87 protein-coding genes and 1 riboswitch are annotated in these 95,809 nt (G+C 71.0%); of the genes, 48 read left to right on the forward strand and 39 right to left on the reverse strand.

Features of this window, described 5'->3' with window-relative positions; all coding sequences use genetic code 11:
* Positions 1-371: 371 nt before the first annotated feature.
* The 5 genes from HHX41_RS22695 to HHX41_RS22715 all read left to right on the forward strand — a co-directional run bounded on the left by HHX41_RS22695 (position 372) and on the right by HHX41_RS22715 (position 9,085).
* On the forward strand, positions 372-1,064 hold the full coding sequence (locus HHX41_RS22695) for a phosphoribosylanthranilate isomerase (protein ID WP_182907631.1): 693 nt from the start codon (positions 372-374) through the stop codon (positions 1,062-1,064).
* Positions 1,061-1,744, forward strand: a complete 684-nt coding sequence (gene upp / locus HHX41_RS22700; protein WP_182907632.1) for a uracil phosphoribosyltransferase — start codon at positions 1,061-1,063, stop codon at positions 1,742-1,744. The genes HHX41_RS22695 and upp overlap by 4 nt, the downstream gene beginning before the upstream one ends.
* 144 nt (positions 1,745-1,888) lie before the next feature.
* Positions 1,889-5,977, forward strand: coding sequence for an amino acid adenylation domain-containing protein (locus tag HHX41_RS22705; RefSeq protein WP_182907633.1), 4,089 nt, complete (start codon positions 1,889-1,891; stop codon positions 5,975-5,977).
* Positions 5,978-5,987: 10 nt separating this feature from the next.
* Positions 5,988-6,929, forward strand: coding sequence for a pseudouridine-5'-phosphate glycosidase (locus HHX41_RS22710; protein WP_182907634.1), 942 nt, complete (start codon positions 5,988-5,990; stop codon positions 6,927-6,929).
* Between the two features lie 209 nt (positions 6,930-7,138).
* Entirely contained in the window at positions 7,139-9,085 is a 1,947-nt protein-coding gene (locus HHX41_RS22715; RefSeq protein ID WP_259401214.1) for an adenylyl cyclase, read from the forward strand.
* 42 nt (positions 9,086-9,127) lie between these two features.
* On the opposite strand, the gene HHX41_RS22720 is transcribed toward HHX41_RS22715, so the two are convergent.
* A complete protein-coding gene (locus tag HHX41_RS22720; RefSeq protein ID WP_182907635.1) occupies positions 9,128-9,556 on the reverse strand; it encodes an SRPBCC family protein in 429 nt (142 codons plus the stop codon).
* A gap of 271 nt (positions 9,557-9,827) precedes the next feature.
* Here HHX41_RS22720 and HHX41_RS22725 point away from each other — a divergent pair, with 271 nt between their 5' ends.
* The 4 genes from HHX41_RS22725 (at position 9,828) to HHX41_RS22740 (ending at position 13,173) form a co-directional block, all read left to right on the forward strand.
* The gene (locus HHX41_RS22725) at positions 9,828-10,064 is read left to right on the forward strand and encodes a hypothetical protein (protein ID WP_182907636.1); all 237 of its coding nucleotides are present in this window, start codon (positions 9,828-9,830) and stop codon (positions 10,062-10,064) included.
* 112 nt (positions 10,065-10,176) lie between these two features.
* Positions 10,177-10,707: a MauE/DoxX family redox-associated membrane protein gene (locus HHX41_RS22730; protein ID WP_182907637.1), complete on the forward strand. Its 531-nt coding sequence runs from the start codon at positions 10,177-10,179 to the stop codon at positions 10,705-10,707.
* A gap of 52 nt (positions 10,708-10,759) precedes the next feature.
* Entirely contained in the window at positions 10,760-11,335 is a 576-nt protein-coding gene (locus HHX41_RS22735; protein WP_182907638.1) for a hypothetical protein, read from the forward strand.
* 2 nt (positions 11,336-11,337) lie between these two features.
* Complete coding sequence (locus HHX41_RS22740) at positions 11,338-13,173, forward strand: ABC transporter ATP-binding protein (protein WP_182907639.1); 1,836 nt, start codon at positions 11,338-11,340, stop codon at positions 13,171-13,173.
* Positions 13,174-13,221: 48 nt separating this feature from the next.
* Here the strand turns inward: HHX41_RS22740 and HHX41_RS22745 are convergent, their stop codons facing one another.
* Positions 13,222-13,899, reverse strand: a complete 678-nt coding sequence (locus HHX41_RS22745; RefSeq protein ID WP_169981782.1) for a class F sortase — start codon at positions 13,897-13,899, stop codon at positions 13,222-13,224.
* Positions 13,900-14,063: 164 nt separating this feature from the next.
* Here HHX41_RS22745 and HHX41_RS22750 point away from each other — a divergent pair, with 164 nt between their 5' ends.
* On the forward strand, positions 14,064-15,272 hold the full coding sequence (locus HHX41_RS22750; protein ID WP_182907640.1) for a glycosyltransferase family 2 protein: 1,209 nt from the start codon (positions 14,064-14,066) through the stop codon (positions 15,270-15,272).
* A 2-nt stretch (positions 15,273-15,274) separates the two neighbouring features.
* Positions 15,275-15,439: a hypothetical protein gene (locus tag HHX41_RS22755; protein WP_169981784.1), complete on the forward strand. Its 165-nt coding sequence runs from the start codon at positions 15,275-15,277 to the stop codon at positions 15,437-15,439.
* Between the two features lie 45 nt (positions 15,440-15,484).
* Here HHX41_RS22755 and HHX41_RS22760 read toward each other — a convergent pair whose 3' ends face one another.
* The 3 genes from HHX41_RS22760 to HHX41_RS22770 are packed head-to-tail and all read right to left on the reverse strand — an operon-like array spanning position 15,485 to position 17,763.
* Complete coding sequence (locus HHX41_RS22760; protein WP_182907641.1) at positions 15,485-16,144, reverse strand: response regulator transcription factor; 660 nt, start codon at positions 16,142-16,144, stop codon at positions 15,485-15,487.
* 1 nt (position 16,145) lies between these two features.
* Complete coding sequence (locus tag HHX41_RS22765; RefSeq protein ID WP_182907642.1) at positions 16,146-16,904, reverse strand: histidine kinase; 759 nt, start codon at positions 16,902-16,904, stop codon at positions 16,146-16,148.
* Positions 16,879-17,763, reverse strand: coding sequence for a hypothetical protein (locus tag HHX41_RS22770; protein WP_182907643.1), 885 nt, complete (start codon positions 17,761-17,763; stop codon positions 16,879-16,881). The genes HHX41_RS22765 and HHX41_RS22770 overlap by 26 nt, the downstream gene beginning before the upstream one ends.
* Positions 17,764-17,915: 152 nt before the next feature.
* Here HHX41_RS22770 and HHX41_RS22775 point away from each other — a divergent pair, with 152 nt between their 5' ends.
* The gene (locus tag HHX41_RS22775) at positions 17,916-18,605 is read left to right on the forward strand and encodes a hypothetical protein (RefSeq protein WP_182907644.1); all 690 of its coding nucleotides are present in this window, start codon (positions 17,916-17,918) and stop codon (positions 18,603-18,605) included.
* A 60-nt stretch (positions 18,606-18,665) separates the two neighbouring features.
* Here HHX41_RS22775 and HHX41_RS22780 read toward each other — a convergent pair whose 3' ends face one another.
* Complete coding sequence (locus HHX41_RS22780; RefSeq protein WP_182907645.1) at positions 18,666-20,054, reverse strand: hypothetical protein; 1,389 nt, start codon at positions 20,052-20,054, stop codon at positions 18,666-18,668.
* 281 nt (positions 20,055-20,335) lie between these two features.
* Positions 20,336-21,655 carry an MFS transporter gene (locus tag HHX41_RS22785; protein WP_220504338.1) on the reverse strand — a complete coding sequence of 440 codons (1,320 nt, stop codon included), beginning with the start codon at positions 21,653-21,655 and terminating at the stop codon, positions 20,336-20,338.
* Between the two features lie 210 nt (positions 21,656-21,865).
* On the opposite strand from HHX41_RS22785, the gene HHX41_RS22790 reads away from it, so the two are divergent.
* Both HHX41_RS22790 and HHX41_RS22795 read left to right on the forward strand, forming a co-directional pair.
* Positions 21,866-25,465: a hydantoinase B/oxoprolinase family protein gene (locus tag HHX41_RS22790; protein ID WP_182907646.1), complete on the forward strand. Its 3,600-nt coding sequence runs from the start codon at positions 21,866-21,868 to the stop codon at positions 25,463-25,465.
* 345 nt (positions 25,466-25,810) lie between these two features.
* Positions 25,811-26,587: a class I SAM-dependent methyltransferase gene (locus HHX41_RS22795; RefSeq protein WP_169981790.1), complete on the forward strand. Its 777-nt coding sequence runs from the start codon at positions 25,811-25,813 to the stop codon at positions 26,585-26,587.
* Between the two features lie 9 nt (positions 26,588-26,596).
* Here HHX41_RS22795 and HHX41_RS22800 read toward each other — a convergent pair whose 3' ends face one another.
* Positions 26,597-28,657, reverse strand: coding sequence for a cellulose binding domain-containing protein (locus tag HHX41_RS22800; protein ID WP_182907647.1), 2,061 nt, complete (start codon positions 28,655-28,657; stop codon positions 26,597-26,599).
* A 115-nt stretch (positions 28,658-28,772) separates the two neighbouring features.
* Complete coding sequence (locus tag HHX41_RS22805; protein ID WP_182907648.1) at positions 28,773-29,252, reverse strand: hypothetical protein; 480 nt, start codon at positions 29,250-29,252, stop codon at positions 28,773-28,775.
* Between the two features lie 55 nt (positions 29,253-29,307).
* Here HHX41_RS22805 and HHX41_RS22810 point away from each other — a divergent pair, with 55 nt between their 5' ends.
* Positions 29,308-30,294: a YafY family protein gene (locus tag HHX41_RS22810; RefSeq protein WP_182907649.1), complete on the forward strand. Its 987-nt coding sequence runs from the start codon at positions 29,308-29,310 to the stop codon at positions 30,292-30,294.
* Between the two features lie 195 nt (positions 30,295-30,489).
* Positions 30,490-31,923: a hypothetical protein gene (locus tag HHX41_RS22815; RefSeq protein ID WP_182907650.1), complete on the forward strand. Its 1,434-nt coding sequence runs from the start codon at positions 30,490-30,492 to the stop codon at positions 31,921-31,923.
* Between the two features lie 890 nt (positions 31,924-32,813).
* On the opposite strand, the gene HHX41_RS22820 is transcribed toward HHX41_RS22815, so the two are convergent.
* From HHX41_RS22820 to lpdA, 3 genes are all read right to left on the reverse strand, one after another.
* On the reverse strand, positions 32,814-33,659 hold the full coding sequence (locus HHX41_RS22820; RefSeq protein WP_182907651.1) for an HD family hydrolase: 846 nt from the start codon (positions 33,657-33,659) through the stop codon (positions 32,814-32,816).
* Positions 33,660-33,817: 158 nt separating this feature from the next.
* A complete protein-coding gene (locus HHX41_RS22825; protein WP_182907652.1) occupies positions 33,818-34,999 on the reverse strand; it encodes an FAD-dependent monooxygenase in 1,182 nt (393 codons plus the stop codon).
* A 127-nt stretch (positions 35,000-35,126) separates the two neighbouring features.
* On the reverse strand, positions 35,127-36,527 hold the full coding sequence (lpdA, locus tag HHX41_RS22830; protein ID WP_182907653.1) for a dihydrolipoyl dehydrogenase: 1,401 nt from the start codon (positions 36,525-36,527) through the stop codon (positions 35,127-35,129).
* A gap of 125 nt (positions 36,528-36,652) precedes the next feature.
* On the opposite strand from lpdA, the gene HHX41_RS22835 reads away from it, so the two are divergent.
* Positions 36,653-37,051, forward strand: a complete 399-nt coding sequence (locus tag HHX41_RS22835; RefSeq protein WP_182907654.1) for an SRPBCC family protein — start codon at positions 36,653-36,655, stop codon at positions 37,049-37,051.
* Positions 37,052-37,099: 48 nt separating this feature from the next.
* Here the strand turns inward: HHX41_RS22835 and HHX41_RS22840 are convergent, their stop codons facing one another.
* Together HHX41_RS22840 and HHX41_RS22845 are read right to left on the reverse strand one after the other, a co-directional pair.
* Positions 37,100-37,369 (reverse strand): hypothetical protein, encoded by a 270-nt coding sequence (locus HHX41_RS22840; RefSeq protein ID WP_182907655.1) that lies wholly within the window; start codon positions 37,367-37,369, stop codon positions 37,100-37,102.
* 4 nt (positions 37,370-37,373) lie between these two features.
* Positions 37,374-38,297, reverse strand: coding sequence for a TIGR03620 family F420-dependent LLM class oxidoreductase (locus tag HHX41_RS22845; protein ID WP_182907656.1), 924 nt, complete (start codon positions 38,295-38,297; stop codon positions 37,374-37,376).
* Positions 38,298-38,687: 390 nt separating this feature from the next.
* On the opposite strand from HHX41_RS22845, the gene HHX41_RS22850 reads away from it, so the two are divergent.
* The 7 genes from HHX41_RS22850 to HHX41_RS22880 all read left to right on the forward strand — a co-directional run bounded on the left by HHX41_RS22850 (position 38,688) and on the right by HHX41_RS22880 (position 42,901).
* On the forward strand, positions 38,688-39,257 hold the full coding sequence (locus HHX41_RS22850) for a hypothetical protein (protein WP_169981800.1): 570 nt from the start codon (positions 38,688-38,690) through the stop codon (positions 39,255-39,257).
* Between the two features lie 253 nt (positions 39,258-39,510).
* Positions 39,511-39,984: a GAF domain-containing protein gene (locus HHX41_RS22855; protein ID WP_182907657.1), complete on the forward strand. Its 474-nt coding sequence runs from the start codon at positions 39,511-39,513 to the stop codon at positions 39,982-39,984.
* A 66-nt stretch (positions 39,985-40,050) separates the two neighbouring features.
* On the forward strand, positions 40,051-40,779 hold the full coding sequence (locus tag HHX41_RS22860; protein WP_169981802.1) for a GAF and ANTAR domain-containing protein: 729 nt from the start codon (positions 40,051-40,053) through the stop codon (positions 40,777-40,779).
* A gap of 19 nt (positions 40,780-40,798) precedes the next feature.
* Positions 40,799-41,116, forward strand: a complete 318-nt coding sequence (locus tag HHX41_RS22865; RefSeq protein ID WP_169981803.1) for an STAS domain-containing protein — start codon at positions 40,799-40,801, stop codon at positions 41,114-41,116.
* A gap of 68 nt (positions 41,117-41,184) precedes the next feature.
* Complete coding sequence (locus HHX41_RS22870; RefSeq protein WP_182907658.1) at positions 41,185-42,237, forward strand: quinone-dependent dihydroorotate dehydrogenase; 1,053 nt, start codon at positions 41,185-41,187, stop codon at positions 42,235-42,237.
* 29 nt (positions 42,238-42,266) lie between these two features.
* Entirely contained in the window at positions 42,267-42,464 is a 198-nt protein-coding gene (locus HHX41_RS22875; protein ID WP_169981805.1) for a heavy-metal-associated domain-containing protein, read from the forward strand.
* Positions 42,465-42,505: 41 nt separating this feature from the next.
* Positions 42,506-42,901 (forward strand): hypothetical protein, encoded by a 396-nt coding sequence (locus tag HHX41_RS22880; RefSeq protein WP_182907659.1) that lies wholly within the window; start codon positions 42,506-42,508, stop codon positions 42,899-42,901.
* Here HHX41_RS22880 and HHX41_RS22885 read toward each other — a convergent pair.
* Positions 42,867-43,721 (reverse strand): pentapeptide repeat-containing protein, encoded by an 855-nt coding sequence (locus tag HHX41_RS22885; RefSeq protein WP_182907660.1) that lies wholly within the window; start codon positions 43,719-43,721, stop codon positions 42,867-42,869. The genes HHX41_RS22880 and HHX41_RS22885 overlap by 35 nt on opposite strands.
* A gap of 130 nt (positions 43,722-43,851) precedes the next feature.
* Here HHX41_RS22885 and HHX41_RS22890 point away from each other — a divergent pair, with 130 nt between their 5' ends.
* Entirely contained in the window at positions 43,852-44,322 is a 471-nt protein-coding gene (locus HHX41_RS22890; RefSeq protein WP_182907661.1) for a hypothetical protein, read from the forward strand.
* A gap of 118 nt (positions 44,323-44,440) precedes the next feature.
* Entirely contained in the window at positions 44,441-45,529 is a 1,089-nt protein-coding gene (locus HHX41_RS22895) for a DUF4037 domain-containing protein (RefSeq protein ID WP_396795022.1), read from the forward strand.
* 47 nt (positions 45,530-45,576) lie between these two features.
* On the opposite strand, the gene HHX41_RS22900 is transcribed toward HHX41_RS22895, so the two are convergent.
* The 4 genes from HHX41_RS22900 to HHX41_RS22915 all read right to left on the reverse strand — a co-directional run bounded on the left by HHX41_RS22900 (position 45,577) and on the right by HHX41_RS22915 (position 49,793).
* Positions 45,577-47,265, reverse strand: a complete 1,689-nt coding sequence (locus HHX41_RS22900) for a beta-N-acetylhexosaminidase (RefSeq protein ID WP_310742126.1) — start codon at positions 47,263-47,265, stop codon at positions 45,577-45,579.
* Positions 47,266-47,305: 40 nt separating this feature from the next.
* On the reverse strand, positions 47,306-48,241 hold the full coding sequence (locus tag HHX41_RS22905) for an N-acetylmuramoyl-L-alanine amidase (protein ID WP_182907663.1): 936 nt from the start codon (positions 48,239-48,241) through the stop codon (positions 47,306-47,308).
* Between the two features lie 66 nt (positions 48,242-48,307).
* The gene (locus HHX41_RS22910; protein WP_182907664.1) at positions 48,308-48,574 is read right to left on the reverse strand and encodes a hypothetical protein; all 267 of its coding nucleotides are present in this window, start codon (positions 48,572-48,574) and stop codon (positions 48,308-48,310) included.
* Between the two features lie 115 nt (positions 48,575-48,689).
* On the reverse strand, positions 48,690-49,793 hold the full coding sequence (locus tag HHX41_RS22915) for a LacI family DNA-binding transcriptional regulator (protein ID WP_182907665.1): 1,104 nt from the start codon (positions 49,791-49,793) through the stop codon (positions 48,690-48,692).
* Between the two features lie 222 nt (positions 49,794-50,015).
* Here HHX41_RS22915 and HHX41_RS22920 point away from each other — a divergent pair, with 222 nt between their 5' ends.
* Complete coding sequence (locus HHX41_RS22920) at positions 50,016-50,696, forward strand: TetR/AcrR family transcriptional regulator (protein ID WP_310742127.1); 681 nt, start codon at positions 50,016-50,018, stop codon at positions 50,694-50,696.
* A gap of 403 nt (positions 50,697-51,099) precedes the next feature.
* Here HHX41_RS22920 and bldC read toward each other — a convergent pair whose 3' ends face one another.
* The gene (gene bldC, locus HHX41_RS22925) at positions 51,100-51,303 is read right to left on the reverse strand and encodes a developmental transcriptional regulator BldC (RefSeq protein WP_013133571.1); all 204 of its coding nucleotides are present in this window, start codon (positions 51,301-51,303) and stop codon (positions 51,100-51,102) included.
* Positions 51,304-51,786: 483 nt separating this feature from the next.
* Complete coding sequence (locus HHX41_RS22930) at positions 51,787-52,653, reverse strand: hypothetical protein (RefSeq protein ID WP_182907666.1); 867 nt, start codon at positions 52,651-52,653, stop codon at positions 51,787-51,789.
* Between the two features lie 134 nt (positions 52,654-52,787).
* Between HHX41_RS22930 and HHX41_RS22935 the strand changes: the two genes are divergently transcribed.
* Both HHX41_RS22935 and HHX41_RS22940 read left to right on the forward strand, forming a co-directional pair.
* Positions 52,788-53,906, forward strand: a complete 1,119-nt coding sequence (locus HHX41_RS22935) for a Glu/Leu/Phe/Val dehydrogenase (RefSeq protein WP_182907667.1) — start codon at positions 52,788-52,790, stop codon at positions 53,904-53,906.
* A gap of 151 nt (positions 53,907-54,057) precedes the next feature.
* Positions 54,058-54,288 (forward strand): DUF3073 domain-containing protein, encoded by a 231-nt coding sequence (locus tag HHX41_RS22940; protein ID WP_182907668.1) that lies wholly within the window; start codon positions 54,058-54,060, stop codon positions 54,286-54,288.
* A gap of 502 nt (positions 54,289-54,790) precedes the next feature.
* Here HHX41_RS22940 and purM read toward each other — a convergent pair.
* A complete protein-coding gene (gene purM / locus HHX41_RS22945) occupies positions 54,791-55,819 on the reverse strand; it encodes a phosphoribosylformylglycinamidine cyclo-ligase (protein ID WP_182907669.1) in 1,029 nt (342 codons plus the stop codon).
* Positions 55,816-57,252, reverse strand: coding sequence for an amidophosphoribosyltransferase (purF, locus tag HHX41_RS22950; protein WP_169981818.1), 1,437 nt, complete (start codon positions 57,250-57,252; stop codon positions 55,816-55,818). Before purF ends, purM begins: the two co-directional genes overlap by 4 nt.
* A gap of 499 nt (positions 57,253-57,751) precedes the next feature.
* On the opposite strand from purF, the gene HHX41_RS22955 reads away from it, so the two are divergent.
* The gene (locus HHX41_RS22955; RefSeq protein WP_182907670.1) at positions 57,752-58,045 is read left to right on the forward strand and encodes a DUF4190 domain-containing protein; all 294 of its coding nucleotides are present in this window, start codon (positions 57,752-57,754) and stop codon (positions 58,043-58,045) included.
* A 13-nt stretch (positions 58,046-58,058) separates the two neighbouring features.
* Here HHX41_RS22955 and HHX41_RS22960 read toward each other — a convergent pair whose 3' ends face one another.
* Both HHX41_RS22960 and HHX41_RS22965 read right to left on the reverse strand, forming a co-directional pair.
* Positions 58,059-58,499 carry a sterol carrier family protein gene (locus tag HHX41_RS22960; protein ID WP_182907671.1) on the reverse strand — a complete coding sequence of 147 codons (441 nt, stop codon included), beginning with the start codon at positions 58,497-58,499 and terminating at the stop codon, positions 58,059-58,061.
* A 92-nt stretch (positions 58,500-58,591) separates the two neighbouring features.
* Positions 58,592-60,016, reverse strand: a complete 1,425-nt coding sequence (locus tag HHX41_RS22965) for an MFS transporter (protein WP_182907672.1) — start codon at positions 60,014-60,016, stop codon at positions 58,592-58,594.
* Between the two features lie 109 nt (positions 60,017-60,125).
* Between HHX41_RS22965 and HHX41_RS22970 the strand changes: the two genes are divergently transcribed.
* Positions 60,126-60,821 (forward strand): TetR family transcriptional regulator, encoded by a 696-nt coding sequence (locus HHX41_RS22970; protein ID WP_169981821.1) that lies wholly within the window; start codon positions 60,126-60,128, stop codon positions 60,819-60,821.
* On the opposite strand, the gene HHX41_RS22975 is transcribed toward HHX41_RS22970, so the two are convergent.
* Entirely contained in the window at positions 60,728-62,179 is a 1,452-nt protein-coding gene (locus HHX41_RS22975; RefSeq protein WP_182907673.1) for an MFS transporter, read from the reverse strand. The genes HHX41_RS22970 and HHX41_RS22975 overlap by 94 nt on opposite strands.
* A gap of 238 nt (positions 62,180-62,417) precedes the next feature.
* On the opposite strand from HHX41_RS22975, the gene HHX41_RS41920 reads away from it, so the two are divergent.
* Positions 62,418-63,224, forward strand: coding sequence for a collagen-like protein (locus tag HHX41_RS41920; protein ID WP_220504340.1), 807 nt, complete (start codon positions 62,418-62,420; stop codon positions 63,222-63,224).
* Between the two features lie 201 nt (positions 63,225-63,425).
* Positions 63,426-64,340 carry a collagen-like protein gene (locus tag HHX41_RS22985; protein ID WP_220504341.1) on the forward strand — a complete coding sequence of 305 codons (915 nt, stop codon included), beginning with the start codon at positions 63,426-63,428 and terminating at the stop codon, positions 64,338-64,340.
* A gap of 253 nt (positions 64,341-64,593) precedes the next feature.
* Here the strand turns inward: HHX41_RS22985 and HHX41_RS22990 are convergent, their stop codons facing one another.
* From HHX41_RS22990 to HHX41_RS23000, 3 genes are read right to left on the reverse strand one after another with little or no spacing between them, the layout of a single operon-like run.
* Positions 64,594-64,926 carry a helix-turn-helix domain-containing protein gene (locus tag HHX41_RS22990; RefSeq protein WP_182907674.1) on the reverse strand — a complete coding sequence of 111 codons (333 nt, stop codon included), beginning with the start codon at positions 64,924-64,926 and terminating at the stop codon, positions 64,594-64,596.
* A complete protein-coding gene (locus HHX41_RS22995) occupies positions 64,923-65,297 on the reverse strand; it encodes a type II toxin-antitoxin system RelE/ParE family toxin (protein ID WP_182907675.1) in 375 nt (124 codons plus the stop codon). The genes HHX41_RS22990 and HHX41_RS22995 overlap by 4 nt, the downstream gene beginning before the upstream one ends.
* 25 nt (positions 65,298-65,322) lie before the next feature.
* On the reverse strand, positions 65,323-66,492 hold the full coding sequence (locus HHX41_RS23000) for a CdaR family transcriptional regulator (RefSeq protein ID WP_182907676.1): 1,170 nt from the start codon (positions 66,490-66,492) through the stop codon (positions 65,323-65,325).
* Positions 66,493-66,600: 108 nt separating this feature from the next.
* Here HHX41_RS23000 and HHX41_RS23005 point away from each other — a divergent pair, with 108 nt between their 5' ends.
* The gene (locus tag HHX41_RS23005) at positions 66,601-68,709 is read left to right on the forward strand and encodes a M6 family metalloprotease domain-containing protein (RefSeq protein WP_310742128.1); all 2,109 of its coding nucleotides are present in this window, start codon (positions 66,601-66,603) and stop codon (positions 68,707-68,709) included.
* Positions 68,710-68,777: 68 nt separating this feature from the next.
* Here the strand turns inward: HHX41_RS23005 and purL are convergent, their stop codons facing one another.
* From purL to purS, 4 genes are all read right to left on the reverse strand, one after another.
* Positions 68,778-71,036, reverse strand: a complete 2,259-nt coding sequence (gene purL, locus HHX41_RS23010) for a phosphoribosylformylglycinamidine synthase subunit PurL (RefSeq protein ID WP_169981827.1) — start codon at positions 71,034-71,036, stop codon at positions 68,778-68,780.
* Positions 71,033-71,716 (reverse strand): phosphoribosylformylglycinamidine synthase subunit PurQ, encoded by a 684-nt coding sequence (gene purQ, locus HHX41_RS23015; protein ID WP_169981828.1) that lies wholly within the window; start codon positions 71,714-71,716, stop codon positions 71,033-71,035. The genes purL and purQ overlap by 4 nt, the downstream gene beginning before the upstream one ends.
* 169 nt (positions 71,717-71,885) lie before the next feature.
* Positions 71,886-72,311, reverse strand: a complete 426-nt coding sequence (locus tag HHX41_RS23020; RefSeq protein ID WP_310742131.1) for an ATP-binding protein — start codon at positions 72,309-72,311, stop codon at positions 71,886-71,888.
* Between the two features lie 198 nt (positions 72,312-72,509).
* A complete protein-coding gene (purS, locus tag HHX41_RS23025) occupies positions 72,510-72,755 on the reverse strand; it encodes a phosphoribosylformylglycinamidine synthase subunit PurS (protein ID WP_169981830.1) in 246 nt (81 codons plus the stop codon).
* Between the two features lie 296 nt (positions 72,756-73,051).
* On the opposite strand from purS, the gene pdhA reads away from it, so the two are divergent.
* The 10 genes from pdhA (at position 73,052) to HHX41_RS23075 (ending at position 83,352) form a co-directional block, all read left to right on the forward strand.
* A complete protein-coding gene (gene pdhA, locus HHX41_RS23030; protein ID WP_310742129.1) occupies positions 73,052-74,143 on the forward strand; it encodes a pyruvate dehydrogenase (acetyl-transferring) E1 component subunit alpha in 1,092 nt (363 codons plus the stop codon).
* On the forward strand, positions 74,140-75,114 hold the full coding sequence (locus HHX41_RS23035; RefSeq protein WP_169981832.1) for an alpha-ketoacid dehydrogenase subunit beta: 975 nt from the start codon (positions 74,140-74,142) through the stop codon (positions 75,112-75,114). Before pdhA ends, HHX41_RS23035 begins: the two co-directional genes overlap by 4 nt.
* Positions 75,115-75,130: 16 nt before the next feature.
* Entirely contained in the window at positions 75,131-76,621 is a 1,491-nt protein-coding gene (locus tag HHX41_RS23040) for a dihydrolipoamide acetyltransferase family protein (RefSeq protein ID WP_182907677.1), read from the forward strand.
* A 227-nt stretch (positions 76,622-76,848) separates the two neighbouring features.
* Complete coding sequence (locus HHX41_RS23045; protein WP_169981834.1) at positions 76,849-76,986, forward strand: putative ATP-grasp target RiPP; 138 nt, start codon at positions 76,849-76,851, stop codon at positions 76,984-76,986.
* 101 nt (positions 76,987-77,087) lie between these two features.
* Complete coding sequence (locus HHX41_RS23050) at positions 77,088-78,071, forward strand: MvdC/MvdD family ATP grasp protein (RefSeq protein WP_182907678.1); 984 nt, start codon at positions 77,088-77,090, stop codon at positions 78,069-78,071.
* The gene (locus tag HHX41_RS23055) at positions 78,068-79,045 is read left to right on the forward strand and encodes a TIGR04500 family putative peptide maturation system protein (protein ID WP_182907679.1); all 978 of its coding nucleotides are present in this window, start codon (positions 78,068-78,070) and stop codon (positions 79,043-79,045) included. Before HHX41_RS23050 ends, HHX41_RS23055 begins: the two co-directional genes overlap by 4 nt.
* Before the next feature lie 178 nt (positions 79,046-79,223).
* Entirely contained in the window at positions 79,224-81,368 is a 2,145-nt protein-coding gene (locus HHX41_RS41925; protein ID WP_182907680.1) for a peptidase domain-containing ABC transporter, read from the forward strand.
* A 28-nt stretch (positions 81,369-81,396) separates the two neighbouring features.
* Positions 81,397-82,431: a hypothetical protein gene (locus HHX41_RS23065; protein ID WP_182907681.1), complete on the forward strand. Its 1,035-nt coding sequence runs from the start codon at positions 81,397-81,399 to the stop codon at positions 82,429-82,431.
* A 42-nt stretch (positions 82,432-82,473) separates the two neighbouring features.
* Positions 82,474-82,770, forward strand: a complete 297-nt coding sequence (locus HHX41_RS23070) for a Dabb family protein (protein ID WP_182907682.1) — start codon at positions 82,474-82,476, stop codon at positions 82,768-82,770.
* Between the two features lie 198 nt (positions 82,771-82,968).
* Positions 82,969-83,352, forward strand: a complete 384-nt coding sequence (locus HHX41_RS23075; protein ID WP_182907683.1) for a hypothetical protein — start codon at positions 82,969-82,971, stop codon at positions 83,350-83,352.
* 237 nt (positions 83,353-83,589) lie between these two features.
* On the opposite strand, the gene HHX41_RS23080 is transcribed toward HHX41_RS23075, so the two are convergent.
* Complete coding sequence (locus HHX41_RS23080) at positions 83,590-85,413, reverse strand: acyl-CoA dehydrogenase (protein WP_169981841.1); 1,824 nt, start codon at positions 85,411-85,413, stop codon at positions 83,590-83,592.
* A gap of 147 nt (positions 85,414-85,560) precedes the next feature.
* Positions 85,561-85,632: riboswitch (guanidine-III (ykkC-III) riboswitch) on the forward strand.
* Between the two features lie 5 nt (positions 85,633-85,637).
* Between HHX41_RS23080 and HHX41_RS23085 the strand changes: the two genes are divergently transcribed.
* Positions 85,638-85,883, forward strand: a complete 246-nt coding sequence (locus HHX41_RS23085; RefSeq protein WP_169981842.1) for a hypothetical protein — start codon at positions 85,638-85,640, stop codon at positions 85,881-85,883.
* A gap of 42 nt (positions 85,884-85,925) precedes the next feature.
* Positions 85,926-86,303, forward strand: a complete 378-nt coding sequence (locus tag HHX41_RS23090) for a VOC family protein (protein ID WP_169981843.1) — start codon at positions 85,926-85,928, stop codon at positions 86,301-86,303.
* 3 nt (positions 86,304-86,306) lie between these two features.
* Here HHX41_RS23090 and HHX41_RS23095 read toward each other — a convergent pair whose 3' ends face one another.
* Positions 86,307-86,756, reverse strand: coding sequence for a hypothetical protein (locus tag HHX41_RS23095; protein WP_182907684.1), 450 nt, complete (start codon positions 86,754-86,756; stop codon positions 86,307-86,309).
* Positions 86,757-86,841: 85 nt separating this feature from the next.
* Here HHX41_RS23095 and HHX41_RS23100 point away from each other — a divergent pair, with 85 nt between their 5' ends.
* A complete protein-coding gene (locus HHX41_RS23100) occupies positions 86,842-87,291 on the forward strand; it encodes a GNAT family N-acetyltransferase (protein WP_182907685.1) in 450 nt (149 codons plus the stop codon).
* Here the strand turns inward: HHX41_RS23100 and HHX41_RS23105 are convergent.
* A complete protein-coding gene (locus HHX41_RS23105; RefSeq protein WP_182907686.1) occupies positions 87,262-89,310 on the reverse strand; it encodes a molybdopterin-dependent oxidoreductase in 2,049 nt (682 codons plus the stop codon). The genes HHX41_RS23100 and HHX41_RS23105 overlap by 30 nt on opposite strands.
* A gap of 35 nt (positions 89,311-89,345) precedes the next feature.
* Positions 89,346-89,783, reverse strand: a complete 438-nt coding sequence (locus HHX41_RS23110; protein ID WP_169981847.1) for an RpiB/LacA/LacB family sugar-phosphate isomerase — start codon at positions 89,781-89,783, stop codon at positions 89,346-89,348.
* Between the two features lie 49 nt (positions 89,784-89,832).
* Between HHX41_RS23110 and HHX41_RS23115 the strand changes: the two genes are divergently transcribed.
* Positions 89,833-92,238, forward strand: coding sequence for a lysylphosphatidylglycerol synthase transmembrane domain-containing protein (locus HHX41_RS23115; RefSeq protein ID WP_310742130.1), 2,406 nt, complete (start codon positions 89,833-89,835; stop codon positions 92,236-92,238).
* A 124-nt stretch (positions 92,239-92,362) separates the two neighbouring features.
* On the opposite strand, the gene mgrA is transcribed toward HHX41_RS23115, so the two are convergent.
* Together mgrA and HHX41_RS23125 are read right to left on the reverse strand one after the other, a co-directional pair.
* Positions 92,363-93,388, reverse strand: a complete 1,026-nt coding sequence (mgrA, locus tag HHX41_RS23120; RefSeq protein ID WP_169981849.1) for an L-glyceraldehyde 3-phosphate reductase — start codon at positions 93,386-93,388, stop codon at positions 92,363-92,365.
* A complete protein-coding gene (locus HHX41_RS23125) occupies positions 93,385-95,430 on the reverse strand; it encodes a S9 family peptidase (RefSeq protein ID WP_182907703.1) in 2,046 nt (681 codons plus the stop codon). The genes mgrA and HHX41_RS23125 overlap by 4 nt, the downstream gene beginning before the upstream one ends.
* Positions 95,431-95,809 lie beyond the last annotated feature (379 nt).

Genomic DNA, 95,809 nt, shown 5'->3' on the forward strand with positions numbered 1-95,809 from the left:
CTCCGAAACGGAGGCTAGTTCGGCGTTTTCCGCCGGGTCAACGAGAGTCGTTCGCGATTCGGGGCGGGCCGTCCTCCGATAGGGGTCGAAAGGGGTTGCCCGCCGTATTTTTCTCGCCCGGCTCTGGGGCACCCGAAAAGTCCGCAGGTGTCCCGGATTGTCCTGACATGCTTATGGGGCTGCTAGGGGTTGTGGGAAAAGTGCGCCGCGGCCAATTCTGAATACGCCTCGCCAGGCCAGAGTATTCGCGCCGCTGCTAATTCCAGCGCGAAAGGCCGAACTGTCGCGGGCAGCTCAATGCCATCGTTCGTGGCCGATTGCAATTCGTTTCCGACCGAGGCCGCTAAGGCCGGTTCGAAAGGCGGGTCAACATGCAGGGACTTATTCAGGTGGCCGGTGTCATCGACCAGGCCGAGGCGGACCTGATCCGCGAGGAAGGCGCGGACTGGCTCGGCTTCGCCCTGCGGCTGCCGGCGAAGAACGAGGACCTGTCCGAAGCGGACGCCGCGGCGATCGTCAAGGAGATCCAGCCGGAGCACAGGGGTGTCGTGATCACCTACCTGACCGACGCCGAGGAGATCAAGACCTTCTGCGCGGAGCTCGGCGTCACCGCGATCCAGCTGCACGGCGACGTGACGGGCGAGGAACTGCGGAAGCTGCGGCGCATCGCCCCCGACCTGTACGTGCTCAAGAGCCTCGTGGTCAAGCAGGACAACCTCGACGAACTGGCCACGATCGTGGACGAGGCGGCCGAGTGGGTCGACATGTTCATCACCGACACCTTCAACCCGGCCACCGGTGCCAAGGGCGCCACCGGTCTGTTGCACGACTGGTCGATCAGCGCGGAACTGGTCCGGATCTCGCCCAAGCCGCTGATGCTCGCCGGTGGGCTGAACCCGGACAACGTCGCCGCCGCGATCGCCGAGGTCCGCCCGGCCGCCGTCGACGCGCACACCGGCCTGGAGGACCCGGTCACCCGCCGGAAGGACCGGCTGAAGGTGCGCAAGTTCGTCGACGAGGCCCGCAGGGCCTTCGCCGAGCTGCAGGCGGGTGAGAAGTCATGACGATCACGACAGCGACCACGACCGGGCCGGCGCTCGACACCGTGCACCTGCTGCCGCAGACCAGGCAGCTCCGGGCGCTGCACACGATCATCCGGGACCGGCACGCCGACCCGGAGCGCTTCGTCACCACGTCGGGCCGGATCATCCGTCAGCTCGTCGAGACGGCCCTGGACCTCCTGCCGTACGAGCCGTTCGACGTGCAGACCCCTGTGGGGCGCACCTACCACGGCCTGCGACCGGCCACGCGGATCTGCGGGGTGTCCGTCCTGCGCGCCGGGGAGAGCATGGAGCACGAGCTGCGGGCGATGTCGCCGGGAGTGCGGATCGGCAAGATCCTGATCCAGCGGGACAAGGTGACGAAGCTGCCGCGGCTGTACTACTCCGCGCTGCCCGCGGACATCGACCGGCGGAGCGTGCTGCTGCTGGACCCGATGCTGGCCACCGGCGGGACCGCGCTGGCCGCCATCGAGGTGCTGCTCGGCCACGGGGTCGCGGTGGACGACATCGTCTTCGTCACCCTGCTGTCGGCGCCGGAGGGCATCGACGCGGTCCACGCGCACCACCCGAACCTGCGGATCGTGACCTCGGCCATCGAGGAACGGCTGAACGAGAACGCCTACATGATCCCCGGCATCGGCGATTTCGGCGACCGGTACTTCGGCACGGACATCACACGATGAACGCCGGCGCCGCGTGATCGGCGCGGCCGGCGTCTCGCTGCCGGTCATCCGGCCCACGGCCGCGCCGGGCGCGGCCGTGGCCGCGACGGCGCCGAGGGCCGCGGCTTCCCACCAACTCTTGTCCGCTCATCGCAGGGGGAGGAAATGACCACCACTCCAGTCACTGAGGCGAGGCGGGAATCACCTGAGGACGTCTGTCTTCCCGATCTGCTCGACGCACAGGCCCGGACGCGCCCGGACGACACGGCGGTCGTCTGCGGAGACCTGCGGCTGACCTTCCGCGAGCTCGCGGAGGGCGGCGCGGCCCTCGGCGGGCACCTGCGGGAGCTCGGCGTGGACCTCGACGAATGTGTGGGGCTGTTCGTCGAGCCGTCGATCGACCTGATGGTCGGGGTGTGGGGCATCCTGCGGGCCGGCGGCGCCTACCTCCCGCTGTCCCCCGAATACCCGGAAGAGCGCCTCCGCTACATGATCGAGGACGCCGGCGTGCGGGTCGTCGTCACGCAGGACGAGCTCGCGGCCAGGCTGACCGAGCTGGCGCCCGCCGGGACGAGGATCGTCACCCTGAAGGACGCGGCGCGGTCCGCGGGCTCGCCCGAGGGCGACCGTCACCCGGGCCTGCGGCCGGGCAACCTCGCGTACGTCATCTACACCTCCGGCAGCACCGGCAAGCCGAAGGGGGTGATGATCGAGCACCGCAGCATCGTCAGCCAGATGCGGTGGCTGCGGGCCGGCTACGGGATCGGCCACGACAAGATCGTCCTGCAGAAGACGCCGATGAGCTTCGACGCGGCGCAGTGGGAGATCCTCGCGCCGGTCTGCGGCTCGGTGGTCGTCGTGGGCCCGCCGGGGGTCTACCGGGACGCCGAGCGGCTGATCGACGTCATCAGGACGCACGACGTCACCACGCTGCAGTGCGTCCCGACGCTGCTGACGGCGCTCGTGGACACCGAGGAGCTGCACGGCTGCACGTCGCTGACGCAGGTCTTCACCGGCGGCGAGGTCCTGTCCAAGACGCTGGCGACGAGCTTCTTCGACACCCTGCCGGGGTGCGAGCTGGTCAACCTGTACGGCCCCACCGAATGCACGATCAACTCCTCGGCGTACACCGTGGACCCGGCGGCCGTCGGCGAGGGCCCGCACGCGATCTCGATCGGCGCGCCGGTCGACCACACCGGCTACCACATCCTCGACCTCGGCGGATCGCCGGTGGCCGTCGGAGAGATCGGCGAGCTGTTCATCGGCGGCGTCCAGGTCGCCCGCGGCTACCTGCACCGGCCCGAGTTGACCGCGGAGCGGTTCGTGGACAACCCGTTCGGCGAGGGCCGGTTGTTCAGGACCGGCGACCTCGCGTACTGGAACGCCGACGGCACCGTCCAGTTCGTCGGCCGCGCGGACAACCAGATCAAGCTTCGGGGGTTCCGGGTCGAGCTGGACGAGATCAAGCTGGCGATCGAGACCCACGACTGGGTCAAGCACGCCGCGGTCATCGTCAAGGACGACCCGCGCACCGGATTCCAGAACCTGATCGCCTGCGTCGAGCTGAATCCCAAGGAAGCGGCGCTGATGGACCAGGGCAACCACGGCGCGCACCACCAGTCCAAGGCGAGCAGGCTCCAGGTCAGGGCGCAGCTGTCCAACCCCGGAGTCCGGGACGCCGCGGAGCTCGACGGCAGGCCGGTCGTCGACCTGCCGGGCAGGCAGGCGACCGCGCGGCAACGCGCGCTGGCGTTCGCCCGCAAGACCTACCGGTTCTACGAGGGCGGGGAGGTCGGCCGGGGCGACATCCTGAAACTGCTGGCCAGGCGGGCCGAGGACGCGGACTCCCGCGGCCTGGACACCCTCGGCCTGGCGGAGCTCGGCGAGATCCTGCGGCACTTCGGCCAGCACATCAGCGAGGAGCGCCTGCTGCCGAAGTACGCGTACGCCTCGCCCGGGGCGTTGTACGCGACCCAGATGTACCTCGAGATCACCGGGATGGACGGCCTCCGGCCGGGCTACTACTACCACCACCCGGTGCACCACCGGCTCGTGCTGATCGGGCCGGCCGCCGGGGGGCCGGAGCCTCGGGTGAAGGTGCACTTCATCGGTAAGAAGCGGGCGATAGAACCGGTCTACAAGAACAACATCCGCGAGGTCCTGGAGATCGAGACCGGCCACATGGTCGGCCTGTTCGAGGAGGTGCTGCCCGGGCACGGCCTGGACATCAGAGCCCTGGAGTACGCGCCGGCCACGAAGGACCACCTGGACTGCGCCGACGAGGACCACTACCTCGGCACGTTCGAGCTGGTCCCGTACGCGGGGCCGCGCCCGGACGAGGTCGACCTCTACGTCCAGGCGCATCCCGGCAGGGTCCCCGACCTGCGGGCGGGCCAGTACGCCTACGAGAACGGGCGGCTGCGCCTGATCTCGGACGAGCTCATCCTCAAGAAGCAGGTCATCGCGATCAACCAGCAGGTCTACGACCGGGCTTCCATCGGCGTCTCGGTGGTCAGCAGGAACGACGAGGACTGGCTGCGCTACATCGACCTGGGCCGCACGCTGCAGCACCTGTCGATGAACGACGTCAACATCGGGTTCATGTCGTCCGGATACAGCTCGAAGTCCGGCGACGCCCTGCCCTCGGCGCGCCGGATCGACGGCATCCTGCGCTCGCTCGGCCGGCCCACGGGCCCGTCCTACTTCTTCATCGGCGGGCGCGTGAGCGACGAACAGCGGTTGAGCGAGGGGATGAAGGAGGACCTGGTCCACATGAAGGGACCGGCGGAGATGATCAGGGACGACCTGATCAACTTCCTGCCGGACTACATGATCCCGAACAAGGTCGTCGTGCTGGACCGGCTCCCGTTCACGGCGAACGGGAAGATCGACGTCAAGGCGCTGGCCGCGTCTGGCGCGACGAACGTGGACAACGACGACCGGCCGTACGTCGCGCCGCGGACCGTCACCGAACGCCGGATCGCCGAACTGTGGAAGAAGGCGATGAAGCGGGAGACCGTCTCGGTGGAGGACGACTTCTTCGCCTCCGGCGGGAACTCGCTCATCGCCGTCGGGCTGATCAACAAGATCAACCGGGAGTTCTGCGGCTCGCTGCCCCTCCAGGTGCTGTTCGAGTGCCCCACGATCGAGAAGCTCGCCCGCCGGGTCGACGGACGCGACTCCGAGGCGTGCTCCCGGCTGGTGCCGCTGCAGCGGGAGGGCGCGGGCCGGCCGGTCTACTGCTGGCCCGGCCTCGGCGGATACACGATGAACCTGCGCACGCTGGCCGCCAGGATGGGCGCCGCCCGGCCCTTCTACGGCGTCCAGGCGTACGGGATCAACCCCGAGGAGGTCCCGTACGCGACCATCGGCGAGATGGCGGCCGAGGACGTCAAGGCGATCCGGCGGGTGCAGCCGTCCGGGCCGTACACGCTGTGGGGATACTCCTTCGGCGCGCGCGTCGCGTTCGAGGCCGCCTACCAGCTGGAGCAGGCCGGCGAGCGGGTGGAGCACCTGTTCCTGATCGCGCCGGGCTCGCCGAAGGTCCGCTCGGCGGCCACGCCCGGGCACGAGCGCGAGGCCGGCTTCGGCAACGAGGCGTACGTGACGATCCTGTTCTCGGTCTTCGCGGGCACGATCGCCGGGCCGCTGCTGGAGCGGTGCCTGGCCGAGGCCGTGGACGAGGAGAGCTTCGCGGCCTTCGTCCACCGCAACTTCCCCGACCTGGACATCGACCTGGTGCGCCGGATCATGCGGGTGGTGGGCGAGACCTTCGAGTTCAGTTACACCTTCCGGGAGCTGGCCCGCCGGCGGATCGACGCGCCGATCACCATCTTCAAGGCCAGGGGCGACGACTACTCGTTCCTGGAGAACAGCAGCGGCTATTCGGCGACGCCCCCGGTCGTCGTCGATCTGGAAGCCGATCACTACGGCCTGCTCAAGGAACCGGACATCGACGAGCTGGCCGGAGCCATCGGGGATCGTCTCGGGACCCACCGTAAGGAGATCATCATGCCGCACGTCAGCATCAAGCACTTCCCCGTCCCCCTCACCGAGCAGCAGCACTCCGACCTGGTCGCGGCCGTGACCAAGGCGATGACGAGCGCCTTCGGATGCGAGGAGGGCTCGGTGTCGATCATCCTGGAGCCGGTCGCGCAGGAGCTGTGGGACGAGAAGGTCTACATCCCGGAGATCCTCAACCAGAAGCACAAACTGAACAAGCTGCCGAACTACGGCCCCGCCGCGACGAACTGAGGGGCCGACGATGACTAGGGAGCACGGCCGCGTCCCGCTGGTCTACAGCGAGGAGGTCGCGGACGCCCTCGCCGAGGGCCGGCCGGTGGTGGCGCTGGAGTCGAACGTCATCACCCACGGCCTGCCCTATCCGGACAACGCCGCCACCGCGCGGAAGGTCGAGGACGCGGTCCGCGCCGGGGGCGCGGTCCCGGCCACGATCTGCGTCGAGGGCGGCCGGTTCAGGGTCGGCATGACGGACGAGGACGTCGAGCGGTTCGCCTCGACCCCCGGCATCCCCAAGGTCAGCAGCCGGGACCTGCCGGTGATCCTCGCCCAGGGCGGGCTCGGCGCGCTGACGGTGGCCAGCTCGGTGGTGGCGGCCGAACTGGCCGGCATCCCGTTCTTCTCGTCGGCCGGCATCGGCGGCGTGCACCGGGGCGCGGAGAAGACGATGGACGTCTCCTCCGACCTGATCCAGTTCACCCGGTCGAAGGTGGCGGTCGTCTGCGCGGGGGCCAAGAGCATCCTCGACCTGGGCCTGACCATGGAGTTTCTGGAGACCCACTGCGTGCCGGTGGTGTCGTACCGGTCGGACGACTTCCCCGCGTTCTACTGCGTGTCCAGCGGCATCCGCAGCCCGCAGCGGCTGGACGACGAGCGGGTGATCGCGCGGGCGGTGGAGAACCACTGGGCGCTGGGCAACCACAGCTCCTTCCTGATCACCACACCGGCGCGGGAGGAGGACGCGATCGACGCGTCCGAGGTGGACGCCGCCATCGCCGGCGCGATGGCCGCGGCCGAGCGGGACGGCGTCCGCGGCAACGCGATCACGAAGTACCTCATGCGCGCCGTGGACGCGGCCACCGAGGGCCGGTCGTCCAGGGCGAACATGTCCGTGCTCGTCAGCACGGCCGAGGTCGGCGGCCGGCTGGCCGCGGCCCACGCGCGGTATCTGCGGGAGGCCGCCTGATCCGCTGCGCACCGCCCCGGAGCCACGAAGGCCCCGGGGCGGTCCGCTGTGCCGGGCCGGGCGAACCGGAAATCAATGGCGCTCGGGGCATAGCGCCGGAGCCGGTTCGCGCGATAGAAACGTCCCACACATTTTTCAGGGCTTGATGTAAGTCGGGCCCGCGGAGAGAGCGCTCTCTCGCTGCGTACGCAGCGGAAAGGACGACCCGTATGACGACCCAGACTCCTGGAACCGGGAGTCCCACCAGGCGGCGCCCCGGCCGCCGGCTGATCGGCCGGGCGTTCACGGCCGGTCTCGTGCTGACGACCGCCGTCATGACGGCGGGAGCGACGGCCGCCACCGCCGCACCGGCCCATGGAGACCACGGCAACCACGGCGACCACGGAAACCCGGGAGCCGTCGACCTCGGCCCGAACGTCACCGTCTTCGACCCGAGCATGCCCGTCGACCAGATCCAGGCGACCCTGGACGCGGCGCACACCGCCCAGGTCGACAACGAGATGGGCACCGAGCGCCACGCCTACCTCTTCAAGCCCGGCACGTACGGCACCGCCGAGCGCCCGCTCCAGATCAAGGTCGGCTACTACACGGAGATCGCGGGTCTGGGCGCATCGCCCACCGACGTCGTCATCAACGGCAAGGTCGAGGTCTACAACCGCTGCCTGGAGAACAACGGCACCGGCAACTGCCTCGCGCTCGTCAACTTCTGGCGCACGCTGTCGAACCTTTCCATCAACGTCAACGCGGCGGGCCAGGACGGCTGCCGCCAGTCGGCGAACTTCTGGGCCGTCTCCCAGGCGGTCTCCATGCGCCGCCTCAACGTCACCGGCGGCACCCTGTCGCTGATGGACTACTGCACCGCCGGCCCGCAGTACGCCAGCGGCGGCTTCATCGCCGACTCCCGGCTGCCGTCCGTCACGAACGGCTCCCAGCAGCAGTGGCTGACCCGCAACACCGAGGTCGCCGGGTGGTCCAACGCCGTGTGGAACCAGGTCTTCTCGGGCGTCGTCGGCGCGCCGGACGAGTCCGGCTTCCCGGACCCGCCCTACACCACGATCGAGAACACCCCCGTCAGCCGGGAGAAGCCCTACCTGTTCACCGACGCGCAGGGCGGGTTCGGCGTCCGCGTGCCGGACGCCAGGAAGAACACGCGCGGCGTCTCGTGGGCCGGCGGCATGACGCCGGGCCGTACGGTGCCGTTGTCCGACTTCTTCGTCGCGAAGCCGTCCGACTCCGTGCAGGCCATCAACAGCCAGCTCGCGCGCGGCAAGAACCTGCTGCTCACGCCGGGCGTGTACGACATCGCGCGGAGCATCGAGGTCAAGCGGCCCGGCACGGTGGTCCTCGGCATCGGGCACGCCACGCTCACCGCCGTACGCGGTGCGGTCCCGATCGAGGTCGCCGACGTCCCCGGCGTGGTCGTGGCCGGGGTCACCGTCGACGCGGGCACGCAGAAGTCCCCGGTCCTGCTGCGGGTGGGCAAGGAGCACGGCGTGCGGCTTGGCAGCGAGCACGGCGGCCACCGGACGTCGGCGGACGACCCGACGACCCTGTCCGACGTGTACTTCCGGGTCGGCGGCCCGCACGTCGGCAAGACCGAGACCGCTCTCGAGGTCAACAGCGACGACGTGCTCATCGACCACACCTGGGTGTGGCGCGCCGACCACGGCGTCGAGGGCTTCACCGACACGCAGCGCTGGAACACCAACATCGGCCGGTACGGCGCCGTCATCAACGGCGACCGGGTGACGGCGACCGGCCTGTTCGTCGAGCACTTCCAGCGCTACAACACGGTCTGGAACGGCGAGGACGGCACGACGATCCTCTACCAGAACGAGCTGCCGTACGACCCGCCCACCCAGGCCGACTGGATGAACGGCAAGGTCGAGGGCTACGCCGGCTACAAGGTCGGCGACCGGGTGAAGAGGCACAGCCTCTACGGCGCGGGCGTCTACGTCTTCAACCAGAACAACCCGCAGATCCACACCGAGAACGGCTTCGAGGTCCCGCAGACCCCGGGCGTGAAGTTGCACCACATCATGACGGTCAACCTCAGCGCCGGGACGATCGACCACGTCGTCAACGGCGTCGGCGACGCGGCCGACACGACCAAGGTCGGGGTGCCGCAGTACATCGCGGACTACCCCGCCCGGTAGCCGGTGGGCCGGAGTCCCCGCGACTCCGGCCCATCCTCCCTTTCACCGGTCGTCGCCGGACTCGCAGCGCCGCTTGAGGCTCTCCGCCTCCGTGCGCACGTACCTGCGGGTGCGGCCGCCGACCAGCAGGCCGATCAGCGGCGCCAGCGGTCCGGACTGGGCGATCCCGAGCAGGACCGACACCCCGCCGTCCCGGGGCGTGAGCACGTGCGTCGCGAGAGTGGTCACGCCCCCGCCGGCCGCCTGCCAGGCGAAGGACCGGCCTTCGGCGAACTCCGTCACCTGCCAGACCATCGGGGGAAGCCCCGGCTGCTTGATCCGTACGCGGACGCCGAGGCCCAGCGGACCGTCCCCGAGGTGCTCCACCGTGGTCATGGTGGGCGTGAACTCGGGCCATCTGACGACGTCCGTCATGACCCGCCAGACCCGCTCCGCGGAGGCGTCGATGTCGACGCCCGTTTCGAACCGCATGTCAGCTGTACTCCTTCGCCCGCTGGGGATGAGTCCCGCCCGGCGCCGGGCCGAGCCATCGGTGGTGCGGGTCGTCGACGTGGGTGCCGCGGTTGATCGGCATGGCGATACGTAACCGCACATATGTCCGGCCCCGCAATCCGATCGAAGACCCCGCGCCAGGTGATGTCGCGGCCATGCCGTCTCCATGCGCGGCGTCCCTAGGTTTGGCCGTGTCGCACTCACGTGCTCCCCGCCGAGGGGAGCCGTCACGAGAAGGAAGGTCGAACCGTTGGCATGTACTGAGCGCTGGGAGCCGATCTACAACTGCCCCAGCTACCAGACGGGCAGGCAGCTCATCCGGGTCTGCGACGGCAAGGCGAGCGTGGTCCAGACCGAGCCCTGCCACTACCCGCAGCAGACGACCTGCAACTACAGCAATGGTCCCTACGGGCCGGGCACGTACGGCCCCCCCGGCTCGGGCCCCTGCCCGCCGCCCGTCTGCCCGCCCTTCCTGCCGAACTGCTAGGTCTCCGGGTGATCCGGGCCCGACCGGTCACCCGGACCTCCTGAAGGGGACGATCGGGGGTGCCGCGGCTGGCGTAGAGCCGCGGCACCCCCTCCCGAGAGTAGGGGTTGCCATGGAGTACGTCCTGGTCGGCTGCCGGTTTCTGATCGGCGTGGTCTTCCTGGTCTCGGCGGCGGGCAAGATACGCGGCCGGGACGCGTACGCCGCCTTCCGCCGGGCCGCCGGAGAGCTGGCGCCACGGGTGCCGCCGAGGCTGCGGTCCCTCGTGCCTTCCGCGGTCGTCGCCGGTGAACTGGCCGCGGTCGTGCTGCTCGCCGTTCCGGCCACGGTGGCGGCCGGGTTCGCGCTCGCCGTGGTCCTGCTGGCGGCGTTCACCGCCGCGATCGTCGCGGCCGTGCGCGCCCGCAGGCAGGTGGCCTGCAACTGCTTCGGCACCTCCTCCACGCCGGTGGGACCGGCCCAGATCATCAGGAACACGGCGCTGCTGACCGCCTCGCTGGCCGGGGTGGTGCTCGCCGCCGGTGGCACGCCCGCGGCGCTCGAACCGGCCGGTGTCGTGGCCGCGGTGGTCGCCGCTCTGACCGGGGCCGGCCTGGTTCTGCTCACCGACGACGTCGCCGAGCTGTTCCGGCCGCTCACCTGAACCGCCGCCGCGGGTGCCGGCGGCGCCGTCACCGTCGTAGTTAGGGGTTGTCGTGTCGAATATCGTGGTGGCGCTCGTCTGCGCCGCCGTCCTGGTGTGCCTGCTGAACCTCGTCTTCACCGTGGGGATGGCCCGGCGGCTGCGTGCCCTCGGCGCGCTGCTGTCCCAGCCTGGCCCCGCATCGGACGGACATTCGTCTCCGGGTGGGTTCGGTCCCGTCATGCGCGAGTCGGGAGAGCGGCTGGGTGCGTTCAGCACCACCACGGTGGACGGCAGGCCGGTCGGCGAGGACTTCTTCGCCGGCGGCCCGGCGCTGGTGGCCGCGTTCTCCGTGGGATGCGGGGCGTGTGAGGAGCGCCTGCCGGAGTTCGTCCGGTTCGCCGAGACCTTCCCGGGAGGCAGGGAGCGGGTGCTGGCTCTCGTGGTCGGCACCGACGGCGTCGCCGAGAAGCTCGCGCGGCTGGAGCCGGTGGCCACCGTCGTGGTGGAGGGCCTCCACGGCGGGCCGCTGTGCGCGTCGCTGGGGGTCAAGGGCTATCCCGCCGTAGGGATCGTCGAACCCGGCGGAGTGGTCCGGGCATCCGGCACGCTGATGCACAACGTGACGGCCGCGCTGGAGAAGGTCTGACGATGCGGAAGATCCTCATTGCGCTGCGGTTGAGCTGGGAGGCCAGCCCGCTGTTCACCGCGGTGTGCGTTACGCTCACGCTGCTGACCGCGCCGGCGCCGGTCGTGACGGCCTGGCTGACCAAGCTGGTGCTGGACGAGATCACCGCCGGGGCCGGGCCCGGCGCGGTGCTCGGGAAAGGCCTGGGACTCGCCGCCGCGGGCCTGGTGACCGGCCTGATTCCGCACGTCACCGCGTACGCCTCGCAGGAGACCGAGCGGCGCGTCGGGCTCCTGGCCCAGGAACGCCTGTTCGCCGCGACCGAGCGGTTCGTGGGCCTGGCCCGGTTCGAGGATCCCGCGTTCCTCAATCGCATGCGGATGGCCCTTCAGCACGGCGGCACCACTCCGGGTGTGGTCGTCTCCGCCGTGCTGTCGCTCGTCGGTTCCGTCGTCACCGGGCTGGGCTTCCTGGGATCACTGCTGGTGATCTCGCCCTGGATGCCGATGCTGATCCTGGCCTCGGTTCTGCCGGTGCTGTTCGTCGAGATGTGGCTCGCCCGCAGACGTGCCGCGCTGTCGTGGCGGCTGAGTCCCATCGAACGCCGGGAGATGTTCTTCCGCGATCTGCTGACCAGCACCCAGGCGGCCAAGGAGATCCGGCTGTTCGGCATCGGCGCGTACCTGCGCCGCCGCATGACCGAACAGCGGCGCCTGGCCAACGCGGAGAACCGCCGCATGGACCACCGGCAGGTCGGCGCTCAGGGCCTGATCGGCCTCGGCGGGACGATGGTGGCGAGCGGGACGCTGCTGTGGGCCGTGCTGGCCGCCGCCGGCGGCCGGATCGGCATCGGCGACATCTCCCTGCTGGTCGCCTCGGTGGCCGGCGTGCAGAGCGCGGGCGTGTCGCTGGTGCACATCATCGCCCAGTGTCACCGGCAGCTCCTGCTGTTCGACCACTATCTGCGGGTCGTCGCCGCCGGGCCGGACCTGCCCGTCGCCCGGCCGCCCCGGGCGATAGCACCCCTGGCGCGCGGGATCGTCTTCCGCGACGTGTGGTTCCGCTACTCGCCCGACCATCCATGGGTGTTGCGCGGCGTCGACCTGACCATCCCGTACGGGCACACGGTGGGCGTGGTCGGCCGCAACGGCGCGGGCAAGAGCACCCTGATCAAGCTGCTGTGCCGGATGTACGACCCGGAGCGCGGCGCGATCCTGTGGGACGGGGTGGACCTGCGCGACCTCGACCCCGCCGACCTGCGCGCCCGCATCGGCGCGGTCTTCCAGGACTACATGGAGTACGACCTGACAGCCGCCGAGAACATCGGCCTGGGCGACCTGGAGCACCTGCGCGACCGCGAGCGCGTCACCGCCGCGGCCGACGGCGCCGGAGCCCACGAGTTCGTCAGCCGTCTGCCCCGCTCCTACGACACGCTCCTGTCCAGGGTCTTCTTCCAGGAGGACGACACCCCCGGGGACACCGCCGGGGACACCGGTGGCGCCCTCGGCGTGACCCTGTCGGGGGGCCAGTGGCAACGACTCGCCCTGGCCCGTGCGCATCTGCGGGCGGGACGCGACCTGATGATCCTCGACGAGCCCAGCTCCGGCCTGGACGCCGAGGCCGAGTACGAGATCCATCGCAGGTTGCGGCGGCACCGGGCGGGCCGTACCAACGTCCTGATCTCGCATCGGCTCAACACCGTGCGCGAGGCCGACCTGCTGGTGGTGCTGGACGAAGGAGCCGTCGTCGAGCGGGGAACCCACGAGGAGCTCACGGCACGCGGCGGCATCTACGCCGACCTGTTCTCGATGCAGGCCGAAGGCTTCCTGGATTCCCTGCCCGAGAAGGTTCACGGGTGACCGGCACCGCTCGCTCCCGCCCTCGTGCCGCTCGTGGCCGGTGTCGCGTCATCCCCCCGCGGCCGACCGACGGGAGAGGGCGCCGTCCTTCGGGCGGTGCACGGCGACGAGATGGGCGTAGACGACGACGTTGTCGCGGTAGTGCCCACTGGCGGCGTCGAAGTCCCCGCCACACGTGATCAGGCGCAGGCCGGGGAACTTGACCATCCCGTAGACCTTGCGGGTGGGGAAGCGGTCCTTCGGCACCCGCTCCAGGGAGTCCACCTCGAAGACCGCCTGGGTGCGGTCTTTCCTGGAGATCCTCACCGTGTCGCCCGGACGCAGGTCGCCGAGGCGGAAGAAGACACCGGGCCCCTCTTTCGAGTCGACGTGGCCGGCGATGACCGCGGGACCGGGGGAGCCCGGCGACGGGCCGAGCCGGTACCAGCCGGCCTCGTCGACCCTGTCGAGGGGCGGGACCTCCAGTGTCCCGTCCGGGTTCTTGCCCAGCGTCATCAGCGTGGTCCGCACGCCGATCTTCGGGATCTCCAGCCTGACCGGCGGTGACGACGGCAGCGCGCGCGCCGTGGCCTTCGGCTGCGCCCGCGGGGTGGAGACGCTCACGGGCGGCGCGGGCGGCGCCGCCTGGCGGTCGCCGGAGGGCCCTGCTGCGACCGTGACGGCGACCGTGACGCCGACGGCGGCCGCGGCCAGGCCCAGAAGGACGGCGACAACGGCCCTGCCCATTTCATCACCGTTCCCACCCTGAAATCTCCGCGCACATCGTATGTCGCGTTGATGTAAACCAGTCACTTTCGTCACGCGTGTAACCTCTAGGAAGTAGTTACCACGATGCGGCGGTTTGCTGGGAGCTGGACGGGTTTCAAGTGGTTCTGTCAGAAACTCTGCCCATGCCGCCGGAGGCCGGGCGCGGCCACGCGCTTGACGCCGGACACCGCGGACATGCCTTCACGTCGGTCCATCCGGGCGACCTCGCGGAGGCCCGTACGGGCCGGCACCGGGCCGCGAAGGGCGCCGACGGCAAACGGGACCTCCCGGAGGTCGACCCCTCGCGCATGCACGTCACCGTGCTGGTCCCGGCGCACAACGAGGAAACCCAGATCGCCGAGACGATCACGTCGCTGCACGCACAGCGGCGCGGGCCCAACCGCGTCATCGTGATCGCGGACAACTGCACCGACAGGACCGAGGACATCGCCCGCGCGCACGGCGCCGAGGTGATCAGGACGGTCGGCAACCGCCACAAGAAGGCGGGCGCCCTCAACCAGGTGCTCGAAGTCCTGCTGCCGCAGCTGGGGTCCCGGCACGCCGTGCTGGTCATGGACGCGGACTCGGCGCTCGATCCCGGTTTCATCCACCATGCCGTCCTCCGGCTGGCCACCGGCGAACTGGCCGCGGTGGGAGGCACCTTCACCGGCAAGCCGGGCGGCGGGCTGGTGGGCATGTTCCAGCGCAACGAGTACGCGCGCTACGCCAGGGACGTGCGACGGCTGCGCGGAAAGGCGCTGGTGCTCACCGGGACGGCGACGCTGTTCCGCGCGCTCGCGCTCAAGGAGGTCGTCAGGGCGCGCCGCGGCGGCCGTCTCCCCGGCCGCGACCAGGTGTACGACGTACGTGTCCTGACCGAGGACAACGAGCTCACCCTGGCGCTGCTGCACCTACGGTTCCGCATCCTGTGTCCCGCGGAGTGCACGCTCACCACCGAGGTCATGGAGACCTGGAGGGACCTGTTCAAGCAGCGGCTGCGGTGGAAGCGGGGGGCGCTGGAGAACCTCACCGACTACGGCTGGACGCGGGTCACGTTGCCCTACTGGGGCCGCCAGCTCCTGTCGCTGGTCGGGATCATTGTGATCTTCGCGTACCTGGGCGCCACGGCCTGGTCGATCGCGGTCACGGGCACGCTCACCTTCCATCCGCTCTGGCTGGCGGTCACGGGCGTCTTCATGGTCGAGCGGATCGTGACCGTACGCAGCAGGGGTGGCAGGCAGATGGCCGTCGCCGCCCTGCTGTTCGTAGAAATGATCTTCGATGTCTTCCTGCAGTTAGCACAGGCGAAAGCCTTCTGGGACGCCGCATGGCGTCGGGAAAGGAAATGGTGAACATGTACAACAACCCACCCATCGGGGGTGTCGCGGCGGGCTTCGGCGGTGCGGCGCTGACCGCCCCGTTCATGGGCTGGAACGCGCTCTGGATCGCCCTGGGCCTGTTCACGCTGGTGTCGGCCGCCGTGGCGGTCAAGCGGATCATCCCGAAGCGCGGGGCCTGACCACCCCGCTCCCTCCGTGAAGCGCTGGGTCGGCCGAACGCCGGCTCAGCGCCCGCCGGGCAGGCCGGCGCCGAGCCCGGCGTCCCTGGCCCGGGCCACCGCGGCGGCCCGGTCGCCGACGCCGAGCTTGCCGTACACCGTGCTCACGTAGTTGCGGACCGTCTTGTCCGAGACATAGAGCCGGGAGGCGATCGCGGCGTTCGACAGCCCGCGCGCCATCAGGTCGAGGATCTCGACCTCGCGCTCGGTGAGCTCGGGCAGGACGGGGTTGGCGACGGGCCGTCGGGACTCGGCGCCGACGAGCCCGGCGAGCGCCCGGGCGGCGTTCCGGCCGAAGTAGGCGCCGCCGTCCCGGCACGCCTCGAGCGCCCGCAGGATCTCGGCCCGGCCCGCCCCCTTGAGCAGGTAGCCGCGCGCGCCCGCGCGTACGGCCGCCGCCAGCGACTCGTCGGACTCCAGCATCGTCAGCACCACGACGGCCACGTCCGGAAGCTCCGCCCGCAACCGCCCCGTGGCCTCCACGCCGTTCATGACCGGCATGTGAAGGTCCATCAGGACGACGTCGGGCGCCAGCCGGACCGCCAGTTCGACGGCGGCCGCGCCGTCACCCGCCTCGCCCACGACCGTCACGTCGGGACGGCCGGACAGCGCCGCGATCAGCCCCTCGCGGTACATGGGGTGGTCGTCCACGATCAGCACGCGCATCTCACACCTCGACTCTCGGCAGCCGCACGCTGATCTCGGTGCCGCCGCCCGCCGGGGCAAGGATCTCGCATCTCCCGTCAAGCTGGGCGGCGGCCTGGGTCATCGACTCCAGGCCGACTCCTGCGCGCCAGCCCGGGGCGGAGCCGGTCATGCCGACGCCGTCGTCCCTTACGGTGAAGTGCAGTGCGTCGGGAGCCAGCGCCACGTAGATGTCGCAGCGCCCGGCACGCGAGTGCCGGGCGGTGTTGGCAAGCGCCTCGCCCACGATGCGCAGAGCCGCCGCCTCGATGGCGGCCGGAAGCGGGGGCAGGCCCTGAGCGGGCAGGTTCAGCCGGACCGTGAGGCCGGGGCGGTCGAAGGCCGCCGCCTGTGCGCGGAGCGCCTCGGCCAGGCCGAGGTCGTCGAGGGCGGACGGGCCGAGGCCGTCCACGATCCTGCGGACGTCGCTCACGGCGCCGGCCAGCCACGCGGCGCACCGGTCGGCCAGCTCACCCGCACCGTCCGGGTCGTCGGCCGCCAGGTCGCGGATGGTCTCCAGCTGCAGCTGTACGGCCGACAGGCTCGGCCCGAGATGGTCGTGGAGGTCGCGGCGCAGCCGGCGGCGTTCCTCGGCGCGCGCGGCGACCAACGCCCGCCGCGACCGGTCCAGATCCGCGGCGAGCCGGGCGGCGTGCGCCGCCGCGCCCGCCTGCCGGGCCAGCACGTTCAGCAGCCGGGCCTCGGCGGGGCGGAACTCACCGGCGCGCGGCCGGGTCAGCACGAGCGGCGGGGGCCGCCGCCGTCTCCAGCGTCGCTCCCAGCCGCCCCAGCGCGTCGTACGGGTCGGCCGCGTCGCCGTACAGCAGCCGCCGTACGCCCCGCTGCAGCAGGCGGTGGACGGGAGCCACGCTGATGGCCACCACGGCCGCGGCGACGAGGGGAGCGCCGAGGCTACGGCCCAGCAGGTCCCCGAGCAACGCGACGACCACCGTGTAGCAGAGGGCGATCTCGGCCGACATGAGCGCCCAGACCAGGCCGCGGCGCAGCACGGTCTCCATGTCCCACAGCCGGTATCGCTGGATCGCCGCCACCACGGAGACCGGCAACGGCACGGCGGACGCCGCCAGCAGCACCCCCGAGCCGCGCGCCGGCACCGCCTGGGCGGCGGCCAGCAGGAGCAGCGTGCCGGCCACTCCCGCGAGGACCCAGGCCAGCCGGCCGCGCTCGTCGCCCTCGGCCCGGCGCAGGCGTACGCCCAGGGAGGCGAGCCCACCGAGTGACGCCACGGTGATCAGGGCCAGGCTGACCGGCAGCAGCGCCTCGGCGCCCGTGACTCCCAGAGGGTTGAGCAAACCGCTTTCGGCCAGCGCAGGGTCGTCGCCGTGCTCCCAGGGCAGCAGCGCCCAGGCGGCCGACCCCGTCGCCACGGCTGCGCAACCGGTGTACCTCAGGGGGCGGAACACCCGCGACGGCCGTTCCCCGGACGGCAGCCAGTAGGGGACGACGGCCGCCACGATCACATAGGCGGGCAGCCAGCTCCAGGCCGACAGCCACAGCACGGTCAGGTGGCCGGGCCAGTGCGGCAGGGCCGCGGCGGCTCCCGCGACCGAGTCCCCGATCAGCACCGTACGCGTATGCACGAGGTGAATTGTCCGTTATTTGATGTCCCGTCCGCATGGGACAAATCGTCCTTATCGCGGAAGGGGGCGGCGGGCTCAGGTGGCCCGGGACAGGGCCGCGTCAGTGTTTCGGCATGCGGCGGACGGGCCGCCACGCACGAAGGAACGCGATCATGAGAACGAACAAGCCCTACCTGCTCGCCGCGGCGGTCGTCGCCGGCCCGATCGCCGGAGTGGTCTGGCATCTGGTCGACACCGTCGGCCTGCCCCGCACCGAGGCGGCGGACTACCTCGCCCAGGTGGCCGCCGACCGGGATGGCTACGCCCTCGGCACCCTGCTTTACATGATCTTCGTCGGGTGTTCCATCCCCAGCGGCCTGGCGGTCGCGCGGGTGCTGCGCGACCGGGCGCCGCTGGCCGGGGCGATCTCCGGGCTGCTGCTCGCCCTGGCCGGGGTGCTCGGCCTGATCGTTTCCGGCATGCGGCCGGTGGTCCTGGGCCTGGCACCGGAGGGCGGCGTGGCCGCCGAGGCCGTCGCGGCGTACGGGAGATACCAGGGCTCGGCGTGGTTCGGCGGGATCATGCTGCCCATGCTGGCCTCGGCCGTGGCCGGGCTGGTCACGCAGGTCGCCGCGATCCTGCGCACCGGCGTGCTGCCGCGCTGGACGGCTCCGCTCCTGGTGGCGGGTTTCGTCCTGTCCAGCGGGGAGTTCTCCCTCGCCGTCACGGTGGTGGGCACGCTGGTCCAGCTCGCGGGCACCGTGCCGCTGGCCGTCAGGCTCCTCGCGGGCCCCGAGGCCGTGAGCGAGGCCGTGAGCGAGGCCGTGCGCGACGCCGAGCCGGCGCCGGCGGCCCTCGCCTGAGGCAGGGACGGCGGAAGGCCCCCCTCGTCGTGCGACGAGAGGGGCCTTCCCGCTTGGAGATCAGGGATGGACGCCGTACAGAAGACGCCTGCCCACTCCCGGGAACTCGGTGACGGACCAGAGCATCGGCGTGCTCGTGGCACGGTTCCAGTAGAGGTCCTGGACGCCCGTACCGGCGTAGTGACGAGTCACCGCCGTCGCGCCCGGCCGGGTCACGAAGCGTCCGGCGGCGCCTCCGTGACTCGTCGTGAACTGGTAGGTCCCCTTCCAGGACACGCCGCCCTGCGCGTACCGGACCGGCTGGGTGTACACCGAGGTCGGCCTCGCCGTGCCGCCGGAGGTCCGCAGGCAGCCCTTGGTGCAGGGGGTCTTGTCCGGCAACAGCGGGAAGCGCGCCACGCGCCCCTTGCCGCAGGCGGAGCTCGTGCACCACTCACCGGTGAGGAAGCTCGGCGGGGAGGTGCTCCTGTCGAGACCCGCGTACGTGTAGCACGGTGGGTAGTGGAGGTCACCCGCCCGGCACTTCTGCGGTGTGGTGAGGGGGCCGACCGACGGCCGCCATATGCCGCGCAGCGGCAGGATGAAGCGGTAACCCTTGGAATAGAACCGGCCCTTGTACAGGCCGTAGGGACGGGTGGCGGCCTGCGGCGACGTCAGATCGGCGCGCGGGCTGAGCGCCAGGTCGATCAAATTGTGCAGGTCGAAGACGAGTATCCCGTTGAACTCATGCCTCGGGCCGTCGTCCGCGACCAGAAGGTACTGGTGATACCAGACGAAGCCGCCCGCGTGGGTCGGCACCGAGGTGAAGGTGACCCCGTTCTTCCCGTATCGCGGCAGCGCCAGCAGCACATGCTGATAGCGGTGCGCGAAGGACCCCATCGGCGCCTGCTCGTCGAGGAACGTCACCCTGGAGGCGATGGGCGTCCTGTCGGTCGTGCTCGCCCGGCGGTACCAGCCGAAAGCGAAGGCACGCTCCCCGTCGACGACTCCGTTCGCGGTCGCGTCCCAGGTGCCGCTGACTCCCTGCGGATACCACCTGTTCGTAGTGGAATCCACGGGATTGAGGCAGATCCAGTAATCGCTGCGGACCGGGTACGCGCCGCCCAGCGCGCCGTGCGCACGCTTCGCCTCGGGACAGCCGACGGGACCGCTCGAGGCGATGTGGCCGGGCTGGCCCAGCAGTTGCGAAATGTTCGTGTACCGGTACGACTTCGGCAGGGCAAGAGCACCGCGCAACTGGGTGATGAGCTGCCGGTACGACCTCTTGTCGGGACCGATCTCATCCCAGCGCAGCGAGTAGAGAGTGTTGGTGTTCGCGCTGAGCTTCGCCATCGGCGTCGGTGTGTTCGCCGGATCATGGGCCTGCGGCACGCCGGCCGCCGCGCCCTGGCTCGCCACCAACGCCGCCGTGAGCACGGCGGCGACCGATACCGCCGTCAGTGCACGCAAGGGACGGAATCTCACATGTTCTCCTGACTGGCCCGGATGTTCTCGGGTGCGTTCGTTCGCACGAGCGTGCTGATGCAGGTGGAAATACACGCGACGAAAAGCAGATTTCCGCACACGTCCGGCCGCGCCGAATTTCCTGGCGACCATGTATCCGGAACATAGCAACGGCCCGCCGGAGCGCCCGCGCCAGTTGAAGTGCGCCTTCCTCAAGGAAAGTGCAAAAAAACGAGGGGCACGTGTTTGGCGCCGCTTGTTCGATGCGATCTGCCCGGACTTGTCGTTCAGCCGGAGCCGGAGCCGGAGCCGGAGCCGGTGTCGGCGTGGCCGCGCCCCACGGCCTGCTCCTGCCGTCCCTCGGACCCGTCCGCGGTCGCCCGGCCCCGGCGGAGGGTGGCCGCCGCCGCGACGGCGGGCACCAGGATGACCGCCGCCGCGACGTTGACCGCGCGGAAGCCGCCGGCGGCGAGGATCGGCCCGGCCAGCGCGGCCGCCGCGGCGCCCGCGTAGTTCATGCCGGCGTCGGTGGCCCCCTGCAACGGCACCCGTACGTGGTCCGGCGCGGCGCCGGTGAGCAGCGCCGACCCGGAGATCATCGACGCCGACCAGCCCATGCCGAGGACGGTCAGCGCGAGCGCGGTGAGCGCGCTGCCCTCGGAGGCGGACGCGGCCACGAAGCCGAGCGCGACGGCCGCCACGAGCATCAGCATTCCCGCGCACGCGGTCCGGACCGCGCCGAGCCGGTCGGCCAGCCATCCGAAGACCGGGCTGAAGGCGTACATGCCGAGCACGTGCAGGCTGATCACGACGCCGACCAGCCGCAGCGACATGCCGTGGTGCTGCATGTGGAGCGGTGTCATCACCATGACCATGACCATCGTTGCGTGCGCGACCGCGACGAGCACGACCGCGAACCGCGCCACGGGATGGGCCGCCGCCCACCGCAGCGCCGTCGACGCTCCCGCCGTGCGGGGGCCGTCGCCCGCTGCGCCGGCGACCGGCGCGGACGGCCGTACGGCGGGCCGGAGGAACAGCGCGATCACCGCGCCCGCCAGGGCGAAGGACACGACCGAGACCAGGTAGGGCCCGGCGAGGCCGGGCAGCCCGAGCCACCTGCCGAACCGGTCGGCCACCTCGCTGAGGTTGGGGCCGGCCACGGACCCGATCGTGGTGGCCCAGATGACGATCGACATCGTCCTGGCCCGGGCGGCGGGGGCCGCGCCGTCCGCGGCGGCGTACCGGGACTGCAGGTTCACCGCCTGGCCGACGCCGAACATGGCCAGCCCGGCCAGCAGCACGACGAGCTGGGAGACGACGGCGGCCGTGACGATCAGCGCGCCGCCGAGCACGGCGATCGCGTACCCCAGGGTGAGCGAGCGGCGCCGCCCGTGCCGGGCCGCGACGCCGGCCAGCGGCACCGCGGCGACCGCCGCGCCGAGCACGCCCGCGGCCTGGCCCAGCCCCGCGACGGACGTGCCGCCGAGCCGCTCCACGAGCAGCCCGCCGACCGCGAAGCCGGAGGCGACCGCGACCCCGCCGAGCAGGTTGCCGGTGACGAGGGCACCGATGCCGCCACTGCGCTCCACGCTCCGCACGGACACCACTGCCGGAACCACCTTTCCTTACGCCCGGTCCGGTGTGTCCCGGAAAGCGCCATCTGATGATAGGTCTGTCATCCGGTGTCGGTGTGGTGCGTGGGCTCAGCGGCGCCCCGACGAGCGACGCGGGGAACACGCCCCCGGGTCTCCCCCGCGGGAGCCGGGGCGCGCGGCCTTGATACAAGGGACGTACGGGCGCCTGCGCGAGGGGGTCCCATGCCCGAAGGCCGGTGGCAGTTCTGGGTGGACCGCGGCGGGACGTTCACCGACGTCGTCGCGCGGGGGCCGGACGGGCGGCTGGTGACGCGCAAGCTCCTGTCGGAGGATCCGGCGCGCTATCCCGACGCGGCGGTGGCGGGCATCCGCTCCCTGCTGGGCCTCGCCGCCGGGGAACCGATCCCGGTCGAGCGGATCGAGTCGGTGCGGATGGGCACCACGGTCGCCACCAACGCGCTGCTGGAACGCCGGGGCGAGCGCACGGCGCTGGTCATCACGAAGGGGTTCGGCGACGCGCTGCGCATCGGCTACCAGAACCGGCCGCGCATCTTCGACCGGCGGATCGTGCTGCCGGAGATGCTGTACGAGCAGGTGGTCGAGGTGGACGAGCGGATCACCGCCGACGGCACGGTGATCCGGCCGCCCGACCTCGTGGGGCTCGCACCCGCGCTGCGGCGGCTGCGCGCGGAGGGAGTCCGCGCGGTCGCGGTGGTCTGCCTGCACAGCCACCTGCACCCGGCGCACGAGCGGGTGGTCGGCGACCTGGCCCGCCGCACCGGCTTCCCCCAGGTCTCGTGCTCCAGCGAGGTCAGCCCGCTGATGAAGCTGGTGCCGCGCGGGGACACCGCCGTGGTCGACGCGTACCTCTCGCCCGTCCTGCGCGGGTACGTCGACGCGGTCGCGCGGCAACTGCCCGGTGTACGGCTGATGTTCATGCAGTCGAACGGCGGGCTGGCGGAGGCCGGGCACTTCCGCGGCAAGGACGCGATCCTGTCCGGTCCGGCCGGCGGCATCGTGGGCATGGCGCGCATGTCCCGGCTGGCCGGTCTCGACAAGGTGATCGGCTTCGACATGGGCGGCACGTCGACCGACGTGTCCCACTACGCGGGCGCGTACGAGCGGGTGTTCCAGACACAGGTGGCCGGCGTGCGGCTGTGCGCGCCGATGATCGCCATCAACACGGTGGCGGCGGGCGGCGGGTCGATCCTGCGCTTCGACGGCCGGCGCTACCGGGTCGGGCCGGACTCGGCGGGCGCCGACCCCGGCCCGGCCTGCTACCGCAACGGCGGGCCGCTGTGCGTCACCGACGCCAACGTCATGCTCGGGCGCATCCAGCCCGGCCACTTCCCGAAGGTGTTCGGCCCGGACGGCGACCTGCCGCTGGACGCCGAGGAGGTACGGCGCCGGTTCGCCGAGACGGCGGCCGACATCCGCGGGCGGACCGGCGACGAGCGCGGGCCCGAGCAGGTCGCCGAGGGCTACGTGCGGGTCGCGGTCGAGAACATCGCCAACGCGATCAAGCAGATCAGCGTGCGGAAGGGCCGTGACCTCGGCGAGTACGCCCTCACCACGTTCGGCGGCGCGGGAGGCCAGCACGCCTGCGCGGTCGCCGACGCGCTCGGCATCGGCACCGTGCTGGTGCCGCCGATGGCGGGCGTGCTGTCCGCCCTGGGCATCGGCCTGGCCGACACCACCGTCATGCGGGAGCAGTCGGTCGAGGCCCGCCTGGAGCCCGCCGCCATGCGCCGGCTGACCGGTGTCGCGGACGCCCTGGAGGCGGCGGCGCGACGGGAGCTCCTGGACGAGGAGGTCCCGGCCGGGCGGATCCGGGTGACGAGGAGGGTGCGGCTGCGGTACGAGGGCACCGATACGCCGCTGCAGGTCGACCTGGCCGGGCTGGACACGATGGTGTCGGCGTTCGAGGCCGCCCACCTGCGGACGTACTCCTTCCTCATGGACCGGCCGCTGGTCGCGGAGGCGGTCTCCGTCGAGGCCGTCGGACTGACCGAGCAGCCCGGCCTCGCGGACCTCGCTCCCGGATCCGGCGCCGCCGGCCCGCCGTCCGCGGACGCCGTGCGGTTGTACACGGGCGGCGCGTGGCGTGAGGTGCCGCTCTACCGGCGGGAACGGCTGCGTCCCGGGCACGCGCTCACCGGTCCGGCGATCGTGGCCGAGGCCGACGCGACCACCGTCGTCGACGACGGCTGGCGGGCCGGGGTCACGCCGTACGGGCACCTGCTGCTGGAGCGGGCGCGGCCGCGGCGGAAGGCCGCGGGCGTGACCACCGAGGCCGACCCGGTCATGCTGGAGATCTTCAACAACCTCTTCATGTCCGTTGCCGAGCAGATGGGCGCCAGGCTGGGAGCCACCGCGCAGTCGGTGAACATCCGGGAGCGGCTCGACTTCTCCTGCGCGTTGTTCGACCCCGGCGGCGGCCTGATCGCCAACGCGCCGCACATCCCGGTGCATCTCGGCTCGATGGGCGCCAGCGTGAAGGAGGTGGTCCGCCGCCGCGGCGACGGCATCCGGCCCGGCGACGTGTACGCGATCAACGATCCGTACCACGGGGGCACCCACCTTCCGGACGTCACCGTCGTCACCCCGGTCTTCGACGACGCGGGCCGGGAGATCCTGTTCTTCGTGGCGTCGCGCGGCCACCACGCGGAGATCGGCGGGCTCACGCCCGGCTCCATGCCCGCGGCCAGCAGGAGCGTGCACGAGGAGGGCGTGCTGTTCGACTGCCGGCTGCTGGCCGACCGCGGCGGCCTGCGCGAGAAGGAGACGTGGCGGCTGCTCACCGAGGCGCCGTACCCGTCCAGGGACCCGGCGACCAACCTGGCCGACCTGCGCGCGCAGATCGCCGCGAACGCCAGGGGGGTCGAGGAGGTCCGGGCGATGATTGGCCACTTCGGCCTGGACGTGGTGCGGGCCTACATGCGGCACGTGCAGGACAACGCCGAGAGCGCGGTGCGCGAGGTGATCGGCGCGCTCAGCGAGGGCGGGTACCGCTACGAGACGGACTGCGGTGCGGTCATCGCGGTGCGCGTCTCGGTGGACCGCGCCCGCCGTACGGCGACGATCGACTTCACCGGCACCTCGCCCCAGCTCGACTCCAACCTCAACGCGCCGTCGGCCGTGGTCACCGCGGCCGTGCTGTACGTCTTCCGCACCCTGGTGGCCGACGAGATCCCGCTCAACGACGGGTGCCTGCGGCCGCTGCGGATCGTCGTGCCGGAGGGGTCGATGCTGGCCCCGGCCTATCCCGCGGCCGTGGTCGCGGGCAACGTCGAGACCTCCCAGGCGATCACCGGGGCGATCTACGCCGCGCTGGGCGTCCAGGCCGAGGGCTCGGGCACGATGAACAACGTCAGCTTCGGCGACGAACGGCACCAGTACTACGAGACCGTCGCCTCGGGCTCCGGCGCCGGTGACGGCTTCGACGGGGCGTCGGCGGTGCAGACCCACATGACCAACTCCCGGCTGACCGACCCCGAGGTGCTGGAATGGCGGTTCCCCGTGCTGCTGGAGGAGTTCGCCGTCCGGCGTGGCAGCGGTGGGGCCGGACGATGGCGGGGCGGGGACGGGGTGGTGCGCCGCATCCGGTTCCGGGCGCCGATGACGGTCAGCGTGCTGTCCGGCCACCGCCGGGTGCCCCCCTACGGCATGGCCGGCGGCGCGCCGGGGGCGCTGGGCGTCAACCGGGTGCGACGCGCCGACGGGAGCGTGGTCCGTCTCGCGGGATGCGACTCGGTCCGGGTGGGGCCGGGCGACGTGCTGGAGGTGGAGACGCCGGGCGGCGGGGGATACGGCCGGCCCTGACGGCGGCGCCCGGATGGGGCACCCGGATGGCGGAACGCGGAACGGGCACCGCCCTCCTCGCCGTGAAGGACGAGGAGGGCGGGCTTCGAGCGGTTTTTCGCCGTAACCACACCGGGCGGCTTTTCTGGCGATGAGCCGCGGGGTTGCGCCTGACATGGCAGGCGCTTGCCACGAAGCCTTTCATGCCGAGATCAAACGCTCGATGCGGCCCTGTGCAACAAACCGCCCCGATCACGCAAAAGGCCGCAAGCGCCCCGCCGGACTCGAAATGCGTTTCGGCAAATTCTTCTTGAGGCTCCGCGTGAATGCGAATGACCTCGCGTACGCCGCCCTACGGTTGGGGCCATGCAGCGACAGCCCTACGTGAAACGGCGGCGGTCACGCCTCTCCTACCAGCTGGCCTACGCTCTGCGCCACCCCGGCAAGGTCTGGCCGCACCTGCGGCGGATGACCCGTGACGCGCGGCTGCGGGCGACGACCGCCGATCACGTGTCCTACTACCGTGAGGTCATGCGCGCCGACATCGCGGAGATGAGCGCCGACGGCGCGATCGGCAGCCACGGCAGGGAGAGCTGGCTGCGGATCGGCAGGATGCAGTTCGACTACCTGCGCGCACACGGCCTCACGCCGCGCGACCGCGTCCTCGACATCGGCTGCGGCAACCTGCGCCTCGGCTGGCGGCTGATCGAGTATCTGGAACCGGGCCACTACTACGGCGTCGACATCTCGCCCGAGATCCTGCTCGCCGCCGCGGACACGGTCGCCCGGCGCGGGCTGCAGTCACGGCTGCCGCACCTGACCGTGGTGGACGACCTCACCTTCGCCTTCCTCCCCGACGAGCACTTCACCGTGATCCACGCGCACAGCGTGTTCTCCCACAGCCCGATCGAGGTGATCGACGAGTGCCTCCGGCATGTCGGCCGCATCCTGCACCCGGACGGGTTCTTCGACTTCACCTTCGACCGTACGGAGAAGGCCGAGCACCATGTGCTGCGCGAGGACTTCTACTACCGGACGGAGACGCTCGTGAACCTCGCCGAGCGGTACGGCCTCACGGCGAGGTTCATGGACGACTGGGAGCGGACCCGGCACAAGCAGTCCAAACTACGCGTCACACGCTGAGACCGGCGACTACAGCGTCGAGCAGACCGTGCCGTTCAGGCGGAAGACCGTGGGGGAGGGGTAGGCCCCCTCGTTGGCGCCGACGAACCCGAGGGTGACGGATCCGCCCGCCGGGATCGTCCTGGTCTGCTCGTTGGGAACGACCCGCACGTCCTGTCCCTGCGATGTCCCCTCAGATGTCCACGTGCCGCCCTGCCCGCTGCCGACGCGTTCCCCGGCGACCGGGAAGCGGAACGCCAGCGACCAGTCGGACACGTCGTCCGCGCCGCGGTTGGTGACGGTGACCGTGGCGGTGAAGCCCCGCCCCCAGCCCTGCGTCACCCGGTAGCGGACCGCGCAGGCGCTGTCCTGCGGCGTGGGTGCGGTGAAGGTCACCGGCGCGGACGGCCGCGACAGCCGTCCGGCCCGGTCCCCGGCCAGCACGTTGACCGTGTAGGAGGCGCCGGGCTCCAGGCCGCGCAGTGTGAGCGAGGTGCCCCGGGTCGTGCCCAGCGGGACGGTGTCCGTGCCCGTCTGCCGGTACACCTCGTACCTGTCCGCGGTGGGACCGGCCGGAGGCCAGCTCACCGTGATGCCGCCGGGGACACCGCGCGCTGTCGGCGTGCCCGGGGCCGGTGCGGGCTTCGGGCCCTTCGCCGCCCGCACCGTCATCGTCGTGATCGAGTACGGCGGAAGCGTCCGGGTGTAAGCGTCGCCCTGCTCGGCCCGGACGATCGCGGTGGCCCCCGGGGTGAAGGTGTACGTCACCGGGCTCCGGCCGGAGGGGGTGAACCCGGTGTAGCGGAGCCGTACGGGATAGGCGGTGCCCGGATCCTTGTTGATCAGCACGACGGCCAGGTCGCCGTCGGCCTGCCGTACGGCGTGCACGGCCACCTTCGGCCGGCTGGAGCCGGCCCTGACCAGGCTGTCTCCCGGCCCGGCGGCCGTCTGGAGGATCTCGATGCCGTGGTAGGCGGGGAACGGCGTGTTGAGCGGCGGCTCGCAGACGCCGTCGGCGCACTGGCCGAGTGACAGGAAGCCGATGTCCTGGTAGTCGGTCTCGCCGTCGATCGTGCCGACCTTCTCCAGCGCGTTGTGGGTGTCGAACCAGTCCACGGTGAAGACGCCGTTCTCCAGCGCGGTCAGGTAGGCGTCGGCGGCGAACAGCCCGGCCGCGTGCGTGTTGCGCCCGATGTTGGAGGCGACCTCGGTCAGCGCGAGCGGAACGTCGCGCCCGCCCAGGGCGGCGACGTCGGCCCGCACCTGGGCCAGCATCTCGGCGAGCCCGGGAGGAGAGGCCAGCAGCCCGGCGACGTCGCCGCTGGTGTCCGGGATGCTCGTGCCCGGATACCAGTGGACGGTGAAGAAGTCGATCTCGGGTGCCACCGCCGGGATGACCGTGTGGTTCCAGTTCGCCGAGTCGCCGGCGGCGACCACGCCGTCCGGCCAGCTCCCGGGGATCGTGAGCACCGCCCCGATTTTGATCGTGGGATCGACGGCCTTCATCGCGCGGACGAACTCCAGGGTGTTGCGGGCGTACGCCGCGGGGCTCTTGTCCGCGTGGTCGTCGGTCTCCCAGGTGGCGCCGTAGTAGCCGTTGCCGTAGAGCTCGTTGCCGATCTCCCAGTACTTCACGCCGTACTTCTTGGTCACGTTGGCGTACCGGACCCATCCGGCCGCCTCCTCCGGGGTGCCGGTGCCGTAGTTGGCGACCACGACGGCCTGCGCGCCGGCGTTCCTGACCGTGCCCATGAACGCGTCGAACCCCGTGTCCGGCGCCACGGTCCCACCCGGCACCGTGTGGCTCTCCCAGTGGTAGAGGTCGCCGTACGACCCGCCGGGGTACCGCACCGCGGCGATGCGCGCCCGCTTGTACAGCCGCGCCACCTCCGGGTCGTTCATGTGGGAGTCCCAGACGGCGGCGTTGGCGCCGTACGCCGCCTCATGGACGGTGCCGAGCCCGGCGTGCGCGTTGACCGAGACCTCGACGACGTCTCCCGGCGAGGGCGGCGGACTCTGGGCGGGGTCCGCCGCCGCGAGCAGGGAGGCGGCCAGGACCGCGGCGAGCGGGACGGCCAGGGCTCTTCGCATCGATCACTCCGGGGTCGAAGGGGACCGGTTCGTGAGTCAGGCCCCGACGATCACCCGTGATGATCTCCCGGTCAAGTGCGCGGAACATCACCCCTGATCAGTGCGCGTGGGTCTTTCATCGGCGGTCTCCCGTCGTGCCCTCGGGCAGTGTGTCGGCGAGATAGGCGCCGAGGTCGGGACGGCCGGAGGCGAGCACGTGCCGCACCCACGCGTCGCGTTCGTGCAGGATCGGCGGCAGCTCCCAGACACAGCCGATGAGCGGGCGTTCCGGCCGGATGAAGTGGGTGGGATCCCGATCGGGGCAGCCGAGCGCGGGCTGACCGGCCACCGCGTTGCCGTAGTGCAGGGCGTTGTCCCACGCCCAGGTGTAGGCGTTGATGTAGGCCCCGTCGTCCCCACCCCTGTGGAGGACGACGAAGGCGGCCGGGGGCGTGCCGTCCGGTTCGGGCAGCAGCTCGGGCAGGACGGCGTACGCCGCCTTCTCGACCTCGGGGTCGATGCCGGCCGGGTCGGCGGTGACGTGGTAGCGCTTGACGTGGTAACCGCCCACCTCGATCGGGGGCGGCACGAACAGCAGTTTCTCCGCGAAAGTCATGACGGGACGGTAGGACCGCTTCACTGACACCCTCCGGCAGTGAAATCGTGGCGATGTGCGCGCGTCCCGGCTGCTGTCGATCCTCCTGTTGCTGCAGTCGCGCGGCCGGATGACGGCCCGGCAGCTCGCCGCCGAGCTGGAGGTCAGCGTTCGCACGATCTACCGGGACGTCGAGTCGCTGCACGCCGCCGGCGTCCCCCTGTACGGCGAGGCCGGGCACGAGGGCGGCTATCGCCTGATGGACGGCTTCCGCACCCGGCTCACCGGCCTGACCGAGCGGGAGGCGGGCGCGCTGTTCCTGGCCGGGCTTAGGGGGCCGGCCGCGGACCTCGGCCTCGGCGCTCTGCTGGCCGCGGCCGAGTTGAAGATCGAGGCCGCGCTCCCGGCCGGTCCGCGGGAGGAGGCGCGGCGCGTGCGGGAGCACTTCCATCTCGACGCGCCCGGCTGGTACTACGACGGCGACCGGTCGTCCCACCTGCCGGAGGTCGCCGAGGCCGTCTGGAACGCCCGGGTCGTCCGCGTCCGCTACCGCCGCTGGACGGAGCCCTGCGAGGTCGAGCGGAGGCTGGAGCCGTACGGGCTGGTCTTGAAGGCGGGGAAGTGGTATCTCGTGGCGCGGTGCGACGGCGCGTTGCGCACCTACCGCGTCGGCCAGATCCTCGCGCTCACGGTGACCGGCGAGACGTTCGAGCGCCAGGAGGGCTTCGACCTGGCGGGACACTGGCGCGAGCACCTGGCCGGCTTCCGGTCGCGGCTGTTTCGCGGGCACGCGGTGATCCGGCTGTCCGCGCGGGGCCGGGAGCGGCTCGGGGAGGTCATGAGCTCGGCCGTCGCCGGCGCCGTGGCCGAGACGGCGGGCCCGCCGGACGAGCGGGGCTGGATCACCGCCACCGTGCCCATCGAGTCGGTGACGCACGCGCGGACGGAGTTCCTCAAGCTCGGGGCCGAGGTGGAGGTCCTGGAACCGGCCGAGCTGCGGCACGAGATGGCGGCGACCGCGCACGCTCTCGCGGGCCTCTATCTGCCGCCTTCGCGGCTTTGATGATGAAAAGCGGCCTTAATTCGAGGTGGGCCCCGACAAAAGCTGATAGCAACTCGGCGAGCGCCCTGACAGGGGTGGGTTCGAGTTCTATCCTTGACGGCGTCACTGACAGACTTCTCGCGACTTGCGGGAGAAAAAGTGCCCAGAACCACGCGTACGCCGCGAAGGGAGAAAGCGCGAAGCGAGGGCGCGCGAGTGGACGGGCTTCGTGATCCGGATGTCGAGACCTTCGTCGGCGCGATGGGGACGCGTATCCGCGCGGACGCCGAGACGGTCGGAGTCGACCTCCGGACCCTGGAGATCCAGGTAAGACTGCACCTGCCCCGGTTGAGCAGACCGGCCATCGCCGGCTGGTCTCCGGACAAGGTGTACGAGGAGATACGGCTGCAGGCCGTCGTCCGGGCGGCCCAGGTGCGCCAGTCCGCGGAGGACGCGGCGTACCAGGCCCATGCCTCCGTCCTCCTCAACGTGAACAAGGCGCACCGGGACCTGAGCCTGTCGTTCACCGACGGCTACCGCACCTGCCTGCGCTTCGCCGAGGTCAGACCCAGCGTGGGCCATCTCGTGCAGTCGAGGCTGCACTACCTGCACAGCGAGAGGGCCGACACCGTCGCGCAGTTCGGGCTCTTCCTGCCGGGCGCGACGATGCCGCTCACGTACGCCGCCTTCTCGCGCTGCGACCGCCAGTACGTCCTGGACGCGCTCACCGGGCACGGACTGGACGTGAATCCGGACCGGATAACGGTGCTGACACGAATGCACGGGCTGGCGGGAATTCCGGCGAACCTCATGAGCCTGACGATCGCGCGCGCGGTCCGGGAGATCAGAGCGGAAAACGCCGGGGATTATGTCATCACCGCGTACAACCCCATGCTCGGATTCGACGGCACCGCGTTCCTCGCGTCGGGATTCACGCCGATCGCCCTGTCACCGGTGGCCTATCGCTACGACGACAAAGGCCTTTTCCAGACGCGCCGCATATCTGGTGATTCGGTGCCGCAACTCCTGGACACCCCGGACAACGTGCTCATGGTCCTCGGCATCACCGCGGCGGCGAAGCGGTGCGTCGCCGGGATCGGGGACCTGATCAGGGTGTCGCACCGGACCCACTCGGGCGGCGACCACGTGAGACCCGTCAAGGCGGACTTCACCGCGCCGGAGTGGACGGACCGCCTGCACGGATACCGCCGCATGCTGGAGCCCTGCTGGTCGGACCGCACGGCCCATCCGCGGTATCAGGAGCCGCCGGTCGCGGCGGGCGATCCCCGTGGGCAGTGCGGCGTCACCTCCGTCTGGCTCGCCCGCAGGCTCCGCGCCGACCTGCTGCTCGAACCCGTGTACTGCTACGGGCGCCTGCGGGTCGGCCGCGACGACGCCGAGGACGTGAGCCACCACTGCTGGGTCGAGATCGGGCCGTCCCACGACCCGCGGCGGTTCGTCATCGACCTCACCGGCGACCAGTCGGAGGGCGTACGCGAGCCGATCATCCTGGGCGAGCACCGGGCGCTCGCGGAGCGGGGGCTGCGGTACGAGACCGCGACGCGCCTGCGCCTCGACGAGCTGCCGAAGGACCGGGTGTGGCCGCGTTTCCTCGCGATGGAGGACCGCCTGCGGGAGGTGCCGCGATGAGGGCGCGGGTCGCGGAGAGGGCACCCGGCATGACCGGGGTCCGGCCCTCGGTGCTGCTGCTGTCGTCCGACAGCAGGAGGAGGTACGCGGAGGACGTCCTGACGGCGCTGGCCCTGCCCCGAGGGGCGATCATCCAGTTCCGGTACGAGACCGACTACGTGGCGGGCGTTCTGCAACAGGCGATCGCGGACGGCTCGGCCGTCGGGCGGCGCTGCCTCGTGGCCTTCCTGGCGGACCGGGAGTCGCCCGAGGCGGAGCCGTTCGTCGTGCCCGTGCGCTTCGCCACGGTCGTGACGACCGCCTGCGTCGCCGACATGGCCGTGTTCCGGCTCAGGGTGGACGACTACGCGAACCTGGAGGAGTTCCCGCTGGCCGAGGCGGAGATCAGGGCCAAGGGCGGCTGGTTCGTGGACAGGCTCGCGGAGGCCAACGGCGGGCGCTGGTATCCGGCCACCACCCGATTTCCCGACCTCCACCTGCACGAGCGGCCGGACGGCGACCCCGCCGCGTGGCTCGGGGTGGCCCGGCGGCTCGCGCGGCATCCCACCTTCCGCTCCTCCTGCTTCGTCCGTACGGAGGAACCGCTGCTGAGCGGGGACAGGACGGGCGCGCTCGACGCCGAGGGCCGGCTGCACCTCAGCGACGGCGACACGGTGAAGATGCGGGTCAGCTTCTACTCCGAGGGCTACACGCCGGCCGCGAAGCGGCTCGTCTGCGCGACCGACGGCACCTTCCTGAAGATCGCGTCCGACGACTCCTACGACGTGGCGTCGCGCTACGACACGGTGGAGTTCTGGCTGCGGCCCGAGATGCTGGGCTTCGACGCGCTCGCGCGGGTCGGGATCAGGCTGGCCGTCGACACCCGGGCGGGCCCGGCTCCGCCGGGCGACTCACTGACGACGAGCGCCGGGTTTCCCGTGGTCGTGCGCCGCTCGCGGTCGCGCCTCCTCACGCGGGTGTCGGCCAGCGCGGCCGGGGCCTTCCTCGTCGCCCTGCCCGCCATACTCGGGCCGGGCGCCGACCTGCCCTGGAGGGTGCTGTACGCCGTCTGCGGAGCGGCCCTGCTCGCCGTCGCGAACATCGTCATCTCCCACGGCAGGTGACACCCCACCGGAGAACAGGTGCGGGCGCCGCGCGAACTCCCGGCACAGCTCGTCGAACAACGGCAGCAGTGCCGGGCAGCTCATGCGTATCTTCCGCCTGGCCGTGATCTCGGTGCGCTTGTACGCGGCCCAGGTCGGGCGCAGCGGGTGATGGTCGGCCAGCAGCACGTTGACGTGGGGGAGCAGCTTGTCCAGCGCGTAGACGAACCTGCTCTCCGGGTCGCGCTGCGCCTTGTAGCCGTACAGGTCATCGACGAGCCAGGGAAACGTCCGGCCGAAGTCGCGGGTGATGATCTCCCGTGCCTCCTCCTCGCGTACGGCCTTCTTCTCCCGTTCCGCCGGGCCCGCGTAGACCGACACGTCTCCCGCGTGGACCTCCGGCAGGTCGTGGACCAGCGCGTACCTGGCGATCCGCCCCGGGTCCAGGGTCTCGTCGATCAGCGGGGCGAGGCAGACCGCGGCCAGGCCCAGGGCGAAGGAGTGCTCCGCGTCGTTCTCGCGCCGGGTGACGTCCTGCGGCACGACCGAGGAGCGTTCGATCACGCACGGCGGGAAGACCAGTTCGCGCATGAGAGCCATCAGCGTGCTCGCGCCGACCCGGGGGCCGGTGGTTTTCGCGTCGTCCCTCGCCATCGGGCCGCCTCGCATTGTTCGCCCGTACGCGGCCACGGCGTTTCGCCCACGGCCTTCTCGCCAGAGTAGCCGAGCATTCATCGACGCAGCGGGGAGTATTCCCTAGTGAATAGTCACGGAAAGCCGAATGCGTGTTCGGTAATCGGCATTTCCGCATTTCAGGCCGCATAATCCCGGAGCGTTATCGAGGTGGCCGCCTTGGTGCTCATCTTGTCGAGCACCCGCGCCAGCGGCCCGGCGGTGAGCATCCGGTAGGTCAGGTTGCGCCGCCGGATCGCGCCCCGTGTCGGCGGGGCGAGGAAGGGGCCCGCGTTGCCCGCGACCCGCTGGCACGCCTTGGCGAACCCTCTGATCAGTCGCTCGTACTCCGGGAACGCGGCGCGGTGGTCACCGCGGGCGGCGGCCAGCTCGCCCGCCAGCACGTACGCGGCCACGACGGCCATGCCCGCCCCCATGCCGCCGCAGGTGGCGCCGTAGCCGGCGTCGCCGAGCAGCGCGATCCGCCCGTGGGTGTAGTGGTCCATGTGGACGAGGCTGATCGAGTCGAAGTAGAAGTCGGCCGCGTCGGGCACGGCCTGGAGCAGGCGGTGGGTCTCCCAGCCCGCTCCCGCGAACGCGTCCAAGAGGATCTTCTTCTGCTGCGCCACGTCGTGGTGGCCGAACTTCAGCCCGTCGGCGCGGAAGACGCACATCACCCCGGCCGTGCCGGCGTCACGGGTGCTCCCGGCCGATATGCCCCGGCCGGGCTCGTTGTACAGCAGCGCCTCGCGGACGAGTCCGAGATGGTCCGGCGCGCTGAAGATCGCGACATGGTAGCCGGACGGCCGCACGAACCGGGACTCGGGGCCGAAGGCCAGCCGCCGCACGTTCGAGTGCAGGCCGTCCGCGCCGACCACGAGGTCGAACGTCCGGGGTGCCCCGCGCTCGAAGGTCACCTCCACCCCGTCCGGGGTCTCGGTCAGGGACGCGACGGAGTCGCCGAAGACGTACTCCACGTCGTCCCTGGTCCGGTCGTACAGCACGCGGGCGAGGTCGCCGCGCAGGATCTCCACCTCGCCGCCGGCGAACTCCGCCGGCAGCGCGACGATCTGGTCGCCGCGCCAGTCGACCACCCGCAGCGGGCCGGGGTCGGTGCGCAGGCGCCGGATCTCGTCCAGGACGCCCATCCGCCGCAGCACGTTCATGTGGACCGCCCCGCGGAAGTCGACCGCCTGGCCGCCCTCCCGCAGGGCCGGGGCCCGCTCGACGACGGTGGGGGAGAAGCCGTGCCGGCGCAGCCAGTAGGCGACGGCCGGCCCGGCGATGCTCGCGCCGGAGATCAGGACGGACGGGGTCTTCATGTGGGCTCCTCTGGATCGAGGGGCCGCGAGGTGTCGCGGCCCACGAGAGGAGCGTCGGCCCCGGCGCTGACCGATCGCCCACCGCCCGCCCACCGCCCGCCCACCGGGCGCTGACCGGCCGTCGCCGTCACATGTTGATCATGTGTCCGGCCAGGCCGTGGATCGCCTCCTTGACCGCCTCGCCCAGCGTCGGATGCGCGTGGACGTTGCGCGCCACCTCGTGCACCGTGAGGTCCCACTGCTGAGCCAGGGTCAGCTCGGGCAGCAGCTCGGTCACCTCGGGCCCGATGAGGTGGGCGCCGAGGATCTCGCCGTACTTCGCGTCGCTGAGGACCTTGACGAACCCGCCGGGGTCGCCCAGCCCGTGCGCCTTGCCGTTGGCCGTGAACGGGAACTTGACCACCTTCACGTCGAAGCCCTGCTCGCGCGCCTGGGCCTCGGTGTAGCCGAAGCTCGCGATCTGCGGCTGGCAGTAGGTCGCCCGGGGGATCATCACGTAGTCGAGCTCCATCGTCTCCGCGCCCGCGATCGTCTCGGCGGCGATGACGCCCATCGACTCGGCGGCGTGGGCCAGCATGAGCTTCGCGGTGACGTCCCCGATGGCGAAGATGTGCGGCACGTTGGTGCGGCAGCGGCCGTCCACGGCGATCGCGCCCCGCTCGGTCAGCCGTACGCCGGTGTTCTCCAGGCCGTATCCCTCGACGCGCGGCTGGAAGCCGATGGCCTGCAGCACCTTGTCGGCCTCCAGCACGGAGGTCTCGCCGTTCCTGGAGACCGTGACCCGCACCTTGTCGCCGCTGTCGTCGATCGACTCGACCCGGGTGGAGGTCAGCACCTCGATGCCGAGCCGCCGGTAGCGCCGCGCCAGTTCCGCCGACACCTCCTGGTCCTCCAGCGGGACCATCCGGTCGAGGAACTCGACGATCGTGACCTTCACGCCGTAGTTGTGCAGCACGTACGCGAACTCGACGCCGATGGCCCCGGCCCCCGCGATGATCACACTCTCCGGCAGGGTCTCGCTGAGGATCTGCTCCTCGTACGTCACCACGCGCTCGGACAGGGACGTGCCCGGCAGCAGGCGGGTCGTCGCCCCGGCCGCGATGATGCAGTGGTCGAACGTCACCGTGCGCACCGAGCCGTCCGCGCCGCGCACCTCCATGGTGTCCGGGCCGGTGAAGGCGCCGCGTCCGTCGTACTCGGTGATGCCGTTCTTCTTCATCAGGTAGTGGACGCCCTTGACCCGTCCGTCCGCGACCTGCCGGCTGCGGCGGAAGGCGGCGCCGTAGTCGAGGGTGATCGGGCCGTCCGCCCGGATGCCGAACGTCTTGGTCTCGTTCGTCAGGATGTGGGCGAGCTCGGCGTTGCGCAGCAACGCCTTCGAGGGGATGCAGCCCACGTTGAGGCAGACGCCGCCCCAGTAGCGCTCCTCGACGACCGCCGTGCTGAGCCCGAGCTGGGCCGAGCGGACCGCGGCGGTGTACCCGCCGGGCCCGGCGCCGAGGACCACGACATCGTAATGATCGGTCATGCACCGGACCCTACGCCGCCACGACGGCCCGGCCCGCGCGGGGTCCGTCCTCCCCGGCGCCGGATGGACCGGGCCGTCGCGGGTAGGGGCGTCGTACGTCGACCAGAGGGAGGGAGTGACGGACCATGAGTGAGTTCGAGCGTTCGCGCAGGATGCCCGCGCCGGCCGACCAGGTGTTCCGCCAGGCGTCCGATGTCGGCAAGCTCGATCTCTGGATGCCCCGCGACCTGCACGTACGCGCGGAGGAGCCGCCCGCGGTCACCGTCCACGAGGACGAGACGGGGCAGGACGAACGCGCGCTGCTGCGGGCCGAGCGGGAGCAGCTGCGGATGGAGTGGGGCACCCGTGACGTGGACCGGTACGCGGGATGGCTGCAGGTGGCCGGCATCGACGACGCCAGCAGCGACGTGACGGTCCACCTGTCCTTCTTCGACGAGGGGCACACACCCCCGGCCGAGGCGGTGGAGCACGCCCTGGACGAGAGCCTCGAACGGCTGGCCGAGCAGGTGAGGCAGGCGGCCTGACCGCCCGGGCGATCCACTCGCCCTGCACGGCGGCCTGACCGCCCGTCGCTACCGGGCCTGCCCGGCGGCGCCCGGGCCGTCGGGCTCCTCCTCGGGTCCCTGACCGGTGGCCGGGGCCGGGGCCGGGGCCGGGGCCGGGGCCGGGGGTGGGGCCGGGGGTGGGGCGAACGCCGAAGCCCGGGCGCCGGCCAGGCCGAGCACCTGGCGTATCCACGTCTCCAGGCCCGTCGGGTCCGGCGGCGCGAGAGGATCCGGCGGCGCGAGAGGGTCCTGCCGGCCGTGCTCCCCGTGCCCTCGTCCGGGATCCGCCGTGGTCACGTCGTCATCCCAGGAGGGCGGGGACCAGCAGCCGCAGATGCTCGACCTGGACGTCGACCGAGTCCGCGAGCGGCTGGACGCACACGTGGTCCGCCCCCGCGTCGTGGTGGGCGCGTACCCGCTCGGCGATCGCCTCCGGCTCGCCCCGGGCCACGATCGCGTCGACGAGCCGGTCGCTTCCCCCGTCCGCGAAGTCGTCGTCGGAGAAGCCAAGCTCACGGAGGTTGTTCACGTAGTTGGGCAGGGCCAGATAGCCGGCGGTGTACTCGCGGGCGATCTCCCGTGCCCGGCCGGCGTCGGTCTCCACCACCACCGCCTGCTCGGGCGCCAGCACCGGGGCGGGGCCCAGGATCTCGCGCGCCTTCGCGGTGTGCTCGGGCGGCACGAAGTAGGGGTGCGCGCCCTGCGCGCGCTCGGCCGCCAGTTCGAGCATCCCGCGCCGCAGCGCCGCCAGCAGCCGGGGCGGCGTCTCGGCGAGCGGCGCGCCGAAGGACGTCTGGTCCATCGCGTCGAGGTAGTCCCGCATGTACGAGAGCGGTGCGGAGTAGTCGTGCCCGCGACCGGTCACCAGGGGCTTGTGACTGACGCCCAGGCCGAGCACGAACCGCCGGTCCCACGCCTCCGCCAGGGTCGCGGCGCCGTTGGCGGCGGCGACGGCGTCGCGGCCGTAGATGTTGGCGATGCCCGTGGCGACCCGCAGCCGCCCGGTCGCCGACAGCAACAGCGCGGCGTGCGTGAACGCCTCCCGACCCGCGGGGGTCTCGCCGACCCACAGGGTCGGGTATCCGAGCTCCTCGATCTCCGCGGCGGCCTTCCTGACCCGGGCCGCCGGGGTCACCGCCAGAGAGGACAGCCACACTCCCGTACGGCCGAGGCGGCGCCTCAGCTCGGCCACGTCGACGATGGGCGGTTGGGTGCGCTCGGCCATCCGGACGGCTCCTTGTCTGTCGTGAAGTCGGGTTGTGGTGAGATCGGGCGGGGCGGTTCGCCGGGGACGTCCCCCACGGGCCGGACGGCTTCGCCGGCGGGCGTCGCAGCCTCAGCATCGCATCGCACGCGCCGGGGACCTCGGCACCTCCCTCGCGATCGGTTCACGTGTCGGCACGCGCCGCCGCAGCCGTGCGGCTTACTCCGATTTCCCCGAGTCCGGCGGTTCATCCGCATAGGTCACTCGTGTGTCCTGAGGGAGGGGCGAGGTCGTTGTGGCGGAACCCACGAAACGGCAAAGCCCTGTCCCGGATCTTCGCGTCCGGCGGCGGGGCCGGCGTCACCGCGTGTCTCCTGGGAGCCGCATTGCTCACTTCCCAGGAGGCCGAACATGAGGAAACTGCTGTATGCCGGCGCGGTCGCGATCAGCCTGCTGGCCGCCGGATGCGGCGGTGCCGGCGACGAGGGCGCCAGCCACGTCGCCAACGACCAGCTCAACGAGTCGCAGACGCCCGAGACCTCCGAGAGCCCCTCGGGGACGACGCCGTCCGCCGGCGTTCCGGCGTCGCCGACCTCCCCCGTCCAGGCGTCCCCCACGGGGCCCGCGCGCATCGACGCGGCGCCCACGTCGCTCGGCAGCGTGCTGGTCGGCGTGGACGGCCGCACGGTGTACCTGTTCACCAAGGACAAGGGCGGCGCCGCCACCTGCACCCAGGCCTGCGCCGCCGCGTGGCCGCCCGTGCTCACCGCGGGCGCGCCCCAGGCCGGCACGGGTGCCCGTGCCAACCTGCTCGGGACGATCCGGCGGGAGGACGGCAGCACCCAGGTGACCTACAACAAGCACCCGCTCTACTACTACGCCAAGGACCAGAAGGCCGGGGACGTGCTCGGCCAGGACCTGCACGACTTCGGCGGCGAGTGGTACGCCGTCACGCCCGAGGGCAAGAAGGCCAAGCGCTGACGCCTCGGGCGTCCCGGACCGCGGCCGTGCCGCGACCAGTACGAGGCCGGCGCCTTCCGGGGCGAATGACCTCACCACTACTTCCTCTCGAACCGATCCGCCCTCCCGTACGGCTCCCCGCCCGCCGTACTGGAGGGCGGATTCGTCTGCTCTTCAGATCGAGGAGCGCGTCAAAACCGCCCGGAGCCCACTAGGCTTAGCACCACTCCGCCCTGTGTCCGCGGCCGCTTCATCATTTGAAAGTGGGCTCGCGATGGCATCGGACGCGTCATCCGTTCTCGAGAACGTCCTCACCGGCATGGCCGGCCTGTTCGGGGTCGACGGCGCCGCGTTGATGCTGCTCGACGGTCAGGACCGCCTCCGCGCGGTCGGGGCGACCGACGACGACGGCGTACTGCTGGAGTCCGCCCAGGAGTCCGTGGGCGACGGCCCCGCCATCGAGAGCGCCGCCAGCGGCGGCCTCGTCGCGATCCACGATCTGCACGCCGCGAGCCCCATGGGGTTCCCGCACGTGGCCGTCCACGCCCCGCCGGTCCGGGCCGTCCTCTCCGTACCGCTCATCGAGGATCGCGAACTCATCGGCGTCCTGGACTTCTACGCCCGCGACGGGCGGGTCTGGGACCGCGCGGAGGCGCAGGCCGGTTCCCGTCTCGGCGAGCTGATGGTCATCGTTCTCCAGGTCCTGGCCGAGATCAGGACTGATCGAGCCCCATTCGGGCAGTTGTGATGGCCGAATCGGCACCTCTCCCACAGGCCACGGCGGTGCGAGGTGAGGTTCACGAGAGGATACGGAATGACCCATATCGATCCTGAGGCTCTAGTCGCCAGCCTGAGACGTCTGCAGAAGGACAGGGCGGCGACCGGGATCGTGCACCACCTTGAGCGCATCGTCCAAGTGGTCGACCGGCTTTTCGGATACTCCGGCGCCGGCCTGATGTTCGCCGAGGAGGACCGCACACTCCGCTACCTCTTCGCCACGGACGAACGCGGCCGCAGCCTCGAACGTGCTCAGGCGGTGACGAGCCAGGGCCCGTGTGTGGCTGCGTACGTGGGCGACACCGCGGTGACGACGTCCGACGTGCGTGCCGACCGGCGGTGGCCGGCCCTGCGTGAACTGCTGCACCCCGAGGTGCGCGGGGTGGCGGGAGTGCCGATCCGGCTCGGCGGCGTGCCCGTGGGCACCCTGAACGTCTACCAGGACGCGCCGCACGAGTGGCAGGAGAGCGACACCCAGGCCCTCCACGCGTACGCCCACGTGATCGAGCAGGTCCTCGTGGCGTCGATGGAGGCGGACGAGAAGGCGGTGCTCGCCGACCAGCTCCAGTACGCGCTGGACTACCGCGTCGTGATCGAGCGTGCCATCGGCTACCTCATGGGCAAGCACGATCTGACGGCGTCACAGGCGTTCACCGGGCTGCGCAAGCAGGCCAGGGACAGCAGACGGAAGGTATCCGAGCTCGCGGCGGAGCTGCTGGGCGAGCAGAACCCGAGGAATGTTGCGAATCCAGACCACGTCGTCTGAAACCGGCATCCACGTATCCGTGAGCGGCGACCTCGACATGTCGGGGGTGCCGGAGTTCCGTGCCTGCCTGCGGCAGACGCTGGGGACGTACCGGCCCGGGCACGTCGAGGTCGACCTCGCCGGGGTCGGCTTCCTCGACTGCGCGGGCGCGCGGAGCCTCCTGTGGGCCGACGCGTGCGTGCGGGAGTGGGGCGGCGGTGTGACCTTCGTCCGCCCCACCCGGCTCGTGCTGCGGCTGCTGCGGCTGCTGGGCTTCGACGCGACGCTGTCGATCCGTACGGCGTCACACGTGCCGCTGCCCCAGCCCACGGCCGAGGCCCGGCCCCGGCCCAACTGACCGGCCGTACGCCGCGTGACCGGCGTGCGGTCCCGGACGAGCCGTGACCGGGCGATAGTCTTGCCGTGATGTATCGACTCGTGTTCACGCAGGTCCTGAGCCGCCTCGACGCCGAGGCCGTCCACCACCTCACGATCAGGCTGCTCCGCCTGCTCGGGATGTTCCCGCCCCTCGTGCGGCTGCTGCACCGGCTGCTCGCGCCGAGGGCGGAGTCGCTGCGCGTGCAGGCGTTCGGCGTCCACTTCGCCTCGCCGTTCGGGCTCGCCGCCGGGTTCGACAAGGACGCCGGATGCGCCGAGCCGCTCTCGGCGCTCGGATTCGGGTACGTCGAGGTCGGTACGATCACCGCGCACGCCCAGCCCGGCAACCCGCGGCCGCGGCTGTTCCGGCTGCCGGAGAGCCGGGGGATCATCAACCGGATGGGCTTCAACAACGCCGGGGCGGCGGCCGCGGCCAAGCGGCTGCGCAGGGTGCGGCACATCCCGGCCGTGGTCGGCGTCAACATCGGCAAGACCAAGGTCGCGCCCGAGTCCGAGGCCGCGCGCGACTACGTGGACAGCGCCCGCAGGCTGGCGCCACTCGCCGACTACCTCGTGGTCAACGTGAGCTCGCCCAACACCCCCGGCCTGCGCGACCTGCAGGCCGTGGACCGCCTGCGGCCGCTGCTCGCGGCGGTCAAGGAGGCGGCCGGGCGCACCCCGCTGCTCGTGAAGATCGCGCCGGATCTGGCGGACGAGGACGTGGACGCCGTGGCCGAGCTCGCCACCGAGCTCGGGCTGGCGGGCGTCATCGCGACCAACACCACGATCAGCCGCGAGGGCGTCGCGAGCACCGAGGCGGGCGGCCTGTCCGGACGGCCGCTCAAGGTCCGCTCCCTGGAGGTGCTGCGCCGCCTGCGCCAGAAGGCCGGCGACCGGCTCACGCTGGTCTCCGTCGGCGGCGTGGAGGACGTCGACGACGTCTGGGAGCGGCTGCTGGCCGGCGCCACCCTCGTGCAGGGATACACCGGCCTGATCTACGAGGGCCCCCTGTGGCCGTCCCGGATCAACCGGCAGCTCGCCCGCAGGTTGCGGCGGCACGGTTACCGCTCGGTCCGCGAGATCGTCGGCCGCACCGCATGAGTTCCCTCACCCCGGATATGGAGATCGTCATGAGTGTGAAGACCTACACCGTGCAGGGCATGACCTGCGGCCACTGCGTGAGTTCGGTCAAGGAGGAGGTCGGTGAGATCGCCGGGGTCACCGGCGTCGAGGTCGACCTGGACAGCGGCCGCCTCGACGTCTCCGGCGACGTCGCCGACGACGCCGTGCGCAAGGCCGTCGAGGAGGCCGGCTACACCCTCGCCTGAGCCCCGGCCGCGCCCTTGTCGTGATCGATAAGGTGTCCGGCATGGGCGTCCTGGTCGACTACTTCACCGCTGATTCGGACCGGTCGGCCCGGCGTGCCCTGTCCGGTGGGCCGGGGGCGGCCGGCCTGCCGTACGTCGACTGCAAGGGATGGCTCGACGAGCTCGACACGCTGGTCGCCGAGCTCAGCGGACGCGACCTCAGCGAGTTCGGCGACACCGAGGCAGTCGTGGCGGACGACGAAGAAGGGCCGGCCTTGGACCGCATGGCGGCCGGCACCGTCGAGGCGCTCGCCGCCGTCGACGACGCCCGGCTGCGCGAGTACGCCGATGAGGAACTCCTCGTCGAGTTCGAGATCGAGCGCGTCACGGAGCTGCGGGACCTGGCCCGCACGGCCGTACGGCTCAACCAGGGCATGTATCGCTGGATGTGCCTCTGAGCGCCTCGAACAGCTCCTGGCGGAGGGCGGGCGGCAGTCTGCGGCCCATGTCCAGCGGGCTCACCACCGCGTGGTCGTCGTTGTGCTTCACGGCGCCGCCGGCGAGGAACTCCAGGCTGAGGCGGGCCTCCTCCCGGTGCTTCTCGTCCGGCCAGGTCTCCACGAGCGGCAGCACCGCCGTCACCCGCGCGCCGACGCGGTCGAGGAGCGCGTAGCCGGGCGGCCAGCGCTGCGCGTGCAGGTCGATGTGCTTGAAGGCGACGTAGTCCAGCTCGGCGGCGGTGAAGTCGTTGCCGGTGAACGCGTTGCGCTCCCTGCCCAGCGCGCTCTCGTGCCGGATGGGTCGGCCCCAGAAGTTGATGTCGTGGAGCCGCCCGGAGAACACGCAGCCGACGAACTCGGCCTCCATCGTGAACGTCTGCCGCCGCAGCCGGGAGCGGTCGAAGACACATCGTTCGAACCGGACGTTGCCGAAGGACGTGAGCGGCGCGAAGCGCGTACGCCGGAACACGCAGTCGCGGAAGACCGACTGCGGCCACCTTTCGCCCCTCCAGGTCCGCCGGAGGCCGATGCCCGTCGACAGGTCGTCGAAGGCGGTGCCGGAGAAGTCGCATCCTACGAATTCGCCGGCATGAGAGCTGAAGTCGGCGAACCGCGTCCCGGAGAAGTCGACGTTCACGAGCCGTGCCCGGTCGAAGGTCACGCTCGACACGCCGGGCGGCAATTCGAACCGCTGGTCGCGCAGCTCGCCGCGGGCGATCCAATCCCGCCGCCACTCTTCCGCGCTCGGCCGCAGGCTGAACCGCTCGGACATGCTCATGCCCGCCGCTCGCTACGGCCCGTGCCCGGAGGACACGCCGCGATCATGTCCTCCGAAAGTACGAGATCATGCATGGGCGGAGTATCACAGCCCGCCCCGACAAAACTGCCAAGCGAGCGGCCCCCCACGCATGAGCGCCATCTACGACCAGGCCGACGGCGAGCGGATCGCCGTGGCGGACAGCGGTGACTCGGTGAGCATCGTCAACCGCTCCGCGAGGATCGTCGTCGCCAAGAAGGACGCCCGCCGGCTCGCCGAGCGGATCCTCGCCGCGGCGGGCCGGATGGCCGTCGTCCTGTTCCCGCCCGCCCTGCGGAAGGACACCCTGTCGGTCTCCGGCACCTCCGGGCGGTGGAAGGTCCGCGTCTCGCCCAAGAACGGCGCACGCGTCCTCGTGGAGGCCGACCCCCAAGGTCTCGGCCCGGACGAGGCCTACGAGCTCGCGGCCGCCGTCGCGGTGGCCGCCCGCCACATCGGCGACGCCGCGCACGCCGACCAGCTCCTCACGACGAGGATTCGCGAGGTCATCGACGCCCACCAGGGCCTGGACGCGGAGAAGATCGCCGCCGCCGTCGTCGCCGAGGTCCTCGACGGAACGTGACACCCCGCCCCGCCGCATCCCGGTACACGGAGTGCGGCCCGCCCGCCGGTGCCGGGCGGGGGGCACACCGGGGAAAGCCGGTTGCGCCCCGGGAAGCGGCCTGCGGACGATGTCGGCTGTGGGAGACGGGCACGTACGCGGACTGGAGCTGTCACGGCGGTTCTACGGGGAGGCGGTGGCACCGCTGCTGGCGCGGCGTTTCGGCGGGCTCACGCACTCGGCGGCACTCGTCGGTCCGGGCTCGGAGGTGCTCGGGTACGACACCGAGCGGTCCACCGACCACGACTGGGGTCCGCGGCTGCAGCTGTTCCTGAGCCCTGCGGACGCCACCGCCCACGGCGAGGCCGTGGACGCCGCGCTCGCCGAGAGCCTGCCGCCGCGGTTCCTCGGCTATCCCACGAGCTTCGGCGCTCCCGGGGCCGACGGAACCCGGCGCCTGGAGGCGACGGACGGGCCGAGCCGGCACGGTGTGGTGGTGGCCGATCTGACCGCGTGGCTCACCGGGCACCTCGGGTTCGACCCGGCCGCGGGCGTCGGCCTCTCCGACTGGCTGGCGACGCCGACCCAGACGCTCGCGGAGATGACGTCGGGAGAGGTCTTCCACGACGGACTGGGCCTCCTCCTGCCCGTCCGGCGGCGCCTCGCCTGGTATCCCGGCGACGTCTGGCGCTACGTCCTGGCCTGCCAGTGGCGGCGGATCGCCCAGGAGGAGGCGTTCGTGGGCCGAGCCGGCGAGGCCGGCGACGAACTGGGCTCCGCCGTCACCTGCGCCCGTCTGGTGCGTGACCTCGTCCGCCTCGCCCTGCTCATGCACCGCCGCTATCCGCCGTACGGCAAGTGGCTGGGCAGCGCCTTCGCCGGCCTGCCGTGCGGCCCGGACCTGGCGCCGGTACTGAGGGCGGCCGTGTCGGCTTCCGGCTGGCGGGACCGCGAGCGCTACCTGGCCACCGCCTACGAAGCCCTCGCGGCCCTGCACAACGGTCTCGGCCTCACCGCGCCCGTCAACGCGTGCACCCGGCCCTACCACGATCGGCCGTACCGGGTGCTGCGCGCCGAGCGCTTCACCGAGGCGCTGCTGGAGACCATCGCCGATCCGGAGGTGCGGCGGTTGCCTCTCACCGGCGCGGTGGACCAGTACGTCGACAGCACCGACGTGCTGTGCGACCGGCCTCGTGTGCGGCGCGTCGCCGACGCGGCGCGGCGTTAGAGGTGGTGCGGCGTTGAAGGTGGTGCGGCGTTGAAGGCGGCGCGGCGTCACATGCTGGGCCGGGTGGAGTCGGCCGACAGGCTGAGCTCGTGCAGGTGGCGCATCACGTCGTGCACCGCGACGGCGCCCGGGCGGTGGCGGCGCCATCCGCTGCCGCCCCGCTGCCAGGGCCGGGGCCCGGAGAGCGGGCGGTATTCCACGCCGAACGCGTCAAGCCGCGCGAGGTGGGCGTCGAGGCGGCGGAAGAAGTCCTCGGTCCCGGCCGGGCCGCCGGTCCAGGCGATCTCGGCCGCCGCGCAGCCCCGGGGCCAGGCGCGGTAGTCGAGCGTCCGCCCGTCCGGGATGCGCTCGCTCCACAGCTGGAACTGGGCGCCGATCACCCGGGCCCGGTCCTCCTCCGGCCACTGCGACGGCGCGGGGGCGAAGGCCGCCACGTCCGCCACGGTGATCGCGTCGCCCAGCCCGGCCGGTTCCTCGGGCGAGGCGGCCTCGGCGTAGTCGAAGTACATCGGGAAGACCGGCGTCGCCACCACGTCGTGCCCCGCCGCCGCGGCCCGGCGGGCGACATGCTCGCCGCGCCACGGCATGACGATCGTGTCCGGCCGCAGCCTGCCGCTGACGAACGCCTCGTCCCACACCACCGTGCGGCTGCCGCGCTCGGCCAGCGCGTCGGCGAGCCGCCGCAGGAACCACGCGTGCAGGTCACCCGTGCTCTCCAGGCCGAGCGACGCCTGGTAGGCCGAGATCTCGGCCGACGCCGCCCAGTCGTCCAGCACGCACTCGTCGCCGCCGATGTGGAAGTACGGCACATCCCCCAGCGCGTCGGCGATCTCGGCGAACACGGTGGTCAGGAAGTCGACGGTCGCCGGGAGCGGGGACAGGATCGCCGACGAGATGCCCCACCGGTCCAGCACCTCGTAACGCTCCTGCGGCCGGGAGGCCAGCGCGGGGTAGGCGGCCAGCACGGCGGAGGCGTGCCCCGGCACGTCGATCTCCGGCACGACGGTGACGGCCCGCGCCCGGGCGTACGCCGCGATCTCCGCGAGGTCGGCCGGCGTGTAGTGGCCGCCGTGGGGGACGCCGTCGAAGGCGAGCTCCTCCCCCCGGTGGCTGGTGATCGTCCGCGAACGGTGCGAGCCCACCTCGTGCAGCAGCGGGAACGCCCTGCTTTCCACCCTCCAGCCCTGGTCGTCGGCCAGGTGGAGGTGCAGCCGGTTGAGCTTGTGCAGCGCCATCAGGTCGATCATGCGCAGCACCTCCCGCTTGGGCAGGAAGTTGCGCGCCACGTCGAGGTGGGCGCCGCGCCAGGAGAACCCCGGCGCGTCCTCCACCCGCCCGCGGGGGACCGTCCAGGACGTCCCGGGCACGAGGGCCGACCGGAACGCCTCGGCCGGCAGGAGCTGCCGCAGCGTCTGCCCGGCGTAGAAGGCCCCCGCGCGGTCCCCGGCCGTGATGTGCACGCCGTCGCCCGCGATCGTCAGCGCGTACGCCTCCGGCCCGAGCCGGGGGTCCTCCGCCACCCGTACGGCCGCCGTGGCGGCGTCGCCGGGCCTCAGGTCGAGCACGGGGAGCGCGAGCCGTACGGCGTCGGTGAGCTGAGCCGGGCCCGACACGGCGGAACCGGGCGCGATCTCGGCAGACCCGGAACCGGTCTCGGTCAGCCTCGGCCGGGGAAGCAGGTGGTCCATGCCGCCGATGATGCCAAACCTCACCGACAGCTTCGCCACCCCGTCCACAGCCCTCCTGGCGGGGGCGCCACCCCCGGCGAGGGTTCGGTCAGCGGGCGGAGGTGAGGTACTTCTCCAGGCCCTGCGCCAGTGCCTCGGCCATCCGCTGGCGGAACTCCCGGTCCTTGAACTTGGCGGCGTCGGCCGCGTTGCGCATGTTGCCGCACTCGATGAAGATCTTCGGCACCTTCGACAGGTTGAGCCCGCCGAGGTCGCTGCGGTAGTTCAGCGCATCCTTGCCGATGTAGTTCGAGTACGGCAGGCCGGTGCCCTTCCGGAAGGCGTTCCGCACGTCCTGCCCGAGCCGCGCCGAGTCATCCACGACCGCGTCGACCGGCCCGCCGATCTTCTTCGGCATGATGATGTGGAAGCCGTGAAGGTTCGCCGCCGCGCCGTCGCCGTGGATGGAGATCGCCGCGTCCGCGTCGTTCTCGTTCCCGATGGCGGCCCGCTTGTCGATGCAGGGACCCCAGTCGGTCTTGCTCGACCGGGTGAGCGTGACCGTGGCCCCCCGGGCCTTCAGGAGCTTCGCGAGCTTGTTGGACACGTCCCAGGTGAAGGCCGCCTCGGTGTAGCCGTCGTTGGTCGACGTGCCGGTGGTGTCGCAGGCCTTCTTCTGGTTGGAGATGTCGACGAGCTTGTTGATCTCCCGGGCGTGCCGGAAGTTCCCGCCGTTGTGACCCGGATCGATCACGACGCGCTTCCCGGCCAGCGGCTTGGCCGAGGTCTCGGAGGCGGTCTCGGAGGCGGCGGCCGTACGGGTGTCGGGGACGGTCGTGATGTCCGTCTCGGACCCGGCGGGCTCGGACGTCCCCTGCCCCGCAGTGTCGGCCGCCCGGTTCTGGGTCGCGGCCGGCTGCCCGACCTGGGGCGTGGCGGCGGTGGGGACGGAGGCCCCCGTGTCGGAGACCTCAGCGCCGCCGCAGGCGACGGCTCCGACCCCGCACAGGGCCAGGGCTGCGGCGGCGAGTGGTCGTCTGATCACGGTCGAAATCCCTTCCCGGAGGTGCAGTCTCCCCAACCTAACCGGAACGGAGTCGTGATCAGACCGTTATGCCGGAAACCTGCCCGCCCACGCCGGCTCGGGGACCTCCTGCCGGTGTAGGAGAGCGGCCAGCTCACGGGCGTCCTCGGCGTCGAGGCCCAGCACCACGCGGGGCCGTCCCCAGGGGTGGTCGATCGAGTGGGCGACGTAGCTCGCCACCGACTCGGCGACGTCCTCGCTGCCGAGCCCCCGGCTCTCCCTCCAGTACGCCCAGGCCCGCTCCAGCTCGCCGGCGGCCCGCTGCGCGCACGAGACCAACTCAGGATCACGCATGTATCCCCCCGATTCCCGGTCGCCGGCCCGCGGGCAGCCCTTCCGCGACCCGCCGGGGGGCCGGCGCCACGGCTGAAGTCAACACCCGCCGCGAGGGGACACGTCGGTGATTGACCTAGCTTTGGTCACCACTTGGAGCAGGCCCGGTGCTGCGCCGTACGACGAGCTGCGGGCTCACCTGCCGCAGCCGGGCGGTCTTGCCCGGCTCGGTGATGCGGTCGCTCAGCAACGCCGCCGCCGAGCGGCCCATGGCCCGCCGGGGCTGGTCCACGCTGGTCAGCGAGATGTGGGTGACGGACGCGAGGTGCGTGTTGTCGTACCCGACGACCGACAGGTCCTCGGGCACCCGCAGTCCCAGCTCGCTCGCCGCGGTCAGCACGCCCATGGCCACGATGTCGTTCGCCGCGAAGATCGCCGTCGGCCGGGGCTCGCGCTTCAGCAGCGCCAGCGCCGCGCGCCGGCCGCCCTCCTCGCTGAAGTCGCCGTGCTCCACCATGATGTACGGCGCCAGCGCGTGGCGGCGCATGGCCACCAGGTAGCCCTCGCACCGGCACCGGGCGGCCGACGACGGCGCGCCCTCGATGTGGGCGATGCGCCGGTGCCCCAGCTCCACCAGGTGGTCGACGGCGAAGCGGGCGCCGAGCTGGTCGTCGTCGACGACGATGTCCACGCCCTCGAGTTCGACGTCGCGCTCGCCCACCACGACGGTCGGCGTGTAGGCCGCGGCCTCGGCCAGCGTGTCGCTGGACGGCGCGACCCCGAGCATGACCAGTCCGTCCACCCGCAGCTCCAGGAAGGCCTCGACGGCCTCGTCCTCGAACGCCGGGTCCCAGCGGCCGCTGCCGATGAGCAGCCGCAGCCCGTCGCCGTGCAGGCTCTCCTGCAGGCCGTCGAGGAACTCCGCGTAGAAGGGGTTGTGCAGGTCGGCCACGAGCGCGCCCACCAGGTGGGTCCGCCCCTCGACCAGACTGCGGGCGACCGCGTTGGGGCGGTAGCCGAGCTCCCGGGCGGCCTGGAGGACGGCCTCCCTGCGATGCTCGCTCACGTGCGGGGAGCCCCGCAGCACGAGAGACACGAGCGACTTGGAGACTCCTGCCCGCTCGGCGACGTTGCGGATGGTTGGGCGGGGCCGTGGGCTGAACCCATCGGACAGTCCGCCGGCAGGGATATCGACCCCGACGTCTTTCCGGGCAGTGGTCTGCATGGACGGTCCTGACATGGTTCTCCCCACGATGCGTGGACGTGCACCTGACACACCAAACGATCGAGTTGCCCAGAGGGTACGGGTTGATCGCGGTAAGACAGGATCCTTCCTCTAATCGGGCGTTGGGAAGGTTAGCCGGACCATGGGTAGGGCGGCGGCGCCGGGAGGGGGTTCGCGGGGAAACCCTTGATCCGGCCGGTCCCCCTCATTGAGGGACGATTCGCTAGGGTGCGGAGTGTGGGTGCCACACGCCAAGCGGAAGACGGTGCACGGCCGGCGCGCCGCAGGCTCAGCGTCGATCGGCGGCGGGAAGAGCTCATCGCCGCCGCGCTCGAGCTGTTCAGCAGGCACGACGCAGAGGACGTCTCGATCGACGACGTGGCGGCTTCCGCGGGCGCGTCGCGGGCGCTCGTCTACCACTACTTCGGCGGCAAGCAGGAGCTCTACGTGGCGGCCCTGCGCAGCGCGGCGGCCGAACTGCGGGCACGGTTACAGCCGCAGGGCGAGGGCGGCCCGCTGGAGCAGCTCACCTCGGGGCTGACGCGGTACTTCGACTTCGTCGAGGAGCACGCGGCCGGCTTCGCCGCGTTGCTCAGGGGAGGACCGGCCAACCGTGCCGGGGAGATCGGCGAGATCGTCGACGGGGTGCGCCAGCGTATGCTGCGCATGATCGTTCATCAGATGGGGGTCGACGCGCCCGGTCCGGCGTTGCGCGTCACGCTGAGGTCGTGGGTCGCCTCGGTGGAGACGGCCGGCCTCGACTGGCTGGAGCACCGCGACATGGAGCGGGCCGAGCTGGAGCGCCTGCTGGTGGACCAGATGGTCGCGCTCCTGCGGACGGCGAGCGGGCACGATCCCGGGGTGCGGGTGCTGCTGGAGACCCTGCTGCCCGCCACGAACCGTGAGGCCGTTCCCTGATCCGTCGGGAAAGCCCCCGGGACGTCCGGAGAGCGCCCCAAGGTACGGCGGTCAGGACGACGTACGCATGGGGAGAGGGGAACCGCCGGGGAGGCGGAAGGACCGGGCGTTCACGCGGGGAGGCGCCGGGCGGGCGGCGCCGACCCCCAGATTCCTCCCATGACGGGGTAGCGGTCATGGGAGTGTGACATCTCCGTCCCAGATGAGGACGGCTTGTCGCCTCCGGCTGAGGCAGCCGGATGCGGGCGAGGACGACCGGGCCCTGACCGATGCCCCTGCGGGGCAGGTGCGGACAGTGCGTGCCGGTTGCGGCCGGCGGTCCCCTCGCTGTGTCCGATGACGGACGCGCTCACATCCCCGACGCGAGCGCGCCGTTGTTCCCCCCTGGCGTGACGGCCACGTCCTACTCGGACCGCTGCTGCGGAATGCCCGCGAGCAGCGCCCGGACCTCGGTCTCCCGGTAGCGCCGGTGACCGCCGAGGGTGCGGATGGACGTCAACTTGCCCGCCTTCGCCCACCGCGTCACGGTCTTGGGGTCGACGCGGAACATCGTGGCGACCTCCGCCGGGGTGAGCAGTGGCTCGGCCTCGGGTGTACGAGCTGACATTTGTGCGGCCTCTCCTCCGTGTGGACCGCCGGCAGCGATCCTGCGACTTGTCTGGCGCAAAGTGCCCCCAGCCGGCAATCTCTGCCCGTCGTGTCGCTCAGAGACGCGTCCGACGGCGGTGAGGACGGGCTCGTAGCTCTCCGCTACGGGCTCCTCCTCCGCCGCTGTGCGGGGCACCTCTCTGGACCGCTCCGATCGGGTAAATCTTGTCGGTCGTGGCACTGTCACGGATGTCCTTCAATGATCCAAAACGTGCGGTTTCTAGGATCATTTACGGCATCACCCGATGTGACCATACAGCCACGTAGCGCGATTGGCGAGCCCTTAGGGCACAACGTCTCGACCACGGGTTGATGTCACGCTGGGTGATTCTAGCGACACGTTTCGTGGTATCGCAGTGAAAACGGCAAACTACTCAGTTCGTAGATGTGAGATCGACTATGTCATGACCAGAATCGGCAGGTCGGGCCACCTTCATGACCGTCAGTTTGCCGACTCCAGGGCGCGGATCGACCTCCAGCGGAGAATCACCCGCTGATACATCGCGAAGGCAAGTTCTTCCTGACCGTTGTCCAAACCCGCGAGGGCCGTCGCCACCTCGGCCACGGACTGGTCGCCCTGCAGTGTCCTGTCGTCCATCAGGTGGACGAGGCCGCCGTAGTCGAGTTCCACCAGCGAGTGGGGGTGGAACTCCTCCAGCCAGCGGCCCACCTCCTCGACCTCGGTGAGGGCCGCCACCTGACCGACGTGCCTGCGGATCACCACCAGCGCCCGGGCCACCCGGCGGCGGGCCTGTGCCATCGAGGTGACGTACAGCATGTTCCTGGGCGGGGCGGCGGTGGTCTGCGCGCCCGGCTCGGCCGGCTGCTCCGAGCCCAGCACGAGCCACCGCTCGGCCGAGTCGAACGGCACGAACCACGAGATCGGCACGTGCCAGGCGCCCGTGCGGATGTGGGTCCGCAGCGACCGCTCTTCGCGCTTGAACCGGTCGAAGTCGTCGGCGGTCTGCTCCGCGATGGCCTGGGGGACGAACCGGGAGGACAGCTTCACCGGCACGCTTCCGCGGAACGACGCGAACGCCAGCCACGACCGCAGCCTGCTCTGCCACGGGCAGACGTACAGCGTCTCCTCCACCCGGCGCAGGTACGCGTTGGGGCTCTCCCGCTCGGGCGCCGGCAGCGGCGGGACGGACAGCAGGCGGCGGACCGCCTCGCCGTGTTCGACCTCGAGCGCCCCCGCCCGGCGCGGCCGGTCGCGTGATTCGCAGTACCGGGCCCACCGAGCTTGATCCTGAGGGGCGAAAGCGGTCAGCGGCTCGTACACACGGAGATAGGCGGCGTAGGGGAGCACACCAGAATCGTGCCACGCCGCCGGACGCATGTGCAGCACCACCCAGGGTTTTCATGATCGTTTCGCGGGTGTATCGGATAAGCTGAAGTCCGATCGCCGCAACGAGGCGGCGTACACGATCAGGAGTCACCACCGTGACCGACGTTTTCGGGCTGTCCCACAAGGACTCCGGCTCGGGCGACGACGCGAACCCCGTCCAGCCGGTGCGACACGAGCAGGTCGTCTTCTGCTCCGACGAGCGAAGCGGCCTCTACGCCATCATCGCGATCTACAGCACCGCCCTCGGACCGGGGCTCGGCGGCACCCGGTTCTATCCCTACGAGAGCGAGCAGGCCGCGCTCGCCGACGCGCTCAACCTCTCGCGGGCCATGGCCTACAAGAACGCGCTGGCCGGCCTCGACCACGGGGGCGCCAAGGCCGTCATCATCGGCGACCCCGCCACCGACAAGAGCGAGGCCCTGCTGCGGGCCTACGGCAGGTTCGTCCAGTCGCTGGGCGGCCGCTACTACACCGCCTGCGACGTGGGCACCTACAGCGAGGACATGGACGTGGTGGCGCGCGAGTGCTCCTACGTCACCGGCCGCACCCAGGCCCACGGCGGCGCCGGCGACTCCTCCATCCTCACCGCTTTCGGCGTGTTCCAGGGCATGCGGGCCGCCGCCGACCACGTGTACGGCGCCTCCTCCCTGCGCGGCAGGCGGGTCGGGGTCGAGGGGGTCGGCAAGGTCGGCCACCGCCTGGTCGACCACCTGATCGAGGACGGGGCCGAGGTCGTGATCTGCGACGTCGACGAGCAGGCCGTCGAACGGGTGCGCCGGCGCCACCCCGCCGTCGAGATCGTGGCCGACGCCGCCACGCTCGCGGCGTCCGACGTCGACGTGTACGCGCCCTGCGCCCTCGGCGGCGCGCTGGACGACGAGACCGTCCCCCGGCTCAAGGCGAGGATCGTCTGCGGCGGCGCCAACAACCAGCTCGCCCATCCCGGCGTCGAGAAGCAGCTCGCCGAGCGGGGCATCCTGTACGCGCCGGACTACGTCGTGAACTCGGGCGGGGTCATCCAGGTGGCCGACGAGATCGAGGGCTTCGACATGGACCGGGCCCGCGCGCGGGCCGCGAGGATCTTCGACACGACCTTGAAGATCTTCCGCTCCGCCGATGAGGAAGGCGTCCCTCCCGCGGTCGCAGCGGATAGGCTGGCAGAGCGGAGAATGTCAGAAATCGGTCGGCTAAGGGGTATTTGGCTCCGGCGCTGACCGCCGCCGCTCGTACGACGTACCGAGCGGCGCACAAACCAGGTACGGTAATAGGCGAACGAGAGACTGACGCCTGAAGTCAGGTGGCGTCGGTGCGCGGTGCGTTAGTGACGAGGGGTCGGGCACGACCCCGCATGAGGGGGTCGAGCCAATGGGGCGCGGCCGAGCCAAGGCCAAGCAGGTCAAGGTCGCCCGTCAGCTGAAGTACAACAGCGGCGGGACGGATCTTGAGCGCCTGCGCGCGGAGCTCGGAGTCGTGGACGCCGACGATTCCGGCCACAGTGACGAGCATGACCCTTACGAAGAGTTGGCTGATCGCTACGCCGATTACGGGGTCGTCGACGACGAAGACGGCGAGGACGATCGCCGTGGGCGGCGTTGACCCGGTTCTGATCGCCAGGTGAGTGACCCGGCGGGGACGTTCCCGCCGGGTTGCTTTCTCATATCGGCGACTCGTGCTCCCTCGAGCCTCACCGTTCGCGTGAGAGTTCTCGTACGGTGCCACGGTCGCCGTCGGCCATGCCCTGTGGCGATGGGGTCGCGGCAGTCGTGCCGTCGGCGTGTTTCCGCGTTCCCACGGGCGGCTGGTCCGTGCGCTCACGTCTCCACGGGCCCATGAACCGAGCGTGAGCCTCCGGCGAGTCCGGCGCGCCGGTCGGCTCGGCACAGCTCGGCTCCCGGGCGGGCTGCCACCGTCGGCGCCCGCTGCCGTCGTGCCCTGCCCTGTCACGGCCGTGCGACGTCCAGCCGGCGAAGGCACTGCCGACGTGGTTCCCAGTGGGCCGTTCTCCCGGTGATGACGTGGCTGAGCGGCCGCCGCTGCCTGGCGGCAGGCGACGGCCGTCACGCGCCGAGAGCCAAATGGGGCCGGGGAACCCGGGACCTCACCGGCGGAAACGGGCTTGCCCCTCCCCGGGGACGACCTCGCCCAGCACCCACGCGGGCAGGCCGCGTCCGGTCAGCAACGCGAGTGCCTTGTCGGCCTCCGCCGCCGGGACGATCGCGCACATGCCCACGCCGAGGTTGAACGTCTTGTCCATCTCCTCCTGGGGCACGCCGCCGCGCCCGGCCAGCACCTCGAAGATCGCGGGCGGCGTCCAGGAGTCACGGTCGAGCAGGGCGTCCACCGTGCCGGGCAGGGACCTGGCGAGGTTGGCCGCCAGCCCGCCGCCGGTGATGTGGGCCAGGGCGTGCACCTCGGTCTCGCGGATGAGCGCCAGGCAGTCGAGCGAGTAGATGCGGGTGGGCTCGAGCAGTTCCTCGCCGAGCGTACGGCCCAGCTCGGGCAGCTCCTGCTCCAGGCCCAGCCCGGCGGTCTTGATCACGTGCCTGACCAGCGAGTATCCGTTGGAGTGGACGCCGCTGGAGGCCAGTCCGAGCACCACGTCCCCCGGCGCGACCCGGTCGGGACCGAGCAGCTCGTCGGCCTCGACGACCCCGGTGCCCGCGCCCGCGAGGTCGTACTCGTCGGGGCCCATCGCCCCGGGGTGTTCGGCGGTCTCCCCGCCGACGAGCGCGCAGCCCGCGAGCCGGCAGCCCTCGGCCACGCCGCCCACGATGTCGGCGATCCGCTCGGGCACGACCTTGCCGCACGCGATGTAGTCGGTCATGAACAGCGGCTCGGCCCCGCAGACCACAAGGTCGTCGACGACCATGCCGACGAGGTCGATGCCGATCGTGTCGTGCTTGCCGAGCTGCTGGGCCAGCATGACCTTGGTGCCCACGCCGTCGGTGGACGTGGCCAGCAGCGGCCTGCGGTAGCGCAGGAACGCCGAGGCGTCGAAGAGACCGGCGAAGCCGCTGACGTCGTCCACGACCTCCGGGCGCCTGGACCGCGCCACGCGCGACTTCATCAGTTCGACGGCGCGGTCGCCCGCCTCGATGTCGACGCCGGCGTCGGCGTAGCTGGTCATCGCTGGGCCTCCAGCACGAACTTGCCCACTCTGTCGTCCTCGATGGGAATGGGGTACTCACCGGTGAAGCAGGCGCGGCAGAGCCGGTCGGCCGGCAGCGTCGTCGCCCGGGTGAGCCCGTCGAGGGAGATGTACCCCAGGGAGTCGGCGCCGAGCGAGGCGCGGATCTCCTCGACCGACAGCGACCCGGCGATCAGCTCCGCGCGGGTGGCGAAGTCGATGCCGTAGAAGCACGGCCAGGCGACCGGGGGCGAGGAGATCCGGACGTGGACCTCGGTCGCCCCGGCCTCGCGCAGCATCTTCACGATGGCCCGCTGGGTGTTGCCGCGGACGATCGAGTCGTCCACGACCACCAGGCGCTTGCCCTCGATGACCTCGCGCAGCGGGTTGAGCTTGAGGCGGATGCCGAGCTGCCGGATCGTCTGCGACGGCTGGATGAACGTGCGGCCGACGTAGGAGTTCTTCACCAGGCCCTGGCCGTACGGGATGCCGCTCTGCTCGGCGTAGCCGATGGCGGCGGGGGTGCCGGACTCGGGCGTGGGGATGACGAGGTCGGCTTCCACCGGGTGCTCGCGGGCCAGCACGCGGCCGACCTCGACCCGGGTGGACTGCACGCCGCGCCCGGCGATCGTGGTGTCGGGCCGGGCGAGGTAGACGTACTCGAACAGGCAGCCCTTGGGCTCGGCCGGTGCGAAGCGGCGCGAGCGGACGCCGCGCTCGTCGATGGTGAGCAGTTCGCCGGGCTCGATCTCGCGGATGAACGACGCGCCGACGATGTCGAGGGCCGCGGTCTCGGAGGCGACCACCCAGCCGCGCTCCAGCCGGCCCAGCACCAGCGGGCGGATGCCCTGCGGGTCGCGGGCGGCGAACAGCGTCGTCTCGTTCATCCAGACGAGCGAGTAGGCGCCCTTGATCTCGGGAAGCAGTTCGGCCGCCACGTCCTCGACCGGGCGCGAGGAGTCCTGCGCGAGCAGCGCGGTGAGCACCTCGGTGTCGGTCGTCGCGCGGGTGGAGCCCGGCGCGAGCCGTTCGGCCAGGTGGGCGGTATTGATCAGGTTGCCGTTGTGGGCGAGCGCGAGCCCGCCGCCGTCGGTCGAGCTCAGCGTGGGCTGCGCGTTCTCCCAGACACTCGATCCGGTCGTGGAGTAACGGCAGTGCCCGATGGACAGGTGCCCGCGCAGGGTGCCGAGGATCGACTCGTCGAAGACCTGGGCCACCAGGCCCATGTCCTTGTAGACGAGGATGCGGCTGCCCTCGCTGACCGCGATGCCCGCGGACTCCTGTCCACGGTGCTGCAACGCGTAGAGGCCGTAGTAGGTGAGTTTGGAGACGTCCTCCCCGGGCGCCCATACGCCGAAGACGCCACAGGCGTCCTTCGGAGCGCGGTCCTGGGGGTCGAGGTCATGGCCCAGCCGGCCGTCGCCCTTCAACACGTACTTGAGTCTATTTGGGCATTGGCGCTGCTCAAACCGGGGCATGCCTGTGAGGTGCCGGAAGCATCACCCGCTCTTTGCCGTGTCGTCCCTGCTCACACGCGGATTTCGGGGGAGCCTGAGCTTTCGGGCAGGCCCCAGAATCGGTACGGGAGGGATCATCGTGGCGACACCCCACGACCCCGGGCAGCCGCGGGAGCCGTACGGCCCGGAGGGGCGGGAGCCGTCGGCGGGGATGCCCGAAGGACCCGGCGAACCCCGGCGGCCCCATGAGCCTCCGGCCCCCGGGACGCCCGGCCAGGGCCCGTCCGGAGGGACGTGGAGCGGACCCGGAGGCCCGCCCTACGGACAGCCGCCGTATGGGGAGCCTCCCTCCGGACAACCGCCATATGGGCAGCCGCCGTACGGGGGGCCGCTGCCGCCGCCTCCGGCGCCGGGCGGACCTCCCGGTGGGCCCTGGGGGCCCCAGCCGGGCGGCGGGCTCGGGACCGCCGCGCTGGTGCTCGGGATCTGCTCGCTCGTCCTGCTGCTGGTCTGCGGCGTCGGCACGCTCGTGGCGGTCGTCGGACTCGTCCTCGGCATCGTGGCGATCGTGCGGAACTCCAACAGGCGCAGGGCGGTCGGCGGGCTGGTGCTGAGCGGGCTGACGCTGGTGCTCGCCCTGGTCATCGGGGTGATTTTCTACACCTGGTTCCAGACCAGGCATGTCGGCGAGTGCTTCGACCGCCGGCTCTATCCCACCCAGGAGGACGCGCAGCGCTGCGTGGAGGACCGGCTCGCCGGGCCGCGATAACCCGGGGCGGAGGTCACCAGAGAGGCAGCAGCGCGGACAGGTCGGCCCGGGAGCCGCTGGCCGAGATCTTCCCGGCGTCGGTGGCGCCGGTCCAGGACAACCGGCCCGTGGCCAGTTCGAGCCAGGTGCGGGGGTCGGTCTCGATGACGTTGGGCGGGGTGCCCCGGGTGTGCCGGGGCCCTTCCACGCACTGCACGGCGGCGTACGGCGGGATTCGCACCTCCACCGACCGGCCCGGCGCCCGCGCGGCCAGCTCGTCCAGCAGGTGCCGCACGGCGACTCGGGCGGCGGTCCTGACCGGCGTGAGCCCGGCCTCGTAGGCGTCGAGCACGGCCAGCACGCACGCGTTCCCCGCCGCGCTCCCGGGGCCGTCGAACGGCGGCCGTCCGAGATCGGCGAGCTGGGCGTCGAGCGCCTCTCTGATCTTCCCCGGGTCGAGTCTGCGTACCGGCACCGGCCCATTGTCCAGGATTCCGCCTCCGCTCGATTTCGCTGCGGCTCGGCCGTTCCCCGTACGGCTCCGCACGCGCGGAGCCGTACGGGGACTCAGGCGACGGGTTCGGGCACGGCGGGCTCCGCGGGCTCGGCGACGGCGGCGGCGGCCCGGGTGCGGCGCAGGGAGTAGAGGCTGACCGGGACGCCGACCAGCACGATCGCCGCCGCGATCAGCAGCGTGAACCGGTAGGCCTCCAGGAAGGCGTGCAGCGGGGCGCCGCCGACCGCGCTCTGCCTGGCGCTCAGGATCGCGCCCAGGATCGTGATGCCGAGCAGGCCGAAGACCTCGCGGGAGACGTTGAGCACGCCCGAGGCCACACCGGCCCTCGCGGGTGGCATCGCATTGAGCACCACGTTCGTCAGCGGGACGAGCAGGCCGGCGCCCGCGCCGTACAGCAGGAACCAGGGGAGCAGGTCGCCGTAGTGGGAGCCCTCGCCCGCGCTCGACAGCCCGCCGATGGCGACCGCCATCAGGCCGAGCCCGGCGGCGACCGTGCCCGCGCTGCCGAAGCGCTCGGCGATCCGCGGCGAGACGCTCGCGATCACCGCCATGAGCAGCGCCATAGGCACGAAGCCCGCGCCCGCCTCTGTCGGGGAGAACCCGAGCGCGCTCTGCAGATAGAGCGCGGTGAAGAAGTAGATGCCGAAGACGCCGAACGACCACAGGCCCATCGACAGCAGGCCGCCGCTGAAGACCCGCGCTCGGAACAGGCTGAGGTCGATCATCGGCTGCGCCGTACGGGACTCGACGACCAGGAACGCGACGGCGGCCACCGCGAAGGCCGCGAACGCCCCGAGGATCGGCGCCGAGGTCCACCCCCGCGACTCGCCCTCGATGAGCGCGTAGGTGAGGGCGAACAGCGCCACGGCGGAGGTGGCCAGGCCGGGCAGATCGAGGGACCCCCGCCCGGACGCGGTCCGCTCGACCCTGATCGCACGCAGGCCGATCGCGGCCGCGACCACGCCGATCGGCAGGTTGATCAGGAAGATCCAGCCCCAGTCGGCGTTCTCGCTGAGGAACCCGCCGGTGAGCGGGCCGATCGCGAGGGCCAGGGCGCCGACCGCGCTCCAGATGCCGACGGCCGTCGCCCGCTCGCGCGGATCGGGGAAGATCCGCGGCAGCAGGGCCAGCGTCGACGGCGTCACCAGCGCGGCGCCGAGCCCCTGCACCGCCCGCGCCGCGATCAGCGTCTCCTGGCTCCCGGCGAGACCCGCCGCGACCGACGCGAGCGTGAAGACCGTCAGGCCCGTGAAGAACGCGGTCCGGGGGCCGAAGACGTCCGCCAGGCGTCCGCCCGCGAGCAGCAGGCCCGCGAACACCAGGATGTACGCGCTCACGATCCACTCCAGCCCGGAGATCGTCAGCGCCAGGTCCCGCTGGATCGTCGGCAGGGCCACGTTGACCACGTTGTTGTCCAGGTAGGTCATGAAAGTCGCGAGCGAAACCGCGACCAGCGCCCACCACCGTCCGGACATGTGTCCTCCTCTTATACGAGGTACATGTACGACGTACATGTACGGTGCACAGGAGACCTTGTACGGCGTATAGTTGTCAAGTGCCGAGGAGGTAGGGAGGCTGCGGACCATGGCGAACGCGGAGCGGCTGAGCCGCCTGAGTCTGGTCGAGAAGGCCGTTGAGCTGGCCGACGCCGAGAGCCTGGAGTCGGTCACGGTGCGGCGGCTCGCCCAGGAGCTCGGGGTGACGCCGATGGCTCTCTACTGGCACGTCAAGAACAAGGACCAGTTGCTCGTCTGCGTCGCCGACCATCTGCTCGCCGAGGTCGCCGCCGAGTTCGACCCGGCCGCGCCGTGGAACGCGCGGCTGCGGGTGATGGTCGAGGCGCTGATCGGAGTGATGCGGCGGCACCGGTACATGCCGGGGCTGTTCGCGATGGTCGAGAAGCAGGATCTGCCGAGCTTCAGCCGCGCGACCGACACCGCGCTCGACCTGCTCTCCCAGGCCGGTTTCACGTTGAGCGAGGGCTACGCCGTCTCCACCTACCTGCTGCACGGGGCCATGGCCCTGGTGGACAACGAGCCCGGCTGCCCCGGCGCGTTCACGGCCGAGCAGGCGGCGGAGTTGCGCCGCCAGAAGCGGCTGGCCCTGGAACGGCTCCCGGCCGACGAGTTCCCCCGCATCGTCGAGTACGCCAGGACGATGGAGCAGGAGCCCGACCTCGACGCCTACTACGCGTTCGGCCTGGATCTCCTGATGTCCGGGGTCGAGGCCATGGCCGCGAAGAGGACGCCGAGCAGCGCGACGCAGAACAACACGAGGTAGGTGGTGTGGAACCCGGCCATGAGCTGTCGCAGCGCGTCGGGGGACACCCGTGACAGCGTCCCGGCGTAGACCTGGTCCCGCAGCGCCGGCGCGACCGAGGCGGTCAGCACGGTCAGCGTCGTCGCCACGCTGAGCACGACGCCGACGTTCATGACCATCAGCCGGAAGCCGTTCACCACTCCCCGGCTCTCCTCGGGCAGCGCGCCCATGACCTGCGTCGTGTTGCCGGTGAGGAAGGCGCCGCTGCCGCACCCGCACACGAAGAGCCCGATGCCGATCACCCAGTACGGCGTGGCCGGGCCGGCCGCGAGCGTGAGGACGAGCAGCCCCGACGCCGTGAGCGCGCACCCTCCCACCGACAGCGCGTACGGGCTCACCCTGCGGCCCAGCGCGCCCGCCAGAGGAGAGGCGAGGGTCATGCCCACGGGGACCGGCAGCACGGCGACGCCGGCGGCCAGCGCGTCGGCCCCGCGCGCGGCCTGGAAGTAGAGCCCGGCGAGCAGGATCAGCGACGACCGCGCCAGCGCGTTGGCGAACGACGCCAGGTTGGCGCACAGCAGCATGCGCCCGCCGAACAACGTGAGGTTGAGCACCGGGTTGCGCGCCCTGCGCTCCACCGCGAACAGCGCGGGGACGAGCGCGGCGGCGGCCACACCGGGCAACGGCTCGCCCTGGCTGATCGCGACCAGTACGGCCGACAGTGCGGCGAACACGAGCAGATTGCCCAGCACGTCCACCGACTGCCGGGGACCGGTCGGGACCTTCCGCAGCACGGCCGCGCCCCAGGCGAGCGCGACCACCCCCGCCGGGACGTTGATCCAGAAGATCCACCGCCAGCCGAGCGTGTCCGCGATCAGGCCGCCGAGGGTCGGCCCGGCGAGCTGGGCCACCGAGAGCGTGGCCATGTAGACGCCCATCCCCTGGCTGAGCCTGTCGGGCGGGAAGGCGGCGGTGACGATCACCGTGCCGTTGGCCAGGATCATGGCCGCACCGAGTCCCTGGACGGCCCGCAGGACGATGAGGACGCCGACGTCGGGCGCGATCCCGGCGAGCAGCGACGCGCCGGTGAAGAGGGCGAAACCGACGAGGTAGACCTCCCGCCTGCCGAGCAGGTCCGCGACGCGCCCGAAGAACACCAGTGTCGCGGTGCTGATCAGCAGGTGCGCGAGCAGGATCCAGCTCGACGCCAGCGGCCCGGCCTCGAAATGCCGGACGACCGAGGGGAGGGCGACGTTCAGCGTGCTGGAACTGAGCCCGATGAGCACGAGACCGAGCCCGGTGACGGAGCAGACCCTCCAGGCGTACCGGAGGGCGTTCGCATGCTCGGCAGAGCCGGGTTCTGGGGGGTTGTCGGCCATGCCGTCGATTCTGGCGTGCGCCGTACGTCTCAATTGTCCCGGATCCACTCACCGGACAGATGCGCCGCTGAAGGCTGCCCTGCCATAGAAAGGGGTTTTTTGACCATCCGTGCTTACTGATAGCGGAGATGCATATACGTGATGTTTAACGTGACAACCCCTATATCCGACGGCGCGTGTATCACGTGCATCACTTCTGTTTTCCGCGCACTTCATGTGCTTCAGAAAGGGAAGTTCCGTGGCTATCAAGTTGCCGGGCGGACGCACCATCGGCCTGATGACGGCTGGTGCTCTGGCTGGGTCGGTCCTGGTTCTGGGTGGCGCGGCCACCGCTTCGTCGGCGAGTGACGCCGTGTTCTACGCGTGTGTGAACAAGAGCACGCGGTACATGCGCCTGGTGAACGCGACCACCACGTGCAAGACGACCGAGACCAAGGTGTCGTGGAACAAGACCGGCCCGCAGGGTCCGGTGGGGATCGGCGGCACCGGTCCGCAGGGTCCCGCCGGTCCGCAGGGTTTGCGTGGTCCTCAGGGCATGCGCGGCCCGCAGGGCCTGAAGGGTGCCACCGGCCCGCAGGGTCCCGCCGGTCCGCAGGGTCCCCAGGGCGCCAAGGGAGCCGACGGCGCCAAGGGCGACACCGGCCCGCAGGGTCCCGCCGGCCCCGCGGGTCCGCGCGGGCCGGAGGGCCCGAAGGGCGACTCGGGCGTCGGCGGCATCTCCTACAAGGAGGCGGAGTTCAACTTCGGCTTGAAGAACAACACCGTGAAGCTGAGCTGTGGCAGCGGTTACGCCACGGGAGGCGGTTACCGCGGCACGAGCATCATCGGCGAGGTCCTCACCAACGGCCCGATCATCGAGGGCGGCAAGCCGACCGGCTGGGAGATCAAGGGATCGATCGGCACCAAGGGCACCGCGTACGTGATCTGCGCCACCGTCGGCGGTGGCGGCAACGCCGCCTCCCAGTCCGGCGAGGACGAGAAGAAGGCCGAGGACAAGACGCCGGCCCTCCAGTCGAGGACTCCCAGCCCCACCAGCGGCAACTGAAGACGATGAGAGGTGGTGGAGTCCGTGGGGGCTCCACCACGCCCGCGTCCCGGCTCGATTTCTTGACCGCTCGGACTCACCGGTAGCGAAGATGCGCATACGTGATGTTTGGCGCGACAACCGGCATAACTCCTGGCGCGTGTATCACATGCACAACTTGCGTTTTCCGCGCACTTCGTGCGCTTCAGAAAGGGAAGTTCCGTGGCTATCAAGTTGCCGGGCGGACGCACCATCGGCCTGATGACGGCTGGTGCTCTGGCTGGGTCGGTCCTGGTTCTGGGTGGCGCGGCCACCGCTTCGTCGGCGAGTGACGCCGTGTTCTACGCGTGTGTGAACAAGAGCACGCGGTACATGCGCCTGGTGAACGCGACCACCACGTGCAAGACGACCGAGACCAAGGTGTCGTGGAACAAGACCGGCCCGCAGGGTCCGGTGGGCATCGGCGGCACCGGTCCGCAGGGTCCCGCGGGTCCGCAGGGTCTGCGTGGTCCTCAGGGCATGCGCGGCCCGCAGGGTCCGCAGGGCCCGAAGGGTGACACCGGAGCCAAGGGCGACAAGGGCGACACCGGACCGCAGGGTCCCGCCGGCCCCGCGGGTCCGCGCGGGCCGGAGGGCCCGAAGGGCGACACTGGTGCTACCGGTCCCAAGGGGGACAAGGGCGACACCGGTCCCAAGGGCGACACCGGTCTGAAGGGCGCCCAGGGCGACCGTGGTCCCGCCGGTCCCGCCGGTCCTGCCGGTGCCAAGGGCGACACCGGTCCTCGCGGCCTGCCCGGTGAGGACGGCAAAAGCGCCTGCGAGATCTGGAACAAGGGCGCCTGCAACGCCAAGGACGAGGCCGACTTCCTGAAGTGGCTCAAGGGCCAGGGTGACTCCGGCGGCGGTGCCGCCACCCTGAGCTCGCGGATGGCGAGCGCGTTCATCTCGGGGAACAGCGGATCCGTCTCCTGCGCGGCGGGTGAGACGGTCACCGGCGGCGGCTACAAGGTCGGCTCGAGCAAGACCGTCACGGGCAGCTACATGAGCGGCAACGGCTGGAAGGTCGAGCTGACGGGCAACGGCGGTAGCGGCGGCGACAACGGCCTCGTCTACGCCATCTGCACCAAGATCTCGTAAGAGCGTGCCGGTGGAGCCCCTAGGGCTCCGCGCGCGTGCCGCCCATGCTTGCCGTACGCGATGAGGCGTTGGCGTACGGCGACTGCGAAGGCCCTTCCGGAGGGGTTACCGGAAGGGCCTTCGTCGGCTCTCCGGCCGAATATCCGGAGCTACCGGCCCCGAGCGGCAGCAGGCGATGCTTGCTGAGTTATGCGATTAGTAAGGCGTTCGCTGTCCAAGCGGCACCGCGAGACAGGGTGGTGATCGGGGAACCTCAGGCGACCTTCACCGAGTGATCTCCGAAGTCGGCCACCACGTCAAGCCTTCCTCCCAGTGCCACCACGTAGGAACGGAGCGTGTCGAGTCCGCCGATCTGGCCATGCTCGATTTGCGAGACTCGTGCCTGGCTCACGCCCATCCGTTCCGCGAGAAGCTTCTGTGACACTCCCAGGCGCTTGCGCATCTCCGCCAGTTGAGCCCCGCGCAACTCGGTCCGTAGTTGCTCGCGGCTGGCCTCCCGGGCGGCGACCCGTTCCGGCGAGTCCCAGTTGGGATCGATCTCCCGAATGCGGGCCTTGGTGTCGGACCACTTCACGAACTCGCTCATCCCAGTTCCTCCTTCTCTTCGGCACGGTATGTGGCATAGCGTGCTTCCGCCAGGGGGATCGCCGTTCGGTACCAGCGGTTCCATTCTCCTGACTTGTCCCCGGCGACCAGCACGATCGCCTCCCTGGCGGGATCGAAGACGAACAGCAGGCGAATCTCACTATTACCGGGTATACGAGGGCGGAGTTCCTTCAAGTTGTGTAGGACGCGCGAGTGGTGGATCCGATCGACCAGAGGGCGGCCGAGCTTCGGGCCCTGTAGGGCGAGTTCGTCCAGCGCCTCTTCGATCTTCTCCGCCACGGGCGGGTCGTTCTTGCATAGATCGAGGAACCAGGCATGCACTTCGGCGTGCAGTGTGATTTCCCAGGCCATGCTGGCAATATAATACATCCTTATATCACTGGCCGGTGCTTTCGGTGTCCACGGGGAGGGTGGAGGGGCGGTAGCGACCGGAGAGGCGGGCGAGTTTGAGGCTGAGATGCAGGCTCAGCCGTTCTCCTCCGTCCCTGAGGTCGGTCTCCGCCAGTTCCTCCACCCGCCGCAGCCGGTAGTAGAGCGACGTGCGGTGCAGGCGGAGCCTGCGGGAGACGGCCTGGGCGTTGCCGGCGAGGTCGAGGTAGATCTCCAGAGTTTCCAGCAGCGGCCGGTGCTGGGCCTCGTCCAGCAGCCGTGCCAGCCCCGGGTGGAGGTTGCCGTGCGGCATTCCGGACAGCATGCGGTAGACGCCGAGGCGGCCCCACTCGGCCGAGCGCCCGAACTCCGGCACCTTCGCGGCGATCTCGGCGGCGTGCAAGGCCTCCTCGTACGACTCGGCCGCGAGGGAGAGCGAGGGGCGTGGCGAGCCGATCCCGACCAGGACGGGCGTCCCGAGGGCGGCGTGCATCTCCTCGGGGAAGGCGCCGGTGCCCGCGGTGAGCAGGACGGCGTGGTCGTAGCGCACCAGGTGAAGAGGATGATGCCTGATCAGGCGCCGCCGCAGGGCCAGCAGCCCGCGTTCCAGCGTCAGCCGCAGGGTCTCGCCGGCCTCGCCGGCGGTGGGCCGGGCGACCGCCACGGTCACGGGCGCGCCGTGCGGAAACGCGCCCGCCCCGATCAGGGTCCTGTCGGCGTCGGGCTCGCGGAGCAGCAGTCCGGTGACGGCCTCCAGTTCGCGGCGCGAGGCGAGTTCGGAGGCCAGGCTCTCGTGGAACAGGGTCAGGGCCAGGGTGGGCGCCGTCTCCGCCGCGACCGCGATCTCCGGCTCGGTCATGGCCGGGGCCGCGTCGATGAACCAGAGGAAGCCGAGCGGCAGGCCGTCGTGCCGTACGGGAACGCAGACGCGCGGCAGCAGGCCCAGTTCCGGTGCGCCGGGCGTGCGCAGCGGCCCGGTCGCCTCGTGGATGCCCGCCGTGCGCAGGAAGTCGCGCACGTCGGGAGTGGTGTGGCGGCGCAGGATCGACTGGCGGCGGACGTCGTCCATCGGCCCGTCCTGCTCGCTGTAGGCGACGACGCGCTGGCGGCCGTCCTCGAGCAGCAGGGGTCTTTCGAGCCGAAGGGCGAGGTCGTCCACGATTCGCTGCAGATCCACCACTCGGCCTCCACCTGGACGCTTCGACATCTGTAGGAGAAGGGCCCGTTGGTCTTCCCTACAAGTGACCGATGATCTGCGTCAATAGTCTCTATAGCGTCATAATTCGTGAAACTCTCAAAAACGCTGTTCCCGGGCATAGTGGCAGCCATTGCGCTCGCCCCGCTCGCGCTTACGGCGGCTCCCGCCTCCGCGGCCCCCGGCGGAGACCCCGATCTCCCCTGGCGTCGTGACCACTGGCCCCAGACCCAGCCCTGGCAGCGCGACCAGCCGGACGAGGCGCAGAACCTGCGCGGCCGCGCGTCCCGGGTCGTCGCGCCGATCGACCCGCAGAACTGGAAGAACCCCGACCACATGACGTGGGCGGACTACAAGAAGATCCCGGGCACCGACTGGGCGAACCCCGCCGTGAAGGGGTCGACGCGCACCTTCAAGGGCGCGCTTGTGCTGGTGGACTATCCCAACCAGCCGTTCGTGGTCACCCAGCCGCGGAACTCGACCGTCTTCGGCAACCCCAGCGCCGAGGCCCACGACATCCCCCGTGGCCAGGTCGCCAAGTTCTACCAGGACTTCCTCAACACCCCCAACCAGCTCAACAAGGGCCACACCCTGCACGAGTACTGGATGGAGGACTCCGGCGGCAGGTACGGCGTCGACCTCACCGCCTTCGGCCCCTACACCATGCCGGGCAAGTCGCACGAGTACGCGATGGAGTACCAGCGTGACGCCTGCCCGGCGGGGGACACCTGCACCAAGAACCTGCGCGCGGACGGCAAGGCCGCCTGGCTCGCCGACGTCGGCCAGGACGTCACCTCCCAGTTCGACTTCGTCTTCTATCTGAGCGCCGGTCAGGACGAGTCGTCGACCTGGCAGGAGTTCGGCATGATGAAGTTCCCCACCAAGGAGGACGTCACCGACGACTTCGGGCCGCCGGACCCGAACCTGCCCAACTGGTCCAGGACCCGCTACGTGGACTGGACGTCCTGGGCCGCCGGCTCGACGTTCTGGCCCAACGCGAACATCGGCGTCGACTCCGTTCAGGCCGAGAGCTCCGGCCAGGGGGTCTTCGCCCATGAGTTCAGCCACATCCTGGGCGTCCTGGACAACTACAACAACCCGTACGGCAACCCGCCGGTCCGGGCCTACACCGGCATCTGGGAGATGCTCAGCCGCGGCAGCTTCAACGGCCCCGGCGGCCCGCACAGCCGCTGGCTGATCCCGCCCACGGCGGGCGCGTCGATGGGCGCTCAGCACATGCTGCGCAACAAGATCAAGCTGGGCATCGTCGACGAGGAGAACGTCCTGCGCCTGTCGCGCGAGGCGCTCCGCGACTCCGGCCTGGTGGTCGCCAAGGTGACCGCACGCGAGATCCAGCCGGGCAAGGGCCGGCTGACCGGCGTCAACGTCTCCTTCGACACCGGCGACAAGTCCACCGGGTCGTGCAGCCAGCGGACCGACCCGCTCTGCGACGGCGGCGGCTACGACAACTACACAGTGGAGGTCGTCGACCGGATCGGCAGCGACTCCTTCACCCCCGACTCCGGCGTGCTCCTGGCCAAGACCAAGAACCAGGACCGGGCGCCGTTCGAGTGGGTGATCGACGCCAATCCGCAGGACATCAACATGACCGACTACGTGCTGCCCGACGGCACCAAGGTCCCGATCACGATCGGCGACTACCGGCAGCTCGCCGACGCCCTCTTCCACGCGGGCACCGACTCGGGCAGCCAGTACGAGTACGTGGACCAGGTCAACCGCCTGCACTTCTACGTCACAGACGTGCAGCGCGACGCCAAGGGGACCCTGTCGTACACGGTGGCGATCAGGTCCCTCGACGGCGCGGGCCCGCAGAAGCGCGGCGTGAAGCTGCTGCCGGGCGCCGGCGTCCCCGCCGCCCAGAAGGGCGTGTCGATGTGCGGCTTCCCGCTGTTCAACACCGGCAAGGGCGCCTCAGCTCAGGGGCAACACCCCGAGGACGTCAGCGCGTACCTGAACAGTGACGTCTACCGGCTGAAGGCCGAGGTCGATGGGAACGGCTGGACCACGATCACGCCCAACGCCCTCGCGGCCGTCGACTTCGGCGGCAAGGAGACCGTCACCGTCTTCGCCCAGCAGTCCGCGGGCGGCAGCCGTCACGCCACGGTGAAGCTCACGGCTACCTCCGAAAGCGACCCGTCCAAGACGATGACCGCCACCTGCCACGTCAACGCCGTCTGACGCCATACAAAAGGCGAGCGGGCCCTTCCGGACGGTCCGTCCGGAAGGGCCCTTTCACTCAATCGGAATCAGCCGAAGACGCGCGGGAGCGCGGACGAGTGGACCTCGCGAAGCTCCTCGACCGGGACGTCGAGGACGCCTTCGACCGTGAGCGCGGAGCCGCCGGTGAGGCCAAGCCCGGAGCACGGAACCTCGTGGCGGGCGCACAGGTCGGCGAGGGCCTCGAACGCCTCGGGCCGCACGCACACCAGCGCCCGCGCGGCCGACTCGCTGAACAACTCGACGAAGGCGTCCTCACCCGGCAGGGTCACCGTGCAGCCGACGCCCTGGGCCAGGCACGCCTCGGCCAGGGCGACGGCGAGACCGCCGTCGGACAGGTCGTGCGAGCCCTCCAGCAGCCCGCGGGCCGCCGCCTCGGTCAGCACCGCCGCCAGGCCACGCTCGGCCTCCAGGTCCGCCTGCGGCGGCAGGCCGCCCAGGTGGCCGTGGACGACGTGCGCCCACTCCGACCCGCCGAACTCCTCGCGGGTCTCGCCCAGCAGGAGGACGCGCAGGCCGGCGGCCGTGAAGCCGGACCTGACCCGCTGCGCCACGTCGTCGATCACGCCGAGCACGCCGACCACCGGCGTCGGGTTGATCGCGGTCGAGCCCGTCTGGTTGTAGAACGACACGTTGCCACCGGTCACCGGGACGCCGAGGGTCCGGCAGGCGTCGGCGAGCCCGCGCACGGCCTCGGAGAACTGCCACATGACCTCGGGGTCCTCGGGCGAGCCGAAGTTGAGGCAGTTGGTGACGGCGAGCGGCTTCGCGCCGGTCACCGCCACGTTGCGGTACGCCTCCGCAAGCGCGAGCTGGGCTCCCGTGTACGGATCGAGCTTCGCGTAGCGGCCGTTGCCGTCGGTGGCGAGCGCGATCCCCCGTGTGGTCTCCTGGGCGCCCGGCATGACCTCGGAGATCCGCAGCATGCCGGCGTCGGCGGGCTGGGCGAGGACCGTGTTGCCCCGGACGTACCGGTCGTACTGGGAGGTCACCCATTCCTTGGACCCGAGGTTGGGCGAGCCGAGCAGGGTGAGCAGCGTCTCCCGCAGGTCCTCGGGCCGGGGCAGGCGCTCGGGACCGTCGGCGTTGAGCGCCGCCTGCCCGGCGGGCTCGTGGAACGGACGCTCGTAGACCGGGCCCTCGTCGGCGGCCGTGCCCGGCGGGATGTCGACGATCACCTCGCCGTCCCACGTCATGACGAGCCTGCCGGTGTCGGTGACCTCGCCGATCACGGTCGCCGGAACATCCCACTTGTCGCAGATCGCCATGAAGGCGGGGATGTCGTCGGGTGTGACGACCGCCATCATGCGCTCCTGCGACTCGCTCATGAGGATCTCCTCGGGCCGCAGCGTGGGATCGCGCAGCGGGACGAGGTTGAGGTCGACCTCCATGCCGCCGGTGCCCTTGGCGGCCAGCTCGGTCGTGGCGCAGGACACCCCGGCCGCGCCGAGGTCCTGGATGCCGACGACCACGTCCGCCTGGTACAGCTCCAGGCAGCACTCGATCAGCAGTTTCTCCATGAACGGGTCGCCCACCTGTACGGCGGGCCGCTTGGCCTGCGACTCGTCCTCGAAGGTGGCCGACGCCAGCACCGACGCGCCGCCGATGCCGTCCGCGCCGGTCCGCGCGCCGAACAGCACGACCTTGTTGCCAGGTCCGGGGGCGGTGGCCAGCTTGATCTGGTCCTTGCGCAGCAGGCCGACGCACAGGGCGTTGACCAGCGGGTTGCCGATGTAGCAGGGGTCGAAGGCGACCTCGCCGCCGATGTTGGGCAGGCCGAGGCAGTTGCCGTAGTGGCTGATGCCCTCGACGACCCCGGGCAGCACACGGCGCGTGTCGGGCTGGTCGGCCCCGCCGAAGCGCAGCGCGTCCATGACCGCGACCGGCCGGGCGCCCATCGACATGATGTCGCGCACGATGCCGCCGACGCCGGTCGCCGCGCCCTGGTGCGGCTCGACGTACGACGGGTGGTTGTGCGACTCGATCTTGAAGGTGGCGGCCCAGCCGTCGCCGATGTCGACCACGCCGGCGTTCTCGCCCATGCCGACGAGCAGCGCCTCCGACTTGGGCGCCTTGGTCCCGAACTGCCGCAGGTGCACCTTCGACGACTTGTAGGAGCAGTGCTCGCTCCACATCACCGAGTAGATGGCCAGCTCGGAGCTGGTCGGACGGCGCCCGAGGATCTCGCGTACGCGCTGGTACTCGTCGTCCTTCATGCCCAGCTCGGCGTACGGCTGGCGCTCGTCCGGCGTCTCCTGCGCCCGCCTCACGCTGTCGAGGGTGCTCACGCGTTCACCAGCCTCTTGAGAATCGAGGTGAAGAAGTGCCGGCCGTCCACGCTGGGCGCGCCGGTCAGGTCCTCGACTGCGTGCTCCGGGTGGGGCATGAGACCGACGATGTTCCCGGCCTCGTTGGTGATGCCCGCGATGTCGTTGAGCGAGCCGTTCGGGTTGCCGCCGGCGTAGCGGAAGACCACCCGGCCCTCGCTCTCCAGCGCCGCGAGCGTGTCGGCGTCGGCGACGTAACGGCCCTCGCCGTGCTTGATCGGCAGCACGATCTCCTGGCCGTCGGTGAAGTCCGTCGTCCACGCCGTACGCGTGCTCTCCACGCGGATGCGCTGGTCACGGCAGATGTAGTGGAGGCCCTCGTTGCGGGTCAGCGCGCCCGGCAGCAGGTGCGCCTCGCAGAGGATCTGGAAGCCGTTGCAGGTGCCGAGCACGGGCAGCCCGGCCTGGGCGGCCGGGATCAGCTCGGTCATGAGAGGGGAGAACCGGGAGATCGCCCCGCAGCGAAGATAGTCGCCGTAGGAGAACCCGCCGGGCAGGAAGACGGCGTCGACTCCCTTGAGGTCGTGGTCGGCGTGCCACAGGGGCACGGCCTCCGCTCCGGCCAGCCGTACGGCTCGCGCGGCGTCCTGGTCGTCGAGTGTTCCGGGGAAGGTGACGACGCCCACCCGGGCAGCGCTCATGACAGTTTTCCCTCCAAGGCGCACGCCACCGTCTCATGTGCCGGACGGCGGTCAGTGGCGGTACACCTCAGGGTATCGGAGCCGCCAAATGGGCTCCCCTCGCGGAGGCCACTACCGATCACTCGTCACACCGGGTCCCCGGGCCCGGCGCGGTGCGTCGCCGGGGCCCTCAGACCCCGGCGAGATGCCGATCGAGGGTGAGGTGATGGGCGATGGCGTCCTCGTCCCAGTCGAGCTCCTTGCACAGGCGCACAGTGGTGCCGCGCCCGGGCGTGATGTCGAACGAGAGATCGTCCACGACGGCACGCATGATCAGGATGCCCCGTCCGTTCTCGGTCTCCGCCGGCGGATACTGCCGGGGGATCATGTGCAGCCCCTCGCCTTCGTCGGCGACGCGCAACTCGCAGCGGCCGTTGCCGATGGTGGCCATGACCTCGTAGCGGTTGGCGGGACCACCGTGCCGTACCGCGTTGGCGCACGCCTCGGACGTAGCCAGGAGTATGTCGGACACGCACTCCTCGGTCACTCCCAGAGACCGGAGCGCGTCTCCCACCACCCGGCGGACCATCGGGATGCCGATCGCATCTCGTGGCATCGCCAGTGAGAACTCAATATCCACCGGACCCCTCCCCGGTGTCGAAGGTCACCAAGGTAGGCTTCCCCGATGAATCAGGGCTAACCGCAAAATCACGTCCCTGTTAATCAGGGCGTGGCGTATAGGTGGGTTCGAGAGGGACCGAAGCCCCATTTGGGGTTGATAAGCAGCGGCAATAGTGGTGTGAAATGCGCCACTTCACCTCTCGACGTGGATCGTGAAGTCCTCGATGACCGTGTTGGCGAGCAGGGTTTCGGCCATCTTTCGGACCTCCGAAAGCGCGGCCTCGTCGGCCGGGCCGTCCAGCTCCAGCTCGAACCGCTTGCCCTGCCGCACCCCGGCGACCCCGGAGAAGCCGAGTCGCGGCAGCGCCCGGGCGATCGCCTGGCCCTGCGGGTCGAGGATCTCCGGCTTGAGCATGACGTCGACGATGACGCGCGCCACGATGTTCCTCCAGTTCGAATAGGCCCGCCGGTATCGGGGGTCCGCCTGGGTCAAGCCTAGTGCCGCCCCGCCGCCTCGCCCCCTGTGGCCCCGGCACCGGGGGTGTGGCGTCTCACGGTCCGGGAATCGGAGAAGTGTGGACAGGCGGGCGGGGTCTTGCGCTACGGGGTGTGACTTCTGCCACGATGTCCACATATGCGCCCGGTCGCCCACCCCAGCGGCCGTACGCCAGACGACCCGGCCTTCCTGCGGGGGTGACCCCACCCGCGGGGGCCCGACACGCACAGGAGTGGCACGTGACAGCCGACGCCCCTCGTGGTGTAGACGCACCCCCGGAGCTCGTCCAACTGCTCACCCCGGAAGGGGAGCGGGTCGAGCATCCCGACTACGACATCGAGCTGACCGCGGAGGAGGTCCGCTCCCTCTATCGCGACCTGGTCCTCGTCCGCCGCATCGACCTTGAGGCCGTCGCGCTCCAGCGGCAGGGGGAGCTCGGCATCTGGGCGTCCCTGCTCGGGCAGGAGGCCGCGCAGATCGGCTCGGGCCGGGCGCTCACGGACGCCGACATGGCCTTCCCCACCTATCGCGAGCACGGCGTGGCCTGGTGCCGCGACGTCGACCCGGTCAAGCTGCTCGGCCTGTTCCGCGGCGTGAGCAACGGCGGATGGGACCCGGCCGAGCACAACTTCCACCTCTACACGATCGTCATCGGCTCCCAGACCCTGCACGCGGTCGGGTACGCCATGGGCGTCCAGCGCGACGGCGCCGAGGCGGCCACGATCGTCTACTTCGGTGACGGCGCGACCTCCCAGGGGGACGTGAACGAGTCGTTCATCTGGGCCTCGGTGTTCAACGCCCCCGTCGTCTTCTTCTGCCAGAACAACCAGTGGGCCATCTCGGAGCCGCTGGAGAAGCAGTCGAAGATCCCGCTGTACAAGAGGGCGTCCGGCTTCGGCTTCCCGGGGATCCGGGTCGACGGCAACGACGTGTTCGCCTGCCTCGCCGTGACCCGCCGGGCGCTGCAGAACGCCCGCGAGGGGCAGGGGCCCACGCTGATCGAGGCGTTCACCTACCGGATGGGCGCGCACACCACCTCCGACGACCCCACCCGCTACCGCCTCGCCGACGAGCTGGAGGCGTGGAAGCTGAAGGACCCCATCGAGCGGGTCAAGGCGTACCTGTTCAAGAACCAGCTCGCGGACCAGGAGTTCTTCGAGAAGATCGACGCCGAGGCGGACGCGCTCGGCAAGGACGTGCGAAGCCGGTGCCTGGCGCTGCCCGACCCGCCGCCCGGGGCTATCTTTGATCACGTGTACGCCGGCGCCCACGCACTCCTCGACGAGGAACGCGAGCAGTACCTGACCTACCTGGCGGGGTTCGAGCGATGACCACTCTGACTCTCGCCAAGGCGTTGAACGAGGGCCTCCGCCGCTCCATGGAGGACGACCCCAAGGTGCTCGTGATGGGAGAGGACGTCGGCAAGCTCGGCGGCGTCTTCCGCGTCACCGACGGCCTGCAGAAGGACTTCGGCGAGGACCGCGTGATCGACACGCCGCTCGCCGAGTCGGGCATCATCGGCACGGCGATCGGCCTGGCGCTGCGCGGCTACCGGCCGGTGTGCGAGATCCAGTTCGACGGGTTCGTGTTCCCGGCCGCCGACCAGATCATCACCCAGCTCGCCAAGATGCCGCTGCGGTCGCTCGGCACGCTCAAGCTGCCCGTCGTCGTACGCATCCCCTGCGGCGGCGGCATCGGGGCGGTCGAGCACCACTCCGAGTCGCCCGAGGCGTACTTCACCCACACCGCGGGCCTGCGGGTGGTCGCGTGCTCGAACCCGGCGGACGCGTACACGATGATCCAGGACGCCGTCCGCTGCGACGACCCGATCATCTTCTTCGAGCCGAAGCGCCGCTACTGGGACAAGGCCGACGTCGACCTCGCCGCCCCCGGCCTGCCACTCGACCGCGCCCGCACCGTACGGCAGGGCCGCGACGTCACGCTGGTCGCGTACGGGCCGATGGTGAAGACCTGCGTGGAGGCCGCCGCGGCGGCGGAGGAGGACGGGCGGAGCGTCGAGGTCGTCGACCTGCGCTCGCTCAACCCCCTCGACGTGGATGTCCTGACCGAGTCCGTGACGCGGACCGGACGGTGCGTCGTCGTCCACGAGGCCCCGGTCTACACCGGCTTCGGGGCCGAGATCGCGGCGCGCGTCACCGAGCGCTGCTTCTACAGCCTGGAGGCGCCGGTGCTGCGGGTGGGCGGGTTCTCCACGCCCTATCCGCCGTCCCGGCTGGAGGACCACTACCTGCCCGACCTGGACCGCGTGCTCGACGCCGTGGACCGCTCGTTCGCGTACTGAGGGGGAGGGATCTGCCATGCTGCGCGAGTTCAGACTCCCCGACGTGGGCGAGGGACTGACCGAGGCCGAGATCGTCAAGTGGCACGTCGCCCCGGGCGACTCGGTGAAGATCAACCAGACGATCGTGGAGATCGAGACGGCCAAGGCCGTCGTCGAGCTCCCGTGCCCGTACGAGGGCACCGTGTCCGCCCTGATGGTCGGCGAGGGCCAGACCGTCGACGTCGGCGCCCCGATCATCGCGGTGGACGACGGCGCGGGCGGTGACGGCGCCGGCGCGGGCCGGGATGCGCTGGCCGACGACATGGTTCCGGACGTGCGGAACCGCGCTGAGGCCCACCAGGCTCAGCCGAAGGAGGAGCGCCAGCCGGTGCTGGTCGGGTACGGCGTCAAGACGAGCGCCACCCGCCGCCGCCCCCGCAAACCGGCGTCGTCCGCTCCGCCCGCCGCGTCCGCTCCGCCCGCCGCGTCCGCTCCGCCCGCCGCGTCCGCTCCGCCCGCCGCGTCCGCTCCGCCGGTTCCGCCCGTCCGGACCGCCGCGCCCCCGCTGACCACTCCCGCTCCCGCTCCCGCTCCCGCCCCCGCCCCCGCCGTCGCGGGAGGGGGTGTCGGTGCGGCACACGGCAACGGCTCCGGGGCGTCCGTACGGGCGCGCGTCCTGGCGAAGCCGCCGGTCCGCAAGCTCGCCAAGGACCTCGGCGTGGACCTGACCACCCTCACGGGCACCGGCCCCCGGGGGTCGATCACCCGGGCCGACGTGGAAGCGGCGGTGGCGGCGCCCGCCCTCGCACCGGCCGCCGGGCGCGACACGACCGCGCGAGAGGAGCGCATCCCGGTCAGAGGGGTCAGGAAGGCGACCGCGCAGGCGATGGTGGCCAGCGCGTTCTCGGCCCCGCACGTGACCGAGTGGCTCCAGGTCGACGTGACCGAGACGATGGAGGCGGTCCGGCGGCTGCGGACGCTGCCCGAGTTCGCCGAGGTCAAGGTCTCCCCGCTGCTCCTGGTCGCGAAGGCCCTGATCACGGCGGTGAAGCGGCACCCGATGGTCAACGCGTCGTGGACCGGCGAGGAGATCGTGGTCAAGCACTACGTGAACCTCGGCATCGCCGCGGCCACCGATCGGGGGCTGATCGTGCCCAACGTCAAGGACGCCGACGCGATGTCGCTGCCCGGCCTCGCCCGGGCGCTCGGCGACCTCACCGAGCGGGCGCGGGCCGGGAAGTGCCAGCCCGCCGAGCTGAGCGGCGGCACGATCACGATCACCAACGTCGGCGTCTTCGGCGTCGACGCCGGCACGCCGATCCTCAATCCGGGAGAGGTGGCGATCCTCGCCGTGGGCCAGATCAGGGACATGCCCTGGGTGGTCGACGGGCAGCTCGCGGTCCGCAAGGTCACCACCCTGGCGCTGTCGTTCGACCACCGCGTGGTCGACGGTGAGCTCGGCTCCTACGTCCTGCGCGACGTCGGCGCCATGCTGGAGGACCCCCTCCGAATGCTCGCCTGGAGCTGAGCCGCACGCGCTTGGAAGGGCCGGGCACCCGAGGGGTGTCCGGCCCTTTTCCTGCGTCACCCAGGTGGCGCAGGTGTCAAGCGGGCTGCAAGTGACGTCCAAGACGCCGTCCGTAGCGTCTTCGCCGTAAGCGATCACCGGCCCCGGGAACGCCGGAGATCCGGGGGATCCTCGCCGCTGCGGGGGGACCAGGCAAGGCCGCGCGAGCGGCGAGAAAGGACGACATCATGTCGAAGATCAGCATTGACGACATTCCGTTCGAGGGCGCGGAGCTGACCGACGCTGAGCTCGGCGAGGTCAGCGGCGGCCGCTGGTCGGTGAGCTGGTACATCGGCGGCAAGCCCGCCGAGTGGGTCAACAGCTGACCTGAGCTGATAGGGACCCGCGGGTGAGACGACCCGCGGGCCGCCCACAGGACGGCGGAGCGGACCTCCCGCTCCGCCGTCCGCGCTTGACCGGAGTGAACGTGATCCTGATACTCAGCGACCGGGGGGACGAGGCGGTCCACGCGGTCCTGCCCAAGCTGAAGCACCGCGGGGTGCCGGTGACCTGGTGGGACCCGGGAGACCACCCCGCGAGGGCCGGGATCACCGCCGCCTTCGACGGCGGCCGGCACCGCGTCGTGCTCGACACCGTGGACGGGCGGATCGACCTCGCCGACGTGACGGCCGTCTGGCGCAGACGCCCGAACCGCCCGGCGAGCGCCGGGAACGTGACCGACCCCACTCATCGCGCGCACGCCGAGCTGCAGGCGGAGTTCCTGCTCGACGGCGTGTGGGCGCTGGCCGAAGTCCCCTGGCTGCCGTGCCGGCGTGAGGTGGAGCGGCACGCGCACAACAAGATCGTTCACATGGCCCGCGCGGTCGAGCTGGGGTTCACCGTGCCCCCGACGGTCTTCACCAACGACCCGGCCGAGCTTGTCCCGGCGTACGAGCGGGCCTCGGGCCGCCTGATCGCCAAGCAGATCAGCTCCGACGCGTTCACCGTCGACGGGGCCGACCACCGCGCGTACACGACCCTCGTCACCCGGCGCCTGCTCACCTCACGGCATCGGCTCCGGCACGAGCCGGTCATTCTCCAGCCCTACGTGACGAAGGACGTCGAGCTGCGCGTGATCGTGGTCGGTGAGAGCGTCTTCGCCGCCGCGATCGACACCCGGGCGTCCCGGACCGCGAGGGACGACTGGCGCCACTACGACGACGACCGGGTGCGATACAGCCCGCACGAGCTTCCCGAGCCCGTGGCCGCGCGCTGCGTCGCGCTGACCGCGTCGCTGGGCCTGACCTTCGGCGCGATCGACCTCATCCTGACCCCCGAGGGGGAGTACGTGTTCCTCGAGATCAACCCGAACGGCGCCTGGGGCTTCGCGGAGCAGCGCGCCGGGCTGCCGGTCGGCGACGCCATCGCCGGCTGGCTCGCGGCGGCCCACGAGGGGAGGCGGGCGCGGTGAGCGACTTCGGCATGGCGGTCGAGTCCGGCGTGCGGCTGCTGCGGAGCCTGCCCCGCCGCCGCCCCGACGTCGAGGAGGCCAGGCGTACGGCCGCCGCCTGGGCGGCCGAGCGCCCCGGCCTGTCGGCCCAGCTCGTCGTCGACGTGCGGCCGGGGACCCCGGTGGTCGACTACGATCTGCTGCTCGCGCATCCCGAGGGCGGCACGGTCGCGGTGAGCGCGCCGCCGGAGGACGGCGTGCCCTGGCTGGTCGACCATTCCACGCACTGGGCGGCCGGAGGGCTGGTGACCGTGGACGACGTCCACCTGTCCGTCGCCCAGGCCCTGACGATGCTGCGCTCGCTGTCGCGCCGGGACGCGACGCCGTACGAGGAGATCGTCGACCAGTGCGTGATTCTCAACGAACTGCTGGACGACGACGAGCCGCTCACCCCGGGGGACCTGCAGGTCGCGGCCGACGAGTTCCGCCGGGGACGCGGCCTGCTGGACCGGGCGTCCACCCTCGCCTGGCTTGAGGAGGTCGGCATGTCGGGCGAGATGTTCGAGACCTACATCTCGGGCATCGCCCGGCGGAGGCGGTTCCGGCGGCGCAAGGAGAGCGAGCTGGGGCCGGGATACCTGGCGGCACACCGCGCCGATTTCGACCGGGTAAGGGCGGTCTGGGTGGTCTCGGCGGACAGGTATGCGGCGAGTTCTCCCCAGGACCTGCTCGTCCTCCTGCCGGAGCTCCGGGAGGCTCGGGTGATCGTCGGCGAGCGTCTGGCCCGCGAGTTGCCCGCCGAGCTGCGCGGCGCCCCCGCGGGCGCCGTCGTCGGCCCGTGCGAGAGCGAGGAGGGCTACCTCAGCGGGACGGTCCTGGAGCGCAGGCCGGCCGAGGACGACGCGGAGACGCTGGCGGCCGCGGGCCGCGCCGCCTTCGCCGAGTGGCTGGCCGGGCGGCGACGGCAGGCGAGGATCGAATGGCACTGGTCATGAGGCGTGGCCTCTACCGGGAGGAGGCCCTGAGCAGGTACGCGAGACCCGGCTCCGGGGCGCGACCGCCTGTGATGATCCGTCGCGGCATGATCACTCTGCTGTGGGCGCTGGCCGTGCTGCTCGCGTCCGGAACCGGTGCGGTCGCCGTCGCGGTGCTCTCGGGAGCGGGGAGCGGCTCGTGAGAAGGCGCGTGCCCGTCGTGCTGCAGAACACCGCCACCGAATGCGGCGCCGCGTGCCTGACGATGATCCTCTCCTACCACGGGCGCCGGCTCTCCCTGCACGAGATCACCGATCGGCTGCAGGTCGGCAGGGACGGGCTGTCCGCACGGGCGATCGCCGACGCGGCCCGGGAGCTGGGACTCAAGGCGCGTGCCTTCTCACTGGGGCCCGAGGACCTCGCCCGGCTGCCCATGCCCGTGATCGTGCATTGGGAGTTCAACCACTTCCTTGTCGTGGAGCGCTGGGCGCCCGACCAGGTGGACGTCGTCGACCCTGCCCGAGGCCGGCGCAGGCTCACCTCTGAGGAGTTCGACTCCGGCTTCACGGGGGTGCTGCTCGCCTTCGAGCCGGCTCCCGGCTTTCGTACGGGCCGTTCGACCGCCGCCACCGCATGGCGGCGGCGGTTCCTGCACGACCTGGTGCTGCGGCGCAAGGGACTGCTCGCTCAGGTCGTGGCCGCCTCCGTGCTGCTGCAGGTGCTCGGGCTCGCCCTGCCCGTGTTCTCCGAGTCGCTGGTCGACCGGGTCCTGCCGTACGGCGCCGATCGGCTGCTCCTCCTGCTGGGCGCGGGGCTCGTGCTCGCGGGTCTCACGCAATTCGTGGTCGGCTGGCTCAGGTCGGTCCTGCTGGTGTCGGTCCGGGCGGGGGCGGACGCCGAGCTCACCCGGGGAGTGGTCGCCCATCTCGTGACCCTGCCGTACCGGTATTTCGCCCTGCGCGGCAAGGGCGACCTGGTCACCAGGGCGGGCAGCGTGGCGGTGTTGCGGGAGATGCTGACCGGGCAGGTGCTGTCGGCCCTGATCGACGGGCCGCTCGCGATCGGTTACGCGGTGCTCGTCCTCGTCAGGGATCCGGTGCTGGGGCTGTGCCTGCTCGGGTTCGCGGCCGCGCAGATCGCCCTGCTGCTCGCCACCGCACGCAGGGTGCACTATCTGACCCAGCGGGAGCTGACCGCTTACGCGGCCACGCAGAGTCAGCTCGTGCAGGCGATCGGCGGCATCGAGACGCTCAAGGCCTCGGGCGCGGAGTCACGCGCCGTCGACCAGTGGACGAAGTTCTTCGCCGAGCAACTGGACGCCGACGTACGCGGCGGGCTCACCCAGGGACTGCTCGAGGCGGCGCTGAACGCGCTGCGGCTGCTCGCTCCGCTCGTGCTGCTGTGGGTGGGCGCCTGGCGGGTGCTGGACGGCGACATCACGCTCGGTGCGCTGCTCGGGCTCAACGCCGTCGCGACCGCGGCGCTGACCCCGTTGTCCTCGCTCATGACCAGTCTGCAGAGCATGCAGCAGGCCGGAGCGCACTTCGACCGGCTGTCGGACATCCTGAGCTCCGAACCCGAGCAGGACAGCGGCATTGAGGTCCTGCGGCTGCGCGGCCGGATCGAGCTGAGGGGGGTGGGCTTCCGCTACGACCCCCGCGGGCCATGGATCCTGCGTGACGTATGGGTGCGGATCGAGCGTGGTCAGAAGATCGCGCTTGTGGGCCCCTCGGGAGCGGGCAAGAGCACGCTGGCGAGGATGCTGCTGGCGCTGCACACACCGACCGAGGGGGAGATCCGTTACGACGACGTCCCGCTCCGCGAGCTCAACCCGCGGTCCCTGCGGCGCCAGTTCGGCGTGGTCACTCAGGACCCGTCGCTGTTCACCGGCACGATCCGGGAGAACATCGCGCTGAACGACCCCGAGGCGTCGTTCGACCGGGTGGTCGGGGCCGCCGGGCTGGCGTGCCTGCACGACGAGATCTCGGCCATGCCCATGGGGTACGAGACCGTGCTCACAGAGGGGGCGGGCCTGTCCGGCGGTCAGCGCCAGCGCCTCGCGCTCGCGCGGGCGCTGCTGTCCCGGCCGAAGGTCCTGCTGCTCGACGAGGCCACGAGCAACCTGGACAGCGCCACCGAGGCCCAGATCGAGGCGAACCTGGCCGGGCTCACCCAGACCCGGATCGTGATCGCGCATCGGTTGAGCACGGTCAGGGACGCCGACCTCATCCTCGTTGTCGACGACGGTCGGATCGTCGAGTGGGGTGCGCACAGGGAGTTGCTGGCGCAGGGGGGGCACTACGCCGCGCTGGTCGCGGCGCAGACGGCCGGGGCGGAGACGTGAGCATGCGAACGCGGGCTGTGAGGTGACGATGACGACCTTCGAGTTCGCCGACCTGCTCGGCGAGGGCACCGAGATCCTGCGCGGACTGCGGCGCCGCTGTACGGGCCTCGCCGAGGCGGGAGAGGTGGTCGGGTCGTGGGCGGCCCGCCATCCCCGTGCCTGCCCGCGGCTTGTCCTCACGGGCAGGCGCGGCGAGTACGACCTGCGGCTGAACCATCCGGAGGGCGGCACGGTGACGCTGTCCGTGCCGCGCGGGGCGGAGTCGGAGCAGGACGGTCGGGCGCCCGGCGATCCGCTCGGCACGGATCGCCTGCGGGCGGGGGTGGCGGAGGCCCTCGCACTGCTTCAGGCCGACTGCCGGGATCTCCGGGCCGTGATCGCCGAGCAATGCCTTCTGTCACGTGAGCTCATGGAGGACGACGAGCCCTTGGACGAGGGCGATCTGCGCGAGGCAGTGGCGGAGTTCCGCGCCGGCCACGGCCTGCGCGACCGCGCCTCCACGCTGGCCTGGCTGGCGGAGATGTCGTTGTCCGGTGAGCAGTTCGAGGTGTTCGTCACCGGGATCGCGCGGTGGCGGCGCTTCCGGCGGCGGAAGGAGGCCGAGCTCGCGCCGGGCCACCTCGCGGCCCACCGCCGCGACTTCGACCGCGTACGCGCGCTGTGGGTGACGGGCTCCCAGCCGGTGGACGGGAAGTCGCTGCGCGGCGTGGGCGGCCTGGTGGGGTGCGGAGAGGCCACGGTGACCGTGGGCGAGCGGTGGGCCAGGGACCTGCCCGCGCCGCTGCGGCACGCCGCGCACGACACGCGGGTCGGCCCGGTGGCGTACGGCGACGGATATCTGACCGGGATCGTGCTGGAGCGCCGGGCGGCGCGGGACGATCCGGAGACACTGGCCGTGGCGGGCGAAGCAGCCTTCCGCGAGTGGCTCGCCGTACGGCGCGGCGGGCCTTCGTCGAGCGACGCCCGCGCTGAGGCCACACCTGCGATTCCGGCCATCACTGACCATGATCATTCCGTGGGCCTCTCGCATGCTTCTCTAGATGCCCGCGCCATGACCGGATGAGAGGATGGGCCGGCGTGATTCCCGTAGCGGAGGAGAGTGAGCATGTTCCGGCACGTCGTGCTGCTGAAGTGGACCGATGACGCCACCGAGGAGCAGAAGGCGGAGGTGGCCAGGCGGCTACGCGAACTGCCCGGCGTCATCCCGGAGTTGCGGAGCTATGAGGTCGGACCGGACGCCGGGATCAACCAGGGCAACTTCTCCTTCGCTGTGGTCGCCGACTTCGACTCCGCGGAGGACTACATCGTCTACCGGGACCACCCGGCCCACCAGGACGTCCTCAAGGAATGCATCACCCCGATCCTCGCGAGCCGCGCCGCCGTGCAGTACCACACCGCCTGACGCGGGTGTTGTTACCCGCTGCCATCCGGACTACCGCAGAAGATGACGGCGATATCCAACCGAGGGTTGACGCTGGAAAGAATCCGCACGGTTACGGTCCTAGGGAGTGTTTCAAACACGACCTGGTTCGGCGAAAGCGCGGGGGCGGCGTAGACACTGAGACGCTTTCCCCCGCTTCGAAGACCGGAAGGAAAGCCTATGACCGTGAAACCCAACTCGCCGGCCGCGAAACGCGGAAAGACACCTGCTGCCCTGGTGAAGCGAGCGGGACTGGTAGTGGCGGCGGCCCTCCTGGGAGCCGGCACCGTCGGTGCGCTGCCAGTCGAGGCGAGCGCGGGCAGCGCCTCCAGCGCTCTCCGCGCCGACTGCGGCGGGACCATCAAGAGCAAGAGCTACCCCAACAGAACCGTGTGGACGCTCACCTGGGCGAACTGCGGCGGTAAGACGGTGCGCAAGAAAATCAATGTGAGGTGGGCGCCGGATTACGGCTGCAGCAAGATCCCCGGCGGGAGCACAAGTAAGTGGACATATGTTCAGCCCAGCGGACAAATCGCGTACCCGCAAGGATTCAAGAACTGCTGATCCCGGATTCACGGGCCGAAATCAGGCGACAGCGCCGGTAACCGACGATCAGGTGCGTCGGATGTCACGCCTCCGGTCGGTTCTCCTGATCGAGGATAGTGACGAGGCAAGGTTCCTTGCGTAACCGGTCATCCTCGACCACACCTGGCCACATTACTGGCGGCGGATAACGGATCACCTCTCATGCTCGTACGGCTGCCGCCGAAGAGGGCGGCAGCCGTACGAGCAGGCGACATGTCAGAAGGACTCTTCGGGCAGTTCCATGAGGTCCTGGCCGGTGGCGGCGAGCACGCGGCGCTCGGCGGCCAGCCGGGGCAGCACGGTCTGCGCGAAGAACGAGGCCGCGGCGACCTTGCCCGTGTAGAACGCCTTGTCCTCCTCCGAAGCGGACAGGGCGTTCAGCGCGACCTCGGCCTGACGCAGCAGCAGCCAGCTCAGCACCAGGTCGCCCAGCGCCATGAGGAACCGGGTGGTGTTGAGCCCGACCTTGTAGACCTCCTGCGGCGTCTCCATGGAGGAGATCGCCCATCCGGCCATCGTGTCGGCCATGGACTTGACCACGTCGGCCGCCTCGTCGAGCAGGCCGCGCTCGACCTTCAGCCGTCCGTTGCCCGCCTCGGAGGCCGCGAACGCCTTGATCTCGCCGAGCAGCGACCCCAGTGCCGCGCCCTGGTTCTTCAGGACCTTGCGGAAGAACAGGTCCTGGCCCTGGATGGCGGTCGTGCCCTCGTACAGCGAGTCGATCTTCGAGTCGCGGATGTACTGCTCGATCGGGTAGTCCTGCAGGAAGCCCGAGCCGCCGAGGGTCTGCAGCGAGCGGGCCAGCAGCTCGTACGACCGCTCGGAGCCGACGCCCTTCACCAGCGGGAGCAGCAGGTCGTTGAGCGCCTCGGCGGCCTCGTCGCGGCGGCCCTCGAACTCCGCGATCTGGATCTGGTCCTGGATCGTCGCCGTGTAGAGCACCAGCGCGCGCATCGCCTCGGCGTACGACTTCTGCAGCATGAGCTCGCGGCGTACGTCGGGGTGGTGGGTGATCGTCACGCGCGGGGCGGTCTTGTCGCCCGAGCGGGTGAGGTCGGCGCCCTGGACGCGGTTCTTGGCGAAGTCCAGCGCGTTGAGGTAGCCGGTGGACAGCGTGGCGATGGCCTTGGCGCCCACCATCATGCGGGCGTGCTCGATCACCATGAACATCTGCCGGATGCCGTCGTGGACGTCGCCGACCAGGTAACCGATGGCGGGGTGCTTCTCGCCGAGGGTGAGCTCGCAGGTCGTGGAGACCTTCAGGCCCATCTTCTTCTCGACGTTGGTGACGTAGACGCCGTTGCGCTCGCCCAGCTCGCCGGTCTCCAGGTCCACCAGGTATTTCGGCACGAGGAACATCGACAGGCCCTTGGTGCCGGCCTTGGCGCCCTCGGGCCGGGCCAGCACCAGGTGGAAGATGTTCTCGGCCATGTCGTGCTCGGCGCTGGTGATGAAGCGCTTGACGCCCTCGATGTGCCAGGTGCCGTCGGGCTGCTGGATCGCCTTCGTACGGCCCGCGCCGACGTCGGAGCCGGCGTCGGGCTCGGTGAGCACCATGGTCGCGCCCCAGCGCCGCTCGACGGCCATCTCGGCGAACCGCTTCTGCTCGGGGGTGCCGAGCTCGAAGACCAGGCGGGAGAAGGCCGGGCCGCAGGCGAACATCCACACGGCGGGGTTGGCGCCGAGCACCATCTCGGCCATGGCCCACACGAGGCTGCGCGGGGCGGGCGTGCCGCCGAGCTCCGGCTGCAGCTCCAGGCGCCACCACTCGGCGTCCACCCAGGCCTGGTAGGAGCGCTTGAAGCTCTCCGGCATGGTCACGCTGTGGGTGGCGGGGTCGAATACGGGCGGGTGGCGGTCGGCGTCCTCGAACGAGTCGGCGATCGGGCCGACGGCCAGCCGGTTGACCTCGTCCAGCACGCTTCGCGCGGTGTCCTCGTCGACCTCGGCGAACGGGCCGGTGCCGAGGATCTCCCTGCGGCCGAACACCTCGAAGAGGTTGAACTCCAGGTCGCGGAGGTTGCTCTTGTAGTGACCCATCTGTGTGCGCTCCTAGAACCGAACCCGGGGGTAACGTACTGGTCGGTAACTCTAAAGGAATGCTACCCGCGAGTAACCGCCCATATCCAGGGTCTGTGCCACAGATCGCACGGAATGAGGTCTCACAACCGGTATCGTCCCGTTGTGAGAAGGCCGCGAGCCGCGGTCTTCCCGGACGAGGTGCCCGCCGTACCCGGACCAGCGAAGACGGTGGGCGGAAGGACATGGACCAAGTTCTGCAGATCGCCGGCGCCGTCCTGATTCTCGGCGCGTTCCTGCTCTCCCAGATGAACGTCCTCGACAACAGTTCGAAGATCTACCTCGTGCTCAACCTCGTCGGCTCCGCGGTGCTCGCGTGGCTCGCGTACGCGGACGACGACTGGGGATTCCTGCTGCTGGAGGGGGTCTGGGCCGTGGTGTCCGCGGTCAGCCTCGTCCGGGCGCTTCGACCGCGGCGGGCGGCCACGTAACCTGCTTGACACCTTTGCTGGTGTCGGGATTGGGTGGGGCGCATGATTGAGATCTACACGACGACGATCGACTGCGCCCGGCCGTACGAGCTGGCCCAGTGGTGGAGCGAGGCCCTGGGCTGGCCGCTCGTCGACTCCGAGCCGGAGGACGACGAGGTCATGCTGGACCGTCCGGACGGCCCTCCGCACCTGCTTTTCATCCAGGTGCCCGAGGGCAAGACGGTCAAGAACCGCCTGCACCTCGACGTGGTCCCCTCCGGGAACGGCACCCGCGACCAGGAAGTGGAGCGGCTGCTCGCGCTCGGGGCCAAGCCGTACGAGGACCACCGCACCCCGGAGGGCACCGGCTGGGTCACTCTCCTCGACCCCGAGGGCAACGAGTTCTGCGTCTGCCGCGGCGCGGCGGAGCGGGAGGCCTGAGCCTCAGGCGCCCTTGGCGCGGCCGCGCATCGAGATCGTGAGAACGGCGGTGATCAGCAGCACGAGCGCGCCGCCCCACAACGCGTCCCAGGCCGCGCCGAAGACGCCCTCGCGGTCGATCACGAGCTGCACCGGGTACATCAGCGCCGCGGCGCCGAGGCCCGGGTAGAGCGCGAAGCGCCACGGGTGGCGCAGCGCCCAGAGACGGGCCTGCCGGGTCACCCGGTCGCCGGCGTCCGGCTTGGAGATCGCGCCGATCGCCGCGACGAGGGCGAACACCGTGAGGCCCGCGCACAGGGCCCAGGTCAGGTCGGCCGGGCCGGGCAGGATGACGCCCAGGAGAAGGCTCGTGGCCGCGACCGCCCCGCCGGACGTCGCCGCGGCCCGCCAGGGCGCGCCGCGCAGGGCCGCGCCGGCCAAGGACATCTCGTCCATTCGGGTCAGTTCGTTCATAACTACAGCGTGCCCTTTTGGGCGTTTCCGCGGCATCGGGGAAGTCCCTGACCCTCCCCTGACGCGCCCCGGTTAGTCTCCCGGCATGGATCTCGAATTCCGTACGGCCCGGCGTGAGGACGTCCCCGTCATCGTGGCGATGATCAACGATGACCCGATCACGGCATCCCGTCCGGCTTCCCCGGGGGAACCGGACTACCACGCCGCCTTCGAGGCGGTGGACGCCGACCCGCGCAACGAGCTGATCGTCGTGGAGTCGGGCGGCGAGATCGTCGGCACCATGCAGCTCACCTACATCCCCGGGCTGTCCCGCCGGGGCGGCGAGCGCGCCCAGATCGAGGGGGTCAGGGTCGCCGTGCCCCACCGCAACCGGGGGATCGGCCGGGAGATGATGCGGTGGGCGGTCGGGCGGGCCGGAGAACGCGGCTGCGCGCTGGTGCAGCTGACGTCCGACAAGGCCCGCACCGAGGCCCACCGCTTCTACGGCTCGCTCGGCTTCACCGCCTCACACGAGGGGTTCAAGCTCGCTTTGTGACAGCGGGGCGACGTCGACGAAGTTGTCGTGGTAGACCGCGCCGCGGCCCATGTCGGCGTCCCGCTCGTCCACGAGCGCGTTGGGGTTCGCGCCGGCCGACAGCTTGGGCCAGTGGCCCTTCGGCGCCGCCACCACCCCCGGCGCCACCCGGTCGCTGACCTCCACGTACGCACTGAACTCGCCGTTGCCGTTGAAGACCCGGGCGGCCTGCCCGTCCACGAGGCCGCGGGTGGCGGCGTCTGCCGGGTTGACCAGCACGGTGGGGCCCTTCGACCGCTTGCGCAGCTCCGGGTTGTTGGCGAACTGCGTGTTGAGGAACGTGTGCGCGGCCGGAGTGATCATGACGAGCGGGTGCGGCCGGTCGGCGGGAGCCGTACGAGCCGTGAGCGAGGGGACGTAGCCGGCGACCCGCGGCAGCCCGTCGGCCTCCGCCCTCTCGGAGGCGAACTCCAGCCGCCCGCTCGGCGTCGGGAAACCCTCGGTGAACGGCACGAACGGGTCGGCCACCCGGAGGCGCGCCCAGCCCTGCTTGCGGATCTCCTCCACGGAGATGCCCACCTGGGAGAGCGTCTGCTCGGCCAGTTCGAGATCGGTGTCGTACAAAGACGGCTCGGTCAGGCCCACCAGCCGGGCGAGCCGGCGGAAGGTCTCGGTCGTCGAGAGGCACTCGCCCGGCGGCTCGACGGCGGGCTCGTTCCACACCATGTACATGTGCCCGTAGCCGTGGTGCACGTCCAGGTGCTCGATCTGCATGGTGGCGGGCAGCACGTAGTCGGCGTAGTCGACGGTGTCGGTCGGGAACTGCTCCATCACCACCGTGAACAGGTCCTCCCGCGCCAGCGCCGCCCTGATCCGGTTCTGGTCGGAGGTGGAGCCGAGGGGGTTGGCCGCGTAGACCCACAGGCACTTGACCGACTCGTCCAGACCGTCGGCCAGCCGGGTCATCGTGAGCGTACGCACGGGGTGCGGCAGCAGGTCGTCGCGGGGGTCGGGGCCCGCGGGGGCGTACCCCGAGGTGGAGTAGGCCACCCCGCCGCCGGGGTACCGCCAGTCGCCGGTGACACCGGGGATGCAGGCGATCACCCGCATCGCCGCCCCGCCGCCCGCGTGCCGCTGGATGCCCATCGTGGCCCGGATGCCGGTCGGGCGGGTGTGCGCGAGCCGTACGCCGAGGGCGCGGATGCGTTCCTCGGGGAGACCGGTGATCTCCGCCACCAGCGCCGGGGGATGCCTGCGGATCTCGGCCTCGAACTCGTCCCAGCCGGTGGTGTGCTCCTCGATGTACGCGCGGTCCTCGGCGCCCTCCTCCAGCACGACGTGCAGCAGGCCGAGGGCGAGCGCGGCGTCCGTACCCGGCCGGATCGGCAGGTGCTCGTCCGCCTGGTCGGCCGTACGCGTGCGGATGGGGTCGATCGCCACGACGTACGCCCCGGCGGCGCGGGCGTCCTGGACGAACTTCCACAGGTGGTGGCCGCTGGTCAGGGTGTTGGTGCCCCACAGCAGGATCAGCCGCGACAGGGCGAACGTCTCGGGGTCCATGCCGCCGGGAGTCCCGTTGACGTACCGCAGCCCGTCGTTGCCGGCCCGCGCGCAGATGTTGAGGTCGTGCCGGGACGCGCCGAGGGCGTTCCAGAACCGCCGCCCCGCATTGCCCGACTCGCCCTGGACGTACCCGAGCGTCCCGGTTCCCTGGTAGGGCCAGATCGCCTCGCCGCCGTGCTCCTCGACGATCGACGCCAGCTTGGCGGCGATCTCCGACAGCGCCTGGTCCAGGCTGATCCGCTCGAACCGGCCGGAACCCTTCGGACCCACCCTCTTCAACGGGTGGAGAACGCGGTCGGGCGACCGCACCTGCTCCAGGTAGCGGTTGACCTTCACGCACAGGGCCCCGCGCGTGTAGGGGTGGTCGCGGTTGCCGCGCAGCCCGGCGGCCGCGCCGTCGCGTACGGTGACGACCCAGGAGCAGGTGTCGGGGCAGTCGAGCGGACAGGCGCCGAGGACGGGTAGCGACGTGCTCATGGCATCGACGTTAGCGTGCCGGCCGCGGGCGGGCTCTACCGGATTTCCCCGACGTACGCGATGTTCGCGGCGTCCTCGGGATCGGTGCTCGGCGTCCCGGCGAACCAGGCGTCCAGGATCTCCGTCAGAACCTGCCGGGAGGTGAGGCGGAGACTGAGCGCGAGCACGTTGGCGTCGTTCCATTCGCGGGCGCCCGCGGCGGTGGTGGCGTCGGCGCACAGCGCCGCCCGCACCCCCGCCACCTTGTTCGCCGCGATGGACGCGCCGGTGCCGGTCCAGCAGCAGACCACGGCCTGGTCGGCGCGGCCCTCCGCCACGTCCCTCGCGGCGGCCGAGCAGCACCATGCCCAATCAGCCCGGTCACCGGGGGCCAGTGCTCCATAGAGTGTGACTGAATGGCCGCGCTGTTCCACCTCGGCCGCAAGCACCGACGCGATCCCGTCGATGCTGTCCGAGGCCAGGGATATACGCATAGCGTCAATTGTGGACACCGAGTGCGAAGATCGCACAGAATCGCTGGTGGTGAGAGGCATCAAGGAGCAGGACATAGCGCTGGACACTCCTGGCCAAGGAGCTGTCCTCGTCGTCGAGCCTCTGCTGCCGCAGCGGATCCGCCGTCCTTCCGACGCACTGCGGTTCCTGCTCACGCTGCTGGCCCTCGGCGCCGTCGTGCTGCTGGCTCTGGCCCTGCAGCGCACGCTGAACGGCCTGGAGACCGACGTCCAGGCGGGTACCGGCCGCGCCCCCGACGTGCTGTCGGCCGCCGCCGGGCTGCTGGGCGGCGTCGCCGTGCTGGTCGTCCCGGTCGCGTTCGCCGTCGAACGGGTCTTCCACCGCGACGGCATGCGGGTCACCCAGGGGCTGATCGCCGCGATCCTCGCCCTGCTCGTGTCGTACGCGCTGGACGAGTGGCTGGTCAAGGCGGGCCCGGCCGATCTGGTGCAGCTGCTCACCGGCGGCAGGGAGGTCGAGCCGCTCAACACCGTGCTCACCCCCGCCATCGCGTACGCCACGGCGGTGCGGATGGGGCGGCGCCCCCACTGGCGGGCGCTCATGTGGGTCGCCCTCGGCCTCGACGTGTTCGCGCTGTTCACCGCCACCAAGGTCACCGCGCTCGGCGTGATCCTCACCTACGTCGTCGGCCTCGCCGTCGGGTTCGGCACGTTGTACGGCATCGGCAGCGCGAACACCAGGCCGCCCGGCAGCGCCGTGCTGGCCGCGCTGCGCAAACTCGGGTTCACACCGGTCAGCGCCAGGCGGGTGGAGGACGACAGCTCGGGCAGCCGCCGCTACCTGGTCGCTCTCGTCGGCGACCGGCGGATCGACGTGACCGTGCTCGACCGCGACCGGCAGGTGGCGGGCGTCATCTACCGCCTGTGGCGGCGCTTCCTGCTCAACAGCGAGACCCGGCGCAGGGCCATCCGCTCGCTGCGCGCCGAACTCGAGCGCGAGGCGCTGATGGCGTACGCCGCGCAGGCCGCCGGGGTGCGGCTGCCGCGCCTGCTCGGCACGAGCGAGGTCGGCACCGAGGCCGCGCTGCTCGCCTACGAGCACGTGGACACCCGGCCGGTGGGCGACCTGCGCGACGAGGACTTCGACGACGAACTGCTGGCGCGGATGTGGGAGCAGGTCCGGCTGCTGCACGCCCACCGCCTGGCCCACCGCCACCTGACCGGCGAGAGCATCCACGTCGACGCCTGCCGCAACGTCCACCTCGTGGACGCCCGCAGCGGCGAGATCGCCGCCGGCGACCTGCTGCTGCGGCTCGACATCGCCCAACTCCTCGCCTACCTCGGCACCCGGGTGGGAGCCGAGCGCTCGGTCAGGTCGGCGGCGCAGGTGCTGGGGGAGGACACGCTCGCCGGGGCCATGCCGCTGCTCCAGCGGATCGCGCTGAGCCGGGAGACCAGGACGGCCGCCCGCCGCGACAAGGACCTCCTGCCCGCCATCCGCGAGCAGATCACCGCGCTGAAGCCGAAGGTCGAGGTGGAGGAGGTACGCCTCGAGCGGTTCCGCCCCCGGACTCTCGTGACGATCATCCTCAGCGTGATCGCGGCGTACCTGCTGCTTCCCCAGCTCAGCAAGGTCAACCTGGTCTCCGTCGTGACCACGGCCAACTGGGCGTGGAGCGGGGTGGCGCTGGCCGCGGCCGCGCTGAGTTACGTCGCCGCGGCGATCATGCTGCGCGGGTTCGTCCCCGAGCCGCTGCCGCTCGGCCGCACCGTCCTGGCCCAGCTCGCCGGGTCGTTCGTGAAGCTGGTCGCGCCCGCCGCGGTCGGCGGCGTGGCGATCAACACCCGCTACCTGCAAAAGCGCGGCGTGCCGCCGGGCGCCGCCGTCGCGAGCGTCGGCGCGTCGCAGCTCATCGGCCTGGCCATGCACATCATGCTGCTGCTGCTGTTCGGCTACCTCACGGGAACGCAGGCCGCGCCGTCCCTCACCCCGTCGCGCGGGCTGCTGATGGTGCTCCTGGGCGTGGCCGTGCTCTTCCTGATCGTCCTCGCCGTACGGCCGCTGCGGCGGGTGATCACCTCCCGCGTACGCGCGATGTTCTCGGGCGTGATCCCCCGGCTGCTCGACGTCGTGCAGTCGCCACGGAAGATCACCGAGGCGGTCATCGGCACGCTGCTGCTGACGCTCAGTTTCGTGATCTGCCTGGCGGCGTGCGTACACGCCTTCGGGGGCGAGGTGTCCTTCACGGCGGTCGCCGTCGTGTTCCTCGCCGGCAACGCGATCGGCTCGGCCGCTCCCACCCCGGGCGGCCTGGGGGCGGTGGAGGCGTCGCTGTCGCTCGGCCTCACGGTCGCCGGCCTGCCCTACACGGTCGCCACCTCGGCCGTGCTGCTGTTCCGGTTGATGACCTTCTGGCTGCCCGTCCTCCCCGGCTGGGCCTCCTTCGCCTACCTCCAGCGCCAGAACGCCCTCTGAACCGTCCTGCCGCCGGCATCCCGTGCCAGGCGGATCGCGCGGGCGACGAGCCGGGGGTCACGAGCCGGAGGTCACAAGCAGGGGGCACGCGCCGCCCGCGTCGTGCCCCCGCGCTCGTGGACGCTCAGTGCGCGCTGGAAGCGGCCCAGAGGTTGATGCCGCACTCGACGGCGTCCTTGTCGATCGCGTCCAGCTCGTCCTGGGTGAAGTCGAGCCGGTTGGTCGCGTCGAGGCTGTCGTCGAGTTGCCCGACGCTGCTCGCGCCGATCAGCACCGACGTCACACGCGAGTCGCGCAGCGCCCAGGCCAGGGCCATCTGCGCCAGCGACTGGCCACGCTGCCGGGCGATCTCGTCGAGCCGCCGGACGTGGCGCAGGCTGTCCTCCGTCAGCAGGGACGGATCGAGCGACTTGCCCTGGGCCGCCCGAGAGTCCTTCGGGATGCCGTTCAGGTAGCGGCCGGTCAGCATGCCCTGCGCCAGCGGGGAGAACGCGATGCAGCCCGCGCCCTCCTCCTCAAGCACGTCGAGCAGTCCGTTCTCGATCCACCGGTTGAGCATCGAGTAGGAGGGCTGGTGGATGAGCAGCGGGGTGCCCATGTCCCGCAGGATCGCCGCGGCCTGCCGGGTCCGCTCCGGGGAGTAGGACGAGATGCCCGCGTAGAGCGCCTTGCCCGAGCGGACCGCGTGGGCGAGCGCCCCCATGGTCTCCTCCAGGGGCGTCTCCGGATCAAAGCGGTGGCTGTAGAAGATGTCCACGTAGTCGAGGCCCATCCGCTTCAGCGACTGGTCGAGGCTCGCGAGCAGATACTTGCGCGACCCCCAGTTGCCGTACGGGCCGGGCCACATGTCGTACCCCGCCTTGGTGGAGATCACCAGCTCGTCGCGGTACCTGGCGAGATCCTGCTGGTAGACGTGCCCGAAGTTGATCTCCGCGGAGCCGTACGGCGGACCGTAGTTGTTGGCGAGGTCGAAGTGGGTGACTCCACGGTCGAAGGCCCGGCGGAGGATGGCCCGCTGGGTCTCGATCGGCTTGTCGTCGCCGAAGTTGTGCCACAACCCCAGCGACACCGCGGGCAGCCTCAGCCCGCTCCGTCCGGTCCGGTTGTACGGCATGGGCCCGTACCGGCCCTCGGCTGCCACATAGCTCACTCGGTCACTCCAACTCGGTCGAGGATCCAGGAGAGCGCGAACGCCTCCTCACGCCAGGCGTCGTAACGGCCGCTGCGGCCTCCGTGGCCGGCGCCCATCTCGGTCTTCAGCAGGAACGGGCCGCCCTGAGCGGTGGCGCGGAGCCGGGCGATCCACTTGGCCGGCTCGTGGTAGAGCACCCGCGTGTCGTTCAGGCTGGTGGTCGCCAGGATCGCCGGGTACGTCCGGCCGTCGACGTTCTCGTAGGGCGAGTAGGTCTTCATGTACGCGTAGACCTCGGGGTCGTGCAGCGGATCACCCCACTCGTCCCACTCGGTCACCGTGAGCGGCAGCGACGGGTCGAGGATCGTGTTCAGCGCGTCCACGAACGGGACCTCGGCGACGATCCCCGTGAACTCCTCCGGCGCCAGGTTGGCGACCGCGCCCACGAGCAGGCCACCGGCCGAGCCGCCCCTGGCGATGATCCGATCGGACCAGCCCCCGGCCTTGAGATGCCGCGCGCACGCCACGAAGTCCGTGAAGCTGTTCTTCTTCCTGGTCAGCTTGCCGTCCTCGTACCACCGGCGGCCCATCTCGCCGCCTCCGCGCACGTGGGCGATCGCGAACACGAACCCCCGGTCGAGCAGCGAGAGCCGGGCCACCGAGAAGTAGGGATCGATGGACGACTCGTAGCTGCCGTAGCCGTAGAGCAGGGTGGGGGCGGGCCGGCTCGTGTCCTTCCGGACCACGATCGAGAGCGGGATCCGGGTGCCGTCCGGAGCGGTGGCCCACTCGCGGAACTGCTCGTAGTCGGCCGGGTCGTAGCCGCCGAGCACCGCCCTCTGCTTCAGCAGGATCAGCTCGCCGGACCGCAGGTCATAGTCGTAGACCGACGGCGGCGTCACCATCGAGGTGTAGCTGAGGCGAAGCCGGCCGGTCTCGAACTCCGCGTTGCCGGTCGGCGCCACGTCGTACAGCGGTTCCGGGAACGAGATCTCGTACGGCTCGCCGCCGTCGCCCGGCAGGATCCTGATGCCGGTGAGGCCGTCACGGCGGAAGTGCACGCTGACGTAGTCCTTGAAGGCGTCCACATCGAGCAGCCTGGTGTCGTCCCTGTGCTCGATCAGCGGAGTCCAGCTCCCCGGATCGTCGAGGGGGGCGCCGGCAAGCTCGAAGTTCACGGCGCCGTCGTTGTGCAGGATGAGGAAGCGGTCGGCCGCGTGCTCCAGCGCGTACTCCACGCCGGTCCGCCGGGGCCGCACGACCGTGAACTCGCCGTCCGGGGTGTCCGCGTCGAGGATCCGGACCTCACTGGTGATCTTGCTGCCCGAGGTCAGCACCAGGTAGCGCTGGCTGCGGGTCAGCCCTACGCCCACCCAGAAGCGCTCGTCGTCCTCCTGGTAGACGACGACATCCTCGGCCGAGCCGAGCGTGTGCCGGTGGATCCGGTACGGACGCCAGGCCTCGTCCACCGTGGTGTAGAAGAACGTGGAGCCGTCGGCCGACCAGGCGCCGCCGTAGAAGACCCCCGGGATCTCGTCCGGGAGCAGCTCGCCCGTCGTCAGATTCTTGAACCGAAGGGTGAAGCGTTCGTCACCGGAGAAGTCGGTCGAGTAGGCGAGCTTCGTGCCGTCAGGGCTGATCGAACTCGTGCCCATGGAGAAGAACGGACTGTCGCCGGCGAGCTCGTTGCCGTCCAGGATCACCTGTTCGCCCGGGAGCGGCGTGCCCGGCTCCAGCTGCGGCGGACTGTCGCCGTCGGCGGCCACGCGGCACTGGATGCCGTACTGCTTGCCCTCTTCGGTGCGGGAGTAGTACCACCAGGCGCCCTTGCGGGTGGGCACCGACAGGTCCGTCTCCAGGGTCCTGCCCTTGATCTCCTTGAAGATGACCTCCTGGAGATCCTGCAGGTGGCCGGTTATCTCCTGGGTGTAGGCGTTCTCCGCCTCCAGGTACGCGATGGTGTCGGGGTCGTCCTTCTTGAGCAGCCACGCGTACTCGTCGATCACGGTGTCACCGTGATGCGTGCGCTCCTGGGAGACCTTCTTCGCTACAGGCGGCATGTCGCTCACCCGCCAAAGTCTATGTTCGGCATGGTCCCGCCAAGGCTCCTCGCTGCGGCCTGTGGACAACCCGCGGCGGGACCCGGCCTCGCGGACCCGGTGGTGGAGCCCTCCGAAGTGGCGGCGAGGGGGGAATAGACCCGGAGCTCCCGGCGTTCTCTTCAACTCGGGTCATGGCAGTGCCGGACCCTGGTAATCTTGTGGTGTCGGCGCGGTTCGGCGCACTCCTCTTCGATCACTTCGGTGGTTGTGTTGGCTGTGCGCGGGCTGGTCGCCGGTGTCCTTCTCTCTTTCCGGGTTGTCTGGGTCGGTGGTTTTGCGCCGGGCTGGGGGTTCGGGTAAGTTAGAGGGGTTGCCCCGGAAACGGGGTGGTCGAATT

It is taken from the genome of Microbispora sp. H13382, assembly GCF_014161445.1.
Taxonomy (GTDB): Bacteria; Actinomycetota; Actinomycetes; order Streptosporangiales; family Streptosporangiaceae; genus Microbispora.

Excerpts from the sequence above, each read along its gene's own strand:
- HHX41_RS22715 (WP_259401214.1), top strand. The coding sequence starts at position 7,139 with ATGACGACCCAGACTCCTGGAACCGGGAGTCCCACCAGGCGGCGCCCC.
- HHX41_RS22695 (WP_182907631.1), top strand. The coding sequence starts at position 372 with ATGCAGGGACTTATTCAGGTGGCCGGTGTCATCGACCAGGCCGAGGCG.
- HHX41_RS22880 (WP_182907659.1), top strand. The coding sequence starts at position 42,506 with ATGGGCGTCCTGGTCGACTACTTCACCGCTGATTCGGACCGGTCGGCC.
- HHX41_RS23040 (WP_182907677.1), top strand. The coding sequence starts at position 75,131 with ATGCTGCGCGAGTTCAGACTCCCCGACGTGGGCGAGGGACTGACCGAG.
- HHX41_RS22800 (WP_182907647.1), bottom strand. The coding sequence starts at position 28,657 with ATGCGAAGAGCCCTGGCCGTCCCGCTCGCCGCGGTCCTGGCCGCCTCC.
- HHX41_RS23020 (WP_310742131.1), bottom strand. The coding sequence starts at position 72,311 with ATGCCACGAGATGCGATCGGCATCCCGATGGTCCGCCGGGTGGTGGGA.
- HHX41_RS22970 (WP_169981821.1), top strand. The coding sequence starts at position 60,126 with ATGGCGAACGCGGAGCGGCTGAGCCGCCTGAGTCTGGTCGAGAAGGCC.
- HHX41_RS22870 (WP_182907658.1), top strand. The coding sequence starts at position 41,185 with ATGTATCGACTCGTGTTCACGCAGGTCCTGAGCCGCCTCGACGCCGAG.
- HHX41_RS22710 (WP_182907634.1), top strand. The coding sequence starts at position 5,988 with ATGACTAGGGAGCACGGCCGCGTCCCGCTGGTCTACAGCGAGGAGGTC.
- HHX41_RS23075 (WP_182907683.1), top strand. The coding sequence starts at position 82,969 with ATGACCGTGAAACCCAACTCGCCGGCCGCGAAACGCGGAAAGACACCT.
- HHX41_RS22740 (WP_182907639.1), top strand. The coding sequence starts at position 11,338 with ATGCGGAAGATCCTCATTGCGCTGCGGTTGAGCTGGGAGGCCAGCCCG.
- HHX41_RS22750 (WP_182907640.1), top strand. The coding sequence starts at position 14,064 with ATGCCGCCGGAGGCCGGGCGCGGCCACGCGCTTGACGCCGGACACCGC.
- HHX41_RS22795 (WP_169981790.1), top strand. The coding sequence starts at position 25,811 with ATGCAGCGACAGCCCTACGTGAAACGGCGGCGGTCACGCCTCTCCTAC.
- HHX41_RS22745 (WP_169981782.1), bottom strand. The coding sequence starts at position 13,899 with ATGGGCAGGGCCGTTGTCGCCGTCCTTCTGGGCCTGGCCGCGGCCGCC.
- HHX41_RS22775 (WP_182907644.1), top strand. The coding sequence starts at position 17,916 with ATGAGAACGAACAAGCCCTACCTGCTCGCCGCGGCGGTCGTCGCCGGC.
- HHX41_RS22860 (WP_169981802.1), top strand. The coding sequence starts at position 40,051 with ATGACCCATATCGATCCTGAGGCTCTAGTCGCCAGCCTGAGACGTCTG.
- HHX41_RS23125 (WP_182907703.1), bottom strand. The coding sequence starts at position 95,430 with ATGCCGCCTGTAGCGAAGAAGGTCTCCCAGGAGCGCACGCATCACGGT.
- HHX41_RS22720 (WP_182907635.1), bottom strand. The coding sequence starts at position 9,556 with ATGCGGTTCGAAACGGGCGTCGACATCGACGCCTCCGCGGAGCGGGTC.
- HHX41_RS22845 (WP_182907656.1), bottom strand. The coding sequence starts at position 38,297 with ATGGCCGAGCGCACCCAACCGCCCATCGTCGACGTGGCCGAGCTGAGG.
- HHX41_RS22850 (WP_169981800.1), top strand. The coding sequence starts at position 38,688 with ATGAGGAAACTGCTGTATGCCGGCGCGGTCGCGATCAGCCTGCTGGCC.
- HHX41_RS22995 (WP_182907675.1), bottom strand. The coding sequence starts at position 65,297 with ATGGCCTGGGAAATCACACTGCACGCCGAAGTGCATGCCTGGTTCCTC.
- bldC (WP_013133571.1), bottom strand. The coding sequence starts at position 51,303 with ATGTCAGCTCGTACACCCGAGGCCGAGCCACTGCTCACCCCGGCGGAG.
- HHX41_RS23105 (WP_182907686.1), bottom strand. The coding sequence starts at position 89,310 with ATGAGCACGTCGCTACCCGTCCTCGGCGCCTGTCCGCTCGACTGCCCC.
- HHX41_RS23045 (WP_169981834.1), top strand. The coding sequence starts at position 76,849 with ATGTCGAAGATCAGCATTGACGACATTCCGTTCGAGGGCGCGGAGCTG.
- HHX41_RS23090 (WP_169981843.1), top strand. The coding sequence starts at position 85,926 with ATGATTGAGATCTACACGACGACGATCGACTGCGCCCGGCCGTACGAG.
- HHX41_RS23100 (WP_182907685.1), top strand. The coding sequence starts at position 86,842 with ATGGATCTCGAATTCCGTACGGCCCGGCGTGAGGACGTCCCCGTCATC.
- purM (WP_182907669.1), bottom strand. The coding sequence starts at position 55,819 with ATGACCAGCTACGCCGACGCCGGCGTCGACATCGAGGCGGGCGACCGC.
- HHX41_RS23095 (WP_182907684.1), bottom strand. The coding sequence starts at position 86,756 with ATGAACGAACTGACCCGAATGGACGAGATGTCCTTGGCCGGCGCGGCC.
- HHX41_RS22885 (WP_182907660.1), bottom strand. The coding sequence starts at position 43,721 with ATGAGCATGTCCGAGCGGTTCAGCCTGCGGCCGAGCGCGGAAGAGTGG.
- HHX41_RS22730 (WP_182907637.1), top strand. The coding sequence starts at position 10,177 with ATGGAGTACGTCCTGGTCGGCTGCCGGTTTCTGATCGGCGTGGTCTTC.
- HHX41_RS22755 (WP_169981784.1), top strand. The coding sequence starts at position 15,275 with ATGTACAACAACCCACCCATCGGGGGTGTCGCGGCGGGCTTCGGCGGT.
- HHX41_RS23080 (WP_169981841.1), bottom strand. The coding sequence starts at position 85,413 with ATGGGTCACTACAAGAGCAACCTCCGCGACCTGGAGTTCAACCTCTTC.
- HHX41_RS22805 (WP_182907648.1), bottom strand. The coding sequence starts at position 29,252 with ATGACTTTCGCGGAGAAACTGCTGTTCGTGCCGCCCCCGATCGAGGTG.
- HHX41_RS22975 (WP_182907673.1), bottom strand. The coding sequence starts at position 62,179 with ATGGCCGACAACCCCCCAGAACCCGGCTCTGCCGAGCATGCGAACGCC.
- HHX41_RS22760 (WP_182907641.1), bottom strand. The coding sequence starts at position 16,144 with ATGCGCGTGCTGATCGTGGACGACCACCCCATGTACCGCGAGGGGCTG.
- HHX41_RS23035 (WP_169981832.1), top strand. The coding sequence starts at position 74,140 with ATGACCACTCTGACTCTCGCCAAGGCGTTGAACGAGGGCCTCCGCCGC.
- HHX41_RS22965 (WP_182907672.1), bottom strand. The coding sequence starts at position 60,016 with ATGTCCGGACGGTGGTGGGCGCTGGTCGCGGTTTCGCTCGCGACTTTC.
- HHX41_RS22835 (WP_182907654.1), top strand. The coding sequence starts at position 36,653 with ATGAGTGAGTTCGAGCGTTCGCGCAGGATGCCCGCGCCGGCCGACCAG.
- purQ (WP_169981828.1), bottom strand. The coding sequence starts at position 71,716 with ATGAGCGCTGCCCGGGTGGGCGTCGTCACCTTCCCCGGAACACTCGAC.
- HHX41_RS23065 (WP_182907681.1), top strand. The coding sequence starts at position 81,397 with ATGACGACCTTCGAGTTCGCCGACCTGCTCGGCGAGGGCACCGAGATC.
- HHX41_RS22915 (WP_182907665.1), bottom strand. The coding sequence starts at position 49,793 with ATGTCAGGACCGTCCATGCAGACCACTGCCCGGAAAGACGTCGGGGTC.
- upp (WP_182907632.1), top strand. The coding sequence starts at position 1,061 with ATGACGATCACGACAGCGACCACGACCGGGCCGGCGCTCGACACCGTG.
- HHX41_RS22910 (WP_182907664.1), bottom strand. The coding sequence starts at position 48,574 with ATGCGTGATCCTGAGTTGGTCTCGTGCGCGCAGCGGGCCGCCGGCGAG.
- HHX41_RS22825 (WP_182907652.1), bottom strand. The coding sequence starts at position 34,999 with ATGAAGACCCCGTCCGTCCTGATCTCCGGCGCGAGCATCGCCGGGCCG.
- HHX41_RS22890 (WP_182907661.1), top strand. The coding sequence starts at position 43,852 with ATGAGCGCCATCTACGACCAGGCCGACGGCGAGCGGATCGCCGTGGCG.
- lpdA (WP_182907653.1), bottom strand. The coding sequence starts at position 36,527 with ATGACCGATCATTACGATGTCGTGGTCCTCGGCGCCGGGCCCGGCGGG.
- HHX41_RS22855 (WP_182907657.1), top strand. The coding sequence starts at position 39,511 with ATGGCATCGGACGCGTCATCCGTTCTCGAGAACGTCCTCACCGGCATG.
- HHX41_RS22790 (WP_182907646.1), top strand. The coding sequence starts at position 21,866 with ATGCCCGAAGGCCGGTGGCAGTTCTGGGTGGACCGCGGCGGGACGTTC.
- HHX41_RS23110 (WP_169981847.1), bottom strand. The coding sequence starts at position 89,783 with ATGCGTATATCCCTGGCCTCGGACAGCATCGACGGGATCGCGTCGGTG.
- HHX41_RS22705 (WP_182907633.1), top strand. The coding sequence starts at position 1,889 with ATGACCACCACTCCAGTCACTGAGGCGAGGCGGGAATCACCTGAGGAC.
- HHX41_RS22940 (WP_182907668.1), top strand. The coding sequence starts at position 54,058 with ATGGGGCGCGGCCGAGCCAAGGCCAAGCAGGTCAAGGTCGCCCGTCAG.
- HHX41_RS23070 (WP_182907682.1), top strand. The coding sequence starts at position 82,474 with ATGTTCCGGCACGTCGTGCTGCTGAAGTGGACCGATGACGCCACCGAG.
- HHX41_RS22875 (WP_169981805.1), top strand. The coding sequence starts at position 42,267 with ATGAGTGTGAAGACCTACACCGTGCAGGGCATGACCTGCGGCCACTGC.
- HHX41_RS22990 (WP_182907674.1), bottom strand. The coding sequence starts at position 64,926 with ATGAGCGAGTTCGTGAAGTGGTCCGACACCAAGGCCCGCATTCGGGAG.
- HHX41_RS22820 (WP_182907651.1), bottom strand. The coding sequence starts at position 33,659 with ATGGCGAGGGACGACGCGAAAACCACCGGCCCCCGGGTCGGCGCGAGC.
- HHX41_RS23085 (WP_169981842.1), top strand. The coding sequence starts at position 85,638 with ATGGACCAAGTTCTGCAGATCGCCGGCGCCGTCCTGATTCTCGGCGCG.